This window comes from Pseudophaeobacter sp. 1A16562 (assembly GCF_041008785.1).
GTDB classification, from domain to species: domain Bacteria; phylum Pseudomonadota; class Alphaproteobacteria; order Rhodobacterales; family Rhodobacteraceae; genus Phycobacter; species Phycobacter gallaeciensis_A.
On the sequence record NZ_JAXGFT010000005.1, the window covers coordinates 227,560 to 326,834 of the forward strand.

Annotated in this window: 87 protein-coding genes and 1 tRNA gene (1 of these 88 running past the window's edge); 38 read left to right on the top strand and 50 right to left on the bottom strand. The window is 61.6% G+C overall.

Annotated elements, in window-relative coordinates; genetic code table 11:
* Nucleotides 1-2,745, bottom strand: partial view of an efflux RND transporter permease subunit gene (locus SM764_RS09370; protein WP_369001619.1) — the 5' portion only. It extends 528 nt beyond the left edge of the window; 2,745 of the gene's 3,273 nt are visible here — the first part of the coding sequence; it begins with the start codon at nucleotides 2,743-2,745; its stop codon lies off the left edge, out of view.
* Nucleotides 2,742-3,758: an efflux RND transporter periplasmic adaptor subunit gene (locus SM764_RS09375; RefSeq protein WP_369001620.1), complete on the bottom strand. Its 1,017-nt coding sequence runs from the start codon at nucleotides 3,756-3,758 to the stop codon at nucleotides 2,742-2,744. Before SM764_RS09375 ends, SM764_RS09370 begins: the two co-directional genes overlap by 4 nt.
* 351 nt (nucleotides 3,759-4,109) lie before the next feature.
* Here SM764_RS09375 and SM764_RS09380 point away from each other — a divergent pair, with 351 nt between their 5' ends.
* Nucleotides 4,110-6,299, top strand: a complete 2,190-nt coding sequence (locus SM764_RS09380) for a dehydrogenase E1 component subunit alpha/beta (protein WP_369001621.1) — start codon at nucleotides 4,110-4,112, stop codon at nucleotides 6,297-6,299.
* Entirely contained in the window at nucleotides 6,296-7,330 is a 1,035-nt protein-coding gene (locus tag SM764_RS09385) for an ACP S-malonyltransferase (RefSeq protein ID WP_369001622.1), read from the top strand. Before SM764_RS09380 ends, SM764_RS09385 begins: the two co-directional genes overlap by 4 nt.
* Nucleotides 7,331-7,333: 3 nt before the next feature.
* Here the strand turns inward: SM764_RS09385 and SM764_RS09390 are convergent, their stop codons facing one another.
* A complete protein-coding gene (locus SM764_RS09390; RefSeq protein ID WP_369001623.1) occupies nucleotides 7,334-7,768 on the bottom strand; it encodes a MerR family transcriptional regulator in 435 nt (144 codons plus the stop codon).
* A 79-nt stretch (nucleotides 7,769-7,847) separates the two neighbouring features.
* Here SM764_RS09390 and SM764_RS09395 point away from each other — a divergent pair, with 79 nt between their 5' ends.
* Nucleotides 7,848-8,474, top strand: a complete 627-nt coding sequence (locus SM764_RS09395) for a cation efflux transmembrane domain-containing protein (protein WP_369001668.1) — start codon at nucleotides 7,848-7,850, stop codon at nucleotides 8,472-8,474.
* An 87-nt stretch (nucleotides 8,475-8,561) separates the two neighbouring features.
* Here SM764_RS09395 and SM764_RS09400 read toward each other — a convergent pair whose 3' ends face one another.
* Nucleotides 8,562-10,064 (bottom strand): malonate--CoA ligase, encoded by a 1,503-nt coding sequence (locus SM764_RS09400; protein ID WP_369001625.1) that lies wholly within the window; start codon nucleotides 10,062-10,064, stop codon nucleotides 8,562-8,564.
* A gap of 95 nt (nucleotides 10,065-10,159) precedes the next feature.
* Here SM764_RS09400 and SM764_RS09405 point away from each other — a divergent pair, with 95 nt between their 5' ends.
* Both SM764_RS09405 and SM764_RS09410 read left to right on the top strand, forming a co-directional pair.
* The gene (locus SM764_RS09405; protein ID WP_369001626.1) at nucleotides 10,160-11,101 is read left to right on the top strand and encodes a DMT family transporter; all 942 of its coding nucleotides are present in this window, start codon (nucleotides 10,160-10,162) and stop codon (nucleotides 11,099-11,101) included.
* A 91-nt stretch (nucleotides 11,102-11,192) separates the two neighbouring features.
* Nucleotides 11,193-11,696, top strand: a complete 504-nt coding sequence (locus SM764_RS09410; protein ID WP_369001627.1) for a GNAT family N-acetyltransferase — start codon at nucleotides 11,193-11,195, stop codon at nucleotides 11,694-11,696.
* 106 nt (nucleotides 11,697-11,802) lie between these two features.
* Here the strand turns inward: SM764_RS09410 and SM764_RS09415 are convergent, their stop codons facing one another.
* Together SM764_RS09415 and SM764_RS09420 are read right to left on the bottom strand one after the other, a co-directional pair.
* Nucleotides 11,803-13,368, bottom strand: a complete 1,566-nt coding sequence (locus SM764_RS09415) for an alkaline phosphatase D family protein (RefSeq protein WP_369001628.1) — start codon at nucleotides 13,366-13,368, stop codon at nucleotides 11,803-11,805.
* Between the two features lie 139 nt (nucleotides 13,369-13,507).
* Complete coding sequence (locus SM764_RS09420; RefSeq protein WP_065271962.1) at nucleotides 13,508-13,939, bottom strand: MarR family winged helix-turn-helix transcriptional regulator; 432 nt, start codon at nucleotides 13,937-13,939, stop codon at nucleotides 13,508-13,510.
* A 115-nt stretch (nucleotides 13,940-14,054) separates the two neighbouring features.
* On the opposite strand from SM764_RS09420, the gene SM764_RS09425 reads away from it, so the two are divergent.
* Entirely contained in the window at nucleotides 14,055-14,483 is a 429-nt protein-coding gene (locus tag SM764_RS09425) for an organic hydroperoxide resistance protein (RefSeq protein WP_369001629.1), read from the top strand.
* A gap of 101 nt (nucleotides 14,484-14,584) precedes the next feature.
* Here SM764_RS09425 and SM764_RS09430 read toward each other — a convergent pair whose 3' ends face one another.
* Nucleotides 14,585-15,451, bottom strand: a complete 867-nt coding sequence (locus SM764_RS09430) for a branched-chain amino acid aminotransferase (RefSeq protein ID WP_065271964.1) — start codon at nucleotides 15,449-15,451, stop codon at nucleotides 14,585-14,587.
* Nucleotides 15,452-15,612: 161 nt separating this feature from the next.
* On the opposite strand from SM764_RS09430, the gene SM764_RS09435 reads away from it, so the two are divergent.
* The 5 genes from SM764_RS09435 (at nucleotide 15,613) to dxs (ending at nucleotide 20,082) form a co-directional block, all read left to right on the top strand.
* A complete protein-coding gene (locus SM764_RS09435) occupies nucleotides 15,613-16,125 on the top strand; it encodes a MarR family winged helix-turn-helix transcriptional regulator (protein ID WP_065271965.1) in 513 nt (170 codons plus the stop codon).
* Complete coding sequence (locus tag SM764_RS09440; RefSeq protein WP_274833162.1) at nucleotides 16,122-16,823, top strand: response regulator; 702 nt, start codon at nucleotides 16,122-16,124, stop codon at nucleotides 16,821-16,823. The genes SM764_RS09435 and SM764_RS09440 overlap by 4 nt, the downstream gene beginning before the upstream one ends.
* 153 nt (nucleotides 16,824-16,976) lie before the next feature.
* On the top strand, nucleotides 16,977-17,225 hold the full coding sequence (locus SM764_RS09445; protein WP_369001631.1) for an exodeoxyribonuclease VII small subunit: 249 nt from the start codon (nucleotides 16,977-16,979) through the stop codon (nucleotides 17,223-17,225).
* 4 nt (nucleotides 17,226-17,229) lie between these two features.
* Nucleotides 17,230-18,114: a polyprenyl synthetase family protein gene (locus SM764_RS09450; protein ID WP_490363077.1), complete on the top strand. Its 885-nt coding sequence runs from the start codon at nucleotides 17,230-17,232 to the stop codon at nucleotides 18,112-18,114.
* A 39-nt stretch (nucleotides 18,115-18,153) separates the two neighbouring features.
* Entirely contained in the window at nucleotides 18,154-20,082 is a 1,929-nt protein-coding gene (dxs, locus tag SM764_RS09455) for a 1-deoxy-D-xylulose-5-phosphate synthase (protein ID WP_369001632.1), read from the top strand.
* Nucleotides 20,083-20,135: 53 nt separating this feature from the next.
* Here dxs and SM764_RS09460 read toward each other — a convergent pair whose 3' ends face one another.
* Entirely contained in the window at nucleotides 20,136-21,023 is an 888-nt protein-coding gene (locus tag SM764_RS09460) for an SDR family oxidoreductase (protein WP_369001633.1), read from the bottom strand.
* Between the two features lie 125 nt (nucleotides 21,024-21,148).
* Between SM764_RS09460 and SM764_RS09465 the strand changes: the two genes are divergently transcribed.
* Nucleotides 21,149-23,155 (top strand): hydantoinase/oxoprolinase N-terminal domain-containing protein, encoded by a 2,007-nt coding sequence (locus SM764_RS09465; RefSeq protein WP_369001670.1) that lies wholly within the window; start codon nucleotides 21,149-21,151, stop codon nucleotides 23,153-23,155.
* A gap of 75 nt (nucleotides 23,156-23,230) precedes the next feature.
* Here SM764_RS09465 and msrA read toward each other — a convergent pair whose 3' ends face one another.
* The gene (msrA, locus tag SM764_RS09470) at nucleotides 23,231-23,746 is read right to left on the bottom strand and encodes a peptide-methionine (S)-S-oxide reductase MsrA (protein ID WP_274829969.1); all 516 of its coding nucleotides are present in this window, start codon (nucleotides 23,744-23,746) and stop codon (nucleotides 23,231-23,233) included.
* A complete protein-coding gene (gene msrB / locus SM764_RS09475) occupies nucleotides 23,743-24,192 on the bottom strand; it encodes a peptide-methionine (R)-S-oxide reductase MsrB (protein WP_065271970.1) in 450 nt (149 codons plus the stop codon). Before msrB ends, msrA begins: the two co-directional genes overlap by 4 nt.
* A 162-nt stretch (nucleotides 24,193-24,354) precedes the next feature.
* On the opposite strand from msrB, the gene SM764_RS09480 reads away from it, so the two are divergent.
* Nucleotides 24,355-24,879 carry a glutathione peroxidase gene (locus tag SM764_RS09480; protein ID WP_490363078.1) on the top strand — a complete coding sequence of 175 codons (525 nt, stop codon included), beginning with the start codon at nucleotides 24,355-24,357 and terminating at the stop codon, nucleotides 24,877-24,879.
* Between the two features lie 7 nt (nucleotides 24,880-24,886).
* Here SM764_RS09480 and SM764_RS09485 read toward each other — a convergent pair whose 3' ends face one another.
* From SM764_RS09485 to ade, 4 genes are all read right to left on the bottom strand, one after another.
* On the bottom strand, nucleotides 24,887-25,786 hold the full coding sequence (locus tag SM764_RS09485; protein ID WP_274829970.1) for a DMT family transporter: 900 nt from the start codon (nucleotides 25,784-25,786) through the stop codon (nucleotides 24,887-24,889).
* Nucleotides 25,787-25,949: 163 nt separating this feature from the next.
* Nucleotides 25,950-26,243: an HU family DNA-binding protein gene (locus tag SM764_RS09490; protein ID WP_065271973.1), complete on the bottom strand. Its 294-nt coding sequence runs from the start codon at nucleotides 26,241-26,243 to the stop codon at nucleotides 25,950-25,952.
* A 142-nt stretch (nucleotides 26,244-26,385) separates the two neighbouring features.
* On the bottom strand, nucleotides 26,386-27,852 hold the full coding sequence (locus SM764_RS09495; protein ID WP_369001634.1) for an AMP nucleosidase: 1,467 nt from the start codon (nucleotides 27,850-27,852) through the stop codon (nucleotides 26,386-26,388).
* Complete coding sequence (gene ade, locus SM764_RS09500; RefSeq protein WP_369001635.1) at nucleotides 27,849-29,651, bottom strand: adenine deaminase; 1,803 nt, start codon at nucleotides 29,649-29,651, stop codon at nucleotides 27,849-27,851. The genes SM764_RS09495 and ade overlap by 4 nt, the downstream gene beginning before the upstream one ends.
* Nucleotides 29,652-29,833: 182 nt before the next feature.
* Between ade and SM764_RS09505 the strand changes: the two genes are divergently transcribed.
* Entirely contained in the window at nucleotides 29,834-30,604 is a 771-nt protein-coding gene (locus SM764_RS09505) for a class II aldolase and adducin N-terminal domain-containing protein (RefSeq protein ID WP_369001636.1), read from the top strand.
* 43 nt (nucleotides 30,605-30,647) lie between these two features.
* Nucleotides 30,648-31,847, top strand: coding sequence for a hypothetical protein (locus SM764_RS09510; RefSeq protein ID WP_347508711.1), 1,200 nt, complete (start codon nucleotides 30,648-30,650; stop codon nucleotides 31,845-31,847).
* Between the two features lie 3 nt (nucleotides 31,848-31,850).
* Here the strand turns inward: SM764_RS09510 and SM764_RS09515 are convergent, their stop codons facing one another.
* Nucleotides 31,851-32,789 (bottom strand): GlxA family transcriptional regulator, encoded by a 939-nt coding sequence (locus SM764_RS09515; RefSeq protein WP_369001637.1) that lies wholly within the window; start codon nucleotides 32,787-32,789, stop codon nucleotides 31,851-31,853.
* Between the two features lie 78 nt (nucleotides 32,790-32,867).
* Here SM764_RS09515 and SM764_RS09520 point away from each other — a divergent pair, with 78 nt between their 5' ends.
* From SM764_RS09520 to SM764_RS09530, 3 genes are all read left to right on the top strand, one after another.
* Entirely contained in the window at nucleotides 32,868-34,031 is a 1,164-nt protein-coding gene (locus tag SM764_RS09520) for an acyl-CoA dehydrogenase family protein (RefSeq protein WP_065271978.1), read from the top strand.
* A gap of 353 nt (nucleotides 34,032-34,384) precedes the next feature.
* A complete protein-coding gene (locus SM764_RS09525) occupies nucleotides 34,385-36,424 on the top strand; it encodes an acetate--CoA ligase family protein (RefSeq protein WP_369001638.1) in 2,040 nt (679 codons plus the stop codon).
* Complete coding sequence (locus SM764_RS09530; protein ID WP_369001639.1) at nucleotides 36,421-37,221, top strand: carnitinyl-CoA dehydratase; 801 nt, start codon at nucleotides 36,421-36,423, stop codon at nucleotides 37,219-37,221. Before SM764_RS09525 ends, SM764_RS09530 begins: the two co-directional genes overlap by 4 nt.
* A 112-nt stretch (nucleotides 37,222-37,333) precedes the next feature.
* Here SM764_RS09530 and queG read toward each other — a convergent pair whose 3' ends face one another.
* The 5 genes from queG to SM764_RS09555 form a co-directional block, all read right to left on the bottom strand.
* The gene (queG, locus tag SM764_RS09535; protein ID WP_369001640.1) at nucleotides 37,334-38,386 is read right to left on the bottom strand and encodes a tRNA epoxyqueuosine(34) reductase QueG; all 1,053 of its coding nucleotides are present in this window, start codon (nucleotides 38,384-38,386) and stop codon (nucleotides 37,334-37,336) included.
* A gap of 21 nt (nucleotides 38,387-38,407) precedes the next feature.
* Complete coding sequence (gene fzlA, locus SM764_RS09540) at nucleotides 38,408-39,073, bottom strand: FtsZ-binding protein FzlA (protein WP_065271982.1); 666 nt, start codon at nucleotides 39,071-39,073, stop codon at nucleotides 38,408-38,410.
* A 64-nt stretch (nucleotides 39,074-39,137) separates the two neighbouring features.
* Complete coding sequence (mtgA, locus tag SM764_RS09545; protein ID WP_369001641.1) at nucleotides 39,138-39,872, bottom strand: monofunctional biosynthetic peptidoglycan transglycosylase; 735 nt, start codon at nucleotides 39,870-39,872, stop codon at nucleotides 39,138-39,140.
* A 311-nt stretch (nucleotides 39,873-40,183) separates the two neighbouring features.
* Complete coding sequence (gene gltB, locus SM764_RS09550) at nucleotides 40,184-44,716, bottom strand: glutamate synthase large subunit (RefSeq protein ID WP_369001642.1); 4,533 nt, start codon at nucleotides 44,714-44,716, stop codon at nucleotides 40,184-40,186.
* Nucleotides 44,717-44,791: 75 nt separating this feature from the next.
* Entirely contained in the window at nucleotides 44,792-46,231 is a 1,440-nt protein-coding gene (locus SM764_RS09555) for an NAD(P)-dependent oxidoreductase (protein ID WP_065271985.1), read from the bottom strand.
* A 238-nt stretch (nucleotides 46,232-46,469) separates the two neighbouring features.
* On the opposite strand from SM764_RS09555, the gene SM764_RS09560 reads away from it, so the two are divergent.
* The gene (locus SM764_RS09560; protein WP_065271986.1) at nucleotides 46,470-47,273 is read left to right on the top strand and encodes an undecaprenyl-diphosphate phosphatase; all 804 of its coding nucleotides are present in this window, start codon (nucleotides 46,470-46,472) and stop codon (nucleotides 47,271-47,273) included.
* Between the two features lie 88 nt (nucleotides 47,274-47,361).
* Here the strand turns inward: SM764_RS09560 and SM764_RS09565 are convergent, their stop codons facing one another.
* Nucleotides 47,362-48,351, bottom strand: coding sequence for a complex I NDUFA9 subunit family protein (locus tag SM764_RS09565; protein ID WP_369001643.1), 990 nt, complete (start codon nucleotides 48,349-48,351; stop codon nucleotides 47,362-47,364).
* Nucleotides 48,352-48,593: 242 nt separating this feature from the next.
* On the opposite strand from SM764_RS09565, the gene SM764_RS09570 reads away from it, so the two are divergent.
* Nucleotides 48,594-48,680, top strand: a tRNA-Leu gene (locus SM764_RS09570).
* A gap of 113 nt (nucleotides 48,681-48,793) precedes the next feature.
* On the opposite strand, the gene SM764_RS09575 is transcribed toward SM764_RS09570, so the two are convergent.
* From SM764_RS09575 to SM764_RS09585, 3 genes are all read right to left on the bottom strand, one after another.
* Entirely contained in the window at nucleotides 48,794-50,977 is a 2,184-nt protein-coding gene (locus tag SM764_RS09575) for a methyl-accepting chemotaxis protein (protein ID WP_369001644.1), read from the bottom strand.
* Nucleotides 50,978-51,282: 305 nt separating this feature from the next.
* The gene (locus tag SM764_RS09580) at nucleotides 51,283-52,155 is read right to left on the bottom strand and encodes a ribokinase (protein ID WP_369001645.1); all 873 of its coding nucleotides are present in this window, start codon (nucleotides 52,153-52,155) and stop codon (nucleotides 51,283-51,285) included.
* A 9-nt stretch (nucleotides 52,156-52,164) separates the two neighbouring features.
* Complete coding sequence (locus SM764_RS09585; RefSeq protein ID WP_065271990.1) at nucleotides 52,165-54,420, bottom strand: NADP-dependent malic enzyme; 2,256 nt, start codon at nucleotides 54,418-54,420, stop codon at nucleotides 52,165-52,167.
* Nucleotides 54,421-54,744: 324 nt separating this feature from the next.
* Here SM764_RS09585 and SM764_RS09590 point away from each other — a divergent pair, with 324 nt between their 5' ends.
* On the top strand, nucleotides 54,745-55,566 hold the full coding sequence (locus SM764_RS09590) for a flagellin N-terminal helical domain-containing protein (RefSeq protein ID WP_065273645.1): 822 nt from the start codon (nucleotides 54,745-54,747) through the stop codon (nucleotides 55,564-55,566).
* 111 nt (nucleotides 55,567-55,677) lie between these two features.
* Nucleotides 55,678-58,311, top strand: a complete 2,634-nt coding sequence (gene mutS / locus SM764_RS09595) for a DNA mismatch repair protein MutS (RefSeq protein ID WP_369001646.1) — start codon at nucleotides 55,678-55,680, stop codon at nucleotides 58,309-58,311.
* Between the two features lie 100 nt (nucleotides 58,312-58,411).
* On the opposite strand, the gene SM764_RS09600 is transcribed toward mutS, so the two are convergent.
* Complete coding sequence (locus SM764_RS09600) at nucleotides 58,412-58,972, bottom strand: nucleotide exchange factor GrpE (RefSeq protein ID WP_065271992.1); 561 nt, start codon at nucleotides 58,970-58,972, stop codon at nucleotides 58,412-58,414.
* A 9-nt stretch (nucleotides 58,973-58,981) separates the two neighbouring features.
* The gene (hrcA, locus tag SM764_RS09605) at nucleotides 58,982-60,046 is read right to left on the bottom strand and encodes a heat-inducible transcriptional repressor HrcA (RefSeq protein WP_065271993.1); all 1,065 of its coding nucleotides are present in this window, start codon (nucleotides 60,044-60,046) and stop codon (nucleotides 58,982-58,984) included.
* 143 nt (nucleotides 60,047-60,189) lie between these two features.
* Here hrcA and rph point away from each other — a divergent pair, with 143 nt between their 5' ends.
* Genes rph through SM764_RS09625 form a run of 4 tightly spaced genes read left to right on the top strand, consistent with a single transcriptional unit; the run spans nucleotide 60,190 to nucleotide 63,035 of the window.
* Nucleotides 60,190-60,903 (top strand): ribonuclease PH, encoded by a 714-nt coding sequence (gene rph, locus SM764_RS09610; protein WP_065271994.1) that lies wholly within the window; start codon nucleotides 60,190-60,192, stop codon nucleotides 60,901-60,903.
* Nucleotides 60,900-61,514: an RdgB/HAM1 family non-canonical purine NTP pyrophosphatase gene (gene rdgB, locus SM764_RS09615; protein ID WP_369001647.1), complete on the top strand. Its 615-nt coding sequence runs from the start codon at nucleotides 60,900-60,902 to the stop codon at nucleotides 61,512-61,514. Before rph ends, rdgB begins: the two co-directional genes overlap by 4 nt.
* An 8-nt stretch (nucleotides 61,515-61,522) precedes the next feature.
* The gene (hemW, locus tag SM764_RS09620) at nucleotides 61,523-62,677 is read left to right on the top strand and encodes a radical SAM family heme chaperone HemW (protein ID WP_369001672.1); all 1,155 of its coding nucleotides are present in this window, start codon (nucleotides 61,523-61,525) and stop codon (nucleotides 62,675-62,677) included.
* A gap of 4 nt (nucleotides 62,678-62,681) precedes the next feature.
* Nucleotides 62,682-63,035 carry a YbaN family protein gene (locus SM764_RS09625; protein ID WP_274829988.1) on the top strand — a complete coding sequence of 118 codons (354 nt, stop codon included), beginning with the start codon at nucleotides 62,682-62,684 and terminating at the stop codon, nucleotides 63,033-63,035.
* Here SM764_RS09625 and SM764_RS09630 read toward each other — a convergent pair.
* The 7 genes from SM764_RS09630 to SM764_RS09660 form a co-directional block, all read right to left on the bottom strand.
* A complete protein-coding gene (locus SM764_RS09630) occupies nucleotides 63,025-63,921 on the bottom strand; it encodes a ParB/RepB/Spo0J family partition protein (RefSeq protein WP_368998257.1) in 897 nt (298 codons plus the stop codon). The two genes, SM764_RS09625 and SM764_RS09630, sit on opposite strands and share 11 nt — an antisense overlap.
* Nucleotides 63,922-63,934: 13 nt before the next feature.
* Nucleotides 63,935-64,744: a ParA family protein gene (locus SM764_RS09635; protein WP_274829989.1), complete on the bottom strand. Its 810-nt coding sequence runs from the start codon at nucleotides 64,742-64,744 to the stop codon at nucleotides 63,935-63,937.
* Entirely contained in the window at nucleotides 64,737-65,354 is a 618-nt protein-coding gene (gene rsmG, locus SM764_RS09640) for a 16S rRNA (guanine(527)-N(7))-methyltransferase RsmG (protein WP_369001648.1), read from the bottom strand. The genes SM764_RS09635 and rsmG overlap by 8 nt, the downstream gene beginning before the upstream one ends.
* Nucleotides 65,351-67,225 carry a tRNA uridine-5-carboxymethylaminomethyl(34) synthesis enzyme MnmG gene (mnmG, locus tag SM764_RS09645; protein WP_369001649.1) on the bottom strand — a complete coding sequence of 625 codons (1,875 nt, stop codon included), beginning with the start codon at nucleotides 67,223-67,225 and terminating at the stop codon, nucleotides 65,351-65,353. Before mnmG ends, rsmG begins: the two co-directional genes overlap by 4 nt.
* A gap of 12 nt (nucleotides 67,226-67,237) precedes the next feature.
* Nucleotides 67,238-68,524, bottom strand: coding sequence for a tRNA uridine-5-carboxymethylaminomethyl(34) synthesis GTPase MnmE (gene mnmE / locus SM764_RS09650; RefSeq protein ID WP_368947689.1), 1,287 nt, complete (start codon nucleotides 68,522-68,524; stop codon nucleotides 67,238-67,240).
* A 31-nt stretch (nucleotides 68,525-68,555) separates the two neighbouring features.
* Nucleotides 68,556-69,827, bottom strand: coding sequence for a transcription termination factor Rho (gene rho / locus SM764_RS09655; protein ID WP_065272000.1), 1,272 nt, complete (start codon nucleotides 69,825-69,827; stop codon nucleotides 68,556-68,558).
* 197 nt (nucleotides 69,828-70,024) lie between these two features.
* Nucleotides 70,025-70,480 (bottom strand): CopD family protein, encoded by a 456-nt coding sequence (locus SM764_RS09660; RefSeq protein ID WP_369001650.1) that lies wholly within the window; start codon nucleotides 70,478-70,480, stop codon nucleotides 70,025-70,027.
* Nucleotides 70,481-70,894: 414 nt separating this feature from the next.
* On the opposite strand from SM764_RS09660, the gene SM764_RS09665 reads away from it, so the two are divergent.
* From SM764_RS09665 to dnaQ, 4 genes are read left to right on the top strand one after another with little or no spacing between them, the layout of a single operon-like run.
* Nucleotides 70,895-71,494 (top strand): Maf family protein, encoded by a 600-nt coding sequence (locus tag SM764_RS09665; protein WP_369001673.1) that lies wholly within the window; start codon nucleotides 70,895-70,897, stop codon nucleotides 71,492-71,494.
* A complete protein-coding gene (locus SM764_RS09670) occupies nucleotides 71,491-72,324 on the top strand; it encodes a shikimate dehydrogenase (RefSeq protein WP_065272003.1) in 834 nt (277 codons plus the stop codon). The genes SM764_RS09665 and SM764_RS09670 overlap by 4 nt, the downstream gene beginning before the upstream one ends.
* Nucleotides 72,321-72,914 carry a dephospho-CoA kinase gene (gene coaE / locus SM764_RS09675; protein ID WP_369001651.1) on the top strand — a complete coding sequence of 198 codons (594 nt, stop codon included), beginning with the start codon at nucleotides 72,321-72,323 and terminating at the stop codon, nucleotides 72,912-72,914. Before SM764_RS09670 ends, coaE begins: the two co-directional genes overlap by 4 nt.
* A complete protein-coding gene (dnaQ, locus tag SM764_RS09680; protein ID WP_274833189.1) occupies nucleotides 72,907-73,641 on the top strand; it encodes a DNA polymerase III subunit epsilon in 735 nt (244 codons plus the stop codon). The genes coaE and dnaQ overlap by 8 nt, the downstream gene beginning before the upstream one ends.
* 74 nt (nucleotides 73,642-73,715) lie before the next feature.
* Here the strand turns inward: dnaQ and secB are convergent, their stop codons facing one another.
* The gene (secB, locus tag SM764_RS09685; RefSeq protein ID WP_274829998.1) at nucleotides 73,716-74,213 is read right to left on the bottom strand and encodes a protein-export chaperone SecB; all 498 of its coding nucleotides are present in this window, start codon (nucleotides 74,211-74,213) and stop codon (nucleotides 73,716-73,718) included.
* A gap of 113 nt (nucleotides 74,214-74,326) precedes the next feature.
* The gene (locus tag SM764_RS09690; protein ID WP_274833190.1) at nucleotides 74,327-74,881 is read right to left on the bottom strand and encodes an FxsA family protein; all 555 of its coding nucleotides are present in this window, start codon (nucleotides 74,879-74,881) and stop codon (nucleotides 74,327-74,329) included.
* 113 nt (nucleotides 74,882-74,994) lie between these two features.
* Between SM764_RS09690 and SM764_RS09695 the strand changes: the two genes are divergently transcribed.
* From SM764_RS09695 to SM764_RS09705, 3 genes are read left to right on the top strand one after another with little or no spacing between them, the layout of a single operon-like run.
* The gene (locus tag SM764_RS09695) at nucleotides 74,995-75,654 is read left to right on the top strand and encodes a Tim44/TimA family putative adaptor protein (RefSeq protein WP_274830000.1); all 660 of its coding nucleotides are present in this window, start codon (nucleotides 74,995-74,997) and stop codon (nucleotides 75,652-75,654) included.
* Entirely contained in the window at nucleotides 75,651-76,703 is a 1,053-nt protein-coding gene (mltA, locus tag SM764_RS09700) for a murein transglycosylase A (protein ID WP_368947692.1), read from the top strand. The genes SM764_RS09695 and mltA overlap by 4 nt, the downstream gene beginning before the upstream one ends.
* Nucleotides 76,703-77,302 (top strand): Smr/MutS family protein, encoded by a 600-nt coding sequence (locus tag SM764_RS09705; protein ID WP_065272010.1) that lies wholly within the window; start codon nucleotides 76,703-76,705, stop codon nucleotides 77,300-77,302. The genes mltA and SM764_RS09705 overlap by 1 nt, the downstream gene beginning before the upstream one ends.
* An 11-nt stretch (nucleotides 77,303-77,313) precedes the next feature.
* Here the strand turns inward: SM764_RS09705 and SM764_RS09710 are convergent, their stop codons facing one another.
* From SM764_RS09710 to hslV, 4 genes are all read right to left on the bottom strand, one after another.
* The gene (locus SM764_RS09710; protein WP_274830001.1) at nucleotides 77,314-78,429 is read right to left on the bottom strand and encodes an alpha/beta hydrolase; all 1,116 of its coding nucleotides are present in this window, start codon (nucleotides 78,427-78,429) and stop codon (nucleotides 77,314-77,316) included.
* Between the two features lie 89 nt (nucleotides 78,430-78,518).
* Nucleotides 78,519-79,832 carry an ATP-dependent protease ATPase subunit HslU gene (gene hslU / locus SM764_RS09715; RefSeq protein WP_368998244.1) on the bottom strand — a complete coding sequence of 438 codons (1,314 nt, stop codon included), beginning with the start codon at nucleotides 79,830-79,832 and terminating at the stop codon, nucleotides 78,519-78,521.
* Nucleotides 79,833-79,845: 13 nt separating this feature from the next.
* Nucleotides 79,846-80,916: a hypothetical protein gene (locus SM764_RS09720; protein ID WP_369001652.1), complete on the bottom strand. Its 1,071-nt coding sequence runs from the start codon at nucleotides 80,914-80,916 to the stop codon at nucleotides 79,846-79,848.
* A gap of 1 nt (nucleotide 80,917) precedes the next feature.
* Nucleotides 80,918-81,481, bottom strand: a complete 564-nt coding sequence (hslV, locus tag SM764_RS09725; RefSeq protein WP_369001654.1) for an ATP-dependent protease subunit HslV — start codon at nucleotides 81,479-81,481, stop codon at nucleotides 80,918-80,920.
* A gap of 484 nt (nucleotides 81,482-81,965) precedes the next feature.
* On the opposite strand from hslV, the gene SM764_RS09730 reads away from it, so the two are divergent.
* Nucleotides 81,966-82,160: a DUF1127 domain-containing protein gene (locus SM764_RS09730; protein ID WP_065272015.1), complete on the top strand. Its 195-nt coding sequence runs from the start codon at nucleotides 81,966-81,968 to the stop codon at nucleotides 82,158-82,160.
* A gap of 78 nt (nucleotides 82,161-82,238) precedes the next feature.
* Here the strand turns inward: SM764_RS09730 and SM764_RS09735 are convergent, their stop codons facing one another.
* Complete coding sequence (locus SM764_RS09735) at nucleotides 82,239-82,604, bottom strand: Lin0512 family protein (protein ID WP_369001655.1); 366 nt, start codon at nucleotides 82,602-82,604, stop codon at nucleotides 82,239-82,241.
* A complete protein-coding gene (locus tag SM764_RS09740; RefSeq protein ID WP_369001656.1) occupies nucleotides 82,604-82,948 on the bottom strand; it encodes a Lin0512 family protein in 345 nt (114 codons plus the stop codon). Before SM764_RS09740 ends, SM764_RS09735 begins: the two co-directional genes overlap by 1 nt.
* Before the next feature lie 180 nt (nucleotides 82,949-83,128).
* Between SM764_RS09740 and SM764_RS09745 the strand changes: the two genes are divergently transcribed.
* Nucleotides 83,129-83,788: a dimethylsulfonioproprionate lyase family protein gene (locus SM764_RS09745; RefSeq protein ID WP_274830006.1), complete on the top strand. Its 660-nt coding sequence runs from the start codon at nucleotides 83,129-83,131 to the stop codon at nucleotides 83,786-83,788.
* A 94-nt stretch (nucleotides 83,789-83,882) separates the two neighbouring features.
* On the opposite strand, the gene trxA is transcribed toward SM764_RS09745, so the two are convergent.
* The 8 genes from trxA to regB all read right to left on the bottom strand — a co-directional run bounded on the left by trxA (nucleotide 83,883) and on the right by regB (nucleotide 95,825).
* Nucleotides 83,883-84,203, bottom strand: coding sequence for a thioredoxin (gene trxA, locus SM764_RS09750; protein ID WP_065272019.1), 321 nt, complete (start codon nucleotides 84,201-84,203; stop codon nucleotides 83,883-83,885).
* Nucleotides 84,204-84,265: 62 nt separating this feature from the next.
* Complete coding sequence (addA, locus tag SM764_RS09755) at nucleotides 84,266-87,628, bottom strand: double-strand break repair helicase AddA (protein WP_369001658.1); 3,363 nt, start codon at nucleotides 87,626-87,628, stop codon at nucleotides 84,266-84,268.
* Nucleotides 87,625-90,561, bottom strand: coding sequence for a double-strand break repair protein AddB (gene addB, locus SM764_RS09760; protein WP_369001674.1), 2,937 nt, complete (start codon nucleotides 90,559-90,561; stop codon nucleotides 87,625-87,627). Before addB ends, addA begins: the two co-directional genes overlap by 4 nt.
* Complete coding sequence (locus SM764_RS09765; protein WP_369001659.1) at nucleotides 90,554-91,249, bottom strand: nucleotidyltransferase family protein; 696 nt, start codon at nucleotides 91,247-91,249, stop codon at nucleotides 90,554-90,556. The genes addB and SM764_RS09765 overlap by 8 nt, the downstream gene beginning before the upstream one ends.
* A complete protein-coding gene (locus SM764_RS09770; protein WP_369001660.1) occupies nucleotides 91,249-92,244 on the bottom strand; it encodes an aminoglycoside phosphotransferase family protein in 996 nt (331 codons plus the stop codon). Before SM764_RS09770 ends, SM764_RS09765 begins: the two co-directional genes overlap by 1 nt.
* A complete protein-coding gene (tsaE, locus tag SM764_RS09775) occupies nucleotides 92,241-92,717 on the bottom strand; it encodes a tRNA (adenosine(37)-N6)-threonylcarbamoyltransferase complex ATPase subunit type 1 TsaE (RefSeq protein ID WP_368947699.1) in 477 nt (158 codons plus the stop codon). Before tsaE ends, SM764_RS09770 begins: the two co-directional genes overlap by 4 nt.
* A 74-nt stretch (nucleotides 92,718-92,791) precedes the next feature.
* Nucleotides 92,792-94,339 (bottom strand): PAS-domain containing protein, encoded by a 1,548-nt coding sequence (locus SM764_RS09780; protein WP_065272025.1) that lies wholly within the window; start codon nucleotides 94,337-94,339, stop codon nucleotides 92,792-92,794.
* Nucleotides 94,340-94,427: 88 nt separating this feature from the next.
* Nucleotides 94,428-95,825: a sensor histidine kinase RegB gene (gene regB, locus SM764_RS09785; protein ID WP_065272026.1), complete on the bottom strand. Its 1,398-nt coding sequence runs from the start codon at nucleotides 95,823-95,825 to the stop codon at nucleotides 94,428-94,430.
* A 145-nt stretch (nucleotides 95,826-95,970) separates the two neighbouring features.
* Here regB and SM764_RS09790 point away from each other — a divergent pair, with 145 nt between their 5' ends.
* From SM764_RS09790 to SM764_RS09800, 3 genes are all read left to right on the top strand, one after another.
* Entirely contained in the window at nucleotides 95,971-96,591 is a 621-nt protein-coding gene (locus SM764_RS09790; protein WP_065272027.1) for an SCO family protein, read from the top strand.
* Nucleotides 96,592-96,672: 81 nt separating this feature from the next.
* The gene (locus SM764_RS09795) at nucleotides 96,673-97,227 is read left to right on the top strand and encodes an ActR/PrrA/RegA family redox response regulator transcription factor (RefSeq protein WP_065272028.1); all 555 of its coding nucleotides are present in this window, start codon (nucleotides 96,673-96,675) and stop codon (nucleotides 97,225-97,227) included.
* A 26-nt stretch (nucleotides 97,228-97,253) separates the two neighbouring features.
* Complete coding sequence (locus SM764_RS09800) at nucleotides 97,254-98,441, top strand: glycosyltransferase family 61 protein (protein WP_368947700.1); 1,188 nt, start codon at nucleotides 97,254-97,256, stop codon at nucleotides 98,439-98,441.
* Nucleotides 98,442-98,450: 9 nt separating this feature from the next.
* Here the strand turns inward: SM764_RS09800 and SM764_RS09805 are convergent, their stop codons facing one another.
* Entirely contained in the window at nucleotides 98,451-99,047 is a 597-nt protein-coding gene (locus SM764_RS09805; protein ID WP_368947701.1) for an HD domain-containing protein, read from the bottom strand.
* Nucleotides 99,048-99,275: the final 228 nt, after the last annotated feature.

The following is a 99,275-nucleotide window of genomic DNA, read 5'->3' on the forward strand; positions in this document are numbered from 1 at the left end:
CGGATTGCTTTCATCCATCGGCTGACCGTAAAGGGTGACCTCAGGCTTCATCCCCTCGGGCCAATCGCGGGCGTCGATCTCCTCCTGCACCGCGATCATGCCGTAAATCGGCGCTTCGAACCGGCCCGCCAGATCGGCGGTGACCATCTCCAGATCCAGCCCGTTCTTGCGGAACACCGGCCATGAGCCCTGCTCGACCGAGACGCGTACCACTTCGCCCAGTTCCACGTTGCCCTCACCGATGCCGGCGGGACCACGGGCGGGCAAGGGTGTCGCCAGCAGCGCTTCGGTGACCTGACGGCGCTCCTCGCTCAGCTTCAGACTGATCGGGATAGGCCGCACCCCGCCGCCGCGTTGGGAATAGCCGACGGTTGTGCCATGAAACAGCAGCGACAGCGTGTCATAGACCGCGCTTTGCTCCACCCCGTGGAAATCAAGGCTGGCCTGATCGATCTCGATCCGCAGCCGTTCGGGCGGGTGACCAAAACTGTCGTCCACATCGACGATGAAATCCACGTCCGTAAAGATCTCGCGCAGGCCGGTGGCCACCTCGCGGCGGGTTTCAGGATCGGGGCCATAGACCTCGGCCAGCAGCGTTGCCAAAACCGGCGGTCCGGGCGGCACCTCGACCACCTTGACCGATGTGCCTGCGGGCAGATCCACCTCGGCCAGCCGCGCGCGCAGGTCCAGCGCGATGGCATGGCTTTGGCGATCACGCTCTTCCGAGTCGGCCAGGTTGATCTGCAGATCGCCCAGTTCCGGGTTCTGCCGCACGAAGTAATGCCGCACGAGGCCGTTGAAGTTGAACGGCGCAGCAGTGCCTGCATAGGCTTGGATGCTTTCGATCTCGGGGATTTCGGCGGCCGCCTGCGACAGTGCGAACAGGGCGCGCTCGGTGTCTTCCAGTGTCGCGCCTTCCTGCAGATCGACGATCACCTGCACTTCGGACTTGTCATCAAAGGGCAGAAGTTTCACGACCACCGACTGGGTGCCGAACAGGGTGACTGAGGCCCCGGTGGCCACAAAGACGAGGATTAGGAAAATGGCCGCGCCGCTGCGGCTGGCCAGCAAGGGCCGGGCAATGGCGCGATAGATGCGGGCCATGCGGGAATCCTCGCCGTGACCATCCTCTGCCCCATGAGCCGCAACAGCGCCCGGTTTCCGCCGCTGAAGCCGCAGCATGATCCAGGGTGCAAAGATCACCGCCACGAAAAAGCTGAGGATCATCGCCGCCGAGGCATTGGTGGGAATGGGACTCATGTAGGGGCCCATCATGCCGGAGACAAACAGCATCGGCAGCAAGGCAAAAACGATGGTGAGCGTGGCGATGATGGTCGGATTGCCCACCTCGGCTACCCCGCGCAGGGCGACCTTGGTCTTGTCGCCATTGGGATCCAGCCGCCAATGGCGGGCAATGTTTTCCACCACCACGATTGCGTCATCCACCAGAATCCCGATCGAGAAGATCAGCGCGAAGAGCGACACCCGGTTGATGGTGAACCCCATCAGGTAGGAGGCGGCAAAGGTCATCAGGATGGTGGCGGGAATGATGATCAGCGTCACCACCCCCTCACGCCAGCCGATGAAGACCACGATCATCAGGAAGATCGACACGCTGGCCCCCGCAAGGTGCGAGAACAGCTCGTCCGATTTCTTCTGCGCCGTCTCACCGTAGTTGCGGGTGACCTCAACCTCCAGCGCATCGGGCAGGAAATCGCGTTCGGCAATCTCCAGCCGCTGCAGCAGTTCCTTGGCCACGTTGACAGCATTGGCGCCTTCGCGTTTGGCAAAGGCAAGCGAGACCGCCGGTCGTGGTGTGGCCTCTCCAGGGTGCAGGGTCCAGGCGCGGTTGTCCGCATCGGCGGGGGCAATGCTGACGCGGGCGACGTCCTTGACATAGACCGGGCGCCCGTCACGGGTGGTGACCAGCAAAAGGCCCAGATCGGGCTTGCCAACCAGGCTCTGCCCGCTCAGCAAATCGCGGGAGGCGCCGGTCTGGCGCACCCGGCCCAACAACTCAGACCGGTTGGCATTGCGCACCTTCTCGGCCAGTTGCTCCAGCGTGACACCATAAAGGGCCAGCGCCGCCGTGTCCGGCTCCACCCGGATTTCGGTGCGGCTGTCACCAACGATATAGGTGCGGCCCACATCCTCAGCCTTGGACAGTTCCGACATCAGCTGCGAGGCGACTTCGCCCAGGTTTGCCCTGTCCCACCGCTCTGCCTCATCGCGCGGCAGGTCCGCGCGCGGGGCGAGTGACAGAACCAGAATAGCGACGTCGTTGACCCCGCGCCCGATGATCAGAGGCTCAGGAATGCCGATGGGCAGTTGGTCGAAATTGGCTCGGATTTCGGAATGAACGCGGAGGATTGCGTCATCCTCGGGAACGCCCACCTCGAACCGGGCGGTGGCCATGATACGGTCGTCAAAGCTCTGGCTGTAGACATGTTCGACGCCGGGCAGGCGCTGCAGCAGTGCCTCGATCGGTTTGGCGACAAGCTCCACCGCGTCATCGGCGGCCAACCCGTTGGCCTGGATGAAGACATCCACCATGGGCACCGAGATCTGCGGCTCTTCCTCGCGCGGCAGCAGCAGCAGGGCCACAAACCCCAGAATCAGAGCCGCAATCAGCAGCAGCGGCGTCAGCGGTGAGTTGATAAAGGCGCGTGAAATGGAACCCGCAATGCCCAGCGATTCCCCGGCCCCGTCATCGGTGCGCGCGTCGGTGTTGGGTGTCGTGCTCATTGCTGCGCCGCCTCATAGGGGGTCAGCCGGTCGCCGGGCTTCAGCCCCGCCAGAACCTCGATCCCGCCATCGACACGCACGCCAGGCTGCACCACCACTTCGGCATCGCTGTCGAGCCGGGCAAAGGTGACACCGTGGCGCTGCTGCAGATACCCTTCGGGCACCACGATGGCGGGGCGCTGGCCGGTGGCGATCAGCAGCCGCACCCGTTCCCCGACAAAGAAATCGCCCAGCCCCTCGGCCTCCACATCGACCACGACCTGACCGGCCACCAGCTCGGGATAGATCTTGGCGACGCGTCCGTCGCTCTGTACCTCGGTGTTGGTCAGTGCGCCGCGCGCCAGAATGCGCACGGTTTCACCGGTTTCCAGATAGCGGGCGTGGCGTTCCGGCAATTCGGTGCGCAGCACGAAATTCTCGGTGGCGATGGTGGCGATGGTTTCGCCGGGATTGACGAACATGCCATCCACCACCGGCACGCTGAGGATCCGGCCCGCTTCGGGCGCCAGCACGATCCCCTCGGCCTGACGCGCCTGCAACAGATCCCGCTGGGCCTGTTGGGCGGCCAGATTTTCCTCGGCCACGTTCAGCGCCGTCTGCGCCTGATCCACCGCCATCTTGGGCGAAGCGCCCCGCTCGCGCAGCTCCAAGGCGCGGGTCAAATCGATCCGCGCAAGGGCGATCTGCGCCTCCAGCGCCCGGATGCCGGCCTCAACCCCGGCGATCTCAAGCGCCAGCTTTTCATCGACGATCCGCGCCAGGGTCTCGCCGCTTGCGACGCTGTCGCCTTCCTCCGCGCTCAGCTCGTACAGGTTGCCGGACAGGCGGGCGCGGGCCAGGGCGCGTTTCACGCTTTCGACCTTGCCGAAGACCGGCCGCCAGTCAGAGACCTCGGTCATCTCAACATCAAAAGCCTGCGCATGGACCCCGTTTGAGGCCAGCAGGCAGATCACCGGCAGCAAGGCACGCAGTGATGAAATTCGGAGCGGCAAGGCTCGGGGCGAAAAGCGCATATTCGTTCCTCTTCAGGGCTTGGGGTCGCGCAACATGACTGGTTCCGCACCGAAAGCTTTGGCCGACACATTCGCAGGGCGAAATGTATCGGGCTTTGACCTAGCTCAACCAACCTTCCCAAAGGTTGCATGAAAAACAAAGCTTTTGATCGTGGAAACCTCGACAATTACGCCCTGATGGGGCCGGTCCGGGGGCGTTCCCCCGTTGAAACCCAACCTTAATCCTTTCCAAATCGCCTTTGACACACGCTCACTCATTCCATTGCGTCATGAATTGAGCTTGCATACTCATTGGAAATCCGCCCCCATCTGGAGGATAACCCCAACCGGACACTGACATGAGGACATCAGATGGATCGCGCCCAGATCGTGCATCAGAATTTTCTGGACCGGGTTGCAGCCGGACAGCTGCCAGCCGGTGCTTCACCGCGCAGCGGGCTTGCCCCGGAAACAGCCGTCGCGGTCTACCGCGCTCAGGTGCTGAGCCGGGCGCTGGATCTGACCAGCCGCGCCATGCAGAAGGCCGGTGAGGGGTTCTATACCATCGGCTCCTCCGGCCACGAAGGCATGGCCGCCGTCGCCCGTGCCCTCCGCGCCGATGACATGGCCTTCCTCCATTACCGCGACGCCGCCTTCCAGATTGCCCGCGCCGATCAGGTGCCGGGGCAGCGCATTGCCTGGGACATGCTGCTGTCCTTTGCCTGTTCTTCCGAGGATCCCACCTCGGGCGGACGGCACAAGGTTCTGGGTTCCAAGGCACTGATGATCCCGCCGCAGACCTCCACCATCGCCAGCCACCTGCCAAAGGCGGTTGGTGCCGCCTATTCGGTCGGTGCCGCCCGCCGCCATCGCCCGGAACATCAGGTGCTGGCCGATGACAGCATCGTCATGTGTTCCTTTGGTGATGCCTCGGCCAACCATTCCACCGCGCAGGGCGCGATCAACACGGCGGGCTGGACCTCGGTGCAGTCGATCCCGCTGCCGCTTCTGTTCGTCTGCGAGGATAACGGGATCGGCATTTCCACCAAGACGCCGACCGGCTGGATCGAATCCTCGATGGCGGGGCGGCCCGGCATCAAGTATTTCAAGACCGACGGGCTGGATCTTTACGAGGCCTACGCCACCGCGCTGGAGGCCGCCGAATACGTGCGCACCCGGCGCAAGCCCGCCTTCCTGCACCTGCGCACCGTGCGTCTTTATGGCCATGCGGGCGCCGATGTGCCCACCACCTATCTGGCAAAGGCCGAGGTCGAAGCCGATGAGGCCAACGATCCGCTGCTGCACTCCGTGCGCCTTCTGGCCGAGGCCGGCGCGCTGGAGCCGCAGGAGGCGTTGAAGATCTACACCGAGACTTGTGACCGCGTGGAACGCATCCGGACCGAGGTCGTCACCCGCCCGCATCTGAAAACCGGCGCCGATGTGGCCGCCAGCCTGATCCCGCCCGCGCGGGTTTGCGCACCGACCAATGGCGTGCCACCGGAAAAACGCGCCGAGACCTTTGGCAGCGACATGCGCGCCATGGACGAGCCGCAGCCGATGTCCCGCCTGATCAACTGGGCACTAACCGATCTGATGCTGGAGCATGGCGAAATCGTCATGATGGGCGAGGACGTGGGCCGCAAGGGCGGCGTCTATGGCGTAACGCAAAAGCTGCACCAGCGGTTCGGCCCGGACCGGATGATCGACACGCTTTTGGATGAACAATCGATCCTCGGCCTCGCCATCGGCATGGGCCACAACGGGTTCCTGCCGATGCCAGAGATCCAGTTCCTTGCCTATCTGCACAATGCCGAGGATCAGATCCGGGGCGAGGCGGCGACGCTGCCGTTCTTCTCGAACGGGCAGTTCTCGAACCCGATGGTGCTGCGCATTGCCGGGCTTGGCTATCAAAAGGGCTTTGGCGGACATTTCCACAACGACAACTCCTTGGCCGTGCTGCGCGACATTCCGGGGATCGTGATCGCCTGCCCCTCGGACGGGGCCGAGGCCGCGATGATGATGCGCGAAGCAGTTCGCCTTGCCCGCGAGGAGCAGCGGGTCGTGGTCTTTGTCGAGCCTATCGCACTTTATCCCATGCGCGACCTGCATGAGACCAAGGACGGCGGCTGGATGCGGAGCTACCCTGCCCCGGATCAGCGGATCGCACTAGGAGAGGTCGGCATCGACGGCGATGGCACCGATCTGGCCATCGTCACCTATGGCAACGGGCGCTATCTTTCCACGCAGGCCAAGGCCGAACTGGAGGCAAAAGGCATCAAGACCCGCATCATCGATCTGCGCTGGCTGGCTCCGCTCCCGGCGGAGACGCTGCTGGAGGCGACCAAGGGCTGCAAACACGTACTGATCGTCGATGAATGCCGCACCACCGGCAGCCAATCCGAAGGGTTGATGGCGCTGTTCACCGAAAACGGCGTCACGTCGCTCGCCCGCCATGCGGCGGGGGATTGCTTTATCGCGACCGGGCCCGCCTATGCGGCCACTCTGCCGTCCAAGGAAAGCATTCTGGCAGCAGCGCTTGACCTGACCGGAGGTGCAAAATGACCCGCAAGGCCGTACTGATCTGCCCCGGGCGGGGTACCTACAACAAACCCGAACTCGGCTACCTGCACCGCCACCACGGCGACAAGGCTGCGCTATTTGCGGGCTTTGACGCCCAGCGCCGCGCCGCAGGACAGGAAGAGGTCACCACGCTGGACGGGGCCACCCGGTTCTCGGTCTCGAAATATTCCCGCGGAGATATCGCATCGCCGCTGATCTATGCTGCTTCGCTGGCAGATGCGCAGTCTCTGGCGAAGGATATCGAGGTTGTCGCGGTCACTGGCAATTCCATGGGCTGGTACATTGCCCTGGCCGCCGCCGGGGCGCTCAGCGCCGAGGGTGGCTTTACCGTGGTCAACACCATGGGCACGCTGATGCAGGAGCAATTGATCGGCGGGCAGCTGGTCTATCCTTTCGCAGGCGCTGACTGGCAGAACGATCCCGCCCGCAAGGCCGAGCTGCTTGCGATCGTGGCCGAGATCAACGCTCGCGCGGTTCACGACCTGGCACTGTCCATTGATCTGGGCGGTATGCTGGTCTTGGCCGGGAACGAGGCGGGCCTGTCAGCCTTTGAGGCTGCCGTGCCGGTGGTTGAGGAGCGGTTCCCCATGCGCCTGGCCAATCACGCGGCCTTCCATACCTCCCTTCAAGCCCCCGTCGCTGCCGAGGGGCGCAAACGTCTGGCCGCAGGCATGTTCAGCCAGCCCAAGGTGCCGCTGATCGACGGGCGCGGTCATGTCTGGTGGCCCGGCGCCACCGATACGCAGGCGCTGTGGGATTACACGCTCGGCCATCAGGTGGTGGAGCCTTATGATTTCACCCGTGCGGTGCAGAATGCGGCGCTGGAGTTTGCGCCGGATCTCTTCATCGTCACCGGCCCAGGCACCACGCTGGGCGGCGCGGTGGCGCAGTCGCTGGTGCATACGGGCTGGCAAGGCATGAATGGCAAGGCCGCCTTTAAGGCGCAGCAGGCCAAGGCGCCCTCCTTGATCTCGATGGGCGATGACGCGCAGCGGGCGATTGTCACCGGTTAGGGTCTAATCAGCCCTGCGAACAGGCCCGTGATCGGCGGCGCATTGGCTATGATCGCCAAGCGCCGTCAGCACCTTGCAGTGACCGCCATTGCCTCCGTCACACAGATGGGAAATACGTTCCAACTCGCTCGCCAGTTGCTGCAACCGTGCAATGCGGGCGCGCACCTGATCAAGCTGCGCGCAGGCGATGCGGTTGGCCTCGGCGCAATCTTCGCCCAGCTCCCCGTCCAGCGCCATCAGCACCTTGATATCCTCTAGCGCAAAGCCAAGGTCGCGGGCGTGTTTGATAAAGCCCAGCGCCTCCAGCCCCTCCTGACCATAGCGGCGCTGATTGCCCGCATTGCGCCCGGCAGGTGGCAGCAGGCCGATCTCCTCGTAGTAGCGAATGGTGGGCACCTTGACCCCTGTGGCCTTGGATAGCGCGCCGATGGAAAACATCGTGGACCCCTCTTGAACCTCTAGTGACTAGAGACATTAGGTTGAGCTCGAATCGGAACAAAGGACAAGGGCAATGGCAATGGCAGGATGTTGCGGGCATGAGACGCGGTTCGACGGGGTTTCGGCCGCCTATAAACGGCGCCTGTGGGTCGTGATCGCGATCAACGCGGGCATGTTTGCGGTCGAGATGGGCGCTGGCCAGATGGCAGGCAGTCAGGCGCTGAAGGCGGACGCGCTGGATTTCCTCGGCGATGCGCTGACCTATGGGATCTCACTGGCCGTCATCGGTGCCAGCCTGCGCACCCGCGCGCTCGCGGCGCTGGCAAAGGGGATCAGCCTGTTGCTGATGGGGATTTGGGTGTTTGGGTCGACCCTCTACCATGTCTTTGTGCTGGGCATTCCCCAGGCCGAGGTGATGGGCGTCATCGGCTTTATGGCCTTGGCAGCGAACGTGACCTCGGTCCTCTTGCTGGCGGCCTATAAGGACGGAGATGCCAATGTGCGCTCGGTCTGGCTGTGTTCGCGCAATGATGCCATCGGCAATGTGGCGGTGATGATCGCGGCGCTGGGGGTCTGGGGGACAGCCACCGGCTGGCCGGACCTGATCGTGGCCGGGATCATGGCAGGGCTGTTCCTGAATTCCGCCTGGCAGATCCTTGTGCAGGCCATTCAGGAACGCCGCGAGGATCTGGCGCATCAGCACTAAGGACTAGGGCGGTGTCTGCCTGGGGAGGCGCATATGCGCCTGCCGGGGGGCAGGCAGGCGCAGCCCGACCTATCGGCCGGGCGAAACTCAGGCAAACAGCCCGGCGTAATCTTCGCGCAGGGCCTTTTTCTGCACCTTGCCCATTGTGTTGCGCGGCAGGGTATCGAGCAGGATCACCTCTTTGGGCTGCTTGAACTTCGCCAGCTGCCCCGAAAGTGCGGCTTTCACCGCCTCGGCACTGGTGCCTTCGCCCGTGGGGACAACCACGGCCACCACAGCCTCGCCAAAATCAGGATGCGGCACGCCGATCACCGCGCTTTCCAAGACGCCGGGGAGATCGTCGATCAGGCTTTCGACCTCTTTGGGGTAGACGTTGAAGCCGCCGGTGATCACCAGATCCTTTTCCCGGCCGACGATGGTGACATAGCCGTCTTCGTCCATGCGGGCCATGTCGCCGGTGATGAACCAGCCATCAGGCAGCAGCTCCTCGGCGGTCTTTTCCGGCATCTGCCAGTAGCCCTGAAACACATTGGCCCCGCGCACATGAAGGACGCCGGTCTCGCCCTGCGGGACCTCCTTGCCATCCGCCATGATCCGCGCCTCGACCCCCGGCAACGGAAAACCAACCGTGCCTGCGCGACGTTCGCCGTCGTAGGGGTTCGAGGTACTCATATTGGTTTCGGTCATGCCATAGCGTTCCAGAATACGGTGCCCGGTGCGGGCCTCCCATTCCTCATGCGTGTCCACCAACAAGGGCGCCGAGCCGGAGATGAACAGGCGCATGTTCTCGGCCCGCTCCCGCGTCAGGCGCGGATCCGCCAGCAGGCGCGTGTAGAAGGTCGGAACCCCCATCATTGACGTGGCGCGCGGCATCGCCTCCAATATCTCGTCTGCGTTGAAGCCCTTGAGAAACACCAGCCGCGCGCCCGCCAATAGCGCCACATTGGTGGCCACAAACAGCCCATGGGTGTGAAAGATCGGCAGCGCGTGGATCAGCACGTCCTGATCGGTGAACTGCCAGTAATCGCGCAACATCTCCGAATTGGAGGCAAGGTTTGCGTGGCTCAGCATCGCGCCCTTGGAGCGCCCGGTGGTGCCCGAGGTATAAAGGATCGCCGCCAGATCATCGGCTGCGCGCGGCACCGGATCAAAGCCGCCGCGCCCCACGACGGCATCGGTGAGGCTGCCCAGACCCTTGCCATCCAGCGTCACCACGCGGGCATCGCCTGCAATTTCGGCGATGTCGTCCTCGCGAGCGGGATCGCAGACCATCACGCGGGGGCTGGCATCGCCCAGAAAATAAGCCACCTCGGGCGTGGTATAAGCGGTGTTGAGCGGCAGGAAGACGCCCCCGGCCATCACCGTGCCAAGGTAAAGCTGGATTGCCTCGATGGTCTTTTCCACCTGCACCGCCACCCGGTCACCGGGCTGAACTCCCATCGCCACCAGCGCTGCCGCGTTGCGCTCGGCACCGGCAAACAATTCGCCGAATGTCATGCTGGCCCGTGCCGGGAAAGTGGCGAAATTGCGCGTCTCGTGGCCCATTGAGGCGGCCCGCAGCCGGGAAATCAGGTGGTTGGCATCATACATCGGCTGGCTCCTTCATCAACGCAGGTATCTGCGCCAGAGCGGGGCGGAAAATCAAGCCATTGATCTTTGCCGCGCAGGGGCGCAGGTTCCCCGCCATGACAAAACCCTTAACATCGCATCGACCGATTCTGGCAATCCTGCTGAAAGTCGCCGCCATCGGTCTGTTCACCATGCTGTCGGCCTTGATCAAGGCGGTATCAGAAGAGGTTCCGACAGGTGAGGCGGTGTTCTTCCGTTCCTTCTTTGCCATCCCGGTGATCGTGGTCTGGCTTGCCCTGCGCGGCGATCTGCGTGATGGGCTGAAGACGAAGAACCCAATGGTACACGTCTGGCGCGGGTTGGTGGGAACCTCTGCGATGGGGATGACGTTTCTGGGCCTTGGCCTCTTGCCCCTCCCCGAGGTGACAGCCATCGGCTATGCCACGCCGATCTTTACGCTGATCCTGGCGGCTGTGTTTCTGGGCGAGACCATTCGCATGGTGCGGATCTCGGCCGTTGCCATCGGCCTTGTCGGGGTGATGATCATGATCTGGCCGCGGCTTGGTTCTGGCGCGGATCTGTCGGACGGGGCCACCCTGGGCGCGCTATTGGTGCTGGGCGCAACCATTGCCCGGGGGTTCGTGCAGATCCACGTGCGCCGCATGGTGATGACCGAACCGACCGCCGCCATCGTCTTCTATTTCTCGCTGACCGCATCCGCGCTGTCGCTGCTGACGCTGCCCTTTGGCTGGGTCATGCCCAGCGGAGAGGTTCTGGCGATGCTGATCGGGGCTGGCCTTGTTGGCGGGATTGCGCAGATCCTCGTGACTTCTTCCTACCGGTTTGCGCCTGCCTCGATGCTGGCGCCCTATGATTATGTCTCGATGATCTTTGCGATCCTGCTTGGCTATTTCTGGTTCGACGAGCTGCCGACCTTTGTCATGCTGGCCGGTGCGACGCTGGTAATCGCGGGCAATGCTCTGGTGATCTGGCGCGAAAGCCGCCTGGGGCTGGAACGCGGCAAGGCGCGCGCGGTCACCGATCCCAAGGGGGGATAAGGGCAAGGCAGCCACGGCAATGTGATTGGCGCGGACTCCCTGCATGGCGCCACTATGCGGGGATTGACGATACCCTCTACGGACCGCCGCCTTGACCGAGACATCCCCCAGTTTCCGCCCGCCGACGATCACGCTGGCGCGCCTGACCGACGTACCGCCCGAGCAGATCCTGGCGCATATGTCCGATCCCCGTGTGGCGACGCATCTACCCTTGATGACCGAAGGCTGGGATGCCGCGATGGTGCGCCAATTCGTTGAGATGAAAGAGGCACGCTGGCAGCAAGACGGGTTGGGCCATTGGGCGTTTCTGGCTGATGGCGCCTATGTCGGATGGGGCGGATTTGAAAAGGAAGGGGAGGAATGGGATCTCGGGCTGGTTCTGCGGCCAGACTGCTTTGGCCTTGGGCCGCGCATATCGCGGCAATTGCTGGAGTTTGCGCGGCATGATGCGCGCATTCCCTATGTCACCTTCCTGTTGCCGCCTTCGCGCAAATCGCTGGGTGCCCTGTCCCGGATGGGCGCACAGTTCCTGGAAGAAATCGACTACGATGGCACCCGCTTCCTGAAATTCCGCCTCGAAACCGCTCAGAGCTAAAGCGCGCTACAGTCCCGTGCCAGGCGGCAGAACAACGACGTTGGCCCGGGACAATGCCCCGGGCCATTGGCTCTGTGGCTACGTTTAGTCCTGACAGGCAGTCAGATCAGATGCTGGCGCCCTTGGGATCCAGGGTGATCTTCCACAGCTCCTGATCGGCGCGGTCCATCAGGCGCACGGTCATCTGCTGGGTGGCGCCGTCGATGTCCACCAGACCGAAGAACTGCAGACCCATCGAGGGCGGCAGGTTGGCCCCCTGCTCCTCGGTCGGGGCCTTCACGAACTTCACTTCGGGGCCAAAGGTGCCGTCCAGCGCGTTCGGACCAAAGGTGCCGGCGTGCAGCGGGCCTGAGACGAACTCCCAGAAAGGTTCGAAGTCCTGGAAGGCGGCCTTGTCCGGGTTATAGTAATGCGCCGCAGTGTAGTGCACATCGGCAGTGAACCAGACGGTGTTGTCGATCTTGGCGGTCTTGATGAAGCGCAGCAGGTCAGCGATTTCGAATTCGCGGCCCTTGGCGCTGCCATCTTCACCGTTCGAGATCGCCTCGACCCGCTCACCGTCGCGTACGACCAGACCGATGGGCATGTCGCAGGCGATGACCTTCCAGGTCGCGGAGGAGTTCACCAGCTCACGCTTGAGCCATGCGATCTGCTCGGCGCCCAGAAGCGTGGTTGCCTCATCCGCAGGGTTTTCCTGCAGACCCAGGCTGTTGCCCGCGCGATAGCTGCGCAGATCGAGGAAGAAGACGTCCAGCATCGGGCCGTAGCCGATCTTGCGGTAGACCCGGCCCGGCTCGGCGGGCGTATAGCTGATCGGGGTCATCTCGTGGAAGGCCTTGGCCGAGCGGGCCGCCAGCACGTGCACGTTCTTCTCGGTGTAACGGTCGTCGCCGCTCAGATCCTTGGCGTCGGACCAGTTGTTGACAACTTCGTGGTCGTCCCACTGGAAGAAGGTCGGGCACAGGGCGTTCATTTCGCGCACGTGCTCGTCCATCATGTTGTATTTCCACTGGCCGCGGAATTCGTCCAGAGTCTCGGCGACTTTGCGCTTTTCGTCGATCAGGGTGGCGTTCTTCCAGATCAGCTTACCGTCCTTTTCGACCTCGTCCTGCATCGGGCCATCGGCATAGATGGTATCGCCCGAATGGATGAAGAAATCGGGGCGGTGCTGGGCCATGGTCGCATAGGTGCGCATGCCTTCGTCATCGATGCCCCAGCCCTGACCGGCGGTGTCGCCCGACCAGGCAAAACGCACATCGCGGCGCGCGGTCGGCGCTGTGCGGAACTGGCCGACAATCGGGTCCGATGTCGCCTGCAGATCGTTCAGATCCGCAGCCACAAAACGGTAGAAGATATCCTGATCCGACGGCAGGCCATCAACCATGCGCTTGACGGCGAAATCGTTGCTGGGGCCTGCGGTCAGCGGCGCCAGCTGGCGCGCATTGGCAAAGCTTTCGGTGGTGGAGACTTCCATCATCACCCGCGCGGGGCGGTCGGTGCGGGTCCAGATCATGCCGGACATGGTGTCCACGTCGCCGGACTGAACGCCGTGCGTAAAGACCGGGCGTGCCGAAGCACGCGAAATCGAGGGCGCCGCCAGCGAGGCAGCAAAAGCGGTACCGCCCGCCAGGAAAGCCCGGCGGCTGGGGCGCATAAAGCGATGAGAAGACATGAGATTCCCCTGTCTGTTACATTGGATAGGTGGCGCCAGACAGACCGCGCCAATGTAAAATCTTTCCGTGCTCAAAATGAAACTTTGACGAACGTTTTGTGACCCCCTGCCCGCGCGGTGAAAGGACGGGCTGGCCAGGTCAGGCGGAGTCCAGCCGCGCACGCAGGGCATTGACCCGGTCGCGCAATTCGATCAGCTCATTCAGATCGCCGCCCATCGCCTCGATGACGCAGGTGGAAATTTCCTGCGCCTCGGCCTGCAGGGCCTGCCCCTTGTCGGTCAGGGACACGATCAGGCTGCGCTCATCCTCGGGATTGCGGCGGCGGGTCAGGTAGCCTGCGCTTTCCATCCGCTTCAGCAGCGGCGTCAGCGTATTGGTTTCCAGATCCAGCCGCTTGCCCAGATCTCTGACCTTCTGTTCGTCCTGCTCCCACAGGGCCACCAGCACCAGATACTGCGGATAGGTCAGGCCCAAGGGCGCCAGCAGGGGACGGTACAGCCGCGTCAGCGCGTGGTTCGCCGAATAGAGCGAGAAGCACAGAAGATCGTCAATTTTCAGGGTCCGGTCCATGTCTTCATGATTTATGTCGCGCACGCTTTAATCGCAAGCGGTTGATTTTCGGCCCGAAGCCTCTATTTATATCGCACACGATATAATCGTACACGATTCAAAAAAAGGAGGCAACATGTCCATCACCCCGATCTACACCGCAGGCGCCACTGCAACCGGCGGCCGCGACGGCAAGGCCAGCATCCACGGCAGCGAGGTTCATTTCGACCTGGATCCGCCCCGCGAAATGGGCGGCGGCGGCAAAGGCAGCAACCCGGAACAGCTTTTCGCCGCCGGATATGCGGCCTGCTATATCGGTGCGATGAAATTCGCCACGACGCAGGACACATCCCTGGCCAAGGTGCCCGACGATGTCTCGGTCGATGCCGCGGTTGGTATCGGTCCGCGCGCCGAAGGCGGCTTTGGCCTCTCGGCGAACCTCAAGGTCTCCATGCCCGGTGTGGACAAAGCCGAGGCCCAGCGCATCGCCGATGCGGGCCACGCCATCTGCCCCTATTCCAACGCCACCCGCGGCAATATCGAAGTCACAACCGAGGTGGTTTGACCCGCCCGCCACCGGGCGCCCACTGCACCGCAGGAGCTGAAACAGAAAAAGCGCGGGCCAATCGGTCCGCGCTTTTGCATCTTAGCAACAGATCTGACGGATCAGCTGCGCACCAGCGCCTCATAGGCCTCGGCGATCTCGCGGGTCAGCGCGCCGACTTCGAACTTATAGGGGCCGATCTCGCCCACCGGGGTGACCTCGGCAGCGGTGCCGGTCAGCCAGCACTGTTCAAAGCCTTCCATTTCCTCAGGCATGATGTGGCGCTCATGCACGGTGATGCCACGGTCCTTCAGCATGCCGATCACGGTCTGACGGGTGAGACCGTTGAGGAAACAATCGGGCAGCGGCGTATGCACTTCGCCATCCTTCACGAAGAAGATATTGGCGCCGGTCGCCTCGGCCACGTAGCCGCGGTAATCCATGAACAGCGCATCCGAGCAGCCCTTGGCCTCGGCCTTGTGCTTGGAGATGGTGCAGATCATGTAGAGGCCGGCCGCCTTGGCGTGTACCGGGATGGTTTCCGGGCTCGGGCGTTTCCACTCTGCGATGTCCAGCTTGGCCCCCTGCATCTTGGCGTCGCCGTAGTAGGCGCCCCAGCCCCAGACGGCGACCGCCATCCGCACCGGGTTCTTGGCCGAGGCCACGCCCATGTCCTCACCGGCGCCGCGCCAGACCAGCGCCCGCACATAGGCATCGGTCAGACCCGAGGCCTTCAGGGTCTCTTCCTTGGCGGCTTCGATCTGATCCACGGTATAGGGCATCGGCATGTCCAGCGCCTCGGCCGAGGCAATCAGGCGCTCGGAGTGTTCGCGGCTCTTGAAGATCTTGCCGTTATAGGCGCGCTCGCCCTCGAAAACGGAAGACGCATAATGCATCGCATGGGTCAGGATATGCACCTTGGCATCCCGCCATTCGACCATCTCCCCGTCCATCCAGATCAATCCGTCACGGTCATCATATCCGGCCATGCCGCACCTCCACTAAATCCATCGATGTTTTCATAAGTTGCGCTCGAAATGACCGGAGCGGACATATTGTTGCGCCAAAGCTGCGATTCGATACATCTTCACCCTTGGAATGTCAATAACGCTGACTTAAACTGCCTGTGAGAGCAGTGGAGGGGACAGCCATGCCGGAAGGGCGTTCAGGACAGGGTTTTGGCGGCGAAAGCCTGTTGTTTCTGACGGACGAACAGCTCCGCCAGGGGATCGAGGCGGTGTTCTTTGCCTACCGGGGTTTTACCGCGGATCCCGACCGGATCCTCGCCGAAATGGCCTATGGCCGGGCGCATCACCGGGCGATCCACTTTATCAACCGGGCGCCGGGCACCACGGTCAACAACCTGCTGACCATTCTGGGCGTCACCAAGCAATCGCTGAACCGGGTACTGCGCACCCTGATCGAAGACGGGCTGGTCGAAAGCAGGGTCGGCACCGCCGACAAGCGGGAACGGCATCTTTACCTCACCGAAAAGGGCGTGGCCCTGGAAACGGCACTGTCCGATGCCCAGCGCGCCCGCATGCGCAGCGCCTATAAAGAAGCCGGCCCCGAGGCGGTACAGGGCTTCAAGAAGGTGCTGGAAGCGATGATGGATGCGGATATGCGCCGGGTCTATGCCAAGCTGCGGGAAACCGGATCATGAGCACCAACGACGCACATCTGATGATCGTGGATGATGATGAGCGCATCCGCAGCCTCTTGAAGAAGTTCCTGATGCGGGCCGGGTTCCTTGTTACCGCCGCGCGCGACGGCGCCCATGCCCGGCGGCTGCTGGCCGGGCTCGATTTCGATCTGATCATCATGGATGTGATGATGCCGGGCGAGGATGGCGTCAGCCTGACCCGCGCCTTGCGCGAAACCATGTCCACGCCGATCCTGCTGCTGACCGCCAAGGGCGAGACCGATGATCGTATCGCCGGGCTTGAGGCCGGGGCCGATGATTACCTCTCCAAACCGTTTGAGCCCAAGGAGCTGCTGCTGCGCGTCAACGCCATCCTGCGGCGGATGCCCGATACCGTGGCCGAGGACAGCATTCCCAAGGTCCTGCACCTCGGCGCCATCCGCTATGACATCGAACGGGGCGAGATGTGGCAGGGGGACGATCTGATCCGCCTCACCGGCACCGAAAGCCAGCTGATGAAGATCTTTTCCGCCCAGCCCGGAGAGCCGATCAGCCGGGCAAAACTGGTCGAGGATCTGGGCCGCGACAGGGGCCAGGCGCAAGAACGCGCCGTGGACGTGCAGATCACCCGCTTGCGCCGCAAGATCGAACCCAACCCGAAACAACCGCAATACCTGCAAACCGTGCGCGGTGCGGGCTATATGCTGGCGCCGGACTGAGCCCCCCGGCCCCGCCCCAGACCGGTATCGCTGCCGCCTTTCCACGGCGCGTTTATGCCGCTCTCACACCTCGACTTTGACGTGCAGATATGATCTGAACGCCCTGCCCGTCTCCGCCCGGGCGCATGTGGAAGAACTGACAGAGGCAGCCAGATGACCGAGACCCAGACCCCCGTCGAAGAGATGAGCTTTGAACAGGCCATGCACGAGCTGGAACGCGTGGTGGATCAGCTGGAACGCGGCGATGTGGCGCTGGATGCCTCGATCGCGCTGTACGAACGCGGCGCGGCGCTGAAGAAACGCTGCGAGGACGAGCTGAAGCGCGCCGAAGAAAAGGTCGCCGCGATCACGCTGGATGCCAACGGCGCCCCGACCGGCACCCAGCCGCTGGATGCGGGCTGAGGGCATGACCACGGAGATGCAGGCGGACACGCGCGCCTTTCAGGCGGCGCTGCTGGATGCCCAGACCCGGATCACCGCCCATATGGACATGCGGCTGAGCGGCACCGACCGGCTGCACGATGCCATGCGCTATGCCATGGTCGGCGGCAAGATGCTGCGCGGATTTCTGGTGCTGGAAAGCGCCCGCTTGCATGGTGTCGATGCAACCGCCGCGCTGGATGCGGCGCTGGCCATCGAATGCGTGCACGCCTATTCGCTGGTACACGACGATCTGCCCTGCATGGACGATGACGACCTGCGCCGGGGTCAGCCGACCCTGCACCGCAAATGGGACGAGGCCACGGCGACGCTCGCCGGGGATGCCTTGCAGACATTCGCCTTTGAACTGTTAGCTGCCGATCACATCGGCCCGCAGGCGCTGGTGCTGATCCGGGCGCTGGCGCAATCCGCAGGCAAGGATGGCATGGTTTCGGGGCAGATGATGGACATCGCCGCGGAAACCGCAGGCACGCCGCTGACACTTGACGAAATCACCCGGCTGCAAGCCCGCAAGACCGGTTGCCTGATCGAATGGTCCGCCACCGCCGGTGCGGTTCTGGCCGGCGCGGATACCGGGCCTTTGCAGGCCTACGCCTCGGCGCTAGGGCTTGCTTTTCAGATCGCTGACGACATCTTGGATGTTGAAGGCGATGCCAGCAAGGTCGGCAAGGCCCTGCGCAAGGACGAAACTGCTGGCAAGGCCACCTTTGTCTCCCTGCTGGGGCTGGAACCGGCAAAAGCCCGCGCAGAAGAGCTGTGCGGCACCGCCTGTGCCGCGCTTTCTCCCTATGGGGAAAAGGCTGCAATCTTGAAGGACGCCGCCCGCTTCGTTATTGCGCGCGATAGCTAACCTGCGCACCATTTGCTGCGCCACTCCCGAGGAGGAGCCATGTCTGAGAGGCCCCATACCCCGCTACTGGATCAGATCGCCCGCCCGGCGGATCTGAAAGGCCTCAGCGACCGCCAGCTGACGCAGATCGCGGACGAGCTGCGCCAGGAGACCGTTTCGGCCGTTTCCGAAACCGGCGGCCACCTGGGCGCAGGCCTTGGCGTGGTGGAGCTGACAGTGGCGCTGCACGCGGTGTTCGACACGCCGCGCGACAAGGTGATCTGGGATGTCTCCCACCAGTGCTATCCGCACAAGATCCTGACAGGCCGCCGCGACCGCATCCGCACCCTGCGCAAGAAAGACGGGCTGTCCGGTTTCACCAAACGCGTCGAATCTCCCTACGACCCCTTTGGCGCCGCCCATAGCTCCACCTCGATCAGCGCGGCGCTGGGGTTCGCTGTCGCCCGCGATCTGGGGGGCAACGTGCCCGAAGGACTGGGTGATGCCATCGCGGTGATCGGCGATGGCGCCATGTCAGCTGGCATGGCCTTCGAGGCGATGAACAACGCCGGGCATCTGGGCAAGCGGCTGATTGTGATCCTCAACGACAATGAAATGTCGATTGCCCCACCGGTGGGCGCGCTGTCGTCCTACCTGTCGCGCCTTTACGCCGAAGAACCCTTTCAGGAGCTGAAGGCCGTGGCCAAGGGCGCTGCCTCCTTGCTGCCGGAACCCTTCCGCGAAGGTGCCAAACGCGCCAAGGACATGCTGAAGGGCATGGCCGTCGGCGGCACCCTGTTTGAATCCTTAGGCTTTTCCTACCTCGGACCCATCGATGGGCACGACATGGACCAGCTTTTGCCGGTGCTGCGCACGGTCAAGGCGCGCGCCTCGGGACCGATCCTGATCCACGTGCTGACGAAAAAGGGCAAGGGATACGCCCCCGCCGAGCGTGCCGATGACAAAGGCCACGCCACGGCGACCTTTGACGTCATCACCGGCAAGCAGAACAAGCCGCCGTCGAACGCGCCGTCCTATACCTCGGTCTTTGGCGACGAGCTGGTGAAGCTGGCCGCGAAGGACGACAAGATCTGCGCTGTCACCGCTGCCATGCCCGATGGCACCGGCCTGGGGCTGATGGCCGAACGCTACCCCTCGCGCACCTTTGACGTCGGCATTGCAGAACAGCATGGCGTCACCTTTGCCGCCGCACTGGCTGCCGGGGGCATGAAGCCCTTCTGCGCGATGTATTCTACCTTCCTGCAACGCGGCTATGATCAGGTGGTGCACGATGTGGCGATCCAGCGCCTGCCGGTCCGTTTCGCCATCGACCGCGCTGGTCTGGTCGGCGCTGATGGCGCCACCCACGCGGGCAGTTTCGACATCGCCTATATGGCCAACCTGCCCGGCATGGTGGTGATGGCCGCCGCCGACGAGGCCGAACTGAAACACATGGTCGCCACCGCCGCCGCCCACGATGACGGCCCCATCGCCTTCCGCTATCCCCGCGGAGAGGGCGAAGGTGTCGATATGCCCGAAGAGGCCGAAGTTCTGGAGATCGGTAAGGGCCGGATGATCCAGACCGGCGCCCGCGTTGCGATCCTGTCTTTCGGTACCCGTCTGGGTGAGGTGAAAAAGGCGGCCGAGTCCCTGTCTGCCAAGGGGATCACGCCCACTATCGCGGATGCGCGGTTCGCCAAACCCTTGGACCGCGAGATGATCCTGCAGCTGGCCGAAGGTCACGAGGCGCTGATCACCATCGAGGAAGGCGCATTGGGCGGTTTCGGCAGCCACGTTGCGCAGCTCCTCGCCGAGGAAGGCGTTTTCGATACCGGCCTGAAGTTCCGTTCGATGGTGTTGCCCGATACTTTCATCGATCAGGCCAGCCCGGCGGATATGTACGACGTGGCCGCCATGAACGCCCCGCAGATCGAAGCCAAGGTGCTGGAGGTCCTGGGTATCGCGACGATTGGGGAAAAGCGGGCTTAACACGCCGTCAATAAGCCTGTGACTGCCTGGGGAGGCCCGGCCGATTGGTCGCACTACAAGGCTGGCGGATCCGCCGGGGGCGTGTAGCTTTCCAGATCCTCAGCCATTTTCACCGCGCGCAGGCCCGTGCGGTAATCGGGATAGGCCAGCCTCACGCCCAGTTCTTCCTTGATGCGGGTATTCCGAACGCGCTTGTTCTCACCGTAGAAACTGCGCGCCATCGGGGTCATTCCGGCCTCGTCAAAGGGCACCTCGGCAGGCACCGGCAGGCCCAGCAGCTCGGCGCCGTAACCAAGCACATCCTGCGGCGGAGCGGGTTCATCATCGCAGACATTGTAGATCGCACCCGGGTTGGGCTGGTCGATCGAGGCCTCCAGCACCGTCGCGATATCCTCCACGTGGATGCGGGAAAACACCTGTCCCGGCTTCACGATACGCCGCGCCTTGCCCGCCATCAGTTTGGCAAAGGGACCGCGGCCGGGACCGTAGATGCCCGCGAGACGAAAGATGTGCAGCGGTAGATCCGGTATCGCCTGCCATGCAGCCTCGGCCTGCGCGCGCCAGTTGCCGCGACGGCTGGAAGGGGCAACGGGTGTGTCCTCATCCACCCAGGCGCCGCCCTGATCGCCATAGACGGCGGTGGTGGAAAGATAACCGACCCAGTCGAACTGTCCGGACGCCGCGCGCGCCGCCAGTTCCTCCCGCAGCGCCTCCATCACCGGATCGCCATCCGCATTCGGACCAACCGAGGAGAGCACATGGGTGACGCCCTCCAGCGGGACGTTCGCGCCGGGCCATTGCAGCAGCTCCACGCCCTCATCCGGCTGCGCCTCACCCAGATCCCGCGTGGTGCCGATCACCCGCCAGCCCCGCGCCAGCATTCGCCGCGCCAGTGCCCGGGCCGAGTAGCCATATCCGATACAGAGAAGTGTTTTTGTCATGCCCCAATAGATGCGTCGCAGAGAGCCGCCCGGCAAGGGCGGAAATATCCGCGATGACGCAAACGGGATGGACCGGGGCGAAAACGGCGCTAAACCGGGGGCAGCGAACGGAAAAGGATCAGGCGATGGCGCTGCTACTCGGTGTGGATACGGGCGGGACCTATACGGATGCGGTGCTGATCCGCGACGAGGAAGAGGTGATTGCATCGGCCAAATCTCTGACCACCCGCCACGATCTAGCCATTGGCGTCGGTGGGGCGGTACGGGCGGTGTTGGCGCAATCCGGCGTTGCGGCGCAGGATGTCTCGATGGCAGCACTGTCGACGACACTCGCCACCAATGCGCTGGTTGAAGGGCAAGGTGGGCGGGTGGCGCTGATCTATATCGGCTTTGCCCCCGAAGATCTGGAACGTCACGGGTTGCGCGACGCGCTGAAAGGCGATCCGGCGCTGGTGTTGGTGGGCGGTCATACTCATGCGGGCAGCGAGGCTGCGCCGTTTGATAAAGACGCGTTAATGGCCTTTTTAGAGACTGAATCAGCAGGGGTGAGCGGCTATGCCGTTGCTGGTGTCTTTGCCACCCGCAACCCCGCGCATGAGCTGGAGGCTGCTCGGATCATCACCGAAGCAACCGGCGCGCCAGTCACCTGCTCGCATCAGCTCTCAGCGAAACTCAACGGGCCGAAACGGGCGCTGACAGCGGTGCTGAACGCGCGGCTGATCGGGATGATCGACCGGCTGATCGGGCGGGCGCAACACACATTGGCGGACCTCGGGATCACGGCGCCGATGTTGGTCGTGCGCGGCGATGGCGCCCTGATGTCGGCAGAACAGGCGCGGGAACGCCCCATCGAAACCATCCTCAGCGGCCCGGCAGCCTCGATCGTTGGCGCCCGCTGGATGACCGGGGTCGACACCGCGCTGGTCAGCGATATCGGCGGCACCACCACCGACGTGGCGCTGATCCGGGGCGGAAAACCGGCCATAGATCCGGCCGGGGCGCGGGTCGGAGATTACCGAACCATGGTAGAGGCCGTCGCCATGCGCACCACCGGTCTGGGCGGCGACAGCCAGGTCCATATCCAAAGCGAAGGGTTGAACGGCGGGGTGACCCTGGGTCCGCGCCGGGTGGTCCCGGTCTCTCTGATCGCCCATCAGGCGCCGGAGGTGGTGCATGCGGCGCTGGACCGGCAGGTCAACGCAACGGTTGTCGGGGAACACGACGGCAGATTTGTCCGGGCGATCCCGGGTCAGCCGACAAGCGGCCTTGGCGAGCGGGAGGCGGCCCTGCTGGAGCGGATCGGCACCGACGTGCATCCCCTTGGCGCCGTGCTGCGCACCCGGATGGAGCAAGGCGCCCTGAACCGGTTGGTGGATCGCGGGTTGGTGCAGTTGGCCGGCGCCACCCCGTCGGATGCCTCCCATGTACTGGGCCGCCTGAACGATTGGGACAGCGCAGCCGCGGAAAAGGCGCTGACCATCTTTGCCCGCCGCCGCATCGGCAGCGGCGACCCACTGGCCCCCGATGCCGAAACCCTGGCCCGTATGATCATCGACCAGCTGACAGAACAGACATCATTGGCCTTGTTAGAGACTGCTTTTGCCGAAGAAGGTGACACATTCGGACTGCCCGCAGATCAGCTGGCCCGCCATATCCTGCTGCGCAGGGGATTGGAAAATCACCGGGGCATGCTGTCGCTCAGCGCGGCGCTGAACGTGGATGTGGTGGGGCTTGGGGCCTCGGCCCCCAGTTACTACCCGGCGGTGGAGGAGCGCCTGCATTGCAGGATGATCCTGCCCGAACACGCCGGGGTCGCCAATGCAATCGGCGCCGTCGTCGGCCGCGTCACCCTGCGTCGCAGCGGCACCGTGACGTCCCCTGCCGAGGGGAAATTCCGGGTACATCTGGAGAATGGGCCGCAGGATTTCAGCGCCTCTGAGGACGCGCTGGCCTTGCTTGAAACCCATCTGAGCCAAGAGGCAGAGAAAGAGGCCCGCGCGGCAGGGGCCGAGGATATCCATGTGCATGTGGAACGGGACATCCGCACCGCCCAGGTCGAGGCGCGCGAGGTCTTCGTCGAAGCCTTCATCACCGCCGAGGCCAGCGGCCGCCCGCGCGTGGCACTGGGCTGATACCCAGAAATAAAGAACCCGCCCTTGCGGCAGCAAGGACGGGTTTAGCACCTTATATTCCGATGATATCAGGCTCTATTCCGCAGCATCGGCCCGTTTCGGCAGCACCCAGTCGGGGCGCGGGAAATGGCAGGTATAGCCATTCGGCAGACGCTCCAGATAGTCCTGATGCTCGGGTTCTGCCTCCCAGAAATCACCGACGGGCTCCAGTTCGGTCACCACCTTGCCGGGCCAGATGCCCGAGGCATTCACATCGGCAATGGTATCTTCGGCCACGGCCTTTTGCGCGTCATCCACATAGTAGATGGCTGAGCGGTAGCTCATCCCGATGTCATTGCCCTGCCGGTTCACCGTGGTCGGATCGTGGATCTGAAAGAAGAATTCCAGCAGCTCACGGTAAGAGGTCTTTTCCGGATCAAACAAGATCTCGATCCCTTCGGCGTGGGTTCCGTGATCGCGGTAGGTGGCGTTGGGGACATCGCCGCCGGTATAGCCGACGCGGGTCTTGATCACCCCGGGGCGTTTGCGGATCAGGTCCTGCATGCCCCAGAAACAACCGCCGGCCAGGACGGCACGTTCAGGATTGCTCATCTGTTATCCTCCACTTGGTCGATATAGTCGCCATAGCCTTCGGCCTCCATCTCGTCGAGAGGAACGAAGCGCAGTGACGCCGAGTTGATGCAATAGCGCAAGCCACCCCGGTCCAGCGGGCCATCCGGGAACACGTGGCCCAGATGGCTGTCACCATGAGCTGAGCGGACCTCGGTACGGATCATGCCCAGCGAGCGGTCTTCTAGTTCGGCCACATGCGCCGGTTCGATGGGTTTGGTGAAACTGGGCCAGCCGCAGCCGGATTCATATTTGTCGGACGATGCGAACAGCGGCTCCCCCGAGACGATATCCACATAGATGCCGGGCGCCTTGTTATGCAGCAGCTTGCCCGTGCCGGGGCGTTCGGTGCCGGATTTCTGCGTGACGTAGTACTCTTCGTCTGACAGGGCGGCAATGGCATCTGGATCTTTGGTGTATCGCGTCATGTCGGGTCTCCGGCAAATCGTGGTGAATCAGTACATGGGCTGATGCAGCGGAAATGCAAAGCGATTATTGCCCATCTCGCGCTCTTGTGCGGCAGTTACGTCTCCGGAATGATCCAAACCGGTGCCCGATCCGTAGCCCTGATAACAACGGTGGAGAGTAAAATGGTTCGAATGTGGGTATTGGCGGCGCTGTTAATGGTGGGGCAGATGGTGCAGGCGGCACCAGTCGGGGGCGTCTTTGCCTCCATCGATGGCGGTAAAATCGACATATCATCCTTCCGGGGGCAGCCGGTTCTGGTGGTGAACACCGCCTCGCGCTGCGGCTTCACCAAGCAATACGACGGGCTGCAAACGCTCTATGACCGATACGAGGACCGCGGCCTAGTGGTGCTGGCCGTGCCGTCAAATGATTTCAAACAGGAATTGTCCAGCGCCGAAGAGGTCAAGGAATTCTGCGCCCTGAACTATGATCTGACCCTGCCGATGACCGACATCACCCCGGTGCGGGGCGATGGGGCGCATCCGTTCTTCCGGGCGGTGCGGGCGGAAACCGGGTTTGAGCCGGGCTGGAACTTCAACAAGATCCTGATCGCCGCCGATGGCACGGTTGCGGGCACCTGGGGTTCCATCACGCGGCCTCTGTCGGGGCAGATCACCGGCGCCGTCGAAGCCAACCTGCGGCGATAACAGAAATCTATTCTGCGGGTTTCGCTGCGACTTTGGCCGCTCTGCCCGGCTGACGGGACAATTGCACCGCCAGAATGCCGCCGGTGACAATCACCACTCCAACAATATCCAGCGGCCCCAGTTTTTCACCCAAAAGAAGGCTGGCGATCGCCACCCCGAAGACCGGGTTCAGAAAGTGGAAGGTGGCGGCACGCACCGCGCCAATGCGGTTCAGCAGCAGCACCCAGATAAAGGTCGCGGCAAGCCCCGGCACCAGCGTAGTGTAGGCAAAGGCCAGTGCCAGCGGCAGGGTCGGATTTACAAAGATATCCTCGAACAGCGGCGCCGCGATAAACAGGCAGGCCGATCCGATCAGCATCTGCAACCCGACCACCATCATGAAATTGCCGCCCGATGTGGCCCCGCGCAGGGCCAGGGTTGCCAGGGTCAGGGCCAGAACGCCGACACCGCAAAGCGCCATGCCGAACAGATCGACCCCGGCGCTGATCCGGGTGCCCATGATCAGGGCAACGCCGACAACACCGGCCAGAAGGCCGACAATGCCCAGGGGTTTCAGACGTTCCCGGAACACCAACCAGGAGGCCAGTGCTACCAGCAGCGGCATAGTCGAGGCGATGATCGCCGCCAGCGACGCTTCGATCGTCTGCATGGCGACAAAGTTCAGCCCCAGATACAGCGCATTCTGACAAATCCCGAAAATGATGGTCGCGCGCCACTGACCGCGTGTCAGCCGCCAGGTCTGTCCCATTGCCAGCGCGATTGAGATCCCGATCAGGCCCGAGATGAGGAACCGCACCGCCAGGGAAAATAGGGGCGAAGCATCCACGACGATGATCCGCGCCGAGGTGAAAGCCGAGGACCACATCAGGGCAAAGGTCAGCCCCATGGCGATTGCACGAATATCCAAAGCTGATCCTCCCCTGAATTGCCCGGACAGTCCCGCAAATGGCGCCGGGGCGCAAGGCCCGCTCACATCAGAGTGAGACATCCCGGTTCCTTGCGCCCAAAAAGAAAGGGCCGCCCGAGGGCGACCCAAATTCCTGTCAGATCCAAAGGATCCGGTCCGAGACTTATGCGTCTTCGTTGACGCTGTCTTTCAGAGCCTTGGCGATGGTCATTTTTACAACCTTGTCGGCTTCTTTCATGAACTTTTCGCCAGTGGCAGGGTTGCGCACTTCGCGCTCGGGGCGCTCGCGGCAATAGATCTTTCCGACACCGGGCAGGGTCACGGCGCCGCCGTTGGAAACTTCACGCGTGATCAGCGCGCAGACGGCGTCCAGAGCGGCACCAGCTGCTTTCTTATCGCTGCCCATTTCCTCAGCCAGCGCTGCGACAAGCTGGGTTTTGGTCATCGGTTTGGACATTCTTAGCTCTCCTTAAAACTGCCCGAACTGTGGGGCCTCATTGCGTGACATTATCGTTATGTTGTGCGGTAACACAACGCGTAGCGATAGCAAAGATCGTGAAAACAAGCGAATTTCCGCAGAAATTTGGGGAAAACTAGCCTCAGAGGAAGGCCGTTTCATCAAAAGAGCGCAGTTTTCGGCTGTGAAGCCGCTCCAATGGCATGCCGCGCAGCTGCTCCATTGCCCGAATTCCGATCTGCAAATGGCGCGCAACCTGGGTCTGATAGAAGTCCGACGCCATGCCGGGCAGCTTCAGCTCGCCATGCAGCGGCTTATCCGAGACACAGAGCAATGTGCCATAGGGAACCCGGAAGCGATAGCCATTTGCGGCGATCGTCGCGCTTTCCATATCCAGCGCGATGGCGCGCGACTGGCTGAGCCGCTGCACCGGGCCGGACTGGTCGCGCAGTTCCCAGTTGCGATTGTCGATGGTGGCGACGGTGCCGGTGCGCATGATCCGCTTCAGATCGTACCCTTCGAACTCGGTCACCTCGGCCACGGCCTGTTCCAGTGCGATCTGGATTTCCGCCAGCGCCGGGATCGGGGTCCAGACAGGCAGGTCATCATCCAGCACGTGATCCTCGCGCAGGTACGCATGGGCCAGCACAAAATCGCCCAGCGCCTGGGTGTTCCTAAGACCGGCACAATGGCCCACCATCAGCCAGGCATGCGGCCGCAGCACCGCGATATGATCGGTGGCGGTTTTGGCATTGGACGGGCCAACGCCGATATTGACCAGCGTGATGCCGCTGCCATCCGCCCGTTTCAGATGGTAGGTCGGCATCTGCGGCAGTTTGGCGATGGCTGGAATGTCGGCATCTGCATCGGTGATCTCATGATCGCCGGTGCTGACAAAACTGCTATAGCCCGAGGCCGGATCGGCCAGCTGCGCGCGCGCATAGGCTTCGAACTCGGCCACGTAGAACTGGTAGTTGGTGAACAACACGTGGTTCTGGAAATGGGACGGATCGGTTGCCGTGTAATGGGCCAGCCGCGCCAGCGAATAATCGACACGCTGCGCAGTGAACAGCGACAGGGGGCCGCTGCCATTGGTGGGCTGATGAGTGCCATTGACGATGTCATCATTCGTCGTGGACAGATCCGGCACGTCAAACACATCGCGCAGGGTAAACCCGGCGGCGCCGTCCTGTGGCACCGTCAGATCCTGCCGCGAGGCCACGGCGAAATGCACCGGGATCGGCGTTTCCGAAGCACCGATGACCACCGGCTGTCCGTGGTTCTTGATCAGCAGGCCGATCTGCTGGATCAGGTAATTGCGGAACAGGTCCGGGCGCGTCACCGTGGTGGCATAGGTTCCCGGCATCGACACATGGCCAAAGCTGAGCCGCGAATCCACCTGCGCAAAGGAAGAGGTGGTAAAGCGGATTTCAGGATAGAAGGCGCGGATACGCTGATCCTGCGGCGCATTTCCAGACATCACCGCCATGAAAGCGTTGCAGAGGAACTCCGTGGACTGCCGGTAAAGCAGCTCCAGCCGCTCCACAGCCTCGGCGGCGTCGGTGAATGTCTCGGGGGCTGGGTGTTTAGGCAAGCGGATGGTGGTCATGAAATCGGCTCTAACACGGGGATTTTCTTGAATGTGCGCACATCCACCAGCCCCAGATCTGAAATCCGCAGCTCAGGAATTACCACCAGCGCCAATAGCGAATGCTGCATATAGGCGTTGTTCAGCTTGCAGCCACAGGCCTCCATCGCCTCGACCATCTTCTGCGCCTTGTCGGCAACCTCGGTCGCGGGGCTGCTGGACATCAGGCCCGCGATGGGCAATTCGACCAGCGCTAGCTCCTCTCCGTCGCGGAACAGGGTGATACCGCCGCCAACCTCGGCCAGGCGATTGGCGGCCAGCGCCATCTGCTCCCGGTCGGTGCCAACCACGATCATGTGGTGGCTGTCATGCGCCACGGTCGAAGCCATCGCCATGGACCCCTGATAGCCAAAGCCCGAGACGAAGGCATTGGTGACGCCGCCCGTGGCCTGATGGCGTTCGACCAGCGCGATCTGGCAGACCTCGCCGGTGCCTTCGACCAACCCGTCGACCACCGGCAATTCCGCCTTCAGCGCCTTGGTCGGGGCCTGGTTCTCCACCACGCCAATCACATTGGCGGTAACCGAGTTCGCTCCCTCCGGCGCCTTCAGTTCAAAATCACCCGCCGACAGCGTGTGGCCAAGATGCACCGTGCCGGTGGCGCTCTCTGGCCAGTCATAGTGCGGGCATTCAACAGCAATAGAGCCGTTTTCTGCCACGATCTGCCCGCGCGCGATCACCAGTTCGATGGGCAATTCGCGCAGGTCCGAGGTCAGGATCACATCCGCGCGCCGCCCAGGGGTAATTGAGCCAAGCTCGCGCTCCAGCCCAAAGTGCGTCGCCGTGTTGATGGTGGCCATCTGCAGCGCGATTACCGGATCGCAGCCGCAGGCGATGGCGTGGCGCACCACCCGGTTCATATGGCCATCGTGCACCAGCGTGCCGGAATGGCAATCATCGGTGCAGAGAATGAAGTTGCGCGGGTCGAGGCCCTTTTCCGTCACAGCGGTGATCTGGCTTTCGACGTCATACCAGGCAGACCCCAGCCGCATCATTGACCGCATGCCCTGACGGACCCGGGCGATGGCGTCCGCTTCGCAGGTGCCTTCATGATCGTCTGCAGGGCCACCTGCCACATAGGCCGCGAAATCCGGTCCCAGATCGGGAGAGGCGTAATGCCCGCCGACTGTTTTACCTGCCCGTTGGGTGGCGGCGATTTCCGCCAGCATCTTGGGATCGGCGTTGGCGACGCCGGGGAAGTTCATCATCTCACCCAGACCGATGATGCCGGGCCATGTCATCGCCTCGGCCACGTCTTCGGCGGTGATCTCATATCCAGTGGTTTCCAGCCCCGGCGCCGAAGGCGCGCAGCTGGGCATCTGGGTGAAGATATTGACCGGCTGCATCAGCGCCTCGTCATGCATCATACGCACGCCATCAAGGCCCAGAACATTGGCGATCTCATGCGGGTCGGTGAACATCGAGGTGGTGCCATGCGGGATCACCGCGCGGGCAAATTCCGCCGGAGTCAGCATGCCGGATTCGATATGCATATGGGCATCGCACAGGCCGGGAATCATATAGCGGCCGTTGGCCTCGATCACCTCTGTCTCTGGTCCGGTGCAATAAGAGGCGTCCGGCCCGACATAAGCAATGCGCCCCGCGACGATGGCGATGTCGTGCCCGTCCAGCACTTCACGGGTGTGGACATTCACCCACCTGCCCTGACGGATCACCGTATCTGCGGGCGCGCGGCCTGCGGCAACTTCGATCAGTTTCGGGGCGGAATCGGGCCAGCTGGGAAATGCGGTCTGTGTCATGCGCCAATTGTTCTGATTGCGCTCACAAGTGCAAGGGCCGAAGGCATCCTGTCATCAAAGGATCACCTTCTGCACAAAGCGAAAAATCCCCCTTGCCACTTCCCTGTCGGCGGAGGAGGCTGGAACAAGATGATCAATAAGGCCCGAAACAGGCTCTAACTTGGATATATGGAGAGGTTCCCATGACCGTCACGGATCTGCGCCCCGATGCCGACCGGCAGAATATCGAACACTGGCAGGAGCGGGTGGACCTTGCGGCGACCTTCCGCTGGACCGAGCGGCTCAATATGCACGAAGGCGTGGCGAACCATTTCAGCCTCGCAGTGAACCCCGAAGGCACGCGGTTCCTGATGAACGCCAACCAGATGCATTTCGCCCGCATCACCGCCTCGAACCTGTTGCTGCTGGATGCGGATGATCCGGCCACGATGAACCGGCCCGATGCCCCCGATCCCACCGCCTGGGGGCTGCATGGCTCGATCCACCGCCTGTGCCCGCACGCGCGCTGCGTGATGCATGTGCATTCGATCTTTGCCACGGTTCTGGCCTCTCTCGCCGACAGCAACCTGCCTGCCATCGACCAGAACACCGCGACCTTCTACGACCGTTACGTGATCGACGATGGCTATGGCGGTCTTGCCTTCGAGGATGAAGGCGCCCGCTGCGCCGCCATGCTCACCGATCCCAAGAAGAAGGTGATGATCATGGGCAACCATGGGGTTCTGGTGATCGGCGACACGCCCGGCGATACCTTCAACCGGCTCTACTATTTCGAACGCGCGGCCGAGACCTATATCCGCGCCCTGCAGACCGGCCAGCCGCTGCGCTATCTGTCGGACGAAGTCGCCGAAAAGACCGCCGCCGAGCTGGACGCCTATCCCGGGCAGGCCGAAGCACACCTGCGCGAGATCAAGGCAGTACTGGACAGCGAGGGGTCAACTTACGCAAGCTGAGGCGGGGCCTGTCCCCGCATGAGTTGTTGATGAGGGCTGCCCGATGCATGCGATTGCCGATACCACCCGTCTGACGGCAGAGGGCGTGATCACCGCCGATCAGGCCCGCATCATCGAATCCCGCGCCCGCGAAGCGATGATAACCCTCGGGGTCAACGTGATCCTGTGCCTCGGGATCCTCGCGGCGACGGGCGGCTTCATCTTCTGGCTGGCCGATCCGCTGCCCGTGGCGATTGCGGGTCTGCTGATGACCCTCACCGGGCTGGCGATCCTGGCCCGGGGGGGCGAGATGTTCCACATGTTCGGCAACGCTGCCACGCTGATCGGCGCAGGCATGCTCATCGGTGGCGCCACGCTGGAACTGATGGACAATTACGAAGAGATCGCCGGCTGGGTCCTGTGGCCGGTGGGTGGTTTGCTGCTGGCAGCTCTTTCCCTGCGGTACTGGCGCGGCGGGCTGTCGTCGCATTTCGTACTGGGGGCGCTGATCCTGATGGCGCTGGCCGTCCATATCATCGGGATCGAAGCGCTGAGCAGACAACACGATATCGGTTCTCCGCTGCGCAACTTTGAAATGCTGTATTATGCGGCGCTGCTGGCGGGGATCGGCGCGCTGATCGACGTGCGGCTGGTCACCGCTTTTGCTCTGGCGCCTTTTGCTCAGGCGCTGGAAACGGGCAGCGCCTATTTCCACGCCGCCTACGTGTTCTATTCCCCGGAACCCACCCTATCGATTCTGCAGATGTCTGCGCTGATCGCCCTGTGCCTGTGGCTCGCCCGCAGCCAGCCGGAACGCATTGCGCGGCATCTGCGCATTCTTGTCATGCTGGCCTTTGTGGTGGCCAACCTCTGTGCGCTGGTCGGTTCGCTCTGGGGGGATTTCGTGGGCGAAACCATCTGGGGGCCGGGACGCTATTACGGCAGCGTTCATCAGGACTGGGACAGCTTCAATGCCGCGCGCACCGCGTTCCGGGACACTGCGCTGGAGCTGTCGGCCAATCTCTATTCCATCCTCTGGGCACTGGCGCTGGCGGGCATGGTGGTCTGGGCGGCGATGCGCAACGAACGCGGTCTGTTCAATGCGTCGCTGACCTTTGGCGGTATCCACGCCTATACCCAACTGTTCGAAAGCTTTGCCGATGAACCGCTGGCCTATGTGATCGGCGGGCTGGCAGCGGTTCCGCTGGCCTGGGGGATCTGGCGGCTAAACCTGTGGATCACTGCCCGGCAAGCGGCCCCGTGACCCCTACCCCCGGCGCATCTGGCGCGGGGTACTGCCGAACTCCTGCCGGAAGGCACGTGTCATGGCGCTGGGATCCTCATAGCCGCAGCGCAGGGAAATCTCGGCCACGCTGAGCGTGGTTTCCAGCACCAGTTTGCGCGCCTGTATCAGCCGCAGCCTGCGATAGACCGCTTGCGGCGGCGCGCCCAGTTCCGCCTTCATCCGCACCTCCAGATCCTTTTGACTGCGGCCCACCCGGCGGGCGACCTCTCCGATGGGCAACGGCATCTCCAGATTCGCCTGCATCAAGTCGATGGCCCGCACCAACGACCGGCTGCGGGCCAGTGGGATAACCTGACCGCCAGTGGCCTCCGGGCTCATGAACAGCGCCGCAAGCTCCAGCCGCAGCGCTTGGCCGTGGCGTTCCGCGATCAGATCCAGCATCAGCTCGAAGGCAGCCAGCGCGCCAGAACAGGTGACCCGATCCCCGTCCCGCACATAACGCAGCCGCTGCGCATCGACCGAGGGGAAGGCCTCGGTGAAACCCTGCAACTCTTCCCAATGGATGGTGGCCCGGTGCTCGTCCAATAGCCCCGCAGAGGCCAGCAGCCAGGCCCCGGCATCAAACCCCGCCATCACCGTGTAGCGCCGCGCCGCCGCCCGCAGCCCGCGCAACGCCTTATCGGTGGCCAATGGCCGGTAATGATAGCTGGGCATGGCGATCAGCATGTCGCCGCCGTATTCAGCGAGCCGCCCGTGCGCGTTGACCTCCATCCCCGCCGAAGACACCGCCGTGCCGCCCTCCAGCGTCAGAAACCGCCAATCGTAGATCTGCCGCCCGGCCAGCGTATTGGCCGCGCGCATTGGCTCGACCGTATTGGCCAAACAGTGACCCGAGAAATCATCAAACAGCAGCACATCCACCTGCTGCGGTGCGGCGCGATCTTTCACCCAACTTTGCATGATTTTCTCCATTTACGCATGAAACGTACCTATATCCCGCGTAGTCTCCCGGACAAGCGAACAAGAAGGATTCCGCAGATGCAGTTTGGGATGACCGAAGAACAGTCGATGATCGTCGACACCACCCGCGCCTTTGTCGAAAAAGAGCTGTACCCCCATGAGCTTGAGGTGGAGCGCAGCGGTCATCTGCCGATGGAGCTGATCAAGGAGCTGCAGGCCAAGGCGATGGAAGCCGGTCTTTATGCTGCCAACATGCCCGAAGAGGTGGGCGGCGCCGGGCTCGATACGCTCAGCTGGCTGATGTACGAAAAGGAACTGGGTCGCGCCAACTACGCGCTGCACTGGACCTGCGTTGCGCGCCCGTCGAACATCCTGCTGGCCGGTACCGACGAGCAGAAGGAAAAGTACCTCTACCCCTGCATGAAGGGTGAAAAATGGGATTGCCTGGCAATGACAGAGCCGGGCGCCGGGTCCGATCTGCGCGGCATGACCGCCACGGCGCGGGCGGACGGGGATGATTACATCCTCAACGGCACCAAGCATTTCATCAGCCACGCCGATATTGCCGATTTCGCCATCGTCTTCATGGCCACGGGCGAAGAGGATACTCCGCGCGGGCCGAAAAAGAAGATCACCGCCTTTTTCGTCGACAAGGGCACGCCGGGCTTCAGCGTGCGCGACGGCTACCGCAATGTCAGCCACCGCGGCTATACCAACGCGGTGCTGGAATTCGACGATTGCCGCCTGCCGAAATCCGCCATTCTGGGTGAGGTGGACAAGGGGTTCGAGGTTGCAAACACTTGGCTAGGCGCAACGCGACTGCAGGTTGCGGCCACCTGTCTGGGCCGCGCTGAACGCGCCTTGCAGCATGCGGTGGAATACTCCGCCGAGCGCAAGCAATTCGGCCAGCAGATCGGGAAATTTCAGGGCGTGTCCTTCAAACTGGCGGATATGGCAACCGAGCTGAAGGCAGCAAACCTTCTGACCTGGGAAGCAGGCTGGAAATTCGATCAGGGCAGCGTCACCGAAAGCGACATGTCCATGGCGAAACTGAAGGCGACTGAAATGCTGGCCATGGTCGCGGATGAGGCGATCCAGATTCACGGCGGCATGGGCCTGATGGACGAGCTGCCGCTTGAGCGTATCTGGCGCGATGCCCGGGTTGAACGGATCTGGGAAGGCACCAGCGAAATCCAGCGCCACATCATCAGCCGGGAGTTGCTGCGTCCTCTGGGCGGGTAACCCCCGGTGGTGAAGACCATATTTCCCTGCTACCGGCCGTTTTTCACTCATTGGATGAGCACCGGATTTGGGTCAGATTTCGCGACCTGTTTACGGTACGCCTCTGTCGCAGACCTGATACCGTCGGGTTCCTGTGCAACCAAAGTGCAGCGATCTCCCGGGAAAAAAGGCAGTTCAAAAACGACAACCCCCCGGACCCAAAAGGAACCGGGGGGCGTTCTGAAATCGCGGTCTAAAGCATCCCTACTCAATCCGCACAACCATAAAGGGATCATTTCGTTAATGAAACGTTATCAGCGCGGCTATAATTCCGCCCTTGGCCCAAATTTTTTCAGTTTGCATGGAGTTTCAGCATGACTCCGCGCCTGTCACGACTGTTGCGGCCCGAAACAATCGCCGTCATTGGCGGCGGCGACTGGTGTCGGCTGGTGGTTGAGCAATGCCGGTCGATGGGATTCGCTGGCCGGATCTGGCCGGTTCACCCCAAGGCCGAAGAGATCGCAGGTCTGCCCGCCTATGCCTCCGTTGCGGATTTGCCCGCTGCACCGGACGCCAGTTTCATCGGTGTGAACCGCTTTTCCACTGTGGATATCGTCGCCGACCTTGCCGCCCGGAATGCCGGCGGCGCGGTCTGTTTCGCCTCCGGGTTCCTCGAGGCTCAGGCCGAGGATGCCGAAGGCGCCGACCTGCAGGCCCGGCTGCTGGAGGCCGCGGCCGAGATGCCGATCCTTGGCCCGAACTGCTATGGGTTCATCAACTATCTGGATGGCGCGCTTTTGTGGCCGGACCAGCATGGCGGGCAACCGGTTGATAGCGGCGTGGCCATCGTTACCCAAAGTTCGAACATCGCCATCAACCTCACCATGCAGCAGCGCGGTCTGCCCCTTGCATATGTGGTGACAGCGGGCAATCAGGCGCAATCCGGCATCGCCGACATTGGCGCCGCCCTGCTGGAAGACGACCGGGTGACGGCCCTTGGTCTGCATATCGAAGGCTTTGGCGATCTGCGGGCCTTCGAGGCCCTCGCCCAACGTGCCCGGGAGCTGGGCAAACCCATTGTTGCCCTCAAGGTTGGAAAATCAGCCGAGGCCCAGGCAGCGACCGTCTCCCATACCGCATCGGTCGCCGGGGGGGATGCAGGGGCTACGGCGCTGCTCGCCCGCCTTGGCATTGCGCGGCTCGATGATCTCTCTTCTTTCCTTGAGACGCTGAAACTGCTGCACGTCACCGGGCCTCTCGCCTCAAACCGGATCGCCTCGATCAGCTGTTCTGGCGGCGAGGCCAGTCTGGCGGCGGATACAGCCCATGACCTTGATGTGGTCTTTCCGCCGCTGAACGAGCGCCAGACGACCAACCTGCGCGCGGCGCTGGGGCCGATGGTGGCCCTGGCCAACCCCCTGGATTACCACACCTATATCTGGCGCGACGTCGATGCGATGACCCGCGCCTTTTCCGCGATGATGGACCCATCGCTGGCGATGACCCTGCTGATCGTCGATTTCCCGCGCCCCGATCGCTGCTCGGCCGCGGACTGGGACTGCGCGATTGAGGCCGCGATTGGCGCCCGCCAGCAGACTGGCGCCAATGTCGGGATGGTAGCCTCACTGTCCGAACTCTTGCCCGAGGAGGTCGCGGCGCAGCTGATGGCGGCAGGCGTGGTGCCCTTCTGCGGATTACGCGAAGCGATCATCGCCTGCGAAGCCGCCGCAGGATCCCCCCTGCCCGCTGCCGAGCCGCTGTTGCTGCCCACGCCGACGGTGAATCCCGATCTGATCCCCGAGGCCGAAGCCAAGCGGCGCCTTGCGGACTACGGCCTGCGCATCCCGAAATCCCATCGCGCAAAAACACCGGGCGCAGCGCGCGCCAGCGCAGCCGACATTGGTTACCCGGTAGCGCTGAAAGGTGAAGGCGTTGCCCACAAGACCGAGGCGGGCGCCGTGGTTCTGAATCTGATGTCCGGCGGCGCCGTAAGCGCGGCCGCCGAGCAGATGCCCGCCTCCTCCTTCCTGGTCGAAGAGATGATCACGGATGCGGTGGCCGAACTGCTGATCGGCGTGGTGAAGGATCCAGCACATGGCTTTGTCCTGACCCTGGCCGCTGGTGGCACCCTGACCGAATTGATGCAGGACAGCGTCTCACTTCTGCTGCCCGCCAGCGACACGGCCATCGAGGCTGCGCTCAGCTCCCTGCGGATCGCTCAGGTGCTCGACGGCTACCGGGGCAGACCCGCCGCAGACCACGCGGCCATCCTGCGCGCCGTTCGCGCGGTCGGCTCTTATGTGCTGGACCACGCCGAAGGACTGGAAGAGATTGAGATCAACCCGCTGATTTGTACCGCCGATGATGCCATCGCGGCGGATGCGCTGATGCGCAGAAAGGACTGGATGAGATGACCGACACAGAAACTGCACAAAGCCCCGTCAAAACCCGCCGCGAAGGCGCCATCCTTGAGGTGACGCTGGACCGGCCCAAGGCCAATGCCATCGACCTGAAGACCAGCGTTGTCATGGGCGAGGTGTTCCGCGAATTCCGCGATGATCCCGAATTGCGCGTCGCCATCGTGACAGGTGGCGGTGACAAGTTCTTCTGCCCCGGCTGGGACCTGAAGGCTGCCGCGGATGGTGATGCCGTCGATGGCAATTACGGCGTTGGCGGCTTCGGCGGCCTGCAGGAAATGCGCGAGATGAACAAACCGGTGATCGCAGCGGTAAACGGCATCGCCTGTGGCGGCGGGCTGGAACTGGCGCTGTCGGCAGACATGATCCTTGCTGCCGATCACGCCACCTTTGCCCTGCCGGAAATCCGTTCGGGCACGGTGGCCGATGCGGCCTCGATCAAACTGCCCAAACGCATCCCCTATCACATCGCCATGGAGCTTTTGCTCACCGGACGCTGGTTCGACGCGGAAGAGGCGAACCGCTGGGGGCTGGTGAATGAAATCGTCGCCGCCGATCAGCTGATGGACCGCGCCTGGGAGCTGGCTCGGCTGCTCGCCTCGGGGCCGCCGCTGGTCTATGCGGCGATCAAGGAAATCGTGCGCGATGCCGAAGATTCCAAGTTCCAGGATGCGATGAACCGGATCACCCAGCGGCAATTGCGCTCGGTCGATGTACTCTATGACAGCGAGGATCAGATGGAAGGTGCCCGCGCCTTTGCCGAGAAACGCGATCCGGTCTGGAAGGGCCGCTAGAGCTTTTCGGGCTGAGCCTGAAACAATGGATCAACTGAGGCATGTCACCTAATCGCCCGCCATGCGGCGGGCGGACGCGTGCCTGCCGCTGGCGCGACAGGCGGGAAAAGCTTCAACTCCCTTTGATGCGCTGCACCGCCCAGCGCGCGGCATCGGCGACCACGGGATCCGCATCCTCGGTCAGCCGCGCCGCCACCGGGCCAAGGGCGGGATCGCCAGAATTGCCGATGGCATATAGAACATTGCGCACAAACCGATCCCGCCCGATCCGCTTGATCGGCGAGCCCGAGAACATCGCCCGGAACGCCGTATCGTCCAGCGCCGCCAGATCGGCCAGACGTGGCGCGCTTAGCCCTTCGCGGGCGGCATAACGCATGTCGCTGGCTGCAACCGCGAATTTGTTCCACGGGCAGGCGGCCAGACAATCGTCACAGCCATAGATCCGGTTGCCCATCTTGCCGCGCAGCTCTTCGTCAATCGGGCCTTTGTACTCGATCGTCAGATAGGAAATGCAGCGCCGTGCATCCAGTTGATAGGGCGCGGGAAAGGCATCTGTCGGACAGGCCGCAAGGCAGGACCGGCAAGACCCGCAATGATCCCGCTCTGGCGCATCGACCGGCAGCTCCAGCGTGGAGAAAACAGAGCCTATGAAGGCCCAGTTGCCCCAGTCCCGGCTGACCAGGTTGGTATGTTTGCCCTGCCAGCCCAGCCCCGCCGCCTGCCCCAGCGGCTTTTCCGGCACCGGCGCAGTATCGACAAAAACCTTCACCTCGGCAGGATCGCCCACCTTCTCCGCCTCGGCAATCAGCCAGCGTGCCAGACGTTTCAGGCGTTTCTTGACCAGATCATGGTAATCCTTGCCGCGCGCATAGACCGAGACCGCACCCCGGTCAGGCTGGCCCACAACCGCCATTGGGTCTTCGTCGGGGGTATAGCTTTCGGCGAGCATGATCACCGATTTCGCCTCGGGCCACAGCTGCGCCGGATCACCGCGCCAATGGCTACGCTCCGCCATCCACCCCATCTGCCCGTGATACCCTGCCTCAAGAAAGGCCTGCAGCCGCGCTGGCACCTCGGGCACATCCCCCGGGCGGCAGATCCGGCAGGCGACGAACCCTTCGTCCAGCGCCTGGCGGATCAGCTTTTCCTTCAGGGCAGCGCTCATGCCAACACCGGCAGGCGCAGATCAAAAATCGAGGTCGGCATAATGCGGCGGCGGCCGGAAGCCGGGGATCTGATCAGCCAGGATCGACCGGAATGCCGGGCGCGACTTGATCTTGGCATACCAATCCTTCACGGCGGCAGAGCGGTTCCAATCCACATCGGAGATATAATCGAGCGATGACAGATGCGCAGCGGCAGCAAAATCCGCCAGCGTCATGCTGTCCCCCGCCAGCCAGCGCCGGTGATCCAGCAGCCAGGCCATGTAATCCAGGTGATACTTGATCGCCCGCGCACCGGCCTTGACGTTGCGGCTGTCAGGATAGCCTTCGCCAGTGACCTTCTTGTTGACCCGCTCATAGAGCAGTTTCGAGGTCACCTCGTGGTGGAACTTGTCATCGAACCAACTGACCAGACGGCGCACCTCATAACGGCCATCGGGATCAGAGGGCATCAGCGACGGTTCGGGGCGGCTTTCCTCAAGATATTCGCAGATCGCCGCGCTTTCCGACATCATCTTGCCATCAAGACGCACCACCGGAACCTTGGCCGCCGGGTTGCGGCGCAGGAAATCGGGATCTTTCTCCCAATAGCGTTCTTCGACCAGTTCGACCTCGATCTTCTTTTCCGCCAGCGACAAGCGGACCTTGCGACAAAACGGTGAGAGCGGGACATGATACAGGCGTGCCATTGGCGGGTGGAGTCTCCTGAAGCGTGCGGGATAGAACCAGCAATGCCCGCTTGTGGCAAAAGTTTCAATCCTCGAAACAGGCTGATCGTCCATCTGCGCGGATGGTGGCCGCCCCATCCCGGATCTGCGCCGCCCGTTGACGGACGAATTTTGACGGCCGCGACGCCGATCTGCCCTTGGGATCCGGCAGCACCGCCGCGATCAGCGCCGCCTGACGCGCGGACAAAGCATCCGGGCCGACGCCGAAATACTGCCGCGCCGCCGCTTCGACGCCAAAGACGCCTTCGTCCATTTCCGCGACGTTCAGATAGACCTCCAGAATGCGCCGCTTGCTCCAGATCGCCTCGACCAGCGGAGTCATCAGTGTTTCCAGCGCCTTGCGGATCCAACTGCGCCCCTGCCAGAGGAATACGTTCTTCACCACCTGTTGGGAAATCGTCGACCCGCCACGCTGACCGCCCTCGGCCAGGGCCGCGCGGATCGCGGTGACATCAATACCCCAATGCTGGCAATATCGCGCGTCTTCCGCCGCCACGACGGAGCGCGCCATGACCGGTGCGATATGGTCAAACGGGACCCATTCCCGATCCACCTCACCCAGCCTGCGCTGTTCGCTCCAGATCGTATGGGTGATCGGCGGGTTCACCACCGAATAGAGTGCCACCAACGCCACAGCCAGCAGGGCAGCCGCAAAAAAGGCTCTAAGAACCCATTTGCGCACCCACCTCAGGGGCCAGGTCATCCGGTGCAGCAACGACGCACTGCGCGGGCCCGGCTTTTTCTTCGCTGCCTTCGCCATACCCCCTCTATACGGCAGAGCCACCCGTGGCTGCCACCGTGAAATCCGCCTGCTGCTCCGGAGCCCTCATCGCTTGCCCAAAACGGGCACGGGACAAAGGGACGGCTCAGGCAGAATTGCGGAGGCTCCGCGCCGCAGGCGGGGAAACCGTCATTCTGCTTGAACCGTCCCTGTCCCGGGACAGGCAGGGCATCAGGCGATGCGGGCACCGGGGCTTGCTGCTCGGGTGACTCGGAGAGACTCCCCAAAAAGAAAAAGCCCCGCAGGCGGGTCGCCTGCGGGACAATTTGATAGCACTGTTTTCGTCCGGCTTATTCGGCGGGAACGGCAGCCTGCTCTTCCGAGATCGGATGCGTCAGCTTGTTCAGCATCTCCTTGGGGCAGACCTGCAGGAAATTACCCTTCTCGATGTCCCAGTGCTGCAGAATCTCGGCGGCCTTGCGGCTTCCGGTTTCCTCAAGATGACGCTCGATCAGGCCTTTCAGCTGCGCTTCCCAATGCGCGACGGTGACCGGGCACGTAACCAGCGATTCCATGTTCATCATGGTCTCGGCCTTACCCTCGGGGTCATAGAGGTATGCCATACCCCCGGTCATGCCCGCACCAAAGTTGGCGCCGATGGAGCCTAGGATGACCGCAACACCGCCGGTCATATATTCACAACCGTTGGAGCCGCAGCCCTCGATCACCACCTTGGCGCCCGAGTTGCGGACCCCGAAACGCTCGCCCGCGCGGCCCGCTGCGAACAGGTAACCGTCCGTAGCGCCATAAAGCACGGTGTTGCCAACGATGGTGTTGTCGCTTGCCACCAGCGGCGAGGCCATCGGCGGACGCACGACGATCATGCCACCCGACAGGCCCTTGCCGACATAGTCGTTGGCATCACCGGACACTTCCAGTTTCAGACCCGGCGCCGCAAAGGCCCCCAGGGACTGACCGGCCGAGCCTTGCAGCTTCACCGTAAGGTGGTTGGGCTGGAAGGAATTGCGCATGCCGAAGTTGCGCACGATGTGGCTCGACGTGCGGGTACCTACGGTGCGGTGGGTGTTCTGCACCGCATAGGACAGCTGCATCTTTTCGCCATCCTGCAGGAACCGCGCCGCATCGCGCACGATTTCCGCATCCAGCGTATCCGGCACCGCGTTGCGGTCCTTGTCGCGGTTGTAGACGATGCTGGCAGAGCCATCGACGGTGATCAGCAGCGGGTTGAGGTCGAGATCATCGAGATGCGCCGACCCGCGGGAGACCTGCGCCAGCAGATCCGCACGGCCAACCACTTCATCCAGGCTGCGCGCACCGATGGAAGCGAGGATTTCCCGCACTTCCTGCGCGTAGAAGGTGATCAGGTTCACCACCTTGTCGGCGTTGCCGGTGAACTTGTCACGCAGGCTTTCGTCCTGGGTGCAGACGCCCACCGGGCAGGTGTTCGACTGGCACTGACGCACCATGATGCAGCCCATGGCGATCAGCGCGGCGGTACCGATGCCGTATTCCTCGGCGCCCATCATCGCGGCCATGACGATGTCGCGTCCGGTGCGCAGACCACCATCGGTGCGCAGAGTCACGCGGCCCCGCAGGTTGTTCATCGCCAGCACCTGATGCGCTTCGGTCAGACCCATTTCCCAGGGCAGACCCGCGAATTTGATCGAGGTCGCGGGCGAAGCACCGGTGCCGCCATTGGCGCCCGAGATCAGGATGATGTCGGCCTTCGCCTTGGCAACGCCAGCAGCAATGGTGCCAACACCAGAGGAAGCCACCAGTTTCACCGTCACCTTGCAGCGCGGGTTGATCTGTTTCAGGTCATAGATCAGCTGCGCCAGATCCTCGATCGAGTAGATATCGTGGTGCGGCGGCGGCGAAATCAGCGTCACGCCCTTGGTCGAATGGCGCAGACGGGCGATCAGGTCTGTGACCTTCATCCCCGGCAGCTGACCACCTTCACCCGGCTTGGCGCCCTGAGCGACCTTGATCTCCAGCTCTTCACACTGGTTCAGGTATTCGGCGGTGACACCGAAACGGCCCGAGGCCACCTGCTTGATCTTGGCCGAGGGGTTGTCGCCATTGGGTTCGGGCACAAAGTGTGCCGGATCCTCGCCCCCCTCACCGGAGTCCGATTTGGCGCCGATGCGGTTCATCGCGACGTTCAGCGTTTTGTGTGCCTCGGGCGACAGCGCCCCCAGCGACATGCCCGGCGTCACGAAACGCTTGCGGATCGCGGTGATGCTTTCCACTTCCTCCAGCGGCACCGGTTTGCCCAGCGGTTTGATGTCCAGAAGGTCGCGCAGATGGATCGGCGGATTGCTCTTCATCTTGGCCGAATACTGCTTCCACATCTCGTAGGACGCCTTGTTGCAGGCCATCTGCAGCATATGCATCGAGCTGGCTTCCCAGGCGTGGGTCTCACCCGATTTACGCGCCTTGTAAAAGCCGCCAATCGGCAGGACGTTCTGCTGCTCTGCCCACGCGGTGCCGTGGATTTCCTCAGCCTTGACCTGGATACCCGACACACCGATGCCGGAAATCCGGCTGGTCATGCCCGGGAAGTATTCGGCGCACATGGCACGGGACAGGCCGACGGCCTCGAAGTTGAGCCCCCCGCGGTAAGAGGAGATCACCGAGATGCCCATCTTGGCCATGATCTTCAAAAGGCCCTGATCGATGGCTTCGCGGTAGCGGCTGACGTTTTCGGTCAGGCTGCCGTCCAAGAGGCCGCGTTCGATACGGTCTGCCAGCGAATCCTCGGCCAGGTATGCGTTCACCACGGTGGCGCCACAACCAATCAGCACCGCAAAGTAATGCGGGTCGATACACTCGGCCGAACGCACGTTCAGCGAACAGAAGGTCCGCAGCCCCTTGCGGGTCAGATGCGAATGCACGGCGGAGGTCGCCAGGATCATCGGCATTGCAACCTTGTCCGCATTCGAATGCTGATCGGTCAGAACGATATGGCCAGAGCCGGAGCGCACTGCCTCTTCAGCCTCGGCGCGAATGCGCTGGAGCGCCGCATTCAGCGAGCCTTTGCCTGCCACGAAGGTACAGTCGATCTCGACCAGCGGCGCGTTGAGGCTCTCCATCAGCTTGTCCCACTGGGCGTTGCCGACAAAGGGGCTTTCCAGAACGAAGATCTCGGTCTGGCTGCTGTCCTCATCCAGAACGTTCTTGAGGTTCCCGAACCGCGTTTTCAGCGACATAACCCGGTATTCACGCAGGGAGTCGATCGGCGGGTTGGTCACCTGGCTGAAGTTCTGACGGAAGAAATGCGACAGCGGGCGGTATTTCTTGGAGAGAACCGCCGACGGGGTGTCGTCGCCCATCGAAGCGAGGGTTTCCTTGCCGTCCTCAGCCATCGGCGCCAGGATCTGCTCCAGCTCTTCGATGGTGTAACCAGCCGCAATCTGGCGACGGCGCAGTTCTTCGCCCTGGAACAGCGGCTTTTCCGTTACCGTGGCAAGGGATTCGTCCAGATCGTTGATCTTTTCAACCCACTCGCCGAACGGCAGAGCGGCGGCCAGCTTGTCCTTGATCTCGGTGTCGTGGAACAGCTTGCCCTTTTTCATGTCCACGGCCAGCATCTGACCGGGGCCAAGCGCGCCCTTTTCCACCACGTTGGCTTCGTCGATCGGAACCATGCCCGCTTCGGACCCCGCGATCACCAGACCATCGCCAGTGACGACATAGCGCATCGGGCGCAGGCCATTACGGTCCAGACCGGCGCAGACCCAGCGACCATCTGTCATTGCCAGCGCGGCCGGGCCATCCCAGGGCTCCATCACGGAGTTGCAGTAGGAATACATGTCGCGCCAGGCTTCGGGCAATTCCACCGCCTGTTTCGACCAGCTTTCCGGCACCAGCATGGTTTTCGCCATCGGAGCCGAGCGGCCCGCGCGCACCAGAACCTCAAACACCGAATCAAGCGCCGCCGAGTCGGAAGAGCCGCCCGCGATGATCGGTTTGATGTCCTCGGCGTAATCGCCAAAGGTGGAGGAGGCCATGCGGATCTCATGGCTCTTCATCCAGTTGACGTTGCCCTTCAGCGTGTTGATCTCACCATTGTGGGCCAACATGCGGAACGGCTGTGCCAGCCACCACTGCGGGAAAGTGTTGGTGGAATAGCGCTGGTGATAGATCGCAAAGGCAGATTCAAAGCGTTCGTCCATCAGGTCGGGATAGAAAACCGCAACCTGTTCGGCGAGCATCATGCCCTTGTAGATGATCGACCGGCAGGACAACGAAGCAATATAAAGCCCACCGATCCCGGCAGCGGCGGCTGCTTTCTCAATCCGGCGGCGGATCACGTAAAGCTCCCGCTCAAAGGTGTCTTCGTCCACGCCCTTGGAGTTGGAGATCAGGATCTGCTCGATCTCGGGGCGGGTGGCGTTGGCCTTTTCACCCAGGCAGGTCACATCGACGGGCACGTGGCGCCAGCCATAGATGTAATAGCCCATGCGCAGAACTTCGGTTTCCACGATGGTCCGGCAGGTTTCCTGAGCCCCGAAATCGGTACGCGGCAGGAAGACCTGACCAACCGCGATCAGCTGATCGGTGTGCGGCTCGTGGCCGGTGCGCTTGATCTGGTCATAGAAGAAGGGAACCGGGATCTGCACGTGGATGCCCGCACCATCGCCGGTCTTGCCATCGGCATCGACCGCACCGCGGTGCCAGATCGCCTTCAGCGCGTTGATACCGGCTTCGACCACCTTGCGGCTGGCGCTGCCATCCTGCGAGACGACCAGACCCACACCGCAGGAAGAATGCTCTTCTTCCTCGGAATAGAGACCGTTTTCTGCCATCCACTTGCGCTTGGCTTCTTCGGCGCGGACCCATTCTGCATCATATTTCGTCATGTCATTTTCCTTTGCCTGGCGGGGGCGCCTCGCCTGTTTCAGGGGCGCGCATCCGCGTGGGACCGAAGTCTTTGTTTATTCAGCTGCGACGGCTGCCTTTGCGTTGAACCGCTCCAGGATCGCCTCGGCGCAGTCACGGCCGTCCTTGATGGCCCAGACCACCAGGCTCGCCCCGCGCACGATGTCGCCCACGGCATAGACCCCGGGCAGATCGGTTGCGCCGGATTTGAACTCGGCCTTGACGGTGCCCCAGCGGGTGACCGGCAATTCGGGCTGGCCCCAGAGGGTCGGCAGATCTTCCGGCTCAAAGCCCAGCGCCTTGATCACCAGGTCGGCCTCTTCGACATAGTCGGCACCTTCGATCACCTCGGGGGCCTGACGGCCGGTGGCATCGGGGGCACCCAGGCGCATTTTCTGCACCATCACGCCGGTCACCTTGCCGTCCGCATCGGCAAATCCCTTGGGCGCCGACAGCCATTCGAAGACGACGCCTTCTTCCTCGGCGTTCTGCACTTCGCGCTGCGAACCGGGCATGTTGGCACGGTCGCGGCGGTAGAGACATTTCACCGATGTCGCGCCTTCGCGGATCGAGGTCCGCACGCAGTCCATCGCGGTATCACCGCCGCCGATCACGACGACCTTCTTGCCTTCGGCATTCAGCTCACCGCTATCGAATTCGGCAACCGTGTCGCCAAAGCTGCGCTTGTTGGAGACGGTCAGGAAGTCGATCGCCTTGACGATGCCCGCCGCGCCGCTGCCCGGCATGGCCAGATCGCGGGATTTATAGACGCCGGTGGCAATGATCACCGCGTCATGCTTGGCCCGGAGATCTGCAAAAGAGATGTCCTCGCCCACGTTGCAGTTCATCACGAATGTAACGCCGCTGTCTTCGAGCAGTTTGTTGCGGCGCATCACCACGTCTTTTTCCAGCTTGAAGCCGGGAATGCCGTAGGTCAGCAGCCCGCCGGCCCGGTCATAGCGGTCATAGATGGTGACCTGCACACCCGCGCGGCGCAGCATGTCCGCAGCTGCCAGACCGCCGGGGCCGGCACCGATGATGCCAACGCTTTCGCTACGCTCATGAAGCGGTGCAAAGGGTTTGACCCAGCCATTTTCCCAGGCGGTGTCGGTGATGTATTTCTCCACCGCGCCGATGGTGACCGTGCCATGGCCAGATTGCTCGATGACACAGTTGCCTTCGCACAGGCGGTCCTGCGGGCAAATGCGGCCGCAGATTTCCGGGAATGTATTGGTCGCCTGGCTGGTGGCATAGGCTTCTTCCAGACGGCCGGTCGCGGTCAGACGCAGCCAGTCGGGGATGTTGTTGTGCAGCGGACAATGGGACTGGCAATAGGGCACGCCACACTGACTGCAGCGGCTGGCCTGCTCTTCTGCCTTCGCCTGGGCGAACTCCGCATAGATTTCGTCGAAATCTTCCTTGCGCGCTTCCGCGGTCCGCTTCTCGGGCATGTCGCGTTCGATCTGCACGAATTTGAGCATTGGTTGCTTGGCCACGGGGGGACTCCATTTTTAGCTTGCTCCGGTCGTCATAGATCGAAGCGCGGCGGATTAAAAGTCAACTGTACTGACCTATTTTGTCAGTTCTCGCTTTCTGATACCCGCTGGAGCAAAAAAGTACAGTGATTTTAGATCCGAATCGGACCTAAGTGCTGCGCTTCCCATCCGGGCGCAAATTAACTAAAGAAAATTGACCGCTTAGGACCCCTCCGGTCCGATACAGGAGCGCCCGGCCATGCCTCTCTTTCAACTCGTCCTGGTCGCCCTCATTCAGGGCATCACCGAATTCCTGCCGATTTCCTCCTCCGGGCACCTGATTCTGCTGCCTGCGCTGACCGGGCTGGACGATCAGGGGCAGGTGATCGACGTGGCCGTTCACGTCGGCACACTGGCGGCCGTGGTGATCTATTTCTGGAAAGATGTGCGCACCGGCCTGATGGGGTTGCCGCGTCTGGCCTGCGGACATGTAGACACCGAAGGTGCCCGACTGGCGCTGGGGCTGATCGTCGCAACAATCCCCACGGTCCTGTTCGGCGCCGCCCTGCATTTCACCGGCTTCAGCGACGCCCTGCGCTCAACTGCGGTCATCGGCTGGACCATGCTGATCTTTGGCATTGTCCTATATGTCGCCGATCAGAAGGGCGCGAGCCTGAAATCCGCACAAGACTGGGGCCTGCGTGATGCGCTGATCATGGGGTTGTGGCAGATGATCGCGCTGATCCCCGGCACCTCGCGGTCCGGCATCACCATCACCGGTGCCCGGCAGTTGGGCTATACCCGCACCGAGGGCGCACGGATTGCCATGCTGATGTCGATCCCCACCATTATCGCCTCGGGCGTTCTGCTGGGGGCTGAAGTCGCGGTTGAGGCAAATACCGCCCTGATGCGCGACGCCGCCATCGCCGCCGTGCTGGCGCTGGTCTCGGCCCTTGCAGCCCTTAGCCTGATGATGAGGTTGCTGAGATCGGTCAGCTTCACCCCCTATGTGATCTACCGGGTGGTTCTGGGCGTTGTGCTGCTGATCGTCGCCTATAGCTGAGATCCCTCTGCGCCGATCAGACAAAGAAAAAGCGCGGCACCAGATGGACCGCGCTTCATGATCTTATATGGACCTGCCGCCAATGCGATCAGGCGTCGCCCTTCAGGTTGCGGGCCGAAGCGGTCATCACGTCGTATTGCCCGGAGGGACGGAATTTCCACAGGTAATCCGGCAGGATCGGCCCCATCAGTTCCGGCTCGATCCCCAGATCGGCGAACCCTTTGGCGCCCTCGGACACCACATTGTCGCGGCGCAGGTTCTTAAGCTGGTCGCGGGTCAGCACCTTGTTCTCGATCAGCTGGAAGCTGGCGGCCTGAAGCACGTCAAACCCGAAAGCCACGATACCGGCAACAAAACGCGGCAGCGACAGCACCAGACGACGGCGATGGATAACCGACAGCATCTCCTGCATCAGCGCGGCAAAGCTCTTCACTTCCGGCCCGCCCAGCTCGTAGATACCCGGCCCGGCCTGGCCCAGCACACCGGCAACGGCGGCGCGCGCCACATCATCCACATAAACCGGCTGGAACAGGGTCTTGCCGCAGGCAATTGGCAGCACGGGCGACAGCCGTGTCATCGAGGCGAAGCGGTTGAAGAACTGATCTTCGGTGCCAAAGATGATCGAGGGACGCAGGATCACTGCAGCCGGGAAAGCCTCCTGAACGGCGGCTTCGCCTGCGGCCTTGCTGCGGGCATAGTCGCTATCGCTTTCGGTATCAGCGCCAAGGGCAGAGATATGTACCAGCTGCTGGACACCCTGTTCGGCAGCGATCCGGGCGATGCGGCCCGCGCCTTCGGCCTGGACAGCATCAAAGGTATTCTTGCCCAGCTCGTTCAGAACGCCGACGCAGTTCACAACCGCATCCGCGCCCTGCATCACCGCCGCGACAGAGGCATCGTCGCGGATATTGCAGAAGACAGGCTCAACCTGACCAGGGACACCGTAGGGTTTTACATGCATCGCCTCGTTCGGGCGGCGCACGGCGACCCGGACCCGCCAGCCTTCCTTGGCCATCCGGCGCGCAATGTATCGACCGACAAAACCAGATCCGCCATAGATCGTGACCAGTTTGGACATCTTTTGGCTCCTGCAGTTAGCTCTTGACCCGATCTACCGGGCCAGCGGGTTTCAAACAAGGCGCAAAATCGTGTCCGGACCCACAGTTTCATGATAAATCACTGGCTTTACCGCCGCCACCGGCCCCGGCCTTCACGGGGTCCTGGCCGCGGGGCCCGGAATCCGGCTGGAAATTGCCACCCGATGCAAAAATCCGTTTGACGCTCCTGCCGCCGGTGCGTATACGCCGCTGCACGACACCTGCCCAGGTGGCGGAATTGGTAGACGCGCTAGCTTCAGGTGCTAGTGTCCGTATGGACGTGGAGGTTCGAGTCCTCTCCTGGGCACCATAATCCTTTGTCGGAACCCCCTACAGTTTCAGATGTTCAAAGACGCCCCACAGGGCGCCCTTGAGTGATGTCTTGTTCTTAGCTCAGACTGATATTCAGCCCTGCTTCCGGCTTTAGAAATCCTGCCACTTGTCGATGGCGGCGTTGCCATCCGTGGCAGCGGCAGGTGTCGCGTCGCTGAAGTCCCAGTCCGCATCCCCATGGGCCGTTGGCATGCTTGGCGCTGCTTCAGGGGTGTTGGGCATTGCCGTGATATTACCACCGGCTGCGATTTTGAAATGAGCAACCAGCTCGGCCAGCTTGGTGGCGTCACTGTTCAGCATGTGCCCTGCTGCGGTGGCCTCTTCGACCATGGCGGCGTTCTGCTGAGTCACCTGATCCAGCTGCACCACGCCGGTGTTGATCTCACCAAGGCCCGTGGATTGCTCCACAGCGCCTTCGGCGATATCGGTGACCAGACCAGAGATATGGTTCACCCGCTCGACAATGTTCTGCAAGGCCTCGCCGGCCTTGCCAACCAGATCCACACCACGTTCCACCTGTCTTGAGCTATCGCCGATCAGCGTCTTGATTTCCATCGCCGCATCGGAGGACCGCTGTGCCAAAGCCCGCACTTCGGAGGCAACCACGGCAAAGCCTCGGCCTGCTTCGCCTGCACGGGCGGCCTCGACCCCCGCGTTCAGGGCCAGAAGGTTGGTCTGGAAAGCGATGTCGTCGATGACACTGATGATCTGGGCGATATGGGTCGAGGATTGCTCGATCTCGGTCATTGCCGAGACTGCACTTTGCACCACGACACCACTGTTCTCGGCCTCTTTCTTGGCCTCATTCATGATGTTTTCAACGCTGCGGGCGCCGTCGGCAGCGGATTTGACCGACGCCGTCAGCTCGTCCAGCGCTGCGGCGGTTTCTTCGAGCGTTGCGGCCTGGCTCTCGGTGCGGTGTGACAGATCATCCGAAGACTGGCTGATCTCGGCCGCGCCGCTGCGGATGCTGGAGGCGGATTCCACCACTTTCGTCACCGTGCCGTTCAGATTTTCGACGGTCCGGTTGAAATCCAGACGCAGCTGTTCGTAATCCTCGGGGAACCGGTCGGAGATGCGGGTTGTCAGATCACCGCTTGAGAGTTCCGACAGCCGCGCGCCGAGGCTGGCAACGACCTTGGCCTGATTTTCGCTGTGTGCCTTTTGAGTCTGCTCCATCTCACGCTGGCGGACCAGGGCTGCATGGAAGACGCCCAGACTGCGGGCCATGTCGCCGATTTCGCCTTTGTCTGGCAGGCCTGTCATCTCGATGTTCAGATTGCCCTCAGACAGGGAAATCATCCGGTTGCTGATCCGGTTCAGGAGACCACACAGCCATTTCCCCAGACCCAGCGCCATGGCGCCGGCCAGAACCATCGCCACGATGGCCGCGCCGATACCGGTGTTGCGGATCGTATTGGTGATCGCCGTGATCGCATCCAAGGGGACAAGCGCATTGCCCACGGCAACCAGATTTCCGGAGAAATCGCGGATTTCAAACGGGCTGCCCGCATAGGCATGGCCGCCAAGGTCATAATCCGACGTCTCTGCCGCCTCGCCTTTCACAAAACCTGCAATGGCAGCCGCATCCAGAAGGGCGGGACCGTCGTAACTTCCGGTCAGTCGGCGGATCTCTTCGCCAGTGCTGGAGAACGAACTGATATCGCTGTCTGGCAAAAGGTAGATTTCAAGCGCGGAATCGCCTCCTTCGGTCAGGCTTTGAACTAGGGCGCTGTCGAATTTGAGGCCGATTTCCACGCTGCCCACGTGGCTGCCATCATGGCTGATCGGGGCGATACCGCGGATACCGATGCCCGCGCGTCCCCGTTCAAGGCCTGAAACAGGCGCCTGCGTCTTGTTCGCGGCAACAACGGAATGGCGGAACCCGGATAGGTCATCGCCAAACTTCTCGGGCTTGTGCACCCGGAACAGAGACAGCGCCTCTGGAGTGTGAAACTGGAACTGAGCGATCCCGGCAGTCGTTGCCAGTCCTTTGAAGTTTTGGGCGAAAATCCGGTCAAGCGTGTCTCGGTCCTGCTCTGCCACGGCGCGCTGCACGTCCGACATGGCAGCCACGGTCTGGGCCGTGGTCAGGGCGAGTCGCTGGCGCCCTTCGATCTCGGAACTGACACGGGCCTCGAACTGACGCAGCTCGCGGAGTGTTCCCTCATCCGAGACTGTCCCCAGGCCCATGAACAAAGGCACAGTGACAATCGCGATCGCAACCAAAGAACTGACCAACAGCGCAACAACAATCCGCATTCTGAGGGACATCGTTAAAAACTCCTATCAACAGAGTCTTTTCCTAGCGCGAAGAGGCTTAAGAATTTGCATACTTAAATCACGACATGTTGATCTTTTCGCACCTACGGGTATTGGGAAACCGCCTGAACCTTGGCTCCATATTTAGCATTTATTCGAATAAGTTACGATTTCAGAACCATGGGCGGACAGATCCCGGACGCATAAGCTGACCGGAATATCGCCCGATTAAATCACCGAGAATAACAAGAGAAACCGGATCGACCGGCGTTAGAATTCTACCCGTTCGGTAGGCTCAGTACGGGTCCGGGGAGGCATCAAAGCCGACTGTCCTGAACCTCTTTCAGATCGGGAATGACATCGGCGGTGCCATGGCGAGTCACCATCAGGGCCGCCGCGCGGGAGGCTTGCGCCATGGCCTGCGCCATCGGCATTCCGCGATCCAGACCGGCAAGGACATAACCGGTAAAGGTGTCTCCTGCCCCGGTGGTATCGACCGGGGTGACCGGCATGGCTGGAATATCCTGCACCGCGCCTGTGGTGCCATGGAAATGGCGCGCGCCCGCTGCCCCAAGGGTAACGATCACATCTTCAACGCCCAGCGCCTCGGGCGGATTGCCGGTTGCATCCTGCAATTGACGCGCCTCGACCGCATTCAGGAACAAAAGATCCAGATGCGGCAAGACCGCTGCAACCGCTGCCGCGTCAAAAGGCGCTGCCGCATAGGCCACGCGCAGCCCCAGATCACGGCCCATCCGCGCCGCATGGACCTGCAGGTTGGTCTCGTTCTGCATCACCAGAATATCCCCGGCAGAGGCAGCCGACAGGGCCTGACCGATCTGATCCGGGCTGATCGCGCGGTTGGCTCCGGGAAACAGGATGATCTGGTTTTCGCCGTCCTGATCCACAGCAATGATTGCATGGCCCGTGGGCGTGTCGATCTGCGCGATATGGCGGGTGTCGACGCCGTACTCCAGCAGGCGGTCCACCGCCCATCTGCCATCAGCGCCGACAGCACCGATGTGGCAGACGTGGCTACCGGCCCGGGCGGCGGCGACCGACATATTGGCCCCCTTGCCGCCCAGAAACTGGTCCAGACCCGAGGCTGCCAATGTCTCACCCGCCACCGGTAGATGCGGCAGCGCGTAGACCATGTCAGCGTTGATCGAGCCCAGGTTCCAGATTGCCATCGTTGCCGCCTAGCCGATGTTGCAGGCAGCCAGAACCGCCATGTTCAGCACGTCATTAGCGGTCGAGGTGGTCGAGCAGATTTGGATCGGCTTATCCACGCCCGCCAGGATCGGGCCAACCACGGTGGCACCGCCCATTTCCTGCATCAGCTTGACCGAGATGGAGGCCGAGTGCCGGGCAGGCACGATCAGAATGTTCGCGGGGCCCGACAGACGCTGGAACGGGTAATTCTCCTGCGCCTTGGCATTCAGCGCCACATCCACGGTCATTTCGCCTTCGTATTCAAAATCGACGCCGCGCTTGTCCAGAACGCCCGGGGCGATATGCATCTTTTCCGCCCGCTCGGACACCGGGTAGCCAAAGGTCGAGAAGCTGACAAAGGCCACGCGGGGATCCAGCCCCATGTGCCGGGCCACACCAGCAGCGCGTTCGGCAATCGTCGCCAGATCGTTCTCATCCGGCCATTCATGCACCAGCGTATCGCCAATCAGCACGATCCGGCCCTTATGCAGCAACGCGGTCACGCCGGCCGCGCCGTGTTTGGCATCGGCATCAAAGACGTGGTTGATCTGATCCAGAACATGCGCGGATTTCCGGGTGGCACCGGTGACCAGACCATCGCCATGCCCATGCGCCAGCATCAGCGCCGAGAAGACGTGCCGGTCACGGCCCACCAGACGGTGGATGTCCTTACGGTCGAAGCCCTTGCGTTGCAGGCGGTTGAACAGGAAATCCTTGTAGGTGTCGAAATGCTGGGTGTTGGCAGCATTGACCACCTCCAGCTCGCGTACCGCATCGCCAAGGCCGGCGGCCTCCAGCTTGGCCTTCACATCATCGGCACGGCCAACGACCAGCGCCTTGCCAAAGCCGGACCGCTGATAGGTAACGGCAGCGCGCAGCACCCGGGGATCGTCGCCCTCGGCAAAGATCATCCGCGACTGAGCCGAACGCGCGCGGGCGTTGAGGCCGCGCAGGATCGAGGCCGTCGGGTCCATCCGGCTTTTCAGGCTGATCTCATAGGCTTCCATGTCGATGATGGGACGACGCGCAGCACCCGTGTCCATGCCCGCCTTGGCCACGGCTGGGGGAATCCGGTGGATCAGACGCGGATCAAACGGTGTCGGGATGATGTAATCGCGACCAAAAGTCAGCGATTTGCCATAGGCCAGCGCCACCTCGTCGGGCACGTCCTCGCGCGCCAATGCGGCCAGCGCATGAGCGCAAGCGATCTTCATCTCGTCGTTGATGGCGCGCGCATTGATGTCCAGCGCCCCGCGGAACAAGTAGGGAAAGCCCAGAACGTTGTTCACCTGGTTGGGATAGTCCGAGCGGCCCGTGGCGACGATGGCGTCGACGCGGACCTCGTGGGCCTCTTCCGGTGTGATTTCGGGATCCGGGTTTGCCATGGCAAAGATCACAGGGTTGTCGGCCATGGAGGCAACCATCTCCTGCGTCACCGCGCCTTTGACCGACACGCCAAGGAAGACATCGGCGCCTTCCATTGCTTCCTCAAGCGTCCGCAGCTCGGTCTTGACCGCATGGGCCGACTTCCACTGGTTCATACCTTCGGTTCGGCCCTGATAGATCACACCCTTGGTGTCGCAGACGATGCAGTTGTCGTGCCGCGCGCCCATGGATTTCAGCAGCTCGATACAGGCGATGCCCGCCGCGCCCGCGCCGTTCAGCACGATTTTCACGTCTTCGATCTTCTTGCCCGAGATATGCAGCGCATTGATCAGGCCCGCCGCACAGATCACGGCGGTGCCGTGTTGGTCGTCATGGAAGACGGGGATATCCATCTCTTCCTTCAGGCGCTGCTCGATGATGAAACACTCGGGCGCCTTGATGTCTTCAAGGTTGATGCCGCCAAAGGTCGGGCCCATCAGCTTGACCGCGTCGATGAACTTGTCCGGATCTTCGGTGTCGAGCTCAATGTCGATCGAGTTCACATCGGCAAAGCGTTTGAACAGGACAGATTTCCCCTCCATCACCGGTTTCGATCCCAGCGCGCCCAGGTTTCCAAGCCCCAAAACCGCCGTCCCGTTGGAGATTACAGCCACCAGGTTGCCCTTGTTGGTATAATCATAGGCGGTTTCCGGGTTCGCCGCGATCGCTTCGCATGGCACCGCAACACCGGGGGAATAGGCCAGGGAGAGATCCCGCTGCGTGGTCATCGGGACGGTCGCATTGATTTCCCATTTGCCGGGTGTCGGCTCCAGATGGAAGGCAAGCGCCTCTTCGTTTGTGATCTTCGCTTTGGGCATGGGCTGTAGGTGTCCTCTCCTAATCGGGCACAGTCTTATCCCAGCCCTGCGTCCCTCTCAATCCGATCCGGAAAGAAAACGACCCCTAAAAAGCAATAATATTTCAAATAAAACTTGATAGATTCCGTCGGCTTTTCGCCACAATCTCGACCGATCCGCGCTATATTCCGTTAATAATGCTTAACAGCTTCTGTGTGACGCGTGGCTATAAGGCCGCAAACCGGCGCCAGAACAGCACATGTCAGAACGGCATACGACCATTTCTGAAAAAGTCACACCCGCCGCCGCAATACCGGCGGGCAGGGTAAATTTGGGATGCACGATATGACAAGTATCAACTCCAACACCGGCGCTGCCACGGCGCTACACCTGCTGGGAGGGACGACACAGCAGCTGGAAACCGTCCAGAACGAGGTCGCAACCGGAAAAGAGGTGAATACCGCCAAAGACAATGCCGCGCTTTGGGCGATTTCCCAGATCATGGAGGCCGATGTCTCCGGGCTGCGGGCAACCTCTGATGCGCTGTCGCTGGGTGAGTCCACCGTCGCCGTCGCCTCGGCTGGTGCGGAACGGATTTCCGAAGCGGTCATCGAAATGAAGGAACTGGCACTTACGGCAAGCAGCGGCCTTGTTGACTATTCCAAGATCGAAGCGCAGCTGGCCCAGAAGACGGAGGAAATCAATTCGATCATTTCCTCCTCCCAGTTCAACGGTGCCAACCTGCTGGCCACAAATGTGGACGGCAATGGCGCAACCGGCCTTAGTATTCCAACCGGAGCAGACCTGTCGTTGCTGACAGTGGATGGTGTCGATTTCGAAAGCGACCCGTTGTTCGATATCAACAACCGCACCCAGGTCACGGATCAGGCAAGCGCCCAAACCGCGCTGAGTGAGATTACCGGTTTCCTGCGCTTTGCCATCGAAGGTGCTGCTGCACTTGGGGCCTCGGCCAATGGACTGGCAGAAGAGAACAAGACCGTGCAGAACCTTGCTGATGCCACAAAAAAGGGGATCGGCGCCCTGGTGGATGCCAATATCGAGGAATCCGCGGCGCGGCTGGTTGCGCTTGATGTGCAAAAACAGCTGGGTACCACCTCTTTGTCGATTGCGAACTACAGCCCGCAATCGATCGGCGTGCTGTTCTGATCAACGTCGGCCCGCCAGGGTCTGAGCAACAGATTGCAAATCCGGGTAATCGGGTTTTCCTTGGACCGTCCGCATTGTAAATGTCGGGCAAATAACCCCGGGGGAGCTCGCATGACCGTTACGCCCATGATGGCGCAATATCTTGAGATCAAAGCAGCGCATCCCGATGCGTTGCTTTTTTATCGGATGGGCGATTTCTACGAGATGTTCTTTGACGACGCGGTCAATGCCGCAGAGGCGCTGGACATCGCCCTGACCAAACGGGGCAAACACGACGGTGAGGATATTCCCATGTGCGGCGTTCCCGTGCATGCCGCCGAAGGGTATCTGCTGACCCTGATCCGCAAAGGGTTCCGCGTCGCGGTAGGCGAACAGCTGGAAAGCCCGGCCGAAGCCAAGAAACGCGGCTCCAAATCCGTGGTGAAACGGGATGTGGTGCGGCTGGTGACTCCCGGCACGCTGACCGAAGATTCCCTGCTCGAAGCGCGGCGCCACAACTTCCTGGTTTCCTATTCCGAGTTGCGCGACGAAGCGGCCCTAGCCTGGGCGGATATTTCCACCGGCGCGTTTCACGTGATGCCCATCGCCCGGGTGCGCCTGTCGCCGGAACTGGCACGGCTGGCGCCATCGGAATTGATCGTCGCTGATGGCGCGCCTTTTGATGCGACCCGCCCGCTGGCAGATGAATACAAGATCCCGCTGACCCCGCTGGGCAAGGCAAGTTTCGACAGCACGGCGGCAGAAAAACGCATCTGCACCCTGTTCAACGTCGGCGCGCTGGATGGGTTCGGCACCTTCACCCGCGCCGAGGTCTCAGCCATGGGTGCGCTGATCGACTATCTGGCGATTACGCAGAAGGGCAAACTGCCGCTGTTGCAGCCGCCGGTACAGGAGGCACAGGACCGCGTGGTACAGATCGACGCCTCGACCCGCGCCAGTCTTGAACTGACCCGCTCCCTGTCGGGCGGGCGCGCCGGATCGCTGTTGTCGGTGGTGGACCGGACCGTCACCCCCGGTGGTGCGCGTCTTTTGGAACAGCGCATGGCCAGCCCTTCGCGCACGCTGGATGTGATCAGCGCACGATTGGCGGCACTGGATTTTGCGGTCGAGGCGACGCAGCTTTCGCAGGATATCCGCGCGGCGCTGCGCAAGACGCCGGATCTGGACCGCGCCCTGTCGCGCCTTGCGCTGGAACGCGGTGGTCCGCGTGATCTTGCTGCCATCCGCAACGGGCTGGTGCAGGCCGAAACCATCGCCCAGATGTGCGAAGGACAGGATCTTCCCGAACTGATCGGCGGTGCCGTGCGCGATCTCCTTGGCTTTGACGATCTTCTGTCGCTGCTGGATGCCGCGCTGGTGGCCGATCCGCCGCTTCTGGCCCGTGACGGCGGGTTCATCGCGACCGGCTATGATCCGGAACTGGATGAGGCCCGCACCCTGCGCGATGAGGGACGCTCGATCATCGCCGGGATGCAGCAGAAGTATGCGGAGCACACCGGCATCACCTCGCTGAAGATCAAGCACAACAACGTGCTGGGCTATTTCATCGAAACCACCGCGACCCACGCGGAAAAGATGCTGTCGGCGCCGCTATCCGAAACCTATATCCACCGTCAAACTACCGCAAATCAGGTGCGTTTCACCACAGTGGAGCTGAGCGAGATCGAAACCCGGATCCTGAACGCAGGAAACCGGGCGCTTGAGATCGAAAAGCGGCTCTATGAAAGGCTTTCTAACGCCATTCTGGACACCGCTGCACGCCTCAATACCGCTGCCAAAGGGTTGGCAGAGCTGGATCTGGTGACCGCATTGGCCGATCTGGCCCGCGGTGAAAACTGGACCCGGCCCAAGGTGGACGCCTCCCGCGCGTTTCACGTGGAGGGCGGACGCCACCCGGTGGTGGAACAGGCACTGCGACAACAGGGCGGCGATACCTTCGTCGCCAATGATTGCGATCTCTCGGCTGGGGATGGCGCCGCGATCTGGCTGCTGACCGGTCCCAACATGGCCGGTAAATCGACCTTCCTGCGGCAGAACGCGCTGATCGCGCTGTTGGCGCAGATGGGCAGCTATGTTCCCGCCGAAGCCGCGCATATAGGGTTGATCAGCCAGCTGTTCAGCCGCGTCGGGGCCTCGGACGATCTGGCGCGCGGACGCTCCACCTTCATGGTTGAAATGGTGGAAACCGCTGCGATCCTGAACCAGGCCGATGACCGTGCTCTGGTGATCCTTGATGAAATCGGCCGCGGCACCGCGACCTATGATGGCCTGTCCATCGCCTGGGCCACGCTGGAACACCTGCACGAGGTGAACCGGGCCCGCGCCCTGTTCGCGACCCACTATCACGAGATGACCCAACTGGCCGGTAAGCTGGAAGGCGTCGAAAACGCCACCGTCACCGTCAAGGAGTGGGAGGGAGAGGTCATCTTCCTGCACGAGGTCAAAAAAGGCGCCGCCGACCGCTCCTACGGGGTGCAGGTGGCGCAGCTTGCCGGCCTGCCAGCTTCGGTTGTGGCACGGGCGCGCGATGTGCTGGATATGCTGGAACAAGGCAGCCGCGAAGGTGCAGGTGCAAAGATCCAGATCGACGATCTACCACTCTTTGCTGCGGCCCCGCCGCCACAGCCCAAGCCCGCCGCAGGTCCGTCACCGGTCGAGGAATTGCTGGACAGCATCCACCCCGACGATCTGACCCCGCGCGAGGCGCTGGAGGCGCTCTACCGTCTGAAAGACGCCACTGCGTAAACGCAAAGCTGTATAAACGCAAAAGGCGACCCGCGTGGGTCGCCTTTTCCAATACTGAATGCAGGGTCCGAGGCGATTTACACCAATAACCCCAGCAACCTTATGCCGGTGTCGAGGAGACCCCGACCTGCGCCGGCCGCAGCAGGCGGTCGTGCAGCATGAAACCTTCGGCGGAAACCTGAATGATCTCGCCCGCCTTGGTGCCGGGCACCGGGGCTTCGAACATGGCTTCGTGCACCTGCGGGTCAAACTTGTCACCCACTGCGGGCGAGACAACGCGGATGCCGTGCTTTTCAAACACGCCCAGCAGCGCCCGCATGGTCAGCTCAACACCTTCGATCAGGGCCGAGGCCGCCTCTTTTTGTTCGTCGGTTACCGATTCAACCGCGCGCTTCATGTTGTCGAACACCGGCAGCATGTCACGGGCCAGCTTCGAGCCGCCATATTGCTCGGCTTCGCGGCGGGCCTTGTCGCCCCGCTTGCGCGAATTCTCGGCATCCGCCAGAGCGCGCATGAACCGGTCCTTCAGCTCATCACGCTCGGCTCGCAGGGCATCCAGCTCCAGCGCCGCGTCATCAAATTCTTCGGTCTGTGCCGCCAGCTCTTCTGCTTCGGCATTTGCGATATCGTCGAGAAAATCGTCGTTCTTGGGCTCTGCCATTTTTCACCTCTAACTCCGGTCTGACAGCAATTTGCCGACCAGTTGCGCCGTATAGTCCACGATGGGCACAATCCGTCCGTAGTTCAGGCGGGTCGGGCCAATCACCCCCACCGCGCCAATCACCTTTCGATCCGCGTTCATATAAGGAGACACCACCAAAGAGGAACCCGAAAGTGAGAAAAGTTTGTTCTCCGAGCCAATAAAAATGCGCACGCCCTCGCCCTCTTCGGTGAGTTCCAGGAATTCGGCAATATCCTGCTTGCGCTCCAGATCGTCGAACAGGCTGCGGATCAGATCCAGTTCTTCTGTGACGCCATTATCCGCCAGCAGATTCGCGCGTCCCCGCACGATCAGACGCGCCTGGTCGCTGCCGTCTTCTTCCCAGGCGGCCAGACCGCTTTCGATCAGCTGATGCGCCAGGTTGTCGATCTCCTGCCGCCGGGTGGCGATCTCTTCCTGCATGTCGAGGCGCACGTCACTCAGCGTGCGCCCTTCGACGAGGGCATTCAGGAAATTGGCCGCCTCGCGCATCGAACTGGGCGTCTGCCCCGGCGGCGGGGTGAACAGCCGGTTTTCCACGTGACCATCGGAAAACACCAGCACCACCATCGCCCGGTCATGACCCAGCGAAACGAATTCGATATGGCGGATCTCTGCTTCATGCTTTGGCGTCAGTACCAGCGAGGCACCCTGCGTCACCCCGGAAAGCGCCGCCCCGACACGGTCGAGCATACCGCTCACATCGCCGGAATTGCGACCCAGGGTGGCGTCGATCTTTTCGCGGTCCTGCGCCTTCAGATCCTCGACCTCCAGCAGGCCATCGACGAACATCCGCAGACCCAGCTGCGTCGGCACCCGTCCGGCGCTGACATGCGGGCTGTCGAGCAGGCCCAGAAACTCCAGATCCTGCATCACGTTGCGTACCGTCGCCGCGCTGACCTTTTCGCTCAGCGACCGGGTCAGGGTACGGCTGCCGACGGGATCGCCGCTTTCCAGATAGGATTCCACGACCGCCCGGAACACATCCCGCGACCGGTCGTTCATGTCTTTCAGGATATTGTTTGCGTCTGTCATGAGCATTTTCAGCGGTTACACGCTACATAGATAGGAAGGCTTTTCCGGATTGCCATTAAAGAGGCCCACACGCAAAGGTCAATCATGCTTGCATACCGCGCGCAGGCAGGGCTATCCGAAGGCCAGCAAAAAAAGGATTACTCATGCGACCCTCTGGACGACAACTGAACGAGATGCGCCCGATTTCCATCGAAACCGGATTCACCAAACATGCCGAGGGATCATGCCTGATCAAGGCTGGCGACACCCATGTTCTGTGCACCGCCACCATCGAAGACCGCGTGCCGCCCTTTATCAAGGGATCCGGCCTTGGCTGGGTGACTGCGGAATACGGCATGCTGCCCCGCGCGACCAACACCCGGATGCGCCGCGAAGCCTCGGCTGGCAAGCAAGGCGGCCGTACCGTCGAAATCCAACGCCTGATCGGCCGCGCCCTGCGCGCCGGCGTGGACCGCGTGGCCCTGGGCGAACGCCAGATCAGTATCGACTGTGACGTGCTGCAAGCCGATGGCGGCACCCGTTGCGCCTCGATCACCGGTGGCTGGGTGGCCCTGCGTCTGGCAGTCAACAAACTGATGAAGGCCGGCGATGTCAGTATCGACCCGCTGGTCGATCCGGTGGCAGCCGTATCCTGCGGGATCTATGCCGGCCAGCCGGTTCTTGATCTGGACTACCCCGAAGATTCCGAAGCCGGCGTCGATGGCAACTTCATCATGACCGGATCCGGTAAACTGATCGAAGTGCAGATGTCCGCCGAAGGATCGATGTTCTCGCGCGAGCAGATGAATTCCCTGATGGATCTGGCCGCAAAAGGCACCGCCGAGCTGGCAGAAATGCAAAAGGCAGCCTGCGCATGAGCCGTAAGTTTGAAGGCGATCGGCTGTTGATCGCCACGCATAACAAAGGCAAGCTTGAGGAGATGGCGCATCTCCTCAAGCCCTTTGGCGTCTCCGTTGTCGGCGCCGCCGAAATGGATCTGCCAGAACCTGAGGAAACCGAGGACACCTTTGTCGGCAACGCCCGGATCAAGGCGCATGCCGCGGCCAAGGCAACCGGGCTCCCTGCCCTGTCCGATGATTCTGGGATCACCATCGACGCCCTAGATGGGGCGCCGGGCGTCTATACCGCAGACTGGGCGGAAACCGGCAATGGCCGCGACTTTATGATGGCCATGACCCGCGCCCATGACGAGCTGGAAGCCAAGAACGCCCCCCACCCGCGTACCGCGCAGTTCCGCTGCACGCTGGTTCTGGCCTGGCCCGATGGCCATGACGAGGTCTTCGAAGGTATTGCCCCCGGTCATCTGATCTGGCCGATCCGCGGCGAGGCTGGTTTTGGCTATGATCCGATGTTCATACCTGATGGCTTTGACATGACCTTTGCCGAGATGGACCGCTGGGAAAAGAATAAGATCAGCCATCGCGCAAACGCCGTGGCAAAGTTCATCAAAGGGTGTTTCGGGGAATGACCCATCCCGTGGATGACTGGCGCAATGGGGGCTTTGGCCTCTATGTGCACTGGCCCTTTTGTCAGGCCAAATGCCCCTATTGCGATTTCAACAGCCACGTCACCGCAAATATAGACCAAAGCGTCTGGGTCAAAACCTATCAATCTGAGCTGGCACGTGTGTCCGAGCAGCTTCAGGGCCGCGTGTTGAATTCGATCTTCTTTGGTGGCGGCACCCCTTCGCTGATGCATCCCGACACCGTTGCCGCCGTGATCGACGCCGCGCGGGATATCTGGCCCTTTGCCAATGACATCGAAATTTCGCTCGAGGCGAACCCCGGATCGGTCGAAGCTGGCAGGTTTGCAGGCTATCGCGACGCAGGAGTGAACCGGGTCTCGATGGGCATTCAGGCGCTCAACGACGCCGACCTGCGCCGCCTTGGCCGTATCCATTCCGTGGGCGAAGCCAAGGCCGCCTTTGACATTGCGCGCAATTGTTTTGACCGCGTCAGTTTCGACCTGATCTATGCCCGGCAAGGTCAAACGCCGCAGGACTGGCAGGCAGAGCTGACCGAAGCACTGTCGATGTCCATCGACCACCTGTCGCTCTATCAGCTGACGATCGAAGAAGGCACCGCCTTTGGCGACCGTTATGCCCGGGGTAAGCTGCGGGACCTGCCCAGCGATGACAGCGCCGCAGACATGTACCAGCTGACACAGGACATCTGCGCCGCCCATGGCATGCCCGCCTATGAGGTTTCCAATCACGCGGTTCCCGGCGCGGAGAGCCGCCACAACCTGATTTACTGGCGGTACGGCGACTATGTGGGCATCGGCCCCGGCGCCCATGGCCGTATCACTCTGGATGGCGCCCGCTATGCCACCGAAACCCACCGCGCCCCCGGTGCCTGGCTGCAAGCCGTTTCTAACGGCTCTGGCGAAAACCTGCGGGAAGCCCTGGAGCGCGAGGATGCCGCTGTCGAATGCCTGATGATGGGGATGCGCCTGCGGGAAGGGCTGGATATGGAGCGCTACGCACAACTCTCTGGCACGCCGCTAAACGCTGACAAGCTGCAGGACCTTGCCAAGATGGGAATGATCTCTATCTCAGGACAAAGACTGCATGCCACAGACAAGGGACGTGCGGTGCTCAACGCGATCCTTCGCGATCTCTTGGTGGACTGACCCAATGCGCTATATCTACGCCGGACTAGGGATTTGTTGCGTAGCATTGGCAATCGTCGGGGTTATCCTTCCCCTGCTCCCCACCGTGCCCTTCCTGCTTCTGGCAACATTCTTTTTCGCAAACTCTTCGGAGCGGCTGCACGACTGGATCATCTCTCACAACATCTTCGGGCCAATGATCCTGGATTGGCGCGAAAACGGTGCCATCCGACCAACCGCAAAAAAGGCGGCAACCGGATCGATTGCCGCCGTCTTTCTGTTGTCTCTGATGCTGGGCGCCCCCTCCCACATCCTGATTATTCAGGCGGTGGTTCTGTCAGGCGTTCTGACCTTTATCTGGTCGCGCCCTAACGGCTGAGCAGATTGCAAAGCTCATCCAACTGATCAAGCGTCTCATAGCTGATCGTCACCGAGCCGCTCTCCCCGCCCGCGATGTGATCAATCGAAACCTTCATCCGCAGCATCGCTGACAGATCGCCTTCAAGCGCGCGGGTATCCGCGTCCTTTTCCACCTCTTTGCGCGGTTTTTTCGGAGACGCGCTCGTTGTGGTACCCGCAGCATCCTTTTTCACCAGATTCTCGGTCGCGCGGACGGACAGCCCGCCTTTGACGATCTTCTTGGCCAGTTCCGATGCATGGTCCGACGTAATCAGCGCCCGCGCGTGGCCCGCGGACAATTTCCGTTCCTGAACAAGCTGTTGCACGTCGGAAGGTAGGTGAAGAAGCCGCACAAGGTTGGCAATATGGCTACGGCTCTTGCCCAACGCCTCAGCCATTTTTTCCTGGGTGTGGCCGAACTTTTCCATCAACTGCTTATAGCTCTGCGCCTCTTCCATCGCATTCAGGTCTGACCGCTGAATGTTTTCGATGATGGCGACTTCGAGCATTTCAACGTCGTCATAGTCCCGGATCAGAACCGGAACCTCATGCAGCTGCGCCGCCTGCGCGGCCCGCCAGCGCCGTTCACCAGCCACGATCTCGTACATACCGCCATCGCGCGGACGCACGATTAGCGGCTGCAAGACACCCTTTTCCTTGATAGAGGCCGTCAGGTCATCCAGATCTTCTTGAAGAAACTGCCGACGGGGCTGATCAGGGTTGGCGGTAACCTTCTCGATTGGCACCAATACTTCGGCATTGCGGGGTGCTTCGGCTTGGGTGCTGACGGGTTCCGGGTTCACATCGGCCATCAGCGCCGACAATCCACGTCCCAATCCGCGAGGTTTGTTCTTTTTTTCTGTCATGGTGCCCTCCCCTTTATGCTGCCAGTCTTTGATGATTGGCGACTATTTCTTCTGCCAGTGCCCGGTACGCCCGCGCCCCCAGCGAATTCGTATCGTAGTTCAGGACTGGTAGCGCATAGGACGGCGCCTCGCTCACCCGTACATTCCGGGGAATCACAGTCCGGAAGACCAGCTCACCCAGGTTGTCGCGCGCATCCTGTTCAACCTGTTGCGACAGATTATTGCGACGGTCGTACATCGTCAGCACCACACCTTCGATCCTCAGATCCGGGTTTGCCGCCTGCCGTACCTCACGAATCGTCAGCATTAACTGCGATACCCCCTCGAGCGCGAAGAACTCACTTTGCAGCGGGATAAGAACCGAATGCGCGGCGACCATGGCATTCACCGTAAGCAGGTTCAGCGAAGGCGGGCAATCGATCAGGATGTAATCCCATTCGTATTCGTCCATCGCCGTCTGTCGCAGGGCATCATGCAATAGGAAGCTGCGCTTTTCGTTGGAAACCAGTTCGATATCGGCGGAACTCAAATCCACCGTCGCCGGAATAACGCAGAGATCCTCGATCTCAGTTGCCCGAATAACCTCGGACAGCGGCGCATCATCAACCAAAAGATCGTAGGTGGTGTAATCCCGATCATCGGCCTCAATTCCCAGGCCGGTGGATGCATTCCCCTGCGGGTCCAGATCAACGACCAGGACGCGCAATCCGCCTTCGACCAAGGCCGCAGCAAGGTTTATTGCCGTCGTTGTTTTACCTACTCCACCCTTTTGATTAGCAACCGCGATGATACGTGGCCCATCCGGGCGGGATAAGTCAGACACGAGCAACTCCCTCTATTTTCAGTACGACCGCGTCGGGTTCGGTTAAACTTGTAATCGGTTCGAAATCGAATCGCCATCGTTGCCGCGCGTTATCCACTTCTTTTTTCCAGTTTGCACCTTTTGGGAACAAGGCGGTGCCTGTCGGGGTGAGGTGCCGTTCAGAAAATTCCAGTAGGAGCGACAGATCCGCAAGCGCCCGCGCAGACAGAACATCCGCATTTTGCGGGTCCGCCTGCTCTATTCGCTTTGAAATTACGGTAAGTTTCGCCCCGCACTCCCGTGCCGCCGTACGCAGGAAAGCCGACTTTCGTTGATCCGATTCGATCAGCGTAACCTTGGTATTTGGAGATTCCTCTGCCGCCATAATGGCGACGATAACACCTGGAAGGCCGCCGCCACTTCCCATATCAACCCAGTGGTTTGGCGGAGAAACACATCGGAAAACCTGGACCGAATCGATGATATGACGGGTCCAAAGGTCATCCAGGCTGTTCCGGGAAACTAGGTTGATCTTCGGATTCCATTTTAACAAAACTTGTTCGAATATTTTCAGCCGGTCGAGTGTTTCACGTGAAACATTCAGCCGTTCCAACAAAGCTTCGGTTGTCATGCAGTACGGCTCCGTTGGGTGGAACTCTTCCGCAACCTTGCCAAAAGCAGGGCCAGTGCAGCCGGCGTCATCCCATCCAGACGTGCTGCCTGCGCCAGGTTTTCAGGCCGGGCTCGCTCCAGTTTTTGTTGCAACTCGTTGGAAAGACCTTCGATCCCGACGTATTCAAAATCCCTCGGGATCAGATAGCTCTCATCCCGCTTTAGCGCTGCGATCTCTCGCTCCTGCCGGTCGATGTAATTTGCATAAAGCGCGTCACGCTCCAACTGACGTCGTGTTGTAGCATCGCTGTTCGCGAGTTCAGGCAGCAAAGGAAAAAGATCTTCGAACGACACATCAGGAAACGCCAGGACATCCAAGCCGGTCCGTTTATTGCCATCCTGATTTACGCGGATACCAGCCTCGGAAACCTGTTTTGGAGTGAACACCGACTCAGTCAGAACACCTCGCGCAGCATCCAGGCGCTCCATCTTCTTTTGGAACATTTCTTTGCGGGCCCGCCCCGCGCAGCCAACCTCAATCGCCAGAGGCGTCAGCCGTTGATCCGCATTGTCGGCCCGGAGGGACAAACGGAATTCCGCACGGGAAGTGAACATCCGGTAGGGTTCCGTCACGCCATTCGTGGTCAGGTCATCGACCATAACCCCAATGTAGCTGCCGGAGCGACCAAAGACGATCGGGTCCTCCTCCCTGCTCCGCCGAGCAGCATTGAGGCCTGCGACCAGGCCCTGTGCAGCGGCCTCTTCGTATCCGGTTGTACCGTTAATTTGTCCAGCCAAGAACAAGCCGGGAACTTCCTTGAGTTCCAAACCCAGTGTTAGCGCCCGCGGATCAATGTAATCGTACTCAATGGCATATCCGGGTTGAATGATCTTGGCGTCTTCCAGGCCAAAGATCGAATGCACGTAGTCCTCTTGCACATCCACCGGCAGGCTCGTCGAAATCCCGTTTGGATAAACGGTGTTATCGTCGACGCCCTCTGGTTCCAAAAAGATTTGGTGCGATGTTTTATCAGCGAACCTGACGACCTTGTCTTCAATCGACGGGCAATACCGCGGTCCGACCCCTTCGATATGACCGCCGTACATAGCAGATCGTTCAAGGTTTTCCCGAATGATCTCATGCGTCTTTTCGTTGGTGTGCGTAATCCCGCAGGACACCTGTTTTGCGGTCACCTGCGTGGTTGCAAAGGAAAAGAACGTTGGATCATCATCCCCGGGCTGCGATTCCAATTCATCCCAACGAATCGTTGTTCCGTCCAACCGAGGCGGCGTACCGGTCTTGAGGCGTCCCAACGGTAATTCAAAGCTATCGAGACGTTCTGCCAGGCTGACCGACGGTTTATCGCCCATACGACCACCGGGTCGCGACACATCGCCAATATGAATGACACCGCGCAGGAACGTGCCAGAGGTGAGAATGACAGCCTTCGCCGGGATTTGAGATCCATCGGCCAAGACGACGCCCGTTACCGATTGGCCGGACATGATGAAGTCGGTCGCTTCTCCTTCGATAATATCGAGACAGTCCTGCTGTTCGGTAAGCTTGAGCATCTCCCGACGATAGATTGCTCGGTCGGACTGGGCGCGAGGGCCCTGGACGGCTGGTCCCTTCCGCCGATTCAGGAGTCGGAACTGAATGCCGGCAAGATCGGCAACACGCCCCATGACGCCGTCAAGAGCGTCAATTTCCCGCACGAGGTGGCCTTTGCCCAAACCGCCAATAGCCGGATTACAGGACATCACGCCGATGCCTTCGCGTTTTAACGTGATCAGGGCGGTGTTTACACCCATCCGAGCCGCCGCATGAGCAGCTTCGGTGCCGGCGTGACCACCGCCGATTACAACAACGTCATAGGCTGAATGTTTCACGTGAAACACTCCTCATTTTCCAAGGCAGAAGCTCGAGAAAATCTCATCCAGGAGATTTTCAACTCCGACACGTCCAACCAACAGTTCAAGCGATCGGATTGCTGACCGCATATCCTCAGCCGCAAGATCATAATGCTCCGGTCCCAACTCGAGAACCGATTGCGCCTGATGTAAGCTCTTCAACGCGGAAGACAAAGCCTCCCTGTGGCGATTTCGGGTGGAGATCCCTGGATGAGCCGAGCGCGACTTCAAAACCGTCGCAATATGCTCAACTAGCCTATCGATCCCCTGCCCCGTTTTCCCGGAAATTGCATCTTCCGCATCATCCCGAGCATCCGCTTTTGGCAGCAGGCGAATATCTCCGTCCTGCATTTCCACGTCAGGCGTTTCGCTAGCTTCTGCCAGAAACACACGGATATCAGCATTCTCGGCCCTCTTCCGCGCCAAGGCAATACCAATGCTTTCGACGTGATCCTCGGTATCGCGCAGGCCGGCTGTGTCGAGAAGCGTGACCGGAAGGCCAGCGAGATCCATCTTTACCTCGATAATATCCCGCGTGGTGCCAGCGTATTCCGACGTAATGGCTGCCTCACGTCCCGCAAGTGCATTCAGAAGTGTCGATTTCCCGACGTTTGGAGCACCAACGATGGCCACCTCAAACCCAGAGCGGATGCGTTCGGCGATTTTGACGCCAGCGACCTCGGTTTCCAAATCCTTTTGAACGCCTGCGAGGAGGCTCGATACCTCGGGCGTAACATCCACCGGAACCTCTTCATCCGCGAAATCAATGGTGACTTCGATCAAAGAGGCTGCCCGGATCAGATCGCTCCGCCACCGTTCGGCCAGTTGCCCAATTGCCCCAGACAGCACTACCTGGGCCTGTTTGCGCTGCGCCTCAGTTTCGGCATCGATCAGATCGGCAAGACCCTCGACCTGCGCCAGATCCAGCTGTCCGTTCTCCAGCGCGCGACGCGTGAACTCACCCGGTTCTGCCTGCCGCAATCCGTCGATTTCGCCAAGCGCATCCAACACAGCAGAAACCACTGCCATACTGCCATGCACCTGAAATTCAACGACATTTTCACCGGTAAAGCTATGCGGTGCGGCGAAACTCAGCACCAGCGCCTCATCCAGAGGATCACCTGCCGCATCCGTCAGCACCCGCAGTCCCCGTCCAGGAACCGGCACCGCAGTTACGCAAAGCGCGTTCATCGCCTCCAGCGCCTGTGGGCCAGAGACACGAATAACCGATACCCCGGCCTTCCCCTGAGCAGAGGCCAACGCAAAGATCGTATCCATGTGTGGCCGTCCTTTCCTGAGCCGCCGGGTCCTAGGTGTTCATCGAATCGAAGAATTCAGAGTTGGATTTGGTTTGTTTCAGTTTCGACAGCAGGAATTCAATGGCGTCCGTGGTACCCATCGGGTTGAGAATTCGCCGCAAAACAAAGGTCTTAGCCAGATCCCCCTTGTCGACAAGCAGGTCTTCCTTCCGGGTGCCCGACTTGAGAATGTCGATCGCCGGGAAGACGCGTTTGTCGGCAATTTTACGATCCAGGACCAGTTCGGAGTTACCGGTGCCTTTGAATTCTTCGAAGATGACCTCGTCCATACGGCTGCCGGTATCGATCAGCGCGGTTGCGATAATGGTCAGCGATCCGCCTTCTTCGATGTTCCGGGCAGCACCGAAGAAGCGTTTCGGCCGCTGCAGGGCGTTGGCGTCGACACCGCCGGTCAAAACCTTACCCGAGGACGGAACCACGGTGTTAAAAGCCCTACCAAGTCTTGTGATCGAGTCCAAAAGAATCACAACATCTCGTTTATGCTCAACCAGACGCTTGGCCTTTTCGATGACCATTTCCGACACTGCCACGTGGCGCGTTGCCGGCTCGTCAAAGGTGGAGGAAACGACCTCGCCCTTGACCGAACGCTGCATGTCGGTGACCTCTTCCGGGCGTTCGTCGATCAGCAGGACGATCAGGTAGCATTCCGGATGGTTCTTCTCAATCGAGTTCGCAATGTTCTGCAAAATCACGGTCTTACCAGTCCGCGGCGGCGCCACGATCAGGGAGCGCTGACCTTTACCGATGGGCGCGACCAGGTCGATCACACGGGCGGATTTATCCTTGATCGTGGGATCTTCGACCTCCATTTTCAGCCGCTCATCCGGGTACAGCGGCGTCAGGTTGTCGAACGCGATCTTGTGACGGGCCTTTTCAGGATCTTCAAAGTTGATCTTGGTGACATTGGTCAGCGCGAAATAGCGTTCATTTTCCAGCGGGGCCTTGATCTGCCCTTCGACGGTATCGCCAGTGCGCAGAGAGTACTGACGAATCATGTCGGGCGAGACGTAGATATCATCGGGACCGGGCAGGTAGTTCGCTTCGGGCGAGCGCAGGAAACCGAATCCGTCTTGCAGAACTTCCAGAACGCCGTCGCCGGCAATGTCCCATCCTTCATCTGCGCGTTCACGCAGGATCTGGAACATCATCTCGCCCTTGCGCATGGTCGAGGCGTTTTCGATCTCCAGATCTTCGGCCATGGACAAAAGGTCCTTGGGGCTTTTGGCTTTCAGATCGGAAAGATTCAGGGATTGGACGGTCATCTACATACAGCCTTTGCGTCCCCGGCATCGGGGAGAGGTGTCATTATCAAATCGGAAGACACGAATGCCCGGACGGGCCCGTTGAGGGCCATACATAGGGGCATGTCCACGATGAGTCAAATACCGCCTCAGAGGCCGCCTGAGGCAATGCTTACAACTGTGGCACACCCGACCCTGTCAGGGGCGTAAGATCGGCCTCAGAACTTGAAAATGACCGATATGACGATGACCACCATCAGGAGCGTCGGCACTTCGTTTGCCATCCTGAACTGTCTTCCCGTCAGGCGGTTCCGCCCGGCTTCGAAATCCTCGATGCGCCAGACAAGCCAGGTGTGAAACAGCGTCATACCGATTACACAGGCGCCTTTGGTCCAAGGCCATATATGGGACCAGTCGATCATCCCTGGCGTAAAGACGATGAAAAGGCCGGCGAGCCAGGCGGTGTGCATCGCAGGGCGCATGATCACCTTCATGAGCTTCTGTTCCATGGTCAGGAACACCGGACCTGTCTCTGGGACCTTCTCAGCCTGCTCCACGTGATACACGAACAGACGTGGGAGATAGAAGAGACCGGCCATCCAGCTGAGCACGGCCATGATATGGAGCGACTTTGCATAGGGGTACAGGGTGTACATCCAGTCTGTTAGGTCCATGCGTGTCTTCTCCGCCGTTCGTTTGGGTCACCCTAAAATAAATAAGAAAGATTTAAAGGATGATGTTTTTGTAGGGCCCCCTGTTTTCCGTGGATTACTGAGTGCTTCCTCCCCTTATCCCCAGCGTGGACAAGATTCCACCAGCTGGCGGCTTGAAAGGGTATAAGAATCCTTAACGGCCTTTGTTTTATGGATCGTTAAGTGATCCTTAACCTTGAGCATCGTGGGGATAACTAAGGGATCGATTGTGAAGTTCTGGGATATCCCCGGGTTTGAAGTTATCCCAATCCACGCGGGATGGATGCGGGTGAAACTGGGATGGAATCCGGGCTTTGCCTGTGGGCTTGCCAAAACCGGGGAAAACCATACAAAACGTCCTTAACTTCCGAACCGCTTTCCCACGGGGTTTTCCACATGACTGCCCACATCGTGCTCGCCTCCGGGTCCAGTATCAGGGCCCAGCTGCTGCGGCAGGCAGGCATTCCCTTTGAAACAGATGTGCCGCGTCTTGATGAAGATAGCATCAAGGCAGCCTTGCTGGCAGAGGGCGCGCCGCCCCGGGATATCGCCGATGCCCTGGCCGAGGCAAAAGCCCGCAAGATCAGCAGTAAACATCCTGGTCAGATGGTGATCGGCTGCGATCAGGTGCTTGATTTCAGGGGAAAACTTCTGTCCAAACCGCGTTCTTCCGAAGAGGCGCTGTCGCAGCTTTGTGAGATGCGCGGACAGCGGCATATGCTATTGTCCGCGGCGGTGATCTACCGCGATGGAGAACCATTGTGGCGCCACGTTGGTCAGGTCCGGTTGCTGATGCGCAAAGCCTCGGATGAGTATCTGCGTGATTATGTGGCCCGCAACTGGGACAGCATCCGCCACGCCGTTGGCGCCTACAAACTGGAAGAGGAAGGCGTGCGGCTGTTCGCCAGTATCGATGGTAGCTATTTTAATGTCTTGGGCCTGCCGCTGACTGAACTTATAAACTACCTTGGACTGCAGGGGATTATCGATCAATGAATGCCGTGAAGATACCTCTGGCCGGGGTCATTGGATGCCCGGTGGCCCATTCACGTTCGCCGCAGATCCAGAACCATTGGCTCCGCAAATACGGAATCGCCGGACATTATGTGCCGATGCACGTGGAACCGCAGGATCTTGAAACCGTGATCCGCGCGCTGCCAAAGGCCGGCTTTGTCGGGGCTAATGTGACCTTACCACACAAGGAAACGGTGATGACAATCGCCGACAAGGTTACGGATCGTGCCACGCTGATGGGGGCGGCGAACACGCTGATCTTCCGCGAAGATGGATCGGTTCTGGCTGATAATACAGATGGGTATGGCTTTATCACCAATCTGCATCAGGGTGCACCGGATTGGAAACCGGACGCAGGTCCTGCGGTGGTTCTGGGCGCCGGCGGCGCCTGCCGCGCGGTGGTTGCCTCGCTGATCGAGGCTGGCGTGACCGAGATCATGCTGACCAACCGAACCCGAGAACGTGCGGACAAGCTGCACAAGGAATTCGGCAAACGTATCAAGGTCGTGGATTGGGTTCTGGCCGGCAATATCGTCGAAGAAGCCGCGCTGGTCGTGAATACCACCTCACTCGGGATGGAAGGGAAGCCGCGCCTGAGGGTGCCAATGGACGGTTTGCGCCCGGGCTGCGTTGTGACCGATCTGGTCTATACCCCGCTGAAAACAGATATGTTGCAAGCCGCAGAGGACGCAGGTTGCACCGTTGTCGACGGTCTCGGCATGCTGCTGCACCAGGCTGTTCCGGGCTTTGAACGCTGGTTTGGCAAACGGCCCGAAGTGGATGAGGAAACACGGGCGGCAGCACTGGCATGACGTTTAGACTGGGTCTCACCGGCTCCATCGGGATGGGCAAAAGCACCACGGCAAAGATCTTTGCCGAACTGGGCTGCGCGGTCTGGGATGCGGATGCGGCGGTGCATCGTCTTTATGCGCCAGGCGGTGCTGCTGTCGCACCGATGCAGGCGCAGTTCCCGGAGGCAATTGTCGACGGTGCGGTGGATCGGAGTGCGCTGAAGGACATCATTGCCCGCGACCCCTCTGCCCTGCCCCGGATCGAAAAGATCGTGCATCCGCTGGTCGGGGAAGATCGTGCCGAATTTCGCCGTACTGCTGCCAGCGATATTCTGGTTTTCGATATTCCGCTGTTGTTTGAAACCAGCGGTGAGGCTGCGATGGACGCGGTGGCCTGCGTCACCGTGGATGCGGAAACCCAGAAACAGCGGGTTCTGGACCGTGGCACAATGACGGTTGAGCAATTCGAGCAGATCCTGCAGAAACAGATGCCAATCGAAGAGAAACGCGCCCGCGCCGATTACGTGATCGAGACTGACACGCTGGAACACGCCCGCGCGCAGGTGGAACAGATCCTGGCCGAGATCAGGAGAAAGATGGCAGATGCGTGAGATCGTTCTGGATACCGAGACCACGGGGTTTGATCCGTTTTCCGGGGATCGGATCGTCGAAATCGGTGCGGTGGAACTCTATAATCACATGCCCACCGGCAGGACCTATCACGAATACATCAACCCCGAGCGCGACATGCCCGAAGAGGCTTTTGGCGTGCACGGCATCGGTCCGGACCTGCTGAGCCCGCCGCAGACGCCGGCGCCGGGAGCGGTCACGCTGCGCGATAAACCGGTGTTCGCCAAGATCGGTCAGGGGTTTCTGGATTTCGTCGGTGATGCGCGGCTGGTGATCCACAATGCCAGCTTTGACATGAAGTTCCTGAACGCGGAACTGGGCTGGATGAACCTGCCGCAATTGCCGATGGAACAGGCGATCGACACGCTGGCCATGGCGCGTAAACGGTTTCCCGGCTCACCGGCAACACTGGATGCCCTGTGCCGCCGGTTCAGCATCGATAACTCCAACCGAACCCTGCACGGCGCGCTTCTCGACTCGGAAATCCTGGCCGAGGTCTATCTGGAGCTGATCGGCGGCCGTCAGCCCGATTTCGCTCTGTCCAGCAGCGGCAGCGGATCGGATACTGCAGCGGTAGACAGCAATTGGCGCCCGGAACCACGGCCGACCCCCCTGCCCTCGCGCCTGACGGCCGAGGAAAAAGCTGCCCATGATGCCTTTGTGGAAAAACTGGGCGAAGACGCACTTTGGGTCTCGGCACAGTCCTGACATATTGTCCCGACAAATAAAAAACGCTGCCGGTCTGACCGACAGCGTTTGAATTTTCAAAGCAATAAAATGACTTATTGCGTCGGTTGGGCTTCGGCCTGACGGCGTGCCAGCTCGTTGCGGTAGATCGCAACGAAATCGATGTTATCGAGGTTCAGCGGCGGGAAGCCACCGTCGCGGGTCACGTCGGACACGATGCGGCGCAGGAATGGGAAGGTCATGCGCGGGCATTCGATCAGCAGGAAGGGGTGCAGCTGATCGTCCGGAACACCCTGGATGTTGAAGACGCCGACATATTCCAGCTCCAGAACGAACAGAACCTCACCACCGTCCTTGTTCTTGGACTCGACGGTCAGCTTGGTCATAACTTCGTACTGGTGTTCCGCCGCGCGTTTCTTGGCGTCCAGATTGACCTGAACGTTCACGTCGGGCTGAACTTCACCGGCAGCACCCTTTTGCGCCATCACGTTTTCGAACGACATGTCGCGGATGAACTGACCCAGAATGTTCATCTGGACCTGGGGCTGCTGCGGGGCTGCTGCTGCGCCCTCTGGGGTGTCGTTTTCGGCCATGGAGATACTCCTGAAAATATATCTTTGCCGATTGCTTAGCAGCTTGGCGCGGGTATCTCAACGGTCTGTCCAACCGTGGCAAACAGCGTGGCGCAACAGGCTTTGACTGTGCCCTATTTTGGGCCGTCTTCCGGGCCTTTTACCCAGCCGGAGGGGCCATCCCCGGGGCGTCTGGGTGTCACATCTTCGTATTCGCCATCGATCACATCGCCGGGCTGCCCCGGACGTCGTTGCCCGGGATGCTGCGCATGGCCATGGGGGCCGTGCGAACCGGGCCGCGCCTGTCCCGGCCCCATTCCGGCGCCCATTTCAAACCGTGCGACGGTCACCCGTTTGCTGATGTAGCGGAACACCGCAAGCCGCACCGGCGGCATCAGCAGTGCAAAACCGACCGCATCGGTGAAAAATCCGGGCGTCAGCAGCAAGGCGCCTGCGAATAGGATCATCGCCCCATGCGCCAGCGGTTCTGCCGGGTCCGACAGGGTCTGGAACGAGGACCGCAACTGCCCCATGGCCAGCCGCCCCTGCGAGCGCACAAGCGAGGTTCCCAGAATGGCGGTCAGCACCACGATGGCCAGCGTTGGCCACAGTCCGATCATCCCGCCAACCTGTACAAACAGGGCGATTTCAACCAGTGGCACCATCAGAAAGGCCAGAAAAAGATACATTTTGGGGTCCTTGGATCTTGCGCTGAACGGTGGACTTGGCCCCACCCGTCACCTACATAAGAGCAGTCCGCTTTGGTTTCAAACAAGGCACCAATGCCTAGCACGAGGTTCACATGGAGTCGCCCTTGATTCAGATTTTGGTTTTGGCCGGCATCGCCGTCTTTCTGATCCTGCGCCTGAAAAACGTTCTGGGCACCCGTGAAGGGTTCGAAAAGCCCACCCAGCCGCAGCAGGCCCCGGCAGAGAAACGCCGCCCCGACTTCGAAGTGATCGAAGGCGGTCCGGATCTGGATATCACCGATTACGTCGCCGAAGGCTCGCCCCAGGCCGACGCGCTGGCCGCGATGAAGCGGGCCGAGCCGTCGTTCCAGGTGCAGGACTTCGTACACGGTGCACGCGGTGCCTATGAGATGATCCTGATGGGCTTTGAAAACGGCGAACTCGACGATCTGGAGCCGCTACTGGCTGGCGACGTCTACGAAAGCTTTGTCGATGCCGTGGCGCACCGCGAAGATCAGGGGCTGACCATCGAGGCCGAATTCATCGGGGTGCGTGAAACCACCCTTGCGGATGCGCGGTTCGATGAGAGCACCCGCACTGCTGAAATCACCATGCGGTTCGTGGCTGAACTGACGTCGGTCGTGCGAAACAGCGAAGGTGAGATCGTCGAAGGCGATCCCAAGGCCGTAAAACGCCAGAAGGATACCTGGGTCTTTGCCCGTTCGATGGGCACCGACGATCCGAACTGGCAACTGGTGGCCACGGACGCATGATTGGGGCGCTACGGGCGGCATTCCGGGCAGCAGCCATTATTGGTGCTGCCATGACCGCTTCGGGCGCATCCGGCGAGACTGCCTATTCCATATTGAATTTCTCACAGCTGGACGGCTGGGACAGGGACAACCACGCAGAGGCGCTTCAGGTGTTTCTGGGGACCTGTCCCGACCTTGACGACCCCGATTGGCAAAGCCTTTGCGCGCTGGCGCAATCACAGACGCCCGCCGGGGCCAAGCAATTCTTCGAGCTGTTCTTTCGCCCGGTTCTGATCGAGGACGGCGCTGATCCCCTGTTCACCGGCTATTTCGAACCGGAATTGCAGGGGTCGCGTTATCGGACGGACCGGTTCCGCTATCCTGTCTACAAAATGCCAAACGAAGCGCGCCAGACCAACCTGTGGCTGCCGCGCCGCGATATCCTGACAAGCGGTGTCATGGACGGGCGCGGGCTGGAAATCGCCTGGGTCGATGACCCGGTTGAGCTGTTCTTTCTGCAAATTCAGGGGTCCGGCCGGATCAAGATGCCCGATGGTGCTTCGGTTCGCGTCGGCTATGGGGGGGCCAATGGGCACCCATATAAATCGGTTGGCGCTGAAATGGTCCGGCGCGGCATCTACAAGGCGCATCAGGTCAGCGCCCAGGTGATCAAGGCCTGGGTGCGGCGCAATCCCATGGCTGGGCACGAATTGCTGATGCACAACCCGTCTTATGTGTTCTTCCGCGAGGTGAAAAAAGTGCACCCGTCGAAGGGGCCATTGGGGGCGATGAACCGTTCGGTTACGGCGATGCGCAGTATCGCGGTGGATCCGAAGTATACGCCCCTGGGGGCGCCGGTCTGGGTGGAAAAGGACGGGGCGGAGCCGATGCGCCGCCTGATGATCGCGCAGGATACCGGATCGGCGATCAAGGGCGCGCAGCGGGCGGATATATTCTTTGGCACCGGGGATGGCGCCGGCGAGGCGGCCGGCCGTCTGCGGGATCCGGGGCGGATGATCGTTTTCCTGCCCATTCAACGCGCCTATGCGATGTTGCCGGAAGATTTCTGATGACCCGGCGCAAACTGACATCGGATGAAATCGACCTTTGGCACAAGGTCGTCAAACACGCGGAGCGTCTGCATCCGGGCAGTCATACGACGCCGCCTGATCTGCCGCTGCCCAAGCCAAAGCCGAAAAAGACGCCGCATCCGCACTCCGAACCCCAGATCGAAGCCTTCCGCCTGGGCAGTCGCGCGCCGTCAAAGCCTGGCAAACATGATCTGAAGAAACCTGTGGCGCAATCGCTGTCTTCGGCGCCGGTGCAAATGGATGAAAAGGCGTTTCGACGGATGAAACGCGGCAAGCTGCGCCCCGAAGGCAAGCTGGACCTGCATGGCATGCGGGTGGATACGGCGCACCCTGCCCTGACCCGGTTCATTCTGTCGGCGCAGGCCTCGGGGAAGCGGCTGGTGCTGGTCGTGACTGGCAAGGGCAAGGACCGGGACGAGCCGGGACCGATCCCCACCCCGCGCGGCGTGCTGCGTCACCGGGTGCCGCAATGGCTGGCCTTGCCGCCGTTGTCGCAGGCGGTGTTGCAGGTGACGCCGGCCCATATCAGCCATGGCGGCGAGGGTGCCTATTACGTCTATCTGCGGCGCGGACGCTGATCGTCGCGCGGTTATCGCTGGCTGTCCGTGATATCGATGAGCGACAGATCCTGAATCTGCTTTTTCTCCACCATCGGTGGCGGCAGCACCCCATCAAAGATCAACCCTTTGCGTGAAAACGCTTGCGATGATTGCCGCGCCGAACTGAGGATCGCGAGGAGCGCGGGCGAAGTGCCAGCAACCAAATGGCCCGAGCTGGCGGAATCGGCGTAATCGGTGGTGTCGATGATGCTGATCGGCAAATCCTCCAGACCATCGGTCGATCCCAGATTTCCCAGCCGCGCGCGGCTGGACGTGCCCCGCAGCCGTTGCGACAGGGTCAGAATCTTGTCCTTGCGGGAAATGAAAACCAGAAATGGCTGCGGAACCGGGTTGAGGCGGCTCATCTGGCTGCGAAAGACGTCCAGATCCAGATCCGGCGACATCAGCACCACGCCGTCAAGGTTCCTGTCGGACCAGCCGGGTGTGCGGATTTCAATCTGGCGCAATGTCTCCATCGCCAGCATCGACCCCATGGAATGCGCCACCAGAACGATCCGCCGCGCGTTGCTTTTGCTGAGTTGTTTCAGCAGCCGTTCCAGCCCGTCGCGGGCAAACATCACGCTGTCGGCATCATAAGCATAGCCAAGCGGACTGCCGAGGCTGGGCCAGGAATAGACCACGGTGGCACCGGGAACCTTGGTATCATGGGTCAGCTGCGCCGCGCGAAAGGCGGTTTCGGATTGGGTGGAATTGAACCCATGCACAAAGACGGTGATGTCACGCTCGTCCGGTTCAAATTTTGCCAGTTCACGGTTCAGTCGATCCATGAAAACTGCGGAAGTTTCGATCTTCCGCCGGGCGGCCATGGTAAACTCGGTCTTCGGGTCCGGTGTGTCATAGGCAAACAGAAGCTGCCCGGGCTGGTGGTTGGGCGGGATCGAAACGGTCAGTTCCAGGAGGTGATAGTCTTCGGTCCGTCCATTGCCAAACCCGCCTTCGGGCAGCGGGTCACGGATCGTGGCGGCAAAGATCGTCTTTGGCGTTCCGATTTCCAGCGCTTCGGGGATGGTCGGTGTCGACGGCCGAATGCCACAGGCGGCAGCGGCAAAAAGGGATAGAAACAAAACCTTCCGGAAAAACAACATGCCAAATATCCAACCTGTTTCACGCCTTGGATATACCGGAAACCGCCCGGTTCCAACTGGCAGGACCAGCCGCAACCGGGCGGTGTTGTTTACAGGACGTAGCGGCTCAGATCGTTGGAACCGCCCAGCTCACCAAGGTTCTTGGAGACAAATTTGGCATCAACCACAACAGCCTCGCCGCCCCGGTCCGGCGCGGTAAAGGACAGCTCTTCGAACACCCGCTCCATCACCGTGTAAAGCCGCCGCGCGCCGATGTTTTCCACCGACTGGTTCACCTCGGCCGCGATTTTGGCCAGCGCCGCGATGCCCTCTTCGGTAAAGGTGACCTCGACCTCCTCGGTGCCCATCAGGGCGGTGTACTGACGGGTCAGCGCGTTGTCGGTCTCGGTCAGGATGCGGATGAAGTCCTGCTCGCTCAGCGCGCGCAGGTTGACCCGGATCGGCAGACGGCCCTGCAATTCGGGCAGCAAGTCGGACGGTTTGGCGATGTGGAAGGCGCCAGAGGCGATGAACAGGATATGGTCGGTCTTGACCGGTCCGTGTTTGGTGCTGACGGTGGTGCCCTCGATCAGCGGCAGCAGATCGCGCTGCACGCCTTCGCGGCTGACGTCGCCGCCACGGGCATCGGACCGGGCGCAGACCTTGTCGATCTCATCCAGGAAGACGATGCCGTTCTGCTCCACCGATTCCAGGGCAACGCGGGTGACAGTCTCATCATCCAGCAGCTTGTCCGCCTCTTCGCCGATCAGCACATCATAGCTTTCGGCGACGGTGAGGCGCTTCTTCACGGTGCGCCCGCCCATGGCTTTGCCGAACAGATCGCCCAGGTTCATCATGCCACCCATACCACCGCCGGGCTGGCCGGGAATATCGAACATGCCGCCCATCGGGTTCGAGGTATCGGTGACCTCCAGTTCGATGACGGTATCGTCCAGCTCACCGGATTTCAGTTTCTTGCGGAACACTTCGCGGGTGCTGTCGCGGGCCTCGGTGCCGGCGATGGCGGTGATCACGCGCTCCTCGGCGGCCTTGTGGGCCTTGGCCTTGACGTCTTCGCGCATGAATTCGCGGGTTTGCATGATCGCCGTGTCCACCAGATCGCGGATGATCTGTTCGACGTCACGGCCAACATAGCCGACCTCGGTGAATTTGGTGGCTTCGACCTTGATAAAGGGCGCGCGGGCGAGTTTCGCCAGACGGCGGCTGATCTCGGTCTTGCCGACGCCGGTGGGGCCGATCATCAGGATGTTCTTGGGGTAAACCTCGTCGCGCAGGTCATCGCCCAGCTGTTTGCGCCGCCAGCGGTTGCGCAAGGCGACGGCGACGGCGCGTTTGGCGTCTTTCTGGCCAATGATGAAGCGGTCCAGTTCGGAAACGATTTCGCGGGGTGTCAGATCAGTCATGGGATTTCCCGTATCAATGAGAGGGCGGCAGCCGGTGAAGCGGCACCAGCCCGGACAAGGGTGAAAGAAGCGCGGCGCGGATGCGGGTCCAGAAGGCCCCCAGTGCCACAAGGAACACGCCCAGAACCAGAATGGTCGATGCGGCACCGTCGCCGTCGAACACCGTTCCGGCCAGGGTCACGCTATAGCCGATCGCGGCAATCAGGAATGACCGCCGGTCGATCACGATGGCAACAAAGGCAAAGCCGACCAGCACTGCCAGCAGCAGCAGATGCGCGCCGCTGCTGCCGTTTTCCAGCAGGCTGAGTGCGATGGTATTGACCAGCGCCGGGGCAGCGACCACGTGCAGCCAGAACCCCTGCGCCGAGCGCCGGGTGACCCGGTGCGGATCGCTCATATCGAAGACCATCGCCACGACAAAGACCGCAAGGCCGACCAGCAGCGTGATCCAGGCGAAGGGACCGCTGGCCGACAGCAGGAAGAAATCGCCGATATCAGCGGGGGTGCCCATGCGGATCGCCCCCATCAGCAGTGCCAGGGCGAATATACCGAGTGCAATCAATGCCATGGCAAAGGGTACCCGGAACCGCAGCCAATAGATCGCAATGGCCACGGTGGTCAGCGCGACGGGCAGCTGCATGCTGGAATAATCGGTTTGGGCAATCATGAAGGGCTGGGAAAACTGCGCCGACAGCCCTGCCCCGGCATTCACCGCCCAGAGCACGGACAGCGCAATGGCCGGCGCCACCATGCGGCGGCGGCGGATGAAATATTCCGACAGCGCCCACAGAACCGCGGCGCCGATCACCGCGGCGGTGACCGTCTTGCTTTGATATCCGCCGAGGCTCCCAGCCAGCACCGCCGCCGTGACCGCAGCCCATCCGGAGGCGAGGATCAGCAGCCCGATGACGATGAAGATCTCGTTGAACCCCTTGAACAGTTCAAACGGTTCATCGCCTTCTGCCAGGTTTTCGCGTGCGCCCCGGCGGCTGTCGGCCAGCGCCAGCAGCGACGCCGCTTGCGCCTCGCTCAGCAGGCCCGATCCCACGGCGGCGCGCAGATCGTCGCGGTCGATGCCGGGCACCCTAGTTCTCCGGGCTGATGGTTTCGACGGTCAGCCTGCCGTTGGTGTAAACGCAGATATCGGCGGCGATCGCCATGGATTCGCGGGCCACGGTTTCTGCCGATTTGTCGCTGTCCATCATGGCGCGGGCCGCCGCGAGGGCGAAATTGCCGCCCGAACCGATGGCGGCCACGTCATGTTCCGGCTCCAGCACATCGCCGGCGCCGGTGATGACCAGCAGATCGGTGCCGTCGCTGACGATCAGCATCGCTTCGAGCTTTTGCAGGTATTTGTCGGTGCGCCAATCCTTGGCCAGTTCGACGCTAGCGCGGGCCAGTTGGCCCGGCGTTGCTTCCAGCTTGGCCTCAAGCCGCTCCAGCAGGGTAAAGGCATCTGCGGTGGACCCAGCAAAGCCTGCGACGACGTCATAGCCACCCGGCGACAGGCGGCGAACCTTGCGGGCGCTGCCCTTGATCACGGTCTGGCCCAGCGACACCTGCCCATCACCGGCAATCACCACAAGCCCGTCTTTCTTGACACCGATAATGGTGGTCCCGTGCCAGCCGGGGAATTGATCGTCTGCCATGCATGCCTCCAGTGTTGTTGCAGCCATATATGGGCGTTGGGTCCTTATTGCTCAACCGGGTATCTGACCTGCGGCCGCCTTTGCCCAATCTAATGCCGCGCCTAGCCTTCAACTTGCGTTGATCCATCTGGCGGGCAGAGGGCTGTTGACGGGGTTCCTGACCCGAAAACTATGAGAGATGCAGGGCAAAACCATGCGTTATCAAATGATTGCAAGCAAGGCGATGAAACGGCAAAGCATGCCAAAGGATGGGTCGGCGTTCGGCCCGGGGCAAATGCGCCGATCAACGGCCGTTATCAAACCCGCTGATGCGCCCCTTGCACTGTATTAAAAGAGCGGATCACGGCGTTAACAAACTGATCATTTGTTATGCAATGGGCGCAGATCGGGGCTGTCAAACGGGCAATTGTGAGACTCACCCGCCTCTCCTACATGGGCGTTAACACCGGCATGGGGCCGGTTGTTTTGTTACAGGACCCATAAAATGGCCACAACAGCAAATATCCATGCACCCCTCGGTGCGGTTGCCGTCCTCCGCATCGTCGACACCGTGCTGAACGCAAAAGCTGCCTTCGCAGAAGCCCGTGAAGCCCGCATCACCCGCCGTGCGCTGTACCGTCTGTCCGACGTCCAGCTGGCCGATATCGGTCTGACCCGCGAAGACATCTCGAAGATCTGATAGGCAGACCTTCACATGACCTTATACAGCTAGCAAAGCCGTCCGAACCCGGACGGCTTTGTGCATTTCAGGGGGCTTTTATTCCGACCACCTGTAGCGTCCGGCCAGATCGGGCAGCCAGGCCTCGATCGCAGCCGTTGCGATGACATGCGGCGCCTTGCCATCCGCGCCCGCCACATCCAGACCGCCAAACACGGCCCGTACATTAGCCCGGCCGCGCGGCAGATCGGCGGCCACCAGATCGCAATCCACCGCATCGGGGTTCTGTACGCCAATGGTGACCTCGACCCGCATTTCACCGTGATCGATCCCCAGTTCGGAAAACAAGGTGATCGAGGAGTGATGCAGCGCGTCCTGCACCGCGCGCCGGGCCGCCTTGGTATAGTCCTGCCCGTACAGGTCGTTGCCGGTGCCCATCTCCAGAATGATACGTTTCTCCGTCATCACACCGCCTCCATTTCAAAAGAGACAATGACGGCGGCATTGGCGATGACCGTCTTACCGCCACCCGGTTTGTCGATATCCAGACCACCTTTGGTGATGCGGATGTCGGGGCGGCCATAGGGAAAGATCGCCTTCAGCGCATCGGCATTCACGGCGTCCGGCTCTTGCACCCCGATTTCGGCGTCGATGATCATGGCTTCCTTCGGGAAATCGAACAGTTCGGCCATGTTGACCGAATTGTGCCACAGGGCATCCCTGATCGCGCGTTTTGCCGCTTCGGTGTAATCGGCGCGGCGCAGGGATGTGCCCATGCCGAATTCCACCAGTACCCGCGTTTTGGCCATGACGGTCCTCCTGTCTGTTTGCGGCCACTTTGACGGGGATCGGAGGCAAGGAAAAGGGGCGCCTTTCAGGGTCCGGTGCATGCCGGAGCTGCAATTGCGACTCCATCCCGTCGCTGTGGCGCTAGAGCGAACCGCAGCATGCGGAGACAAGCTGGGCAACCGTCAGAGGAGGGCGCCGACATGACAGAACACACGCGTCTGAAAGATAGCCCCGAGTGGGATTATCTGCTGCGGGATTTCTATGAGTTCTACCGCCGCCTGCCTGCTGGTGGCAGCGTCAAGATCCGCAGCCATCAGCGCATGGTCCGTGAACGCATCAGCCGGGTTCTGAAATCCAATGCCGAGGTTCGCGCCGGTGCCAGCGTTGATAAACCCGTGACGGCGCACCTGCAGCGGGCGCTCGACAACGGACGGCAGGAACGCCACGGCGCCTTTATCCGCGCGATCGAGGCGGTGCGGCAGCATCTGGTGTGGCAATACGGCTATGAAAAGGTACCCCGCGGGTTGGAGCGCAAATATGCCTATGCCGAACTGGCTGGTCCCACCGGCCCGGTGATGACCGACGAGGTGATCCTGGGTCTTGTCCTCTTCGCGCCGGGCTGCACCTATCCGGCCCATTCCCATGATGGCATCTCGGAGAGCTATATCTGCCTCTCTGGCGCCGTGTCGGAGAATGATCAGGGGGTCTATGCGCCGGGGTCGCTGATTTTCAACCCGCCGGGACAGCTGCACCGCATCACCGTGGCGGATCATAACCCGTCGCTGCTCTGCTACGCTTGGGTTGGCGATCAGGAGAAACTAGCCAACCAGAAGATGGTGTTCACGCGCGCACCCAAATAGGCGCAGATCACCGGACGGGTTTTATTGCAGGCCCACATGAAAAAGGGCGCCACCGGGGCGCCCTTCAAAAACTCTCGCTTCAGATCCAAGCGGATCAGATGCTTTCGTTGATCCAGCTTTGCAGCGCGGCCTTGGGTGCGGCGCCGGCGCGGTTGGAGACAACCTGACCGTCCTTGAAGATGAACAGCGCCGGGATACCGCGCACGCCCATGGCGGCAGCAGCGTTCGGGTTGCTGTCAACGTCGACCTTGGCGATTTTCACCTTGTCGCCGTATTCGGCGGCCAGCTCTTCCAGAGCGGGGCCGATCTGCTTGCAGGGGCCGCACCATTCGGCCCAGAAGTCTACGACAACGGGAACGGAGGAGTTCTTGACTTCGGCGTCAAAGGTTTCGTCGGTGACGGCTACGGTGGACATGGAAATGTCTCCTGAGATGAGTGGCAACTGGATGCTGAACCTAGGTAGGGCTTAAGGACTCGTCAAGGTTCCCCGTGACGCTGGAAGGCCCGCGTCACAACTTCGTGCGGCAGGGGCATCAGGGTTGCATTGCGGGTCCATATCAGCGCCGTTTCGATGGTTTTGCCGGGGTAGATCCGCCCCAGCGCCAGCGCATAGGCGCCCATTTGCCGCAGCAGCCCGTCGGGACATTCGCTTACCGATTGCGGAACGGTTGCGTTTGATTTGAAATCCACCGCCAGAACCCGGTCAGATTCCACGATCAGCCGGTCGATCACCCCGTGCAGGCGGATGCCATCCAGATCGGCCGTCACGGCCACTTCGGACAGGGTGCCGGGGGCAAAGACATGCGCGAGATCGGGATTGCGCAATACAGCGCTTGCCTCCTCCAACAGTTCCCCTTGGTCCTCGCATCCCGCCAGCAGCGCCCGGGCCAGATCCGGCCAGCGGTCCTCTGGCTGTGCGGGCAGATGTTCCAGCAGCAGGTGCAGGTTGGTGCCGCGCGCCTTGGCAGCCTCCTCGTCCAGACCCTGATCGCCGGGCAGCGCCTTGGCGCCGCCCAGATCCGATGGGCTGAGCGTCGGTTCCGGCGCGACATAGGCCGGGGCAGACTGTGTAAAGACCTGCGGCAGGGTCACTTTCTTTGGCTCAGGGGCGTCGTGGGCGACAAACTCCAGCCCATCCCAATCGCCATGCTGCAGCCGTAGGCCCGGCCCACCGGGCAGGTCCGTTTCGGCGGCGCCGCCGTCATTCAGAGCCCGTTCGACCATCTGGTACCAGCTGTCACCCTCTTTCGACAGCTCCCCCGCACTGGCGACGATCAGCCACTTCTCTGCCCGTGTCAGCGCAACATACAGAAGGCGCAGTCTTTCGTTCTGCTGTTTCTCCTGCGCTGCCTCGCGCGCGGTGAGCATGGCGGCGGGCATCTGGTCCTTGGGCACGCGCCACAGCGGCGCGCCTTCGGCCACGATGATCTCGGCATCGCTGGGCGGCTTGCGTTTGGCGGTATCTGGCAGGATCACGATCGGCGCCTCCAGCCCCTTGGAGCCATGCACCGACATCACTCGGATCATATCCCCGGCGGCGCCCATCTGGCGCTTGATCTCAAGATCGTCGGTCTGCATCCAGACAAGAAACCCGGTAAGGCTGGGAATATCGGTGCGCTCATAGGCCAGCGCTTGCGACAACAGCGCGTTGATGCCGTCCTCGGCTTCGGGGCCAAGACGGCCCAGCAGGCGCTGGCGGCCCCGGTGCCGGGTCAGGATCCGCTCGATCAGATCATAAGGGCGCAGAAAATCGGTCTGGCTGCGCAGATCGTCGATCACCTGCATCGTTTCGGGGAATTCCGCCGCCCGTTCGCGCAGCGCCGCCCACAGATGGCTGCCGCCTTTGCGCCGGTGGGCAAGGTCGAACAGCATCTGTTCCGACCAGCCAAAAAGCGGTGATTTCAGCGCGGCGGCCAGCGACAGGCTGTCCTCGGGCGTCGCCAGAAACGACAAAAGCGCGGCGATATCCTTGACCGCCAGTTCGGCACCCACCTTCAGCCGGTCGGCACCGGCGATGGGCAGGCGGGCGGCCTTGCAGGCGCGGATGATTTCGGAAAACAGCTCGGACCGGCGCTGCACCAGGATCAGGAAATCCCCGGCATGTACCGGGCGGCGCTGAAAGGTGCCGCGGGTGGGGCCGTCCTCGGGGATGGTGACCTTGTTGTCGATCATCCGCTTGATCTCGCGGGCGATACGCTCGGCCAGGATCACCGTGTGATGACGGGCGCCGGGCCGGTCCACCGGATCGGTCCAGTCGCGGTCTTCCTCATCATCCAGCTTTTCCACCGCAGGCCAGAGGTCCACGCGCCCCGGCAGATCGGATTTAAAGGCGCGGTGCAACGCGTCCTTGTGAAAGCCGGCGCGGGGGCTGTCCTTGAAAACCAGATCGACCAGCCGCAGGATCGCCGCAGAGGAGCGGAAGGAAAACTCCAGCGCCGCATTCTGAAGCGCCGCGCCGGTTTCGGCCAGTCGGCGGCCGAATTCTTCCTGCATGCGGTCAAAGGCATCCGGGTCGGCGCCCTGAAAGGAATAGATCGACTGTTTCTTGTCGCCGACCACAAAGATCGTGCGCTCTACATCCGACCGCGCGCCGATCCCTGATGTGAATTCCTGCGCCAGTTTTTCGATCACGTCCCATTGCACCGGGCTGGTGTCCTGCGCTTCGTCCACCAGGATGTGATCGATGCCGCCATCCAGCCGGTAGAGAACCCAGGCCGCCACCGCCGGATCGTTCAGCAACAGCCGCGCCTTGAGGATCAGATCATCAAAGTCGAGCCAGCCGCGCAGCTGTTTGCGCCGCTCGTATTCCGGCAGGAACACGGAGGCAAAGGCGTGCAGGTCCTCGGATTTCTGCGCAGCTGCCAGCGCCAGCCGTTTGGCACGGGCGTCCTCGACCCGCAGCATGAAAGGCTCCAGCCGGTCCATCAGATCGGGGTTGTCCTTTTGCAGCTTCTTAGTCGGAAAGCTGCCGACCTTGGCCGTGAAGGGCGCCTTGGCGCCGGCGCCAGTCAGAAAAACCGACTCTAACACAGGCAGATCGGCCATCTTCGGTGTGGCGATCCCGGCGAGTTTCGCGGCAGCTTTCTGATCGTTGGTGCCGCCGGTTGCCAGCATATCGCGGGTGCGGCTCAGCAGCTCATCTTCTCCACCCAGGAACACCAACCCCTCCAGCGCGGCAGCGTCAAACCCTTCCGGCAGGTCGAACAGTTTCAGCAGACCCGCGCGGTCCAGCGGCTGGGCAAATTCGGCGCGGCGCTGGCAGATGGCAGCAGTCAGATCGTCAAAATCGCTGCCTGCAACATGCCGGGCCAGCGCCTCGACCAGATGCGCCTCCGGGCCGTTGGCGATATCCTCGACGAGTTCAGCGCGCAAAAGGGTGGCGGCGCGGTCTTCCATTTCGGCGAATTGCGGGCTGACGCCAGCCTCCAGCGGGAAACGCCGCAACAGCGAGGAACAGAAGGAGTGGATCGTCTGGATCTTGAGGCCACCCGGCGTTTCAATCGCGCGGGCAAAGAGCGTGCGCGCCTGCGCCAGCCCCTCGCCCCGGGCCACGTCGCCGGCGCCCAGATCCTCCAGCGCCGCGCTCAGCCTGTCATCGCCCAGCATCGCCCATTCACCCAGCCGCTGGAACAGCCGGTTCTGCATCTCGCTGGCGGCGGCCTTGGTATAGGTCAGACAGAGGATGTGCTGCGGCTGCACGCCCTTCAGCAAGAGCCGCGCCACCCGGTCGGTCAGAACCTTGGTCTTGCCCGATCCGGCATTGGCCGCCAGCCAGGTCGAGGCATCTGGCCGCGCCGCGCGAAACTGGGCCTCTGATGCCGCATCGCGAGGGGCACTCATGTCAGATCCTCCGGCTTTGGCATGTCGCTGCGGTCCCATTCGCCAAAGCGCGCCAGGTGATCGTAGTCACCGGCAAAATCGTCCCGGTGAACCATGCGACGGCTGCTATAGCCCTGTTCGGGGTCGAAATAGGCTTCGATCAGTTTCTTCAGCTCAGCCCAGACCTTGGCCGGGGGTTCATCTGCCAGCGGTGCGGGCACTTCCTTGATCGGGGATTTCAGACCGATAAAGGTCGCGCGCTCCACCTGGGCGGCGCCGTAGTCCTCAAAGGCGCCCTGTTCGGCCATGGCGGCCTCGATCAGCAGCTGTTTGTCAAAGGCGCGCTGTTGTTTGTCGGTCGGCGGATCGCCGGTCTTGTAGTCAAAGATATGCAGACAACCGCGTTCATCGACGTCGATCCGGTCGGCCTGTCCGGTGATCTGGAAATCGAGCGGCGCAAGGCGAACTCCTCCGCTGATTTCAAACCCAGAGGGGCGCGCAGCGGCGCGGCGGGTCTGCTCACCCGCGACAAAGCTTTCGGCGATGCGGACAATGCGCGCCAGCCACAGGCTGCGGGCGACGGGCCAGGGGACCTCTGCCTGCAACTGGCTGCGGGTGCGCGCGATCAGCTCTTCCGGGGTCAGCAGCTCCGGGGTGTCGCGGCTATCACGGATATAATCCTCAAACACCTTGTGTACCACGATCCCGCGCAGCAGCGCATCGGGTTCCCGCATCAGCGGGTTCAGTGGTTTCAGGCGCAGCACATGTTTGGCGTAAACCGCATAGGGATCGCGGATCAGACGGGGGATTTCCGTGACTGACAGCTGTCGCGGACGGGCGGCAACCGGCGGGCGCGGGGCAGGGCGGCTGGCAGGTTCGCTTGGCAGCGGGACCTCCAGCGCCGTTGACCAATCCAGCCATGTCTGCCCGCGTGCGCGCATTGCTTCCAGCGCGGCGCGCCCGCCCTGTTCCGGCAGGCCGCGCAACAGGTTCATCATCCGGTTGAGCCAGCGCGAGGGTACGGTATCTGCCTCTTCTGATCGTTTGGAACGGGTCAACCAGACCTCAGGCGCGGCCACGGCCTGCTGGAAGTCATGCGCAGAGAGACCGATGCGGCGTTCGGGCAGCAACAGCCCGGCCTGATTGCGCAACTGGCGGTTCAGCCAGGGATCGGGGCTGGCGGCCTCGGGCCAGCTACCCTCGTTGAGACCGGCCAGAATGACCAGATCGGCGCCTTGAACACGGGCTTCCAGCGTACCCCAGATCATGATCGACCCATAGGGCGCATCGCGGTCGCGCACTTCTTCCTGCGCCAGCAGCGCGCCCAGAAGATCGGCAAAGTCGCGGGCGCTCATCTCGCCGCCGAATTGCGCGTTCTCTTCCAGATCGGTGATCACCTTCAGCGCCTTCTGGCCGGCTTTCTTGTCCCAGAGCGTGCCGCTGCCGCCCAGCTGACTGCCAGAGGCAATGCCTTCGGCGCGGTCGCGCAGGTGGGTGATCCAATCCGTCAGGGACAGGTTGCCCGGGGTGACCTGATCGGCAAATTGTGTCGTCAGCCAGTCGACCCAGCCGGGGATCAGATCGCGCGTGGCGCCAAAGGCGGCAAAACTGTCTGCATCGGGGAAGGGCGGGCCATTGCGGCGCAGCTCGAGTTCGAAATCGCGGGTATGGCGCAGGTGTTCGCCGCGCGCAGCCTCTGACCCGTCATGGGTCAGCGGGTGTTTCAGCAGCGTCAGCAGCATGTCCGGCGTCAGCACGTGGCAGAACAGCTCGGCCACGTGGCGCAGGAAACGGCCCGGCGGAGACAGTTGCAGCGGCTGACCGGCGGAATCATCCGGCAGGATGTCCCAGCGGTCTAGCGCCGCCGACACCTGCCGCGTCAGCATCCGGTCGGGGGTGATCAGCGCCGCGGTCTGGCCATCCTCGGCGGCCTGCCGCAGACGCAAAGCGATGGTGAGCGCCTCGGATCTGGGGCTTGGCGCTTCGACAAGGGTGATGGTCTCGGCAGCGCGGTCGATATCGGTCAGCTGCGGTCCTTCGCTCATCCAGGCGTCGGTGACAGGGGCAGGCCGCAGCGCCAGTGACACCAGCCGGTTGCGGGCCGGAAAGGGCGGGGTTTCATCTGTCCAGGGCTCCACGTCACGCGGCGTGAGCTCCAGATCCTTCATCAGCCGGTAGAACCGGTACTGCGGGTGGTCTTCGGAGATCAGCGGATCATCAAGGCCGGACCAGACGTGATCGGGCTGGTCGAAATCGAACCCCGGCAGGATCACCGCGCCCTGCGGCAGGCGGGCGATGGCTTCCATCAGCATCAGCGTGGTGCCGCGCGAGCCGGTGGAGCCGGCCAGGATCACCGGGTGTTGCGGCGGTGCGCTCTGCCACTGGTCGATCAGGTTCAGAACCACCTGCCGTTGGCGGGCTTCCTTGTCCATGGCATCGTCGTGGCGGTCGACATAATCATCTGCGATACCGATGAAGGCCTGCGCGCGCGCCCAATGCCCGGACATGTCCGAAACATCAAGATTGCGGATGGTGTCGGTGCTGACGCCTTCGCCCTGCATTTCATCGATCAGCGCCGCCAGACTGTCGGAGAGATCGAAAAGTGAGGCCCGCGCGGCAAGATCCGGCTGCGCGTCCAGCAGTTTCGCGATCAGCTGCGACAGCTCCAACCGGCGCCTGAGCGAGGGCAGGACAGGCGGCAGGCCGTGCAGGGTGGCGCGCTGTGCCAGATCGGTCAGCAGCGACAGGCGTGGCAGCAGCAGGGTGGGGCCGGCGTCAAACAGGTCGCGCACCCGGCGCTGCATGCGGGCGGTGTTGACGATCACCTCGGCGCGGGCCAGCGCCTCGGGCGGGAGGCCAGCGCTGCGCGCGATTAGGCCGTTCACTAGCGCCCGAGGGAAATCGACACCGCAGGGCAGGGCGAACAGGCGCGGTTTGTCCTGTGGTTCAAACATCGTCATGTGCCAGCAATTGCTCCGCCAGGGTGATGCCTTCGGGGTGTCCCACATCGCACCAGTGGCCGGGATATTCGAGGGCGTACAGCCGTTTTTCCTCGATCATCGGGTTCCATAGCAGGCGGGTGGAAAAGGCGGTCTCGTTGATGCTCTGCAATCTGCCTGTCTTTAGGATCTGCACACCGCCCCAGACCAGATCGCCGCCCCATGAAATGCGCCCCGCCGCGTCGGCCGAGAAATCACCGCCGCCCTGCCGCCCCACCGCGCGCGGCAGCGGTACGCAGAGCATGAGGCCATCCATATTGGATGGATCCCAGGCCGCGCGTAGCATTTCAAAGGGGTTCGGCCCGGCCCAGATCGCATCGGAGTTTGAGGTGTAAACGGGACCATCACCCAGAAGGGGCAGCGCATGGCGCAGCCCGCCGCCGGTATCCAGGATCTCCGGCTGTTCGTCGCTGATCAGAACGCCCTGCGGTTTCAGGTGCTCCTGCAGGATCTCTGCCTTGTAATGGGTGTTGACCACGATCCGCGCGGGCAGCACCGCACGGGCCAGATCCAGCGTGTGGTCGATCAAAGGCCGCCCGGCAACCGGGATCATCGGCTTCGGCAGATCCCGGGTCAGCGCCTTCATCCGGGTGCCAAAGCCGGCCGCGTAGATCATTACTGCTTCGGGGGATAGCGCCGCCATTATCGCAGCCTGTCCAGGTTTTCGGGGCTGGGTGGGGGTAGATCACTGCGCAGCCAATCCGCCAGAGGCGCAAGGGCGGGGTGCTCCAACCCGCGCATGACATGGCCCCAGACGCGCGGGATCAGATCCAGATACTGCGGCTTGCCGCCTTCCTGCGACAGCCGCGCAAAAATGCCTAGGATACGCAGGTTTCGCTGCACGCCGATCACCGTATAGGCGGTGCGGAACCCGGAGGGATCGACACCGGTGACCTCGATATAGTGATCGATCATCTGCATCTCGATCCCGGCGGGCACATCGCGGCGGGCGTCCTGCAGGAGTGAGACCAGATCATAGGCCGGATGACCGGTGCGGGCGTCCTGAAAATCGATGACGCCGACGCGGGCGATCCCGTCCCGATCCGGCAGCCACAGCAGGTTCTGGGCATGAAAATCCCGGTGCACAAAGACGGCGTCGCCCTTGACGCTGTGGCGTAGGATGTCTTCGAACTGATCTTCGAACCGGCTGGTCAGCACGCTGTCCTCCTGCCCGGTGATGCCGCTTCGGTAGGTTGTCATCACAAGGCTGGCCATTTCAGCCATGACACGCGGACCAAGCGGCTCCAGATCGGGCAGCGGCGCCTGATGCAGCGCAATCAGAAGATCGGTTGCGGCCCGGTAGAGGGACATTTCCTGACTGGGATCCTGTTCGATCACGCTGCTGAACAGCCCGTCGCCGAGGTCCTCAATCAGCAGGAAGCCGTGTTCTGCGTCCTCAGCCAGAACTTCCGGCGCGCTGACGCCCTGTTCGTGGAGGTATTCGGCGATCTGCACGAAGGGGCGGATATCCTCGCCCTTCTCTGCCGGGGCATCCATCAGCACCGCAGAGCCGCCGTGTGGGCCGATCAGCCGTTCATAGCGGCGCATCGAGGCATCGCCGGCCAACGGGCGGCGTTCCCAGCTGCCGTATCCGGCGCCCGACAAAAAGGCGGAGATCAGCTCTGTTCGGTCTGTCATGAAAAAACTTGCTCCATCAGGGGCTGCCATCTGTCATCGCTCCACCGCAGGGTCAGCAGACGGGCATCTTCGCTATCGGGGTCCAGTGCAAATGTCAGGTGCAATGCGTGCTGCGGCGCCAGCTCCGCCAGTCGGTCGGGCCATTCGACCAGGGTGATCGCGGTGTCAAAGGCGGCGAGCAGCCCCAGTTCTTCGACCTCATCAAGCGACGACAGGCGGTAAAGATCCGCATGCCACAGCTCACCCGCCGGAACCTCGTAGGTCTGGACCAGCGTGAAGGTGGGAGAGGGGACATCTTCGGGGATGTCCTGCAACGACTGGATCAGGTGGCGGGCGAAATGCGTCTTGCCGGCGCCGATGGGGCCTTCCAGAAGCAGGCAATCGCCCGGGCAGAGGGCCCCGGCGATTTTCTGTGCCAGATCGGCGGTATTTTCGGCCGAAGCCAGAGTGCAGGAATGAGGACTTTTAATCATGGCGCCACAATGGCGTCAGGCGTCATGCGCTGCAAGCGGGATTGCCCTTGGGGGTGCCCGGCTTGCAGCCCTGCTCAGCTGTGATCAGAGATGGCAAAGCGTTCCTGTTCGGCGCAGGGCAGGCTGGTCTGCGGATTGCAGAAGCTGACCATGGTGGCGCCGTTCTGGATGCCGGTGACCTTGCACATCAGCGGCGTGCCGTCGCGCAGTTTCACATTTGCCCACCAGGGGTCGCGCGCATCGCTGGCTGCGACGAAATCGCGGATCTCTCCCCAAGCCGGTGTCGGGGCGCAGGTGTCCTGCCAGACGCGGCTGGCATCCATGATCGACACTTTGGCAAAGCTGGCGTCTGGGTCCATTTTCCACATCTGGTGATAGGCTGCGTTGGAGAAAGTCATGCTGCCATCATTGGCAAAGACGGCGATGGCTTCGTCCATCTGGTCCATGATCGACTGCCCCATTTCCAGCTCCGAGCGGAACTGACGCGTCAGGGTCACTTCGGCGGTGATGTCCTCGAACAGGAAGGCAATGGCACCATCGGGATGCGGGCGGCCAGAGACCGAATAGACCGAACCCGAGGGCAGCGACCATGTTTCCTTGTACCGGCCCTCGGCAGCGGCCTCGAGCAGGTCTTCGAACTGGTGGCGCCAGCTGGAGTAATTCTTGGGCTCGGGCATCATACGCTGGTCGCGCAGACGGTCGAAAAAGCTCATCAGGTTGGGACGGGAGCTGAGGAAATCGGGCGGCAGCGCGGTCAGGTCGATCAGCACCGGGTTGAACAGGACCAGCTGACGGTTGCGATCAAAGATGGCCAGACCAATGGACAGCTGGGCAAAGGTTTTTGCCAGAGTCTGCACAAAGTTGCGCTGGGCGATTTCGGCATCCACCACCGCATTCACATCGACAGCGTGACACAGCCAGCCGGCTTCGGTTTGAGTGGTCGAGATATTGTACCACAGTTGCTTGTTGCTGTCGGGCAGCGGGATGGAAATCCGTTCCGGTTTACCGCTGGATTTGGGTTCTTCAAGATCGGTGAACAGGGGCACCGACACATCCACGTCGCGGCCGCGGATTTTATGGGTAAGGTTGTCATAGGCTAGGTTGGACCAGGTGATCGCGCCTTCATCCGATTGCAGCCAGACCGGATAAGGGGCCTGATGCACGGCGGCGCGCAGGGTGGTCAGTTCCTGATCCTGCGATCTGTTCTGCTCTTCCAGAGTCGAGCGGCGCAGCTGCACGCGGGTAATACCGTCGATCCATTCACAATGCGCTTCGCGGCTTTCGGCGGATTCGGTGCCCGACAGGACAAGGGGACCGACATCTTTCAGAAATCCGGGCGATTGCGGCAGGCCGGGGTAATTGCGCGCCAGCTGGTCGCGCAGCATGTTCCAGCTGAACGCCTCGGCGTGTTCGCCAATGAATTTGCGTGCGCCCGAGGACCAGCCGATCAGGTTGGTGTCGTCAAACAGGAAGACCGCATCAGTACGCCCGTCGCTGGACAGCAGATCCTGCTCCAGCGATTTGGAGCGCGCGCCGGGAGACAGCCACCACACAGCGGCCGCGGCTGTGGCGGCGCAGAGGGTTGCCAAGATTAGCCATTCGATTGAAACGATGTTCTGCATGTTGTCCTGCCTTGCTCGCGTATCGCTTTATCAATGGTTGCTTAAAAATGGTTAAATGAAGTTTAATTGGTTGCTAAAAAGTGAACGGTTAAATTTCAATTCTCTGGTTTTTCCCGGTTGGAACGGCATTTTCGCCCTTGAGCGCGTCGACTTTGTCACGCGGCCATGAGACTTCGACGATGGCACCCCGGCGTTCTTTTGGCAGTATTAGTCCGGGAAGCGGGGCCGATCCATTGGTAAACCGCAGGTTGGCGCCGCTGCGTTCCAGCAGGGTTTTGGCGATGAACAGGCCCAGCCCCATGCCTTCGTAACCGGGGCGTTTGCGCCGATCAGATCCGCTGCGCCGTCGTTTCATGAAAGGATCGCCGATCCGGCCAAGCATCTGAGAGGGGAACCCGCGCCCGTCGTCGCTGATCCTGACTTCGATTTTTTCGTCGTCCCAGGCGGCGTCGATCCAGACGGTGCTGCCCGCGAAATCCACCGCGTTCTGAACCAGGTTGCGCAGACCGTGGATGATCTCGGGTTTGCGCAGGATGGTGGGTTGCTGCAGGCTGCCGTCCTCCAGCGGGGCTTCGTGAAACACGACCGTCGTGCCGCGGTCCATATGCGGTTCGGCCGCCTCGTGGATGACGGTAGACAGCGGCGCCTGGCGCAGATGCAAGTCGTCCTTCCCGGCCCGGCCCATGCTGCGCAGGATGTCGCGGCAGCGGTCCGCCTGTTCCCGGATTAGGGCGGCGTCTTCGCGCAGGTCGGGGCGGTCGTCCAATTCATCCAACAATTCGGCACTGGCCAGTTTTATAGTGGCCAGCGGCGTGCCAAGTTCATGCGCGGCGGCAGCGACCACGCCGCCAAGGTCGGTCAGCTTCTGCTCACGCGAGAGCGCCAGCTGGGTGGCAGAAAGCGCGTCGGACATGCTGCGGATCTCGGTGCTGATCCGGAAGGAGTAGAACCCGATGAACAGGATGGCGATGACGATGGCGGTCCAGTTGCCAAAGACAAAGACATCCGGAACCCGCAGCAGGAACCCCTGTTCGGTGCGCAGGGGAATATGGAATTCGGCCATCAGTGTTACCAGCATGATGGCGGTGCCGCCAATGATCAGGGTTGAACGCAGTCCCATCATGGCAGCCGAAATCGTCACCGGCGCCAGAACCAGCAGGGCAAAGGGATTGTGCAGACCGCCGGTCAGGCTCAGCAAAAACGCCAGCTGCATCAGATCGAACAGAACCATCAGGAAGTTTTCGAATTCCGACAGGCGCTTGTTTTCGGGGAACATCAGGGTGGCGACAAGATTTCCGGTGACCGCGATGCCGACCGCCAGAAAACATAGCGGCAGCACCAGTTGCAGATTGTACATGTACTGCGCCACCAGGATCGCAATGATCTGCCCGGCGATGGCTACCCAGCGCAGCAGGATCAGGGTCCGCAAACGGATCCAGTGGCTGCGTTCCTGGCCATGCATCAGGCCGAATTGGGTCTCGCTCATCTGGGCCTCCTGATCTGCGGCGCATTATCACGTTCCCGCGCCGATCGGCGGTGTGACGCCGTGTGCAGTTGCATCGGCTGAGTTTCTTGATAGGTCTCGCGCCCGAAACGATCAACAACCCTTCCCGTTCGCAAAGTGTGATCACATGACCCGCCTATATGCCCTTCTTGCTGCCCTATTCATTGCTGCTCTTGCCGGCGGCACCTGGTTCCTGACCCGCCCAGGGGACAGCGATGACAAATTCGCCCAGTGCCGCAGCAGTAAGATTGCCGGTGGCGCAGACACCATTGGCGGGCCGTTCGAACTGGTCAATTCCAAGGGTGAGACGGTTACCGACAAGGATGTCATTACCGAACCATCGCTGCTGTACTTTGGCTACACCTTCTGCCCCGACGTCTGCCCGCTGGATGTGTCCCGCAACGCCGAGGCCATCGATGTGCTGGATGAACGCGGTTACAGCGTGACACCGGTGTTCATCTCGATCGACCCGGACCGCGACACCCCCGAGGTGGTTGGCGATTTTGCCTACAACATGCATGAAAAGATGATCGGTCTCACCGGATCGGCCGAGCAGGTCAAGGCGGCCAGCCAGGCCTACAAGACCTATTACAAGAAACAGGACGGGGATGAGGACTATTACCTGGTCGATCACTCCACCTTTGCCTATCTGGTGCTGCCGGAAGACGGGTTTGTCGAATTCTTCCGCCGCGATGAGACGCCCGAGCAGGTGGCAGACAAGATCGGCTGTTTCATTGATAACATGTAACGGTGTCTGGCATTTGACCTTTGCCACCCGGCGTTTAATATCCAAAACAAGAATTTGCTGAACGAACGCGGAGGAGCGGGCATGGTCGAAGCGACGCAAAGGGACATCGGACCCGACAAATCGCTCTTGTTGGTCGATGATGATGAACCGTTTCTGCGCCGCCTGGCCAAAGCGATGGAAAAGCGCGGTTTCGAGATTGAGACCGCCGGATCCGTCGCCGCCGGCAGCGCCATCGCCACCGCCCGGCCCCCAGCCTATGCGGTTGTCGATTTGCGGCTGGAGGATGGCAACGGTCTGGATGTGGTCGAGGTGATCCGAGAAAAACGTCCCGACAGCCGGGTTGTGGTGCTGACCGGATATGGCGCCATTGCCACCGCCGTTGCTGCGGTGAAGATCGGCGCCACCGATTACCTGTCAAAACCGGCGGATGCGACCGATATCACCAATGCGCTCTTGGCCTCGGCGGATGAACTGCCGCCGCCACCGGAAAACCCGATGAGCGCGGACCGCGTGCGCTGGGAGCATATTCAGCGCATCTATGAACTCTGCGATCGCAACGTGTCCGAAACCGCTCGGCGGCTGAACATGCACCGGCGGACCTTGCAGCGGATCCTTGCCAAACGCAGCCCCAAGTAAAGGCAACCCCCAGGCGAGGACCACACATGACAGAGCATGGCGCCGGACCCGAAGATCAGCCGTTGCCCGACGGGGGCTGGTCCGAGGAGATTGAGACCCTGCGCGATGCCTGCGTGATCCCGCCGGTCGACAGTGCGCTGGTGCAAAAGGCCGGTGTGTTGACTGCCTCTGGTGATTACTGCGCCAAGGCCGCGCTCTGGCGCAAATACCGCCCGATCACCGTGCAGCCCGACCCGCCGAGTGAGGTCAACGCAACCCTGCCGGGGCGCTGGCTCTGGGGCGGGGTGCTCTGGGCGCATTTCGGGCATTTCCTGGTGGAAAGCTCGTCCCGGCTTTGGGCGCTGCCACATCTGGATCAGCCGGTGGACGGCATCCTGTTCATCCCTAAACGCCCGGCTGTGGGCGATGAAACGCGCGGCTTTCAGCGCGAGTTCATCAATCTCTTTGCGCCGGGCCTGCCAATCCGGGTTGCGGCTGAACCGACCCGGGTTGAGGAACTGGTGGTGCCAGGGCAGGGGTTTGGCCTTGGCCATATCACTCGTGGTACCCGAAAGTTCCGCAATGCGGTGCACAGCCGCTTTGCCCGCGATGTGACCCCTGAAGGCCCTGAAAAGCTCTATATCTCCCGTTCGAAACTGGGCCTCAGCAAGGGCGGTCTTCTGGGCGAAGAGCAGATGGAAGAGCTGCTTCAGGCCGAAGGCTATGAGATCTTCCACCCGCAGGAGCACAGCCTGACCGAGCAACTGGCTCGCTACAAGGCGGCGAAACGGGTGATCGCGGCGGATGGCTCGGCGCTGCATCTCTTTGCCATGGTAGGAAGGCCGGATCAGAAGGTCGCGATGGTCCTGCGGCGCCAATCCGGCGCCAATAATCTGCTGGCGATGAATGTAGCGCATTTCTGCAAATGCAATCCGCTGGTGATTGGCGCGCTTCGCACTGAATGGGTGCCGGTCAACAAGCCAAAGTCGAGCCGCAACAGCTTTGGCGAGATCGACCATTCGGTGATCGGCCGGGCTCTTGCCACGCATGGATTCATCTCTGCTGATGCGCAATGGCCGGTGCTGAGCGACGATCAGCGGCAACAGATCCTTGTCGAAAAGGGGCTTGGCGGTAGCGACCGTTTCGTGGAATCGCCCGAATTCAAACAGCAGCGGATCCGCGAAATGCGCCGCGCCCGTCGGGCCAGGCGTGCGGCCAAAACCGCCAACGCCTGAGGTAGTGGCCTAAAGCTGCGCCAGCAACTCTGCATGGCGGCTGACAAAATCACGGCGCACCTCGACCGGCGGGCGCAGGTCGATAGACAGATCGCCCGTGATCTGCGGGTCGATGCGGCCAAAGAACTTGTTGGCCTCCGTCTCCGAAAACCCGGCGATCTGCACCGCCTCCATCCATGCGCTGATCTTGTCGGCCCGCTTGATCTTGGACTTGATGGTCTTTGGCAGGGCGGCGGGCAGGCCGAAACGGACATGGATGGCCGTAGTCAGGCGTTGATCCAGATCCTCATACCCGGGACCGACTGCGGCCTTCACCGGGGATATCATGTCGCCAATCACATATTCCGGGGCATCGTGCAGCAGCGCGGCCAGGCGCCATTTCACTGGCGCCTTGGGATAAAGACGGGTGAACAAGCTCTCGACCAGCAGCGAATGTTCGGCCACCGAATAGGCGAAATTACCCTTGGTTTGCCCGTTCCAGCGCGCCACAAAGGCCAGCCCGTGGGCGATATCCTCGATTTCAATGTCGACGGGCGTGGGATCCAGAAGATCCAGTCGGCGTCCTGACAGCATGCGTTGCCAGGCGCGGGCAGGTTTTGGAGGCATCGGTCGGGTCCGGCTCTTACAGAGGTTTTACCTGTGCCTAGCCGCTTGGCACCCAGCGTGCAAATCCTGAATTGCGTGGCATTTGGTCCGGGGCAACCCTCTGCTCTGGGTGGTTTTATTGCTTGTAAAGCGTTGCGGTGTTAAGTGCGTGGCCAAGTTGAGGCTGAGCCAGAATGGAGTTGCCAATGGGCACGGATTACATCGTCAAAGACATCGCATTGGCCGGGT

Coding starts and splice junctions, on each gene's coding strand:
- SM764_RS09375 (WP_369001620.1), bottom strand. CDS start 3,758: ATGCGCTTTTCGCCCCGAGCCTTGCCGCTCCGAATTTCATCACTGCGT.
- SM764_RS09380 (WP_369001621.1), top strand. CDS start 4,110: ATGGATCGCGCCCAGATCGTGCATCAGAATTTTCTGGACCGGGTTGCA.
- SM764_RS09385 (WP_369001622.1), top strand. CDS start 6,296: ATGACCCGCAAGGCCGTACTGATCTGCCCCGGGCGGGGTACCTACAAC.
- SM764_RS09390 (WP_369001623.1), bottom strand. CDS start 7,768: ATGTTTTCCATCGGCGCGCTATCCAAGGCCACAGGGGTCAAGGTGCCC.
- SM764_RS09395 (WP_369001668.1), top strand. CDS start 7,848: ATGGCAGGATGTTGCGGGCATGAGACGCGGTTCGACGGGGTTTCGGCC.
- SM764_RS09400 (WP_369001625.1), bottom strand. CDS start 10,064: ATGTATGATGCCAACCACCTGATTTCCCGGCTGCGGGCCGCCTCAATG.
- SM764_RS09405 (WP_369001626.1), top strand. CDS start 10,160: ATGACAAAACCCTTAACATCGCATCGACCGATTCTGGCAATCCTGCTG.
- SM764_RS09415 (WP_369001628.1), bottom strand. CDS start 13,368: ATGTCTTCTCATCGCTTTATGCGCCCCAGCCGCCGGGCTTTCCTGGCG.
- SM764_RS09420 (WP_065271962.1), bottom strand. CDS start 13,939: ATGGACCGGACCCTGAAAATTGACGATCTTCTGTGCTTCTCGCTCTAT.
- SM764_RS09425 (WP_369001629.1), top strand. CDS start 14,055: ATGTCCATCACCCCGATCTACACCGCAGGCGCCACTGCAACCGGCGGC.
- SM764_RS09430 (WP_065271964.1), bottom strand. CDS start 15,451: ATGGCCGGATATGATGACCGTGACGGATTGATCTGGATGGACGGGGAG.
- SM764_RS09435 (WP_065271965.1), top strand. CDS start 15,613: ATGCCGGAAGGGCGTTCAGGACAGGGTTTTGGCGGCGAAAGCCTGTTG.
- SM764_RS09440 (WP_274833162.1), top strand. CDS start 16,122: ATGAGCACCAACGACGCACATCTGATGATCGTGGATGATGATGAGCGC.
- SM764_RS09445 (WP_369001631.1), top strand. CDS start 16,977: ATGACCGAGACCCAGACCCCCGTCGAAGAGATGAGCTTTGAACAGGCC.
- SM764_RS09450 (WP_490363077.1), top strand. CDS start 17,230: ATGACCACGGAGATGCAGGCGGACACGCGCGCCTTTCAGGCGGCGCTG.
- dxs (WP_369001632.1), top strand. CDS start 18,154: ATGTCTGAGAGGCCCCATACCCCGCTACTGGATCAGATCGCCCGCCCG.
- SM764_RS09460 (WP_369001633.1), bottom strand. CDS start 21,023: ATGACAAAAACACTTCTCTGTATCGGATATGGCTACTCGGCCCGGGCA.
- SM764_RS09465 (WP_369001670.1), top strand. CDS start 21,149: ATGGCGCTGCTACTCGGTGTGGATACGGGCGGGACCTATACGGATGCG.
- msrA (WP_274829969.1), bottom strand. CDS start 23,746: ATGAGCAATCCTGAACGTGCCGTCCTGGCCGGCGGTTGTTTCTGGGGC.
- msrB (WP_065271970.1), bottom strand. CDS start 24,192: ATGACGCGATACACCAAAGATCCAGATGCCATTGCCGCCCTGTCAGAC.
- SM764_RS09480 (WP_490363078.1), top strand. CDS start 24,355: ATGGTTCGAATGTGGGTATTGGCGGCGCTGTTAATGGTGGGGCAGATG.
- SM764_RS09490 (WP_065271973.1), bottom strand. CDS start 26,243: ATGTCCAAACCGATGACCAAAACCCAGCTTGTCGCAGCGCTGGCTGAG.
- SM764_RS09495 (WP_369001634.1), bottom strand. CDS start 27,852: ATGACCACCATCCGCTTGCCTAAACACCCAGCCCCCGAGACATTCACC.
- ade (WP_369001635.1), bottom strand. CDS start 29,651: ATGACACAGACCGCATTTCCCAGCTGGCCCGATTCCGCCCCGAAACTG.
- SM764_RS09505 (WP_369001636.1), top strand. CDS start 29,834: ATGACCGTCACGGATCTGCGCCCCGATGCCGACCGGCAGAATATCGAA.
- SM764_RS09510 (WP_347508711.1), top strand. CDS start 30,648: ATGCATGCGATTGCCGATACCACCCGTCTGACGGCAGAGGGCGTGATC.
- SM764_RS09515 (WP_369001637.1), bottom strand. CDS start 32,789: ATGCAAAGTTGGGTGAAAGATCGCGCCGCACCGCAGCAGGTGGATGTG.
- SM764_RS09520 (WP_065271978.1), top strand. CDS start 32,868: ATGCAGTTTGGGATGACCGAAGAACAGTCGATGATCGTCGACACCACC.
- SM764_RS09525 (WP_369001638.1), top strand. CDS start 34,385: ATGACTCCGCGCCTGTCACGACTGTTGCGGCCCGAAACAATCGCCGTC.
- SM764_RS09530 (WP_369001639.1), top strand. CDS start 36,421: ATGACCGACACAGAAACTGCACAAAGCCCCGTCAAAACCCGCCGCGAA.
- queG (WP_369001640.1), bottom strand. CDS start 38,386: ATGAGCGCTGCCCTGAAGGAAAAGCTGATCCGCCAGGCGCTGGACGAA.
- fzlA (WP_065271982.1), bottom strand. CDS start 39,073: ATGGCACGCCTGTATCATGTCCCGCTCTCACCGTTTTGTCGCAAGGTC.
- mtgA (WP_369001641.1), bottom strand. CDS start 39,872: ATGGCGAAGGCAGCGAAGAAAAAGCCGGGCCCGCGCAGTGCGTCGTTG.
- gltB (WP_369001642.1), bottom strand. CDS start 44,716: ATGACGAAATATGATGCAGAATGGGTCCGCGCCGAAGAAGCCAAGCGC.
- SM764_RS09560 (WP_065271986.1), top strand. CDS start 46,470: ATGCCTCTCTTTCAACTCGTCCTGGTCGCCCTCATTCAGGGCATCACC.
- SM764_RS09565 (WP_369001643.1), bottom strand. CDS start 48,351: ATGTCCAAACTGGTCACGATCTATGGCGGATCTGGTTTTGTCGGTCGA.
- SM764_RS09575 (WP_369001644.1), bottom strand. CDS start 50,977: ATGTCCCTCAGAATGCGGATTGTTGTTGCGCTGTTGGTCAGTTCTTTG.
- SM764_RS09580 (WP_369001645.1), bottom strand. CDS start 52,155: ATGGCAATCTGGAACCTGGGCTCGATCAACGCTGACATGGTCTACGCG.
- SM764_RS09585 (WP_065271990.1), bottom strand. CDS start 54,420: ATGCCCAAAGCGAAGATCACAAACGAAGAGGCGCTTGCCTTCCATCTG.
- SM764_RS09590 (WP_065273645.1), top strand. CDS start 54,745: ATGACAAGTATCAACTCCAACACCGGCGCTGCCACGGCGCTACACCTG.
- mutS (WP_369001646.1), top strand. CDS start 55,678: ATGACCGTTACGCCCATGATGGCGCAATATCTTGAGATCAAAGCAGCG.
- SM764_RS09600 (WP_065271992.1), bottom strand. CDS start 58,972: ATGGCAGAGCCCAAGAACGACGATTTTCTCGACGATATCGCAAATGCC.
- hrcA (WP_065271993.1), bottom strand. CDS start 60,046: ATGACAGACGCAAACAATATCCTGAAAGACATGAACGACCGGTCGCGG.
- rph (WP_065271994.1), top strand. CDS start 60,190: ATGCGACCCTCTGGACGACAACTGAACGAGATGCGCCCGATTTCCATC.
- rdgB (WP_369001647.1), top strand. CDS start 60,900: ATGAGCCGTAAGTTTGAAGGCGATCGGCTGTTGATCGCCACGCATAAC.
- SM764_RS09625 (WP_274829988.1), top strand. CDS start 62,682: ATGCGCTATATCTACGCCGGACTAGGGATTTGTTGCGTAGCATTGGCA.
- SM764_RS09630 (WP_368998257.1), bottom strand. CDS start 63,921: ATGACAGAAAAAAAGAACAAACCTCGCGGATTGGGACGTGGATTGTCG.
- rsmG (WP_369001648.1), bottom strand. CDS start 65,354: ATGACAACCGAAGCTTTGTTGGAACGGCTGAATGTTTCACGTGAAACA.
- mnmE (WP_368947689.1), bottom strand. CDS start 68,524: ATGGATACGATCTTTGCGTTGGCCTCTGCTCAGGGGAAGGCCGGGGTA.
- rho (WP_065272000.1), bottom strand. CDS start 69,827: ATGACCGTCCAATCCCTGAATCTTTCCGATCTGAAAGCCAAAAGCCCC.
- SM764_RS09660 (WP_369001650.1), bottom strand. CDS start 70,480: ATGGACCTAACAGACTGGATGTACACCCTGTACCCCTATGCAAAGTCG.
- SM764_RS09665 (WP_369001673.1), top strand. CDS start 70,895: ATGACTGCCCACATCGTGCTCGCCTCCGGGTCCAGTATCAGGGCCCAG.
- SM764_RS09670 (WP_065272003.1), top strand. CDS start 71,491: ATGAATGCCGTGAAGATACCTCTGGCCGGGGTCATTGGATGCCCGGTG.
- coaE (WP_369001651.1), top strand. CDS start 72,321: ATGACGTTTAGACTGGGTCTCACCGGCTCCATCGGGATGGGCAAAAGC.
- dnaQ (WP_274833189.1), top strand. CDS start 72,907: ATGCGTGAGATCGTTCTGGATACCGAGACCACGGGGTTTGATCCGTTT.
- secB (WP_274829998.1), bottom strand. CDS start 74,213: ATGGCCGAAAACGACACCCCAGAGGGCGCAGCAGCAGCCCCGCAGCAG.
- SM764_RS09690 (WP_274833190.1), bottom strand. CDS start 74,881: ATGTATCTTTTTCTGGCCTTTCTGATGGTGCCACTGGTTGAAATCGCC.
- SM764_RS09695 (WP_274830000.1), top strand. CDS start 74,995: ATGGAGTCGCCCTTGATTCAGATTTTGGTTTTGGCCGGCATCGCCGTC.
- mltA (WP_368947692.1), top strand. CDS start 75,651: ATGATTGGGGCGCTACGGGCGGCATTCCGGGCAGCAGCCATTATTGGT.
- SM764_RS09705 (WP_065272010.1), top strand. CDS start 76,703: ATGACCCGGCGCAAACTGACATCGGATGAAATCGACCTTTGGCACAAG.
- SM764_RS09710 (WP_274830001.1), bottom strand. CDS start 78,429: ATGTTGTTTTTCCGGAAGGTTTTGTTTCTATCCCTTTTTGCCGCTGCC.
- hslU (WP_368998244.1), bottom strand. CDS start 79,832: ATGACTGATCTGACACCCCGCGAAATCGTTTCCGAACTGGACCGCTTC.
- hslV (WP_369001654.1), bottom strand. CDS start 81,481: ATGGCAGACGATCAATTCCCCGGCTGGCACGGGACCACCATTATCGGT.
- SM764_RS09730 (WP_065272015.1), top strand. CDS start 81,966: ATGGCCACAACAGCAAATATCCATGCACCCCTCGGTGCGGTTGCCGTC.
- SM764_RS09735 (WP_369001655.1), bottom strand. CDS start 82,604: ATGACGGAGAAACGTATCATTCTGGAGATGGGCACCGGCAACGACCTG.
- SM764_RS09740 (WP_369001656.1), bottom strand. CDS start 82,948: ATGGCCAAAACGCGGGTACTGGTGGAATTCGGCATGGGCACATCCCTG.
- SM764_RS09745 (WP_274830006.1), top strand. CDS start 83,129: ATGACAGAACACACGCGTCTGAAAGATAGCCCCGAGTGGGATTATCTG.
- trxA (WP_065272019.1), bottom strand. CDS start 84,203: ATGTCCACCGTAGCCGTCACCGACGAAACCTTTGACGCCGAAGTCAAG.
- addA (WP_369001658.1), bottom strand. CDS start 87,628: ATGAGTGCCCCTCGCGATGCGGCATCAGAGGCCCAGTTTCGCGCGGCG.
- addB (WP_369001674.1), bottom strand. CDS start 90,561: ATGTTTGAACCACAGGACAAACCGCGCCTGTTCGCCCTGCCCTGCGGT.
- SM764_RS09765 (WP_369001659.1), bottom strand. CDS start 91,249: ATGGCGGCGCTATCCCCCGAAGCAGTAATGATCTACGCGGCCGGCTTT.
- SM764_RS09770 (WP_369001660.1), bottom strand. CDS start 92,244: ATGACAGACCGAACAGAGCTGATCTCCGCCTTTTTGTCGGGCGCCGGA.
- tsaE (WP_368947699.1), bottom strand. CDS start 92,717: ATGATTAAAAGTCCTCATTCCTGCACTCTGGCTTCGGCCGAAAATACC.
- SM764_RS09780 (WP_065272025.1), bottom strand. CDS start 94,339: ATGCAGAACATCGTTTCAATCGAATGGCTAATCTTGGCAACCCTCTGC.
- regB (WP_065272026.1), bottom strand. CDS start 95,825: ATGAGCGAGACCCAATTCGGCCTGATGCATGGCCAGGAACGCAGCCAC.
- SM764_RS09790 (WP_065272027.1), top strand. CDS start 95,971: ATGACCCGCCTATATGCCCTTCTTGCTGCCCTATTCATTGCTGCTCTT.
- SM764_RS09795 (WP_065272028.1), top strand. CDS start 96,673: ATGGTCGAAGCGACGCAAAGGGACATCGGACCCGACAAATCGCTCTTG.
- SM764_RS09800 (WP_368947700.1), top strand. CDS start 97,254: ATGACAGAGCATGGCGCCGGACCCGAAGATCAGCCGTTGCCCGACGGG.
- SM764_RS09805 (WP_368947701.1), bottom strand. CDS start 99,047: ATGCCTCCAAAACCTGCCCGCGCCTGGCAACGCATGCTGTCAGGACGC.